The 113,223-nt window shown below is 66.8% G+C and carries 103 protein-coding genes and 1 pseudogene; 43 read left to right on the forward strand and 61 right to left on the reverse strand.

From position 1 onward, the window contains the following. The first annotated feature begins 683 nt into the window (after positions 1–683). A complete protein-coding gene (locus A9G05_RS06425) occupies positions 684–1,544 on the forward strand; it encodes a winged helix-turn-helix domain-containing protein (RefSeq protein WP_165664510.1) in 861 nt (286 codons plus the stop codon). Next, complete coding sequence (locus A9G05_RS06430; RefSeq protein ID WP_069560176.1) at positions 1,541–2,047, forward strand: hypothetical protein; 507 nt, start codon at positions 1,541–1,543, stop codon at positions 2,045–2,047. The genes A9G05_RS06425 and A9G05_RS06430 overlap by 4 nt, the downstream gene beginning before the upstream one ends. Here A9G05_RS06430 and A9G05_RS06435 read toward each other — a convergent pair. The 20 genes from A9G05_RS06435 to flgB all read right to left on the reverse strand — a co-directional run bounded on the left by A9G05_RS06435 (position 2,026) and on the right by flgB (position 19,371). Further along, positions 2,026–2,991 (reverse strand): OmpA family protein, encoded by a 966-nt coding sequence (locus tag A9G05_RS06435; RefSeq protein WP_069560177.1) that lies wholly within the window; start codon positions 2,989–2,991, stop codon positions 2,026–2,028. The two genes, A9G05_RS06430 and A9G05_RS06435, sit on opposite strands and share 22 nt — an antisense overlap. Next, positions 2,988–3,860, reverse strand: coding sequence for a flagellar motor stator protein MotA (gene motA / locus A9G05_RS06440; RefSeq protein ID WP_069560178.1), 873 nt, complete (start codon positions 3,858–3,860; stop codon positions 2,988–2,990). Before motA ends, A9G05_RS06435 begins: the two co-directional genes overlap by 4 nt. A 9-nt stretch (positions 3,861–3,869) precedes the next feature. Continuing rightward, the gene (locus A9G05_RS06445) at positions 3,870–4,604 is read right to left on the reverse strand and encodes a FliA/WhiG family RNA polymerase sigma factor (protein WP_069560179.1); all 735 of its coding nucleotides are present in this window, start codon (positions 4,602–4,604) and stop codon (positions 3,870–3,872) included. Between the two features lie 9 nt (positions 4,605–4,613). Then, on the reverse strand, positions 4,614–5,090 hold the full coding sequence (locus A9G05_RS06450; protein ID WP_069560180.1) for a flagellar basal body-associated FliL family protein: 477 nt from the start codon (positions 5,088–5,090) through the stop codon (positions 4,614–4,616). Positions 5,091–5,108: 18 nt separating this feature from the next. Continuing rightward, the gene (locus A9G05_RS06455) at positions 5,109–6,110 is read right to left on the reverse strand and encodes a flagellar hook-length control protein FliK (protein ID WP_069560181.1); all 1,002 of its coding nucleotides are present in this window, start codon (positions 6,108–6,110) and stop codon (positions 5,109–5,111) included. A gap of 4 nt (positions 6,111–6,114) precedes the next feature. Then, on the reverse strand, positions 6,115–6,429 hold the full coding sequence (locus A9G05_RS06460; RefSeq protein ID WP_069560182.1) for a hypothetical protein: 315 nt from the start codon (positions 6,427–6,429) through the stop codon (positions 6,115–6,117). Continuing rightward, complete coding sequence (gene fliS, locus A9G05_RS06465; RefSeq protein WP_069560183.1) at positions 6,413–6,811, reverse strand: flagellar export chaperone FliS; 399 nt, start codon at positions 6,809–6,811, stop codon at positions 6,413–6,415. Before fliS ends, A9G05_RS06460 begins: the two co-directional genes overlap by 17 nt. Further along, positions 6,808–8,136, reverse strand: a complete 1,329-nt coding sequence (fliD, locus tag A9G05_RS06470) for a flagellar filament capping protein FliD (RefSeq protein WP_069560184.1) — start codon at positions 8,134–8,136, stop codon at positions 6,808–6,810. The genes fliS and fliD overlap by 4 nt, the downstream gene beginning before the upstream one ends. A 905-nt stretch (positions 8,137–9,041) precedes the next feature. After that, complete coding sequence (locus A9G05_RS06475) at positions 9,042–10,079, reverse strand: hypothetical protein (protein WP_069560185.1); 1,038 nt, start codon at positions 10,077–10,079, stop codon at positions 9,042–9,044. Positions 10,080–10,094: 15 nt separating this feature from the next. After that, positions 10,095–11,009, reverse strand: coding sequence for a flagellar hook-associated protein FlgL (gene flgL, locus A9G05_RS06480; RefSeq protein ID WP_069560186.1), 915 nt, complete (start codon positions 11,007–11,009; stop codon positions 10,095–10,097). A gap of 9 nt (positions 11,010–11,018) precedes the next feature. Next, positions 11,019–12,383, reverse strand: a complete 1,365-nt coding sequence (gene flgK / locus A9G05_RS06485; RefSeq protein ID WP_069560187.1) for a flagellar hook-associated protein FlgK — start codon at positions 12,381–12,383, stop codon at positions 11,019–11,021. Continuing rightward, positions 12,380–13,351 (reverse strand): transglycosylase SLT domain-containing protein, encoded by a 972-nt coding sequence (locus A9G05_RS06490; protein WP_069560188.1) that lies wholly within the window; start codon positions 13,349–13,351, stop codon positions 12,380–12,382. The genes flgK and A9G05_RS06490 overlap by 4 nt, the downstream gene beginning before the upstream one ends. 10 nt (positions 13,352–13,361) lie before the next feature. After that, complete coding sequence (locus tag A9G05_RS06495; RefSeq protein WP_069560189.1) at positions 13,362–14,465, reverse strand: flagellar basal body P-ring protein FlgI; 1,104 nt, start codon at positions 14,463–14,465, stop codon at positions 13,362–13,364. An 11-nt stretch (positions 14,466–14,476) separates the two neighbouring features. Continuing rightward, on the reverse strand, positions 14,477–15,148 hold the full coding sequence (flgH, locus tag A9G05_RS06500) for a flagellar basal body L-ring protein FlgH (RefSeq protein WP_069560190.1): 672 nt from the start codon (positions 15,146–15,148) through the stop codon (positions 14,477–14,479). A gap of 8 nt (positions 15,149–15,156) precedes the next feature. Next, positions 15,157–15,942: a flagellar basal-body rod protein FlgG gene (flgG, locus tag A9G05_RS06505; RefSeq protein ID WP_069560191.1), complete on the reverse strand. Its 786-nt coding sequence runs from the start codon at positions 15,940–15,942 to the stop codon at positions 15,157–15,159. Positions 15,943–15,973: 31 nt separating this feature from the next. Continuing rightward, the gene (locus tag A9G05_RS06510) at positions 15,974–16,705 is read right to left on the reverse strand and encodes a flagellar basal body rod protein FlgF (protein ID WP_069560192.1); all 732 of its coding nucleotides are present in this window, start codon (positions 16,703–16,705) and stop codon (positions 15,974–15,976) included. Between the two features lie 10 nt (positions 16,706–16,715). Beyond that, positions 16,716–17,900 carry a flagellar hook protein FlgE gene (gene flgE, locus A9G05_RS06515; RefSeq protein WP_069560193.1) on the reverse strand — a complete coding sequence of 395 codons (1,185 nt, stop codon included), beginning with the start codon at positions 17,898–17,900 and terminating at the stop codon, positions 16,716–16,718. 21 nt (positions 17,901–17,921) lie between these two features. Further along, complete coding sequence (locus tag A9G05_RS06520) at positions 17,922–18,581, reverse strand: flagellar hook capping FlgD N-terminal domain-containing protein (RefSeq protein WP_069560194.1); 660 nt, start codon at positions 18,579–18,581, stop codon at positions 17,922–17,924. Continuing rightward, on the reverse strand, positions 18,581–19,009 hold the full coding sequence (flgC, locus tag A9G05_RS06525; protein WP_069560195.1) for a flagellar basal body rod protein FlgC: 429 nt from the start codon (positions 19,007–19,009) through the stop codon (positions 18,581–18,583). The genes A9G05_RS06520 and flgC overlap by 1 nt, the downstream gene beginning before the upstream one ends. Positions 19,010–19,011: 2 nt before the next feature. Further along, complete coding sequence (gene flgB / locus A9G05_RS06530; RefSeq protein WP_069560196.1) at positions 19,012–19,371, reverse strand: flagellar basal body rod protein FlgB; 360 nt, start codon at positions 19,369–19,371, stop codon at positions 19,012–19,014. A 106-nt stretch (positions 19,372–19,477) separates the two neighbouring features. On the opposite strand from flgB, the gene flgA reads away from it, so the two are divergent. After that, positions 19,478–20,248, forward strand: coding sequence for a flagellar basal body P-ring formation chaperone FlgA (gene flgA, locus A9G05_RS06535; protein ID WP_083272507.1), 771 nt, complete (start codon positions 19,478–19,480; stop codon positions 20,246–20,248). A gap of 6 nt (positions 20,249–20,254) precedes the next feature. Here flgA and lapD read toward each other — a convergent pair whose 3' ends face one another. The 3 genes from lapD to A9G05_RS06550 all read right to left on the reverse strand — a co-directional run bounded on the left by lapD (position 20,255) and on the right by A9G05_RS06550 (position 23,812). Beyond that, positions 20,255–22,195 carry a cyclic di-GMP receptor LapD gene (gene lapD / locus A9G05_RS06540; RefSeq protein ID WP_069560197.1) on the reverse strand — a complete coding sequence of 647 codons (1,941 nt, stop codon included), beginning with the start codon at positions 22,193–22,195 and terminating at the stop codon, positions 20,255–20,257. Positions 22,196–22,205: 10 nt separating this feature from the next. Next, positions 22,206–22,856 (reverse strand): cysteine protease LapG, encoded by a 651-nt coding sequence (gene lapG, locus A9G05_RS06545; protein WP_069560198.1) that lies wholly within the window; start codon positions 22,854–22,856, stop codon positions 22,206–22,208. A 125-nt stretch (positions 22,857–22,981) separates the two neighbouring features. After that, positions 22,982–23,812, reverse strand: coding sequence for a TlpA disulfide reductase family protein (locus A9G05_RS06550; RefSeq protein ID WP_069560199.1), 831 nt, complete (start codon positions 23,810–23,812; stop codon positions 22,982–22,984). Between the two features lie 160 nt (positions 23,813–23,972). On the opposite strand from A9G05_RS06550, the gene A9G05_RS06555 reads away from it, so the two are divergent. The 3 genes from A9G05_RS06555 to hppD all read left to right on the forward strand — a co-directional run bounded on the left by A9G05_RS06555 (position 23,973) and on the right by hppD (position 27,347). After that, on the forward strand, positions 23,973–25,331 hold the full coding sequence (locus tag A9G05_RS06555) for an MBL fold metallo-hydrolase RNA specificity domain-containing protein (protein ID WP_069560200.1): 1,359 nt from the start codon (positions 23,973–23,975) through the stop codon (positions 25,329–25,331). 139 nt (positions 25,332–25,470) lie between these two features. Further along, positions 25,471–26,106, forward strand: a complete 636-nt coding sequence (gene maiA / locus A9G05_RS06560; RefSeq protein WP_069560201.1) for a maleylacetoacetate isomerase — start codon at positions 25,471–25,473, stop codon at positions 26,104–26,106. 164 nt (positions 26,107–26,270) lie between these two features. Continuing rightward, positions 26,271–27,347: a 4-hydroxyphenylpyruvate dioxygenase gene (gene hppD, locus A9G05_RS06565; protein ID WP_069560202.1), complete on the forward strand. Its 1,077-nt coding sequence runs from the start codon at positions 26,271–26,273 to the stop codon at positions 27,345–27,347. Between the two features lie 264 nt (positions 27,348–27,611). Here hppD and A9G05_RS06570 read toward each other — a convergent pair whose 3' ends face one another. Next, a complete protein-coding gene (locus A9G05_RS06570; protein ID WP_069560203.1) occupies positions 27,612–28,400 on the reverse strand; it encodes an IclR family transcriptional regulator in 789 nt (262 codons plus the stop codon). A gap of 102 nt (positions 28,401–28,502) precedes the next feature. On the opposite strand from A9G05_RS06570, the gene hmgA reads away from it, so the two are divergent. Together hmgA and fahA are read left to right on the forward strand one after the other, a co-directional pair. After that, positions 28,503–29,807, forward strand: coding sequence for a homogentisate 1,2-dioxygenase (gene hmgA, locus A9G05_RS06575; RefSeq protein ID WP_069560204.1), 1,305 nt, complete (start codon positions 28,503–28,505; stop codon positions 29,805–29,807). Positions 29,808–29,810: 3 nt separating this feature from the next. Then, a complete protein-coding gene (gene fahA / locus A9G05_RS06580) occupies positions 29,811–31,106 on the forward strand; it encodes a fumarylacetoacetase (RefSeq protein WP_069560205.1) in 1,296 nt (431 codons plus the stop codon). 54 nt (positions 31,107–31,160) lie between these two features. Here the strand turns inward: fahA and A9G05_RS06585 are convergent, their stop codons facing one another. Beyond that, entirely contained in the window at positions 31,161–32,315 is a 1,155-nt protein-coding gene (locus A9G05_RS06585; RefSeq protein ID WP_069560206.1) for a murein transglycosylase A, read from the reverse strand. A gap of 153 nt (positions 32,316–32,468) precedes the next feature. On the opposite strand from A9G05_RS06585, the gene A9G05_RS06590 reads away from it, so the two are divergent. Continuing rightward, the gene (locus A9G05_RS06590; protein WP_069560207.1) at positions 32,469–32,840 is read left to right on the forward strand and encodes a YidH family protein; all 372 of its coding nucleotides are present in this window, start codon (positions 32,469–32,471) and stop codon (positions 32,838–32,840) included. Between the two features lie 489 nt (positions 32,841–33,329). Continuing rightward, on the forward strand, positions 33,330–34,175 hold the full coding sequence (locus A9G05_RS06595) for an EamA family transporter (RefSeq protein ID WP_069560208.1): 846 nt from the start codon (positions 33,330–33,332) through the stop codon (positions 34,173–34,175). Positions 34,176–34,203: 28 nt separating this feature from the next. On the opposite strand, the gene A9G05_RS06600 is transcribed toward A9G05_RS06595, so the two are convergent. Continuing rightward, positions 34,204–34,548: an I78 family peptidase inhibitor gene (locus A9G05_RS06600; RefSeq protein ID WP_069560209.1), complete on the reverse strand. Its 345-nt coding sequence runs from the start codon at positions 34,546–34,548 to the stop codon at positions 34,204–34,206. Positions 34,549–34,821: 273 nt separating this feature from the next. On the opposite strand from A9G05_RS06600, the gene A9G05_RS06605 reads away from it, so the two are divergent. After that, positions 34,822–35,709 (forward strand): pseudouridine synthase, encoded by an 888-nt coding sequence (locus A9G05_RS06605; RefSeq protein WP_069560210.1) that lies wholly within the window; start codon positions 34,822–34,824, stop codon positions 35,707–35,709. A 222-nt stretch (positions 35,710–35,931) separates the two neighbouring features. On the opposite strand, the gene A9G05_RS06610 is transcribed toward A9G05_RS06605, so the two are convergent. Next, positions 35,932–37,215, reverse strand: a complete 1,284-nt coding sequence (locus A9G05_RS06610) for a sigma-54 dependent transcriptional regulator (RefSeq protein ID WP_069560211.1) — start codon at positions 37,213–37,215, stop codon at positions 35,932–35,934. A 255-nt stretch (positions 37,216–37,470) separates the two neighbouring features. On the opposite strand from A9G05_RS06610, the gene A9G05_RS06615 reads away from it, so the two are divergent. The 5 genes from A9G05_RS06615 (at position 37,471) to A9G05_RS06625 (ending at position 44,112) form a co-directional block, all read left to right on the forward strand. Next, a complete protein-coding gene (locus A9G05_RS06615; protein WP_069560212.1) occupies positions 37,471–39,345 on the forward strand; it encodes a di-heme-cytochrome C peroxidase in 1,875 nt (624 codons plus the stop codon). A gap of 81 nt (positions 39,346–39,426) precedes the next feature. Continuing rightward, positions 39,427–40,593 (forward strand): catalase family protein, encoded by a 1,167-nt coding sequence (locus A9G05_RS06620; protein ID WP_069560213.1) that lies wholly within the window; start codon positions 39,427–39,429, stop codon positions 40,591–40,593. Positions 40,594–40,724: 131 nt separating this feature from the next. Further along, on the forward strand, positions 40,725–41,810 hold the full coding sequence (locus tag A9G05_RS26435) for a nucleoid-associated protein (protein ID WP_083272508.1): 1,086 nt from the start codon (positions 40,725–40,727) through the stop codon (positions 41,808–41,810). Beyond that, positions 41,797–43,263: a hypothetical protein gene (locus A9G05_RS27075; RefSeq protein WP_139131091.1), complete on the forward strand. Its 1,467-nt coding sequence runs from the start codon at positions 41,797–41,799 to the stop codon at positions 43,261–43,263. The genes A9G05_RS26435 and A9G05_RS27075 overlap by 14 nt, the downstream gene beginning before the upstream one ends. A gap of 348 nt (positions 43,264–43,611) precedes the next feature. Further along, on the forward strand, positions 43,612–44,112 hold the full coding sequence (locus A9G05_RS06625; protein ID WP_069560214.1) for a BRO family protein: 501 nt from the start codon (positions 43,612–43,614) through the stop codon (positions 44,110–44,112). Positions 44,113–44,820: 708 nt separating this feature from the next. Here A9G05_RS06625 and A9G05_RS06630 read toward each other — a convergent pair. The 3 genes from A9G05_RS06630 to A9G05_RS06640 form a co-directional block, all read right to left on the reverse strand. Then, positions 44,821–45,195 (reverse strand): cupin domain-containing protein, encoded by a 375-nt coding sequence (locus A9G05_RS06630; RefSeq protein WP_069560215.1) that lies wholly within the window; start codon positions 45,193–45,195, stop codon positions 44,821–44,823. 218 nt (positions 45,196–45,413) lie between these two features. Further along, a complete protein-coding gene (locus A9G05_RS06635; RefSeq protein WP_069560216.1) occupies positions 45,414–46,544 on the reverse strand; it encodes a M14-type cytosolic carboxypeptidase in 1,131 nt (376 codons plus the stop codon). Between the two features lie 98 nt (positions 46,545–46,642). Next, positions 46,643–47,296, reverse strand: coding sequence for a YceH family protein (locus tag A9G05_RS06640; protein ID WP_069560217.1), 654 nt, complete (start codon positions 47,294–47,296; stop codon positions 46,643–46,645). Between the two features lie 435 nt (positions 47,297–47,731). On the opposite strand from A9G05_RS06640, the gene A9G05_RS06645 reads away from it, so the two are divergent. The 4 genes from A9G05_RS06645 (at position 47,732) to A9G05_RS06660 (ending at position 51,729) form a co-directional block, all read left to right on the forward strand. Next, a complete protein-coding gene (locus A9G05_RS06645) occupies positions 47,732–48,028 on the forward strand; it encodes a hypothetical protein (RefSeq protein WP_069560218.1) in 297 nt (98 codons plus the stop codon). A 284-nt stretch (positions 48,029–48,312) separates the two neighbouring features. Next, a complete protein-coding gene (locus tag A9G05_RS06650; protein WP_069560219.1) occupies positions 48,313–49,383 on the forward strand; it encodes a DUF2157 domain-containing protein in 1,071 nt (356 codons plus the stop codon). Beyond that, positions 49,383–50,180, forward strand: coding sequence for a DUF4824 family protein (locus tag A9G05_RS06655; RefSeq protein WP_069560220.1), 798 nt, complete (start codon positions 49,383–49,385; stop codon positions 50,178–50,180). Before A9G05_RS06650 ends, A9G05_RS06655 begins: the two co-directional genes overlap by 1 nt. Positions 50,181–50,244: 64 nt before the next feature. After that, entirely contained in the window at positions 50,245–51,729 is a 1,485-nt protein-coding gene (locus tag A9G05_RS06660; RefSeq protein ID WP_069560221.1) for a sensor domain-containing diguanylate cyclase, read from the forward strand. Positions 51,730–51,750: 21 nt separating this feature from the next. On the opposite strand, the gene A9G05_RS06665 is transcribed toward A9G05_RS06660, so the two are convergent. The 4 genes from A9G05_RS06665 to A9G05_RS06680 form a co-directional block, all read right to left on the reverse strand. Then, the gene (locus A9G05_RS06665; RefSeq protein ID WP_205894785.1) at positions 51,751–51,990 is read right to left on the reverse strand and encodes a putative motility protein; all 240 of its coding nucleotides are present in this window, start codon (positions 51,988–51,990) and stop codon (positions 51,751–51,753) included. Positions 51,991–52,098: 108 nt separating this feature from the next. Beyond that, positions 52,099–55,746 (reverse strand): translocation/assembly module TamB domain-containing protein, encoded by a 3,648-nt coding sequence (locus tag A9G05_RS06670; protein WP_069560223.1) that lies wholly within the window; start codon positions 55,744–55,746, stop codon positions 52,099–52,101. Continuing rightward, the gene (locus tag A9G05_RS06675) at positions 55,743–57,473 is read right to left on the reverse strand and encodes an autotransporter assembly complex family protein (protein ID WP_083272509.1); all 1,731 of its coding nucleotides are present in this window, start codon (positions 57,471–57,473) and stop codon (positions 55,743–55,745) included. Before A9G05_RS06675 ends, A9G05_RS06670 begins: the two co-directional genes overlap by 4 nt. A gap of 104 nt (positions 57,474–57,577) precedes the next feature. Continuing rightward, positions 57,578–58,240 carry a GNAT family N-acetyltransferase gene (locus A9G05_RS06680; RefSeq protein WP_069560225.1) on the reverse strand — a complete coding sequence of 221 codons (663 nt, stop codon included), beginning with the start codon at positions 58,238–58,240 and terminating at the stop codon, positions 57,578–57,580. A gap of 155 nt (positions 58,241–58,395) precedes the next feature. Between A9G05_RS06680 and xthA the strand changes: the two genes are divergently transcribed. After that, on the forward strand, positions 58,396–59,208 hold the full coding sequence (xthA, locus tag A9G05_RS06685; protein ID WP_044413974.1) for an exodeoxyribonuclease III: 813 nt from the start codon (positions 58,396–58,398) through the stop codon (positions 59,206–59,208). 40 nt (positions 59,209–59,248) lie between these two features. Here xthA and A9G05_RS06690 read toward each other — a convergent pair whose 3' ends face one another. Beyond that, the gene (locus A9G05_RS06690; protein WP_069560226.1) at positions 59,249–59,692 is read right to left on the reverse strand and encodes a hotdog fold thioesterase; all 444 of its coding nucleotides are present in this window, start codon (positions 59,690–59,692) and stop codon (positions 59,249–59,251) included. 44 nt (positions 59,693–59,736) lie between these two features. Next, a complete protein-coding gene (locus A9G05_RS06695) occupies positions 59,737–61,404 on the reverse strand; it encodes an AMP-binding protein (protein ID WP_069560227.1) in 1,668 nt (555 codons plus the stop codon). Positions 61,405–61,669: 265 nt separating this feature from the next. On the opposite strand from A9G05_RS06695, the gene A9G05_RS06700 reads away from it, so the two are divergent. Continuing rightward, the gene (locus tag A9G05_RS06700; protein WP_069560228.1) at positions 61,670–62,656 is read left to right on the forward strand and encodes a TerC family protein; all 987 of its coding nucleotides are present in this window, start codon (positions 61,670–61,672) and stop codon (positions 62,654–62,656) included. Positions 62,657–62,692: 36 nt separating this feature from the next. Here A9G05_RS06700 and A9G05_RS06705 read toward each other — a convergent pair whose 3' ends face one another. The 4 genes from A9G05_RS06705 to A9G05_RS06720 are packed head-to-tail and all read right to left on the reverse strand — an operon-like array spanning position 62,693 to position 65,018. Then, the gene (locus tag A9G05_RS06705) at positions 62,693–63,130 is read right to left on the reverse strand and encodes a hypothetical protein (RefSeq protein WP_069560229.1); all 438 of its coding nucleotides are present in this window, start codon (positions 63,128–63,130) and stop codon (positions 62,693–62,695) included. A gap of 27 nt (positions 63,131–63,157) precedes the next feature. Beyond that, entirely contained in the window at positions 63,158–63,622 is a 465-nt protein-coding gene (sixA, locus tag A9G05_RS06710; RefSeq protein WP_069560230.1) for a phosphohistidine phosphatase SixA, read from the reverse strand. Further along, on the reverse strand, positions 63,619–63,966 hold the full coding sequence (locus tag A9G05_RS06715; protein WP_069560231.1) for a DUF4389 domain-containing protein: 348 nt from the start codon (positions 63,964–63,966) through the stop codon (positions 63,619–63,621). The genes sixA and A9G05_RS06715 overlap by 4 nt, the downstream gene beginning before the upstream one ends. Before the next feature lie 29 nt (positions 63,967–63,995). Continuing rightward, positions 63,996–65,018, reverse strand: a complete 1,023-nt coding sequence (locus tag A9G05_RS06720; protein WP_069560232.1) for an NAD(P)H-dependent glycerol-3-phosphate dehydrogenase — start codon at positions 65,016–65,018, stop codon at positions 63,996–63,998. Between the two features lie 359 nt (positions 65,019–65,377). Here A9G05_RS06720 and A9G05_RS06725 point away from each other — a divergent pair, with 359 nt between their 5' ends. The 3 genes from A9G05_RS06725 (at position 65,378) to fabB (ending at position 69,252) form a co-directional block, all read left to right on the forward strand. Continuing rightward, complete coding sequence (locus tag A9G05_RS06725) at positions 65,378–67,372, forward strand: ATP-binding protein (protein WP_083272510.1); 1,995 nt, start codon at positions 65,378–65,380, stop codon at positions 67,370–67,372. Between the two features lie 135 nt (positions 67,373–67,507). Continuing rightward, positions 67,508–68,023 (forward strand): 3-hydroxyacyl-[acyl-carrier-protein] dehydratase FabA, encoded by a 516-nt coding sequence (gene fabA / locus A9G05_RS06730; protein WP_044413996.1) that lies wholly within the window; start codon positions 67,508–67,510, stop codon positions 68,021–68,023. 11 nt (positions 68,024–68,034) lie between these two features. Continuing rightward, positions 68,035–69,252 carry a beta-ketoacyl-ACP synthase I gene (fabB, locus tag A9G05_RS06735; protein ID WP_069560233.1) on the forward strand — a complete coding sequence of 406 codons (1,218 nt, stop codon included), beginning with the start codon at positions 68,035–68,037 and terminating at the stop codon, positions 69,250–69,252. 51 nt (positions 69,253–69,303) lie between these two features. On the opposite strand, the gene A9G05_RS27080 is transcribed toward fabB, so the two are convergent. Next, on the reverse strand, positions 69,304–69,537 hold the full coding sequence (locus tag A9G05_RS27080; RefSeq protein ID WP_139131092.1) for a hypothetical protein: 234 nt from the start codon (positions 69,535–69,537) through the stop codon (positions 69,304–69,306). Between the two features lie 80 nt (positions 69,538–69,617). Here A9G05_RS27080 and A9G05_RS06740 point away from each other — a divergent pair, with 80 nt between their 5' ends. Then, complete coding sequence (locus A9G05_RS06740) at positions 69,618–71,240, forward strand: methyl-accepting chemotaxis protein (RefSeq protein ID WP_069560234.1); 1,623 nt, start codon at positions 69,618–69,620, stop codon at positions 71,238–71,240. Between the two features lie 206 nt (positions 71,241–71,446). Here A9G05_RS06740 and A9G05_RS28360 read toward each other — a convergent pair. The 6 genes and pseudogenes from A9G05_RS28360 to A9G05_RS06770 all read right to left on the reverse strand — a co-directional run. After that, positions 71,447–71,809, reverse strand: a pseudogene (locus tag A9G05_RS28360) (response regulator); the annotation flags it as partial. A 358-nt stretch (positions 71,810–72,167) separates the two neighbouring features. Then, a complete protein-coding gene (locus tag A9G05_RS06750; RefSeq protein WP_069560235.1) occupies positions 72,168–72,632 on the reverse strand; it encodes a DUF3859 domain-containing protein in 465 nt (154 codons plus the stop codon). A 134-nt stretch (positions 72,633–72,766) separates the two neighbouring features. Further along, the gene (locus A9G05_RS06755) at positions 72,767–74,185 is read right to left on the reverse strand and encodes a short-chain fatty acid transporter (protein ID WP_069560236.1); all 1,419 of its coding nucleotides are present in this window, start codon (positions 74,183–74,185) and stop codon (positions 72,767–72,769) included. A gap of 208 nt (positions 74,186–74,393) precedes the next feature. Continuing rightward, on the reverse strand, positions 74,394–75,572 hold the full coding sequence (locus A9G05_RS06760) for an acetyl-CoA C-acetyltransferase (protein ID WP_069560237.1): 1,179 nt from the start codon (positions 75,570–75,572) through the stop codon (positions 74,394–74,396). Between the two features lie 105 nt (positions 75,573–75,677). Further along, on the reverse strand, positions 75,678–76,334 hold the full coding sequence (locus tag A9G05_RS06765) for a CoA transferase subunit B (RefSeq protein ID WP_069560238.1): 657 nt from the start codon (positions 76,332–76,334) through the stop codon (positions 75,678–75,680). A gap of 30 nt (positions 76,335–76,364) precedes the next feature. Continuing rightward, a complete protein-coding gene (locus A9G05_RS06770; RefSeq protein WP_069560239.1) occupies positions 76,365–77,060 on the reverse strand; it encodes a CoA transferase subunit A in 696 nt (231 codons plus the stop codon). A 120-nt stretch (positions 77,061–77,180) separates the two neighbouring features. On the opposite strand from A9G05_RS06770, the gene A9G05_RS06775 reads away from it, so the two are divergent. Both A9G05_RS06775 and A9G05_RS06780 read left to right on the forward strand, forming a co-directional pair. After that, the gene (locus A9G05_RS06775) at positions 77,181–78,107 is read left to right on the forward strand and encodes a LysR family transcriptional regulator (protein ID WP_069560240.1); all 927 of its coding nucleotides are present in this window, start codon (positions 77,181–77,183) and stop codon (positions 78,105–78,107) included. A gap of 76 nt (positions 78,108–78,183) precedes the next feature. After that, the gene (locus tag A9G05_RS06780) at positions 78,184–80,139 is read left to right on the forward strand and encodes an acetoacetate--CoA ligase (RefSeq protein ID WP_069560241.1); all 1,956 of its coding nucleotides are present in this window, start codon (positions 78,184–78,186) and stop codon (positions 80,137–80,139) included. A 1,279-nt stretch (positions 80,140–81,418) separates the two neighbouring features. Here the strand turns inward: A9G05_RS06780 and A9G05_RS06795 are convergent. The 5 genes from A9G05_RS06795 to A9G05_RS06815 all read right to left on the reverse strand — a co-directional run bounded on the left by A9G05_RS06795 (position 81,419) and on the right by A9G05_RS06815 (position 86,634). Beyond that, positions 81,419–81,670, reverse strand: a complete 252-nt coding sequence (locus A9G05_RS06795; protein ID WP_069560244.1) for a DUF2790 domain-containing protein — start codon at positions 81,668–81,670, stop codon at positions 81,419–81,421. A gap of 206 nt (positions 81,671–81,876) precedes the next feature. Continuing rightward, a complete protein-coding gene (locus A9G05_RS06800) occupies positions 81,877–82,758 on the reverse strand; it encodes an HlyD family secretion protein (protein ID WP_069560245.1) in 882 nt (293 codons plus the stop codon). 6 nt (positions 82,759–82,764) lie between these two features. After that, a complete protein-coding gene (locus A9G05_RS06805) occupies positions 82,765–82,965 on the reverse strand; it encodes a DUF1656 domain-containing protein (protein ID WP_044403687.1) in 201 nt (66 codons plus the stop codon). Then, positions 82,955–85,135 (reverse strand): FUSC family protein, encoded by a 2,181-nt coding sequence (locus A9G05_RS06810; protein WP_069560246.1) that lies wholly within the window; start codon positions 85,133–85,135, stop codon positions 82,955–82,957. The genes A9G05_RS06805 and A9G05_RS06810 overlap by 11 nt, the downstream gene beginning before the upstream one ends. Further along, the gene (locus A9G05_RS06815; protein WP_069560247.1) at positions 85,132–86,634 is read right to left on the reverse strand and encodes an efflux transporter outer membrane subunit; all 1,503 of its coding nucleotides are present in this window, start codon (positions 86,632–86,634) and stop codon (positions 85,132–85,134) included. Before A9G05_RS06815 ends, A9G05_RS06810 begins: the two co-directional genes overlap by 4 nt. Before the next feature lie 174 nt (positions 86,635–86,808). Here A9G05_RS06815 and A9G05_RS06820 point away from each other — a divergent pair, with 174 nt between their 5' ends. Further along, positions 86,809–87,753, forward strand: coding sequence for a LysR family transcriptional regulator (locus A9G05_RS06820; protein ID WP_069560248.1), 945 nt, complete (start codon positions 86,809–86,811; stop codon positions 87,751–87,753). Between the two features lie 269 nt (positions 87,754–88,022). On the opposite strand, the gene A9G05_RS06830 is transcribed toward A9G05_RS06820, so the two are convergent. Continuing rightward, positions 88,023–88,493, reverse strand: coding sequence for a hypothetical protein (locus tag A9G05_RS06830; protein ID WP_052807548.1), 471 nt, complete (start codon positions 88,491–88,493; stop codon positions 88,023–88,025). Positions 88,494–88,590: 97 nt separating this feature from the next. Further along, the gene (gene pdxB / locus A9G05_RS06835) at positions 88,591–89,733 is read right to left on the reverse strand and encodes a 4-phosphoerythronate dehydrogenase PdxB (RefSeq protein ID WP_069560250.1); all 1,143 of its coding nucleotides are present in this window, start codon (positions 89,731–89,733) and stop codon (positions 88,591–88,593) included. 403 nt (positions 89,734–90,136) lie between these two features. On the opposite strand from pdxB, the gene A9G05_RS06840 reads away from it, so the two are divergent. Further along, entirely contained in the window at positions 90,137–91,546 is a 1,410-nt protein-coding gene (locus A9G05_RS06840; protein WP_069560251.1) for an MATE family efflux transporter, read from the forward strand. A gap of 51 nt (positions 91,547–91,597) precedes the next feature. On the opposite strand, the gene tusA is transcribed toward A9G05_RS06840, so the two are convergent. Then, on the reverse strand, positions 91,598–91,837 hold the full coding sequence (gene tusA / locus A9G05_RS06845) for a sulfurtransferase TusA (RefSeq protein WP_044403704.1): 240 nt from the start codon (positions 91,835–91,837) through the stop codon (positions 91,598–91,600). A 139-nt stretch (positions 91,838–91,976) separates the two neighbouring features. On the opposite strand from tusA, the gene A9G05_RS06850 reads away from it, so the two are divergent. After that, the gene (locus A9G05_RS06850; RefSeq protein WP_069560297.1) at positions 91,977–93,509 is read left to right on the forward strand and encodes an alpha/beta hydrolase; all 1,533 of its coding nucleotides are present in this window, start codon (positions 91,977–91,979) and stop codon (positions 93,507–93,509) included. A gap of 9 nt (positions 93,510–93,518) precedes the next feature. On the opposite strand, the gene rlmM is transcribed toward A9G05_RS06850, so the two are convergent. Beyond that, positions 93,519–94,571, reverse strand: a complete 1,053-nt coding sequence (gene rlmM / locus A9G05_RS06855; RefSeq protein ID WP_069560252.1) for a 23S rRNA (cytidine(2498)-2'-O)-methyltransferase RlmM — start codon at positions 94,569–94,571, stop codon at positions 93,519–93,521. Between the two features lie 215 nt (positions 94,572–94,786). Between rlmM and acnA the strand changes: the two genes are divergently transcribed. Further along, positions 94,787–97,528, forward strand: a complete 2,742-nt coding sequence (acnA, locus tag A9G05_RS06860) for an aconitate hydratase AcnA (RefSeq protein WP_069560253.1) — start codon at positions 94,787–94,789, stop codon at positions 97,526–97,528. 162 nt (positions 97,529–97,690) lie between these two features. After that, positions 97,691–99,256: a PAS domain-containing methyl-accepting chemotaxis protein gene (locus A9G05_RS06865; protein ID WP_069560254.1), complete on the forward strand. Its 1,566-nt coding sequence runs from the start codon at positions 97,691–97,693 to the stop codon at positions 99,254–99,256. A 585-nt stretch (positions 99,257–99,841) separates the two neighbouring features. Here A9G05_RS06865 and A9G05_RS06870 read toward each other — a convergent pair. Further along, complete coding sequence (locus tag A9G05_RS06870; RefSeq protein ID WP_069560255.1) at positions 99,842–101,101, reverse strand: nitrite reductase; 1,260 nt, start codon at positions 101,099–101,101, stop codon at positions 99,842–99,844. Between the two features lie 197 nt (positions 101,102–101,298). Between A9G05_RS06870 and A9G05_RS06875 the strand changes: the two genes are divergently transcribed. From A9G05_RS06875 to A9G05_RS06895, 5 genes are all read left to right on the forward strand, one after another. Beyond that, complete coding sequence (locus A9G05_RS06875; protein ID WP_069560256.1) at positions 101,299–102,213, forward strand: LysR family transcriptional regulator; 915 nt, start codon at positions 101,299–101,301, stop codon at positions 102,211–102,213. A 2-nt stretch (positions 102,214–102,215) separates the two neighbouring features. Beyond that, positions 102,216–103,130, forward strand: coding sequence for a LysR family transcriptional regulator (locus tag A9G05_RS06880; RefSeq protein ID WP_069560257.1), 915 nt, complete (start codon positions 102,216–102,218; stop codon positions 103,128–103,130). A gap of 136 nt (positions 103,131–103,266) precedes the next feature. Further along, entirely contained in the window at positions 103,267–103,896 is a 630-nt protein-coding gene (locus tag A9G05_RS06885; RefSeq protein ID WP_069560258.1) for a glutathione S-transferase family protein, read from the forward strand. A 61-nt stretch (positions 103,897–103,957) separates the two neighbouring features. Beyond that, on the forward strand, positions 103,958–106,009 hold the full coding sequence (locus tag A9G05_RS06890; RefSeq protein ID WP_069560259.1) for a pyridoxamine 5'-phosphate oxidase family protein: 2,052 nt from the start codon (positions 103,958–103,960) through the stop codon (positions 106,007–106,009). Between the two features lie 44 nt (positions 106,010–106,053). Next, positions 106,054–106,527 (forward strand): nuclear transport factor 2 family protein, encoded by a 474-nt coding sequence (locus tag A9G05_RS06895; RefSeq protein WP_069560260.1) that lies wholly within the window; start codon positions 106,054–106,056, stop codon positions 106,525–106,527. Between the two features lie 21 nt (positions 106,528–106,548). On the opposite strand, the gene A9G05_RS06900 is transcribed toward A9G05_RS06895, so the two are convergent. After that, positions 106,549–107,469 (reverse strand): ADP-ribosylglycohydrolase family protein, encoded by a 921-nt coding sequence (locus A9G05_RS06900; RefSeq protein WP_069560261.1) that lies wholly within the window; start codon positions 107,467–107,469, stop codon positions 106,549–106,551. Positions 107,470–107,662: 193 nt separating this feature from the next. Between A9G05_RS06900 and A9G05_RS06905 the strand changes: the two genes are divergently transcribed. The 4 genes from A9G05_RS06905 to A9G05_RS06920 all read left to right on the forward strand — a co-directional run bounded on the left by A9G05_RS06905 (position 107,663) and on the right by A9G05_RS06920 (position 109,956). Beyond that, entirely contained in the window at positions 107,663–108,118 is a 456-nt protein-coding gene (locus A9G05_RS06905; protein ID WP_139131093.1) for a hypothetical protein, read from the forward strand. Between the two features lie 163 nt (positions 108,119–108,281). Then, the gene (locus A9G05_RS06910; RefSeq protein WP_069560263.1) at positions 108,282–108,971 is read left to right on the forward strand and encodes a GNAT family N-acetyltransferase; all 690 of its coding nucleotides are present in this window, start codon (positions 108,282–108,284) and stop codon (positions 108,969–108,971) included. Positions 108,972–109,096: 125 nt separating this feature from the next. Continuing rightward, positions 109,097–109,420, forward strand: a complete 324-nt coding sequence (locus A9G05_RS06915) for a hypothetical protein (protein WP_069560264.1) — start codon at positions 109,097–109,099, stop codon at positions 109,418–109,420. Next, on the forward strand, positions 109,417–109,956 hold the full coding sequence (locus A9G05_RS06920) for a hypothetical protein (RefSeq protein WP_069560265.1): 540 nt from the start codon (positions 109,417–109,419) through the stop codon (positions 109,954–109,956). The genes A9G05_RS06915 and A9G05_RS06920 overlap by 4 nt, the downstream gene beginning before the upstream one ends. Before the next feature lie 7 nt (positions 109,957–109,963). Here A9G05_RS06920 and A9G05_RS06925 read toward each other — a convergent pair whose 3' ends face one another. The 3 genes from A9G05_RS06925 to A9G05_RS06935 all read right to left on the reverse strand — a co-directional run bounded on the left by A9G05_RS06925 (position 109,964) and on the right by A9G05_RS06935 (position 111,847). Beyond that, the gene (locus A9G05_RS06925) at positions 109,964–110,470 is read right to left on the reverse strand and encodes a hypothetical protein (protein WP_069560266.1); all 507 of its coding nucleotides are present in this window, start codon (positions 110,468–110,470) and stop codon (positions 109,964–109,966) included. A gap of 121 nt (positions 110,471–110,591) precedes the next feature. Next, positions 110,592–111,146 carry a barstar family protein gene (locus A9G05_RS06930; protein ID WP_083272513.1) on the reverse strand — a complete coding sequence of 185 codons (555 nt, stop codon included), beginning with the start codon at positions 111,144–111,146 and terminating at the stop codon, positions 110,592–110,594. Between the two features lie 107 nt (positions 111,147–111,253). After that, positions 111,254–111,847, reverse strand: coding sequence for a hypothetical protein (locus tag A9G05_RS06935; protein WP_069560268.1), 594 nt, complete (start codon positions 111,845–111,847; stop codon positions 111,254–111,256). A gap of 546 nt (positions 111,848–112,393) precedes the next feature. On the opposite strand from A9G05_RS06935, the gene A9G05_RS06940 reads away from it, so the two are divergent. After that, positions 112,394–113,152 carry a class I SAM-dependent methyltransferase gene (locus A9G05_RS06940; RefSeq protein ID WP_069560269.1) on the forward strand — a complete coding sequence of 253 codons (759 nt, stop codon included), beginning with the start codon at positions 112,394–112,396 and terminating at the stop codon, positions 113,150–113,152. Positions 113,153–113,223 lie beyond the last annotated feature (71 nt).

A 113,223-nucleotide genomic window follows, 5' to 3' on the forward strand; every position in this document is an offset into this window, starting at 1 on the left:
TTTTTTTTGGCTGACGGGCTCTGCCGACCGCTCGCCAAGCCAGGCAGGGCTCATGCCCCTCCTACTGCGCAGGCGAGAGGTTGAGGCGATAACCAGAGTCGAACCAACAGACTTTCCTGCAGATCTGCTTATAAATAGAAAAAACCTACAACATACAAAGCAAACTGATCACGCCTGATTTCCAAGCATTCGTAAGCACCTGCCCGGGGTACGGCACTGCCCCCAAAACCACCACCAAACTGGTTTATGAAGAACCCGTTACGTGGCTGCAGCGGCGCTGAACGCGCGCTCAAAAATGCTTACCCACTCCACATGAACTGCGATACTCCGGCCGTCTTCACCTTGTATCGGCTGCCTCATCCACGTTCGTTCAACGGCCTGCCAACGCGCTTCCCGCCTCCCAGGGCTGGGCTCCCCTGCCCCCTCGCCCAGCAACAGATCAGCCAGGCAATGAGCAATAAACGCCTGGGCTGGTCATCACTTTCCTCTATACGTGGAACTAAATTTCAATTCCTACCGATCAATAAGAAATTTCCACAACCACGGGGAATAATCCCGCATCACAAATACCTGATCAAACAGTCAATAATTCCACCCTCATCGCGGCAATCCTGAGCAGTTCCGACCGAGATGTCAGATTCTACCTACCCATGGATAGAACAATAAAAATGAGTGGAGAACCTATGCCTTGCATCTACTTACGAACAGGTCGTAAAGACTGCCAGATTTGCTTCCAGCCGCTGCGCTTTCAGCTCTCGCTGATCCAGGCCGACCAGGAGGAACGGATCGAGCTGGGCTTTTCCGGAAGTCGCGTGCTGGAACGCTTACTGCAATCCCCTGGTGAAGTGGTATCCCGCGACGAACTGCTGCAATACGCCTGGCATGACCGTGTGGTGAGCCAGGGCAGTCTCAACCAGCAGATCTACACCCTGCGCCAGCTGCTGCATGACGAACGGCAGCGCGAGATCATCCAGACGCTGCCCCGCCGGGGCTACATGTTCAACCCCGGCTACCTGCTGCAGATCGTGCACGACGCCGATACGACACCCTCTGAGGAGCCCGGCGTACCCGCGGCCGTCTCGACGGCGCTGATCACGCCCCCCCTGGAAGACCCCGCGCCCTCCCTGCCTGACCCATCCCCCTCCAGGAGATTCGGCCGGCCTGTCGCCGGAGGCTGGAAGCAGCGATTGAGTCTGGCAGTGGGAGCGAGCGTGCTGGGACTGACATTGGTCGGTGCGGTACAGGTCTATAAGCCGCACGAGCAACGCAAGATGGTCACGGAGAAGCTGCGCCTGGGTCAGTTGAACCTCCTGCTGGTGGAGGGCAGCCCGCGTCAGATGGCCGAGCTCAAACGCAACGCCCTGCTCTTGCGCAGCCAGCTCGAACGCGTGGCGACCCGCCCGGCCGAACTGCTGATGTACAGCAGCTCGCACTTCTATGAGGTGATCTGCCTGCAACCCGACGGCAGGGCGAACTGGCTGATGATCCATGAGGATCAGGTCGGGCAGGTTGCCGATGTGCAGTGGCGGAGGTGCCTTGAATGATCCGGCACGCTGACCGCACGCTGCGCCAGGCCCTGCCCCTGCTGGCGCTGAGCCTGCTCGCAGCAGCGGGAATGGCCGCCTGGCAGCGTCAGCCCGTACTGCCTGGCACGGCCTGCTACAAGGTCCAGGGCGAAGCCGTGCTGGCCGATGGTCGGGTGCTGCCCATCGCCCACACCTCGATGCTGCACGACGGTCGCTTCTATTCGACGATCAAGCAGGACGACACCGGCGTCCTGGTGGTCGCCGGGCGTGTGGAGGTAGGCCTGTTGGGGGAAATCGAGGTGCAGGTGGAGCATGGCGGGGTAGCCGGCGACCCCCATGCGGTGGACGGCCAGTTGGCCTACACCCTGCTGCGCCACACCCAGCCGGGCGCCCGGGTGCATGTCATGCCGGTCGCAGGGTGCTACTACGGTATCGAGACCCACCGAGTGATCTGCCCCTTCCCGGGCCAGCCATCACCGCCGGCAGTCGCCTCCTCCGTTCAGGGGTTGGCCGGCCCCTGAAAGCGCACCCCCTCGGCACTCATGCGCGCCTGTGCGTAGCCGTCCCCGAAAAGTTCCCGGTACAACCGCTCGGCGTGCTCGGTCAGCAGCAGGACTTCGATACGACGATTGGCGCCATCCTCTGGGTCCTCCGGGCGTACCGGCATCACATCGGCCTGGGCCGAAACCTGCAGCAGGCGCTGCACGGGCAGCCCGCCGGCCATGAGCGCATTGCGCGCCTGGAGGGCGCGGTCTCCTGACAGGTGCCAATTGTCATAACCGGGCTGCCGATAGGGCACGGCATCGGTGTGGCCGCTGATGATCACGCGATTCTCCACCCCCACCAGAACCTTCGCCAGGGCAGTCAGGAGATCGAGGAAGTGAGGCTCCAGGCGCGCGCTGCCCCGAGCGAACATCGCGCGCTGCTGATCGTCATGGATGACGATGCGAAGCCCCTGGGGCACCACCTCCACCTCGATGTTCGCCAGGGCGCCCACCTGGCTGGCCATATCGCGGATCACCTGCGCCAGGCGCTCCAGATCTTCGACCGTTCGGAACGACTGCGGAGCGTCCCCGGGCTCCTTGTGGTCGCGCTCGGCGGTGCGTTCGACCGGCGTTGCCTCAGCCTTGCGGGCGGGTGCTTGTTCGGGCTTGTCCGCCGTCTCGCGGCGAGGTGCCTGGGACGCTGGGCGCCCCTCCAGGTCCAGCGGCAGCCGGCTGGTGCCATCGAACACGCCGACACCGCCGTCAATGATGGGATTGAGCATCAGGTCGCCTGCACTGGGGCTCTGCGAGCGGGCCTGAGGCTGAACGATCCACAGCACCATGAACAACGCCATCATCGCCAGGGTGAAGTCCGCAAAGGCCACCTTCCAGGCACCACTGTGCTCGTCGTGGCGCCCCTTCTTGCCCTTGCGCTTGATGATCACCTCATGGCCGTCGGCCTTCTTGGCATTGCGGCTCATGCTTGATTGCGCTCCTCTTCATACTGGTTGACCCAGGTCTCCAGTTGCTTGAACGGCGGCTTCACGTCCTGCTCGATGAGCTTGCGCCCGGCGTCCACCGCCAACAGCGTGGGCTTGCCGGCCACATGAGCGACCAGGGTGGTGCGCACGCATTCCAACGCCGACAGTTCGGTCTTCACCCGCTGGCCCATGGCATTGCTCAGCGGGTCCATCAGGCAGTAGCAGAAGAAGATGCCGAGGAAGGTGCCCACCAGGGCGGCGGCAACGTGGTTGCCGATATCGGCCACCGAGCCGCCGATGCTGCCCATGGTGATGATGATCCCCATGATCGCCGCGAGGATGCCGAAGCCCGGCATCGCCTCCCCCACCTTGTGCAGCGACTTGGAAGGCTGCAGCAGTGCGTGCTCCATCGCCTCCAGCTCCTGCTCCAGGAAGCCCTCCAGCTCATGGGCGCTGATCTTGCCCATGGCCATCAGGCGGAAGTTGTCAGCGATGAAGAACATCAGGTGCTCCTCCCGCAGGATCAGTGGGTAGCGGGCGAACAGCTCACTTTGCTCCGGGTCCTCGATGTGCTCGTCGAGCACCTTCAGGCCGCCGGCATCCACCATCTCCAGCAGTTCGTAGAGCAGCATCAGCAGTTGGCGCTGGAACTCCTCGCCCCGCGCGCCCTGGACAAACACCGTTTTCAACTGGGAGACCATCTCCACCAACACCTCCTTGGGGTTGGCGACGATCAGCGCACCCAGCGCAGCGCCGAGAATGATCACCATCTCCGCCGGCTGCCAGAGGGTACGCATGTCGCCATGGGCCATGGCATAGCCCCCCAGCACACAGGCCACGATGATCAGACTTCCGATTACTTTCTGCATGGTCGTGACCTAGGCCGCTTCAGTGAGGAATTGGCAGGCACGGCCGAGTGCCTGCTTGACGAGCTGGCAGACACGGGCATCCGTGACCTCCAGCACCAGGGCGATTTCCTTCAGGCTCAGGTCCTGCTGGTAGTAGAGGGTCAGCACCAGGCGCTCACGCTCGCTGAGTTGGGCCAGCGCCTGAGTCAGCAGGCGCTCCTGCAGCACGCGCGCCTCCGGCCCCGGCGTCTCGCCGGCGAATTGCAGGTGCTGCTCCTGCAGCAACACGTCCAGGCTCTCGATGGCCTCGCCGCACTCCGCCCGCAGGTGTTCCTGGTAGGCGGAGATGTCCATTCCGGTGGCAGCGAGGATCTCTGCCTCCCGGGGCACCCGCCCCAACTGCCGGGCCAGGGCGCGGATGGTGTCCCGTATCCGGTGGGTCTGCTGCCGCAGTTGGCGCGGACGCCAGTCCAGGCGCCGCAGCTCATCGAGGATCGCGCCACGGATACGCAGGGCGGCAAACCGGGGGAACTGGGCATCGGGTTCGCCGTAGCGGCGCAGCCCTTCCAGCAGCCCCATCAGACCGATCTGTTCCATGTCTTCGCGGTCCATCACCTGGCTGGCCTGCAGAGCGAGTTGGCGAACGATGCGCTTGACCAGCGGCAGGTACTGCAACAGCCAGCGTTGCTCCGCTTCCGGGGAGTGGCGTCGCGAACTGACGGTGAAATCGGTGTTGTCGTTATCGAGCGGAAGGGTGGCATGCATGGGGCGACCTCATTGGGCAATCAGCTTGCTGATCAGCAGGTTGTCGAAAGGCTTGGCTGCATTCTGCGTAGCGAAATCAGCGTTGAGCCCTTCCACGAGGCGTTGGCGCAGGGCCTCGAAGCCCAGCGCGCGAAGCTCGTCGGCCTGCAGGCTGGATAGGTTGGCAGCGACCGAGCTGCGGACCATCGGCACCACCTGCTCGAGCTTTTTCTTGTCGGTACCGGCCGGGCCCTGGAGCACCACATCGAGCACGAAGTAGTACTCACGGTCGCGTCCAGGGAGGCTGAGGATGATTTTTTCCACCGGCAGGAAGACGAACTCGACAGAGGGCTCGGCCTTCTTCTTGTTGTTGGCTTTGCGCGACTCGGCGCCCGGCTTTTGTGAAACGAGGGCCGACTGCAGCAACCAATGGTTAACAGCGACACCAGCGGCAACGGCCAGGACGTTGAGCACGCAGACCAGCAGGATCAAACGATTGGTGGACATGGGACCTCTCTCATGGAATCAGACGGTGGCCAGCACATCGTCCCGGCCGGGTTGGCGGGAGTCCTGGCGATGGGTGTCGAGGGGATTGGCGTGGATCGCCAGCGCATGGGCGGCTTCGTCGCGCCCACGTCGATCGCGATCGGATTGGCTGAAACCGCCTTCGGCGAACACCGAGACGCTGACCGGCAGGCCCTGCTGGCCGGCCAGGTCCATGCGCAAGCGCTCGCTGCCCTGTTGCAGCAGGCGCGCGACATCCCCCTGGGATGCGGCGATCTGCACGCTGAGCTGCCCCCCCTCCTGGCGCAGGACGATATCCAGGCTGCCCAGTTCGGCCGGCTCCAGCCGCAGCCGTGCGCTCTGGCTGCGCTGGCCAAGTTGCAGCTCCACACTCTCACGCAAGGCCTGGAGCATCTGCTCCCCCCAGCGCGCCTGGGGTCCGGCCAGGTGCAGCGTGCGCTCCAGTGGGCGTTCCGGCTGGGCATCGGCTACCTGGAGTGGGCTTGCGACCTGAGGCGCAAGCCGGAGCGGCTCGGGGAGCGGCTCGCGCAGCACCGTCTCAGTGGCTGGCGTACGTCCGGGGGTATCCGCCCGCTCGATGGCGAGCGGCTCCGGCTTGAGCCCAACTCTCTGCTCGGGCCTATCGGGCAGTGCAGATGCGGCTTCCACTGCTGCCGCGACACGCCGGCGCGACAGCGACAAGCGTTCTGCCAGGGCATCGTCCACCCGTGCGGCCTGTGCCCGTACTGGGGGAGCCTGCAGGTTTGCACCCTGGGTCCGCTGCCCCTGGAGCAGGGCCAGCAAAAAGGCAGCGTCGACGAACTCGACAGCATCCTCTTCGCGCTCTACCCCAGGCAGGGTCGGCGCCGGCTGCACCGACGCTTCGGACGGGCCGAGCGCCGCCAGGATCGGGTCCCACACCTCTGCGGTCACGGGAGTTTCACCGGCCGGCTGGGCAACAGCCGGCAAGACGGAGGGTTGCGCCGCGCCCGCAGGGGGCGGCACCAGAAGGTTGATATCCATGGGTTCAAGCTCCGGTTTGGCAGTCGTTGGTCAGGTAGGCATGGCGCCCTTCGGCAGCGTCCAGGTCATGGCTCAGTTGCCGTTCCAGATGGCGCAGGGCGGCAGCGCATTCACGCTGTGCCTGCTGGTGCAGCCGCTGCATGCGCCGGCACACCAGGCAGTCGCCGACTCCGGCGTGGCCCAGGCGCCGTAGCCTGATGAGGCAGGCGGCAATTTCCGCATCCAGGGGCGCCAGGGCGTCCCACTGACGAATGCTGAGCACCTGCACCATGCGGTCGGCCAGGGCGGCGAGGCGGCGGTGTTCAGTGGCGAGCGGCATTCACACCCTCCCAGCCTTCACGCAGCACGCCGAGCAGGCACACCACTTCATCCAGCCCCTCCAGAGAGAGGGTCACGCTGACGTCGGCAAGGCGGTAAATGCAGTAGTCGTAGAGTCGCGCGAGCCCCTCTACCAGTTCGCCACCGCCTTCGTAGTCGAGGGCGCTGGACAGGCCGTTGAGGATGTTCAGGCACTTCTCCAGGGACTGGCCCTTCTGTTGATACTGGCGCGCCTCGATGTGGCCACGTGCGCGGGCCAGTTCGTCCAGCAGGCCGTCGAACAGCACCAGCACCAGTTCGTAGGGCGCGGCCGCCGCCGTGCGGGCTTCGAGGTCCACGGTGCGGTAGCCACCGTAGCTGTCGTCCAGGTCGAATCCGTTCATTCGAACAGCCCTCCGGTCCCCTGCATCGACGAACTGGCTTGCACCAGTGCCGAGTACTGCCGCAGGTAGCGCTGATAGAGGGTGTCGAACTGCCGTTGCACCCCTTCCAGAACCCCGTCCATGCGGCGCAGGTTGCTGGCGACGGCCTCGCGGCGGCTCTTCAGCAAGCCGGTGCTGCCGGTGTAGGGCGTAAGGCTGCGCTCCAGGCTGTCCACCAGCCGGCCGGGCTCGCGAAACAGCTTGTCCAGCTCGTCGGGCTGCTCGGACAAGGCCTTCTCCAGTCGCGTGCTGTTCAGGGTGAGCTTGCCGTTGCGGTCGGCACTGATGCCGAAATCCACCAGGCTCCGGCCACCGAAGCCGTTACGCAGCAGCGCATTGATGCGCCCTTCGATGCTGCGGACCGTGGCGTCGCCGGCCAGTGGGCCCCGCACACTGCCATCGTTTCCACCACTGGCCGTCAGGCTGTCGAAGCTGCCCAGCAAGCTGTTGACGGCATCGACGAACCCCTGGACGCGCTCCCGGGTGCCCTTTTCGTCCCGGCGGACGGTGACCTGCAAAGGGCTTTCTCCGGGCCGATGCACCTGGCTGAAGGTCAGCGAAAGCCCCTCCACGACATCCTCGAAGTGATTGCTCGGGCGGGTCAGCAACAAGCCGTCCTCACCGCCCAGGCGGACCTGTGCATCCAGCGCCTGGGAGAGCACACGCGGAGCGGCCACAGCCGAAGCCAGGGCCGTTCCGGAGCCCCCCTGCAGGGAAAGCGACACCGCCTGGGCAGCGCCACTTTCCCGGGCGCTGACCATCAGGGACAACTTGCCATCGGCACGGACCAGCGCGGTGCTGATGCCACTCGCGGCAAGGGTCGTGGTCAGCGCCTGCTGCAACTCATCGGGGCTGTTGAGGCCATCGCCATCTCGGTCCACCGTGGCCAGGTCGAGGCTGTAGGACTTGCCACCCTGCTCCAGGGTCAGCACCCCCTGGGTGCCGATGCCCTCAGCCGTCAACCCTTCCAGGGCCAGTTGATGCGTACTGGCCAGACGCTCAACGAAAAAGCTGTAGCGCCCGCTGCTGGCGTTGGCCCCGATCGTGGCGCTGGCGCGTCCTTCCTGGCTGAACACCGCCTCATTGGTGAGGACCGGGCGGGATTCGCCCTTGAACTCGCGGATCGCCGTACTGAAGGTGCGCAAGGCCTTGTCGAGATTCGCCAGTGCATCCCCTTGGGCGCGATAGGCCCTCTGGCTGCGAGTGGCTCGCGACTGGGCCGCTTGGATGCCCAGCGTGGCCAACTTGAGGGCCTCCTGGCGGGCGTAGTCGGAATCGATATTCATTGGTCTGCTCCATTGAACTGGCAAGGGTGACCAGCACTAGAGCAAGGCTGATGCCAACCCCTGAAAGCCACGGAGCACAAGGCCTCCAGCGTTTCAGGGGGGAAGGCATGACAAAGCCGGACAACGACCTGGCGGAACGTCCACTTCCGCCCTCTTCCCATCCAGGCGCTATGAAGCGATCACCCAGGGAGTGAGCGCGAAGCCCTTCTTTTCTGAATCGCCAGAGGCTGCAAGGTGAAGAAAAAGCGCCCTTGCCTACCACATGCCCGGAAGCCCCTGAGGAAATCGCCTTGATGCAAACGGTCAGGCTCCGTCCTCCCAGTTGCACTGGACAGACCGTTGCTCACGCAACCGGAAGTCACCCTGGTCACGCCCCGGCGCTCCCTGGAGCACAGCCCGGCCTGACAACGGACCTTGAAGCAAGCCGACCGCCTCATGAGGTGGGGCCTGTCTGGCGACGGCCATCTCAGGCCCATCGCCTGGCGCGCGGCCCAGCCCACGCATGAACGGGGCATGGTGCCCAACGAGCGCGGGATGGCCGCCCGGGCCTTGGATCGCAAGGTTTACGACAACCTGTCGAAAGTGGCCCGACGCCTGGCATGAAGCGGCAGTGAAGTTCGAAGTACCGCTGAACGGCTGTGCCGGCAACGCCCCACGCCGGCCCTATCCCACCTGGCACATCGGCGCAGGCGCGCCACGGCCTATGGAGGTCTGGGTAGAGCGCATTGATGTCGTCGACCGTCGCAACCTGGCCTATGAGCGCGTATATGGCGGCGGGGGTGGGTTATGCAGCAAAGACAGCAGGGTGGCGGGGTGGCGGGGGCTCCATCCTGGCAGCCGTGTCCCTGCGATAAAAAATCCCGCACCCGGCGCGGCTCAAACACCGGGGCGGGCAAGGCGGGACATCAGGCCAGCAGGCTGACCACGGTGAAGCGTGAGAGCTGGGCCTGGGCAACGACCGCCTGGGCCACAGCCCCGTAGGAGTCGGAGCCTCGGCTCATGAGGTCGAACAGGGAGCGGGCGAATGACTGGGCCCACTGGCGCTCGTTGCGGGTCTCGGCATGGGCCAGGAACTGGCGAATCCCGTCCTGGCGCTTGGCCAGTTGGTCCCGCAGGCGCTCGATGCGTTCCAGTATGCCCAGCACCGTGTCGAGCAGACTGCGCAGTTCGCGGTGGCCCTGCCCGTCTGGTTCGGCCAGGGACTGCCAGCCTTCCTCATGACCGGCCAGGCTGCGCCGGGCTCGTGGAAACAGGCCACCCTCCCCCTGCACCTGCAGTTGGTCCTGCAACACCTGCCACTGGGTTTCGCTGGCACTGAAGCGCAGGCTGCCCTCGCTATCGAGTTCAGCCCGCAACCCGGCAGGGCCGAGCCCCTGATTGAAGCGCCGGAGCACCTGTTCCGGCGCAAGCCCTTCATCGAGCACCACCGCCAGGGCTTCGCCCGGCTGACGGGAGAAGCTGAACACCAGGGTCTCGCGACCGGCGGCCTGGATGGCCTCCAGGGAATCCAGCCCCTCCAGGCGGAAGCGGCTACGTACCGGCTCCCCCAGTCGCAAGCGCAGGTCGGCGTCCAGGGACTGCCCCGTGCGTGCGCCCCGCCTCCGCAGCAGCGCATTCACGTCGCGGATGGTCTCGCGCAAGGTCTCGCGGTCGGACGGCAGCGAAGACGCCAGTTCTCGCCCCAGGTTGAGCTTGAGTTGCTCCAGATGCCCTACCAGTTCCCCCAGGTAGTGTTCGGTGGCCTGCATCTGGCTCAGTTGCTGGTTCAACTGCAGGTTGAACGCGGGCGGCTGGCTGGGTGAGCGCTGAGCTTTGCCACGGATGCTCGGCCGCTCCGGCGACACCGCTGCCGGTGCGACAGCGGGCTGGGCCACTGCCGTCTGTTGGCGCTCCCGAGGCGGCGGCGTGAGGGTGGGTGACAACTTCGGGGGATCGACCTTCATCGGGCGGTCTCGTTATCAGAGCAGGTTGAACAGCGAAAGGTCCTGGATGGCCAGGAAGGTTTTCTGGCTGGCCTTGATGGTGACCTTGTAGTTCTCCAGGTCCAGCAGTGCGCTGGGGTAGTCCAGGTGCGACAGGTCGTACTCAAGTTGCTTGTTGACCAGCGAGCGCTCCTCGTTGGCCTGGGTCAGCAGGCTCAGCGTGCCTTGTCGGCCGCCCAGCTCGGTGATGGCAGCGAGCACGCCGTCGTGGCTGGTGTCCAGTACATCGAGCAGCTCCCCGATCTGCTTCACCAGGGCCGGGTCACCGCTCTGCATGCCAGGAGCCAGGAAGGCCTTGCCCAGCGCGTGCAGATCGTTGAGCACCTTGAGATCGGGGCCGAGCATGCCCAGCAGGGTGACGTTCTCGTCGATCAGCACCTCGTTGCCCACCGTTGCCTGGCGGATGCTGGCGTTGCCACCGGCCCGGTACTGGCCGGTGGCGGGGTCCTGCAGCAGGGCCGGCTGGTCGACAAGGGTGCCGGAGAACAGGTAACGCCCGTCCTCGTTGCGGCTGTTGAGCAGGTTGGCCATGAGGCCTTCGAGGTTCTTCATCTCCCCGGCGATGGCGCCCAGGTCCTGCTCCGAATGGGTGCCATTGCGCGCCCAGAGCAGCATGTCGCGCACGCTGATCATGGCGTTGGAAACCGACCGCAGTTGGGTTTCCTGGGCCGAGAGGCTCGACGACACGCTGTCGATGTTGATGTGGTACTGAGCCAGGCTCGCCTGCTCCCGCGCATTGCGCATCAGGCGGATGCTGGCGATGGGGTCATCGGACGGCTGCAGCAGGCGCTGGTTGGTGCTCATCTGCTGCATCAGCCGGCCGATCTCGAGGCCATTGCGGTTGAGTGCCTCGCTCATCAGGGCTCTGGTCTGGACATTGGTGATGCGCATGGCAGGTCCTCAGAAGCTCGCCAGCATGGCGTCGAACAGGGTGTTGGCGGTGGCGATCACCTTCATGTTGGCCTGGTAGGCCTGCTGGTAGGCGATCAGGTTGGCCGCCTCTTCGTCGCCATTGACCGCACTGGTGCCATCGCGCAACGCCTGGGCCTGGCGGGTGACTTCGGTCGCGGCGGCGAGGTCGTCCTGGTTCTGCCGGCTGGCGCTGGCCACCTGGCCGACCAGGCCGGCATAGGCGTCGTGGAAGGTGGTGGGCGAGCCCCCCAGGACAACAGGCTGCCGACGCACCTCGTACAGCGCGAGCAGCGTGCGGTTGTTGCCGGCCTCGCCGGGAGCATCGGAGAAGGCCAACTGGTCAGGCCCGATGCCCGTCAACGTGAGCAATTGGCTGACGCTGCCCGGCTCGAAGCGGAACAGCGCCTGGCCCGGGTTGCCCTGGCGGTCGAAGCCGTCAGCCAGCACGTCGTTGACCTGCTCGGCGAACTGCCCGGCCATCTCCCGCAGCAGCGCCTGGTTAGGGCGCAGCAACTGTGTTTCGGTGACATGCAACGCTCCCAGGGTGCCACCGAGCCCCTTGGGGGACAGGCCGGCGCGGGTGCCGGCGAACTGCAGCTCGATGTGCTGCTGGTTGTCAGCGTCGCGAACCACTTCCAGGTGGCTCGCGGTATCACCGATCACCAGCGGCTGACCGCTGGCCAGGGTGATGTCGTAGGCACCGTCCGGGGTTTCCAGGGTGCGTAACTGGACGTGCTGACCGAGAGCCTTGACCACTTCGTCGCGGTGGTCCTGCAGGGTGGCCACGTCACCGCCGAGTGCCTTCGTCTCGATGATGCGGCGGTTCAACAGCGCCAGGTTGGCCGTGATTCCGTTGATGTCCGTCACCAGCGCCTCCCGCTGCCCCATCAGACCGTCGAGCTGGTTCTGCAAGCCACTGGAAAGGCTGTTGAAGCGCTGTGCCAGGTTACCCGCCTCGACCAGCAGTTGCTGGCGCAGGGCCTGGGACGAGGGTGTGGCACTGGCCTCGCTGACGGCACCGAAAAACCGATCGAGCCCTGTGCTGATGCTGGTGCCTTCGCCTGCCACCAGGCTCTCAACGGCCTGGAAGTAGGGCCGCGCGCCGGCATGTAACTGCTGCTCGGCACCAGCGCGCCACAGTTGCTGGTTCTGGAACCCATCGGCGATGCGACGGATGGCGGCCACGTCGACGCCACCTCCCTGTCCGGCCACCGGCCCCATGCGCGACTGCAGCACGGCATGAAGGCGGCTGTAGCCGGCGGTATTGCGATTGGCCGTGTTCTGCGCGGTGGTGGCCAGGGCGATCTGGCTCGCCTGCAGGCCGGTCAGGGCGATCTGGCTGATCAGACTCACGCGTCGTTCTCCTCATGCCGGGGTCGGATGCTGGGGGCGAAGGCCCCTGATTGGGACGGCAGGCCGCCCCGTGAGGGAGAAGGGGCGACCGGCGGGGACGCGCGGTTAAGGTCGCGGAGGATGCCCCGGGTATAGGCACGGGTTTCCGCATAGGGAATGGCGTCGACCCAGGCTTCGACGGAGAGTTCGCCCCGACGCGGATCACCGACGCTCGACAGCCACTCATCCACCCGCCCGGGGCCTGCGTTGTAAGCAGCCAGTGCCAGGGCCGGCTGCTGGTCGTAGCGCTCCAGCAACTGCTCCAGGTAGGCACTGCCCAGGCGCAGGTTGTAGTCGGGATCATCCAGCAGCCGTTGCAGGTCGAATGGCAGCCCCAGGGCCTGTGCCATGTCCCGGGCAGTGCCCGGCATCAGTTGCATCAGGCCCAGCGCCCCCTTGGCCGAAACCGCGCGCGCATCACCGGCCGACTCATGGCGGACCACACTGCTCACCAGCGAACGGAACGCGACAGCGCCTCGAACCAGCGGCGACAAGGGTGCAGCCACCCCCGCCACCAGGTCGGCGGCGCCCCCCAACCACTCCCCCAGCGTCCGACGCGGGACAGGGTGGACGGGCCTGGCTACCGGGGCCGGCAGCCGTTCCAGCGGTGCCGCAGGCCGGCGCGCCGGGTCGGGCGGGTCGCCGCCCAGTTGCGAGACCAGCAGCTCGGCGATACCCGCCTGCCCGCTGCCAGCCAGGTGCCGGGCCAAGGCCTCGTCATGAAGATCACGCAGCGTATCGAGCTGGCGACTGCGCAAGGGGCTGCCTTCGGAGAGCACATCGCCAGCCTTGCGCATCTCCTTGAGCAGTTGCTGCAGGAACAGCGCTTCGAAATCCTCCGAAGCAGCCTGGAGCCGCGTCCGGGGCGCCTGCGTCGAACGCAGCGCCTGGCCGGCCGACGCCAGCGAGGGGGGGAGTGTCGATGTCATCAGGAGTTCCTCAGATCACCACCAGCTCGGCATTCAGCGCGCCCGCGCGCTGCAGGGCCTGGAGGATGGACATGATGTCGTCGGGGGTGGCGCCCAGGCGGTTGACCGTGTCGATGATGCTTTCCAGGGTCGTGCCCTCGGGCCACTTGAACATGGGGTTGGTCTGTTGCTCCACGCCCACATCGGAGTTGGGCGTGACAGTGGTCTGCCCACCGGACAGCGGCGCCGGCTGGCTGACCTGGGGGTTCTCGCTGATGGTCACGCTGAGGGTGCCGTGGGCCACGGCGGCGGCCTTGACTCGCACGCCCTGCCCCACCACCACGGTGCCGGTGCGGCTGTTGAAGACCACTTTGGGCCGGGTCCGCCCGGGCTCCACCTCCACCGCTTCAAGCAATGCCATGAAGGCCATCCTGGGTCCGGGGGACACCGGCGCGCGCACCGAAACCCGGGCGGATGACAAGGCATTGGCCGTCCCGGTGCCGAAGCGCTGGTTGAGTGACTCCACCACCTGGTTGACGCTCTGGAAGCCAGGCTCGCGCAGGCTCAGCATCACCTCGCTGCGCTCGGCGAAGTCGCTGGGGATACTGCGCTCCAGGCTCGCGCCGTTGGGGATCAGCCCGGAGGTGGGGCTGTTCAGGGTGACGCTGGAACCACTCTGGCCCTCGGCCTTGACGCCCCCCACCAACAGGTTGCCCTGGGCCACGGCATAGACCTCGCCGTCGATGCCCTGCAACGGGGTAAGCAGCAGCAGGCCGCCCCGCAGGCTCTTGGCATCCCCCAGGGACGACACGGTGACATCCAGCGTCTGTCCCGGCCCGTAGCCGGGCGGCACGCTGGCGGTGACCATCACCGCAGCGGTGTTCTTCAGCTTGGGATCGGTTCCCGGCGGCAGGTTGACGCCGAACTGCTTGACCATGTTGGTCACCGACTGGTTGGTGAACTTGACCTGGTTCTTGTCGCCGGTGCCGTCGAGCCCGACCACCAGCCCGTAGCCGAGCAACTGGTTGTCACGGACCCCTTCGACATCCACCAGATCCATCAGCGGGACAGCCCGGCCGAGGGGCTGCCAGGCGAGCCCGAGCAGGCCGAGCAACAGGGCGGCGTAGATGCGCATGGAGCACTCCATCAGAGGGGGAACAAAGGGGACGTGAAGAAGCGGGTCAGCCAGCCGGCGCTGTTGCTGTCGTTGAGCACCCCGCGACCGGCATAGGAGATCCGCGCGTTGGCCACCTGCTGAGACGACACCCGGTTATCGCGGTCGATGTCGTCGATGCGCACCAACCCGGTCAGGCGGATGTACTCGTCCCCCTGGTTGAGCCGCAGCGCCTTCTCGCCCTTCACCAGCAGCACACCGCCGGGGAGCACCTGGTGCACGGTCACGGCGATGGCCCCGCGCAGGGTGTTCTGCTGGGAGCTCTTGGCCGAGCCGGAGAAATCCCGCTCGGCGCTGGCCTGGTTGTTCAGACGGTTGTAGATCCGATTGCGCAGGGTCGGCAGCGGGATGTTCAACGAGGAACTCTTGTCGAAGCTGGTGCCCGCGCTCTTGCTGGACTGGGTGGACTCGTCCAGCACCACGGTGACGATGTCGCCGACACCGATGGCGCGCTTGTCGCGCAACAGCGAACCACCGTAGCCGGCGCGGAACAGCCCGCCGGAAGTGGGCGGCGGGCGTGCATAGTCCAGCGCCGGGGGCTGGTAGGCCGAGGAACTCTCGTCCGGCAGCAGTTCCTGGGCACTCTGGCAGCCCGCCAGAGCCAGCGTCACGAGCAGCAGCAACAGCAGCAGCAGGACACGCATCACCGACCTCATACGGTCTGGTTCAGGAACTGCTGCATGCCGGAAGCGGCATCCAGCACCTTGGCGTTGGCCTCATAGGCGCGCTGGATGGCGATCATGCTGACCATAGCCTCCACCACCTGCACGTTGGAGCCCTCGAGCACCTTCTGCTTGAGGTCGCCAAGCCCTTCCTGGCCGGGCACGCCCTCCACCGCCTCGCCACTGGCGACCGTCTCCTTATAGAGGTTGCCGCCCAGGGCTTCGAGGCCACCGGGGTTGGTGAAGTTGGCGAGCATGATCTGCCCCAGTTCGGTGGGCTGGGCAGAGCCGGGGAGCATGACCGTCACGATGCCGTCACGGCTCACGGTGAATTGGCTGGCGCCGGCGGGCAACTGGATGGCCGGCAACAACGGCAGCCCCTGGGCGTTGACCAGCATGCCTTCGCCATTGAGCTGCAACTGGCCGTTCTCGGTGTACCAGGTCTCGCCGTTGGGCGACTCCACCTGGAAGAAACCCGGCCCGACGATGGCCAGGTCCATGGGCTGACCGGTGGGCTGCATGCTGCCCTCGGTGAAGACTTTCTGTGTGCCGGCCACGCGCACCCCGCTGCCGAGCTGGATGCCCGAGGGCACGGTGTTGACCTGGTCGGCCTGGGCGCCAGGCGGCAGCTCGATGGCGTAGAACAGGTCCTCGAACACCACGCGGTCGCTCTTGAAACCGACGGTGTTGACGTTGGCCAGGTTGTTGGCCACCGCCGCGAGGGCGGTGTCCTGGGCGGCGAGCCCGGTCTTGCTGACCCAGAGTGCGGAACTCATGGAGGTTCTCCTTGTTGGTAAGGCGGCGCGCTCAGGCGCCGCGAATCATGCGATTGCCGTTGGCGGCCAGATCGTCAGCGGCCTTGAGCAGCTTCACCTGGGTCTCGAACAGGCGACTGAGGCTCAAGGTGCCGGTGAGCTCTTCGATGGCGGAGACATTGCTGCCCTCCAGGTAGCCTGCGGCGAGCTGCACCGTTTCACTGGCCGCGGCCGGGTTGCCATCGAGCGTGACCAGCAGGCCGCTGGCGTCCTTGCGCAGGCCGGCAGGGGGGGCATCGACACGCTTGATACGCCCCACCTCGGCCATCAGGTAATCGCCGCGGGGCTGGATCGACACCGTGCCATCGCTGCCGATGGCCAGGCGGTCGTAGGGCGGCAGTTCGAGCGGCCCACCCTCCCCCAGTACCGGACGCCCGCCGAGGCTGAGGCGGCCGGCGGCGTCCACGGTCAGGCTGCCATGGCGGGTGTAGGCCTCCCGGCCATCCGCCAGTTGCACGGCGATCAACCCGGGGCCACGGATGGCCAGATCGAGGTCGCGCCCGGTGGCCATCAGCGGCCCCGGCTTCAGGTCGATGCCGCTGGATTGCAGCCGCGTCGGGTGGCGGCTGTCGTAGCCGGCCCCCTCTACCGGCACCGCCTCGGCACGCGCGAGGTCGGCGCGGAACCCGGGAGTGCTGACGTTGGCAAGGTTGTTGGCGCGCACGTCCAGGGCAGCCTGCGTGCGGTTGGCGGCGGTCATTGCCGTGTAGCCCAGTCGATCCATGGTGGTTTCCTCAGACGGCGGCGAACAGGGCCTGGATGAGTTCCTTGTTGGTGCTCACCACCTTGGTGTTGGCCTGGTAGTTGCGCTGCCCCTCCATCAACCCCACCAGCTCGCGGGTGAGGTCGACGTTGGAGCCCTCCAGGGCGCGGGTCGTCAGCGCTCCGAACTGGCCGCTGCCGGGCGTACCCAGCAAGGCCGCGCCAGAGGCGCTGGTCTCGCTCCAACTGGTGCCGTTCTGGTCGGCCAGGCCGCCGGGGTTGGTGAAGCTCGCCATCACCACCTGCCCCTGCAGCAGCCGCTGGCCATTGCTGAAGGTGGCGTAGATGCGGCCGTCCTTCTCCACCGCCGTGCCGGTGCGCTCACCGGTGGCATAGCCGTCGGCGCGGTTGGTGCCGATGGCGAAGGGCGAGCCGAACTGGGTGGAGCCGGCATAGCTGAGGGCCAGGTTCAGGGGCTCCACACCGGGCAGCGGCTGCGTGACGGTCACCGGGGCGACCGGCGATGCCAGGGTGCCGCTGGTGGTGAAGCTCAGGGGCTGTGCGGCACCGGCACTGGCACCGTCGACGAAGTAGCGGACGTCCCACTGGTTGCTGCCGGTGTTGATGAAGTACTGCGTCAGCGCATGCTTTTTCCCCTGTGAGTCGAACACCTGCGTGGTCTGGGTACAGGTGTAAGTGTCGGGATTGGCGGGGTCGAACGGTGTGACCTTGGGCGGTGTGGCGTTGGCATCGAGGTTGGCCACGAAGTCCACCCGACTGCTGGCCTGGGCCGGCAGGTTCCCGGTCTTCTGCTGCAGATCACCCAGAACGCCCACCTGCAGCACACCGGCGTCATCGGCGGAATACCCCTGGACCCGCCCTCCCGCTGCCACCAGGTAGCCCTGCTCGTCGTTGCTGAACATCCCGGCGCGGGTGTAGCGGGTTTCTCCACTCTCGCTACGGGTGATGAAGAAGCCACCGCCGGCAATGGCCAGGTCCAGGTCGCGGCCGCTGGCGTTGATGGAGCCCCGCAGGCTCATGCTCTGGGTCACGGCCTGCACCTCCACACCCATGGGCTGGCCGGCGGAATACAGGCTGGCGAACTCGGCGCGGTAGGACTTGAAGCCGCTGGTGGCGGAGTTGGCAATGTTGTGGCTGACGGTGCTCAGGTGCTGGTTCACCGCGTTCAACCCGGTCAGGGCGATATTGAAACTCATGGTCTACCTCTCGCAGAACGATCAGGCGCCGTCGAACTCGACGACGCTGTAGAAGGGCACGCGGCCAAGGCCGGCAACGTCCAGGATCGGGCCCTGGGGGCCGGTGCGGACCTGATTGACGCGGCCCGACAACTCCACCGACGGCATCTCGCCACTGTCGGTCTGCACCTCCAGGCGGTAGCGGCCATCAGCCAGGCCAAGGGCCGCCGGGTCGATGCGCAGCGGTACGCGCCCAGCCTGTCGGGGGCCGAGCTTCAGCTCGGTACGCTCGCCGCTCTCGCTGACCAGCGTCAGGCGGGTGTCGCCCGAGGCGTGCTCGAGCCGCACCTCGCCCTCGAGCACCGTCCCGTCCAGGGTCACGCTGTCGGTGGCGACCTTCACCTGCTGGCCCACCAGCCCGGCGGCGGTGAGGGTCTGCAGGTTGTCCATCAGCACCAGGTTGCCCTGGGCCAGTTGGGCCAGGTTGGCCATGCTGCGCACCTGGGCGAGGTTGGCGTACTGGTTGATGTACTGGGCGCTGTCGGCAGGGTTGGTGGGGTCCTGGTTCTGGATCTGCGCGGTCATCAGGGTGATGAAGGTGTTCTCCATCTGCGCCACGTCACGCAGGTCGAAGGCGGGATTGCCCTGTACCTCCTGGCTGACTCCGGTGCGGCGGGTGGTGTCGGTGTCAATGCGGCTCATCAGGCTTCTCCCAGGCGCAGCAGGCCCTGTTGCATGCTCCGGACCCGGCTCAGCACCTCGACGCTGGTCTCGAAGCCTCGGGAGGCGGACAGCATGTCGGTCATCTCCTCGATGGGGTTCACGTCGGGGTAGAAGACGTAGCCGTCACGGTCGGCCAGCGGGTTGCCCGGCTCGTAGCGCCGACGGGGCTCGCCCTGCTCGGCGATCACATCCAGCACCTGCACCCGTGCACCGCCCAGCCCGGCCTGGCGGGACAGCTCGCCGTTCTCGTAGACGGCGGCGAACAGCGGCTTGCGCGGCCGGTACACGGCCTCGGGGCTGCCAGCGGAGGACTCGGCGTTGGCCAGGTTGCTGGCCACGGTGTTGAGGCGCACGGTCTGGGCGTTCATCGCCGAACCGGCAATGCGGTAGATGGCATCGAAGGACATGATCAACGGCCCTCGATGGCCTGCTTGAGGCCTCGGAATTTCATGGTCAGGAAGGTCAGGCTGGTCTGGAAATCCATGGCATTGCGGGAGAACTCCGCCTGCTCCACGCCCTGCTCCACGCTGTTGCCGTCCAGCGACGGGTTGAACGGCACGCGGTACTTCAGCTTCGGCGCCTGGTCTTCAAGGCCCGGCAGCCGGTAGTCGCCCCTCTGACGCATGTGTTCGGCGAAGTCGAAGTCCCGCGCGCGAAACCCGGGGGTGGACTCGTTCGCCAGATTCGAAGAGAGGATTTCGCTGCGCTGCATGCGCAGCTCCAGTGCCCGGGCGTGAACCTGCAGGCTTTCGTCGATTCGTATACTCATGGGCCCTCGGCCTCCTAGCGGTTGGGATCGAATGCCCTATCGCAGGAAGCGTGCCGGCCCTGATAAATCTCTATTTTTTCTTTTAATTTCAACGACTTGAGCGAGCATGAAAGCCAACCAGAACCGCTCCGACCTTCCGCTTTGCGACGCCGCGCGCGCCCGTGCGGGAAAACGCCCTTCCGCCCTCTTCCTCCTCATGGCAGGGCTGGCCGCGTCCGGCGCCCAGGCCGAGACGGGGGCTGCTGGCCAGGCGCTGGCAGCGGTCGCTCAGCAGCAGGACACGCACCTCGAAGCGCTCGCGCGCAGCAAGGGTTGGCAAGGGCTGGAGCACAGCCTGGAGAGCCAGGTGCTGGGAGAAACCGATTCCCTGGCACCGTGCAGCGAGCCCCTGTCAGTGACGGCGGAAGCGGCACGGCCCGACCCACTGGCACGCCAGCGCTACCGGGTGAAGTGCCCGGCGGGCTGGCAGCGCGTGGTGGTGAGCCAGGCCAGTGCTCGCCTGCCGGTGCTGGTCAGCCGCGTCAGCATCGAACGCGGGGCGACGCTGGAGGCCTCCCAACTGGAACGCAAGGTCATGCCTTTGGAGCGCCTGCGCCAGGGCTTCCATCAGGACCCGGCGGAAGTGGTCGGCCAGAGTGCTCGGCGCAGCCTGCGCGCGGGCCAGGTGATCGGCCCGGCGAACCTGGCACCGCCGGTACTGGTCCGGCGCGGCCAGCGGGTGACGGTGCTGGCGACGGCGGGCGGGTTGAATGCCTCGGTGGAGGCCGAGGCGCTGGAGGACGGTCGCCTGGGCGAGCGCATCAAACTGCGCAACGTCTCCAGCCGCAAGCCGCTGGAGGCGAAGGTGACGGGCCCGGGGCAGGTGCGACTGCCCTGACCCGCCTCAGGCGCGCCAGGGTGCCGGTTCGCCGAAGAGCCGGCCCTGCACGCCCTGGATGCCCATTTCACGCAGCACCGCCAGTTCACCCTCGGTTTCCACGCGCTCGGCGATCAGCGGCAGGTCGATGCTGTTGGCTGCGCGTTGCATGGCCTCGATGAACAGGCGTTTGTCGTTCTCCTGGTCGATGGCGCGGATGTGGTTGCCGTCCACTTTGAGGTAGGCCAGGCCCAGGCGGGCCAGGTTGCCGATCATGCTGAAGCGCCCGCCGAAGTGTTGCAGGCTGAGGGCGAAGCCCAGTTCGCGCAGGCGCCGGGTGAGGCTTTCCAGCACGGCCTGGTCGGGCAGTTGGTCCTCTTCCAGCTCCAGGGTCAGGCGCGGCCCCAACTGCGGGTGCTGGCGCAGCAGCTCGAAGGCGCGCTCCAGGGCGGCACGGTCACGCAGCAGCGCGCCGGAGAGGTTCAGGGCCAGCGGGCGGTCGTGCCCAGCCATCTGCTCCAGCACCCGCTGCAGCATCACCAGATCGAGCCGGGCAGACCAGCCGAAGCGCTCCAGCCAGGGCAGGAAGCGGCCGGCGGCGATGCTGCCGCCCTGCCCGTCCGGCAGGCGCGAGAGCACCTTGTGGTGCAGCACGCGCTGGGGATCACGGCTGTCCACCACCGGCTGGAAGTACAGCTCGAAACGTCGGGCAGAGAGTGCGTCGTCCAGCAGGCGGTGCCAGGTGTGGCGGTCTTCGCCGCCCTGCGCCGCGTCGCTGTGCTCGACGCAGGCCCAGGCCTGGCCACCTGCGCGCTCGGCGCGGGCCAGGGCCTCGTCGGCCAGGCGCATCAGTTCGTCCTGGGCCTCGCCCGGGGCGAAGGGTGCCAGGCCGATGTGGGCCACCGGCAAGCTGTCGGTGGCGCCGGTCTCAGCCAGGCTGACCAGCGCGGCGTCGAGGCGTTCGGCCAGTTGCTCGGCCTCCTCGCGGGTCAGCCCCGCGCCCAGCAGGACGAACTCGCCGCCCCGGCTGCGGGCCAGGGGGAAGCCGGCGCCGGCGCGCTTGAGCTGCTCGGCCACGGCCTTGAGCAACTGGTCGGTGCGCGGGCCACCGAGGCGCTGGTTGAGGCCGGCGAGGTCGTTGACCCGCAGCAGCAGCAGGTAGCCGTTGCAGGCGCGCTCGTCGCTGCCCAGGCGGTCCTGCAGTTGCAGTTCGAAATAGCGGCGGTTGCCGAGGCCCGTGAGGCTGTCCTGGTAGGCCTCGTCACGCAGGCGCTCGCTGCGTTCGGCCTGTTCCTGGAACAGCGCCTTGAGCTTCTCCACCATCTGGTTCATGGCCTGCACCACCCGGCGCAGCTCGGGGGTGCGCGGCAGTTGCGGCAGGCTGAGAAACTCGCGCCGGGCGATGGCGTGGGACTGCTCGACCATGTAGTCCAGCGGCCTGAGCTGGCGACGCAACAGCACGGCGCCCAGGCCGGCGCTGGCCAGGCCGCAGACCAGCAGCCAGCCGAGGGTGCCCAGGGCGGTCTGCCAGAGCTTGGCAATGGCGAACATCGGGTGGCTCTGCACCTCGACCCGCGCGGCCTGGGTCCAGCCACGGCTGACGATGGCGTCACCTCCGGCGGACTGCAGTCCCACCAGGGCGACGAACCACTGCGGGACGTTGGCCGCCACCGCGTCCGGCACGCCGGTGCGCTCCACCATCACCTGGCCGGTGGCGGTGTCGACCACGCGGATGCGCTCGAAATAGCCGCTGTCGAAGATCGAGCTGACCATCAGCTCCACCATCGCCGGGTCGTCGATGTGCGGTGTCAGCGACAGGCCCAGCGCCGTGGCGGCGTCCTGGGCGTGGGAACGCAGTTGGTTCTCGTACTGCTCCCGGGAGCTTTCCAGACTGACCATGAAGCTGCCGCTGAAGGCGACGACCAGGAACAGGCAGATGGCGATCAACAGTTGTTTGAACAGAGACATCCGGACTCCGCTATTCGCTCGTGGGAAAGCCTTCGGCTTTCATCTTCTTCAAAAGGTCCTGCCAGCGTGACAGCCGCTTGGAATCCCCCACCTGCTTGCCGCCCTTGCCGGCTAGCCACAGACCCTCGGCGTTGAAGGCGTATACCGGCAGCAGGTCGCTGCGCTGGCTGGCCGGCAGGATGCCGCCCACCAGGTTGTCCAGCACCAGGGGCACGGCGTCGGGCCGGGCGTAGTAGGTCAGCACCATGTGCGCCTGGTTCAGGCGCAGGGCCTTGACGTAGGTGATGCGCAGTTTCTCGCTGGGTACGCCGAGGTGGCGCAGGCTGATGTACTTGGCGATGGCGTAGTCCTCGCAATCGCCGGCGCCCTGGCGCAGCGCCTCCACCGGGGTGGCCCAGTAGTCCACCTGGCCCCAGGTGGCGAGGTCGTCGGTGAAGCGCAGCTTGGCGTTGAAGAAGCGGTTCACCTCTTCAAGCTGCTTCTTCTCGTCGGCGCCGGCCAGGCGGCCCAGCAGGGCCTGCCATTCATCGACCCGGGCCTTGCCGGGGCCGAGGGGGCCGTAGAGGGCTTCGGCACGGCGGCTGATGAGGGCGAAATCCCAATCGGCGTGGAGCGCACCAGCCAGCAACGCCAGCAGGCATGACGCGGCCAGCGCCAACATGCGCCACCCCCTTGCCCTGCCCACGGTCCGTCCACTGCCTTGCACCATCGCCACTGACCACCAGGCCTTGAAACCCGGCGCGCATGGTGCGGATTCAGGGCGGAAAACTCAATGGCGTTGTGCCGCTACGGCGCGGTGTTGGCGGGGGGCGCGTCGCGCTTGAGCACGCCCAGTGCCTGCACCAGGCTGGCCTGGGACAGCTCGCCCAGGTGGCTGCCGACCTGGCGCCCCTCGGCATCGAAGAACAGCGTGGTGGGCAGCGCACGGGAGCCGACCCGCTGCCCCAGCCGAGTGCCGCCGTCCAGCAGCACATGGCCGAGGGCGAGCCCCTCCTTGGCCAGGTAGTGGCGAACCGTTTCGGCGTCCTCACCCTGGTTGACGAACAGGAAGAGCACGTCGGCATGCTCTTGCGCGGCGCTGGCGAGCACCGGCATCTCACGGCGACAGGGCGGGCACCAGGTGGCCCAGAGGTTCACCACCAGCGGCTGGCCCTGGTAGTCCTCCAGCCGCACCGGCCGCCCGTCGCGGTCCTGCAGGGCCACCGGCGGCAGGCGGGTACCGCGCTCCAGCGCCTGCATCAGCGCCTGCCCCATGCCCCACAGCAACAACCCGCTGAGCAGCGCGACGCCCAGGGGCCGGCGCAGCGGCGGGCGTCGCCAGAGCAGCCAGCCGGCCAGCGCCAGGGCCGCCAGCACCCCGGGCCAGGCGATGAAGCCGCCGTCGCGGATGTCCAGCACCTGCCAGGGGGCCTCGCGGAAGTGCTCGGCATAGGCGACGACGAACGCCAGGCGCGCGCCCACCAGCGCCACCAGCAGCAGGTTGAACAGCACCGCCTCGGGGTTGTGTCCGCTGTGCCGGCCCAGCCACCAGCCGACAAGGGTGGACAGCAGCAGGCTGGCGAGGATCAGCAGGTGCGAAAGCGCCAGGGCGAACGGCCCGAGGGTGAGGGTCAGCATGGGGTCTCCGGGTTTTCTGGGGTGTGGTGCGGCCCGATGGTGGGCGGCACCGTGCAGCAATCCGCGCAACTCTTCAAGCATGAGCCGGACTTGATCCAGCGCAGCCTTGCAGCACCTATGCTTCCCCAGAATCAGCGCATCGACGACAAGGAGTAGAACCATGCGCCTGTTCTTTCTGGGTGGGGCCGGGACGGTGACCGGCAGCAAGTACCTGCTGGACCACAACGGCAAACGGCTGCTGGTGGACTGCGGGCTGTTCCAGGGCTACAAGCAACTGCGCGAGCGCAACTGGGACCACTTCCCGGTGCGCCCGCAGCGCCTGGACGCCATCGTGCTGACCCACGCCCACCTGGACCACAGCGGCTACCTGCCGGTGCTGGTGAAGGCCGGCTACCGGGGGCCGATCTACGCCACCGAGGCCACCTGCGAGCTGGCGCGCATCCTCCTGCTGGACAGCGGGCGGCTGCAGGAAGAGGAAGCCGAGTTCGCCAACCGCCACGGCTTCTCCCGCCATGCCCCGGCGCTGCCGCTGTACACCGAGGAAGACGCCGAGCGCACCCTGCGCCTGCTGCGCCCGCTGCCCTTCAACCGCAGCGTGGACATCCTCGGTGACCTGCGGGTGACCATGCGCCCGGCCGGCCACATTCTCGGCGCGGCCAGCGTGGAGCTGCGTGCCGGCGACATCACCCTGGGCTGCTCCGGCGATGTCGGCCGCCCCGACGATGCGCTGATGCTGCCCCCGCAGCCGCTGCAGGCCGCCGACTACCTGCTGGTGGAGTCCACCTACGGCAACCGCCACCACACCCCGACGATGGCCGAGGACCAGTTGGCCGAGGTGATCAGCCGCACCGCCCTGCGCCGGGGCATCACCGTGATCCCGGCCTTCGCCGTGGGCCGCGCGCAACTGCTGCTGCACCTGATCGACAAGCTCAAGCGCGCCGGGCGCATCCCCGACCTGCCGATCTACCTCAACAGCCCCATGGCCACCGATGTGACCGCGCTCTACCAGCGCTATCGCGACCTGCACCGGCTCAACGCCGAGGACTGCCTGGGCATGTGCAAGGTGGCGCACATCGTGCGTTCGGTGGACGAATCCAAGCGCCTGGACGAGATGCGTGCGCCCTCGGTGATCATCGCCGGCAGCGGCATGGCCACCGGCGGCCGGGTGCTGCACCACCTGAAATCCCTGGCGCCCGACCCGCGCAACACCATCCTGCTGTCCGGCTACCAGGCCGGCGGCACCCGTGGCGCGCTGATCGCCGGCGGCGCCGACAAGGTGCGCATCCACGGTGTGGACGTGCCCATCCGCGCCGAGGTGGTCCAACTGGAGAACCTCTCCGCCCACGCCGATGCTGACGAGATCCTCGACTGGCTGCGCCAGTTGCCCAAGCCGCCGAAGCACACCTACGTGGTTCACGGTGAACCGGACGCCGCCGACTGCCTGCGCCGGCGCATCACCCAGGAGCTGGGCTGGTCGGCCTCGGTGGCGGAGCATCGCCAGCGCGTGAACCTCGAATGAGGATCGAGTGGCAAGCCCGGCAATCGGCACAACGTCGGGCTTGCCGTCACGGAAAAAATTACGCAGAGTGTAAATAGATTATGAAAACAACAGCGTCGGCGGCCTCCCCGACTGGCGCGTGACCTTGCGAGAGCCCGCCATGGACCTCTACACCTATTACCGCTCCACCTCCTCTTACCGGGTACGCATCGCCCTGGCATTGAAGGGGCTGGAGGTCCACATGCTCCCGGTCAACCTGATCAAGGACGGCGGCGAACACCGCCAGCCGGCCTACCGCGCCATCAACCCCCAGGGCCGCGTGCCCGCGCTGCGTACTGACGAAGGCGCGGTGCTGATCCAGTCCCCGGCTATCCTCGAATACCTCGACGAACACCACCCCGAGCCCGCCCTGCTGCCCGGCGATGCGCTGCAGCGCGCCCGCCAGCGCCAGGTCACGGCGCTGATCGGCTGCGACATCCACCCGCTGCACAACGTGGCCGTGCTCAACCGTCTGCGGCAGATGGGCGCCGATGAAGCCACCGTCAACGACTGGATCGCCCACTGGATCGGCGAGGGCCTGGCGGCGGTGGAAGCGCTGATCGGCGACTCCGGCTACTGCTTCGGCAACGCACCGGGCATGGCCGACGTCTACCTGCTGCCGCAGGTGTATGCCGCCCGCCGCTTCAACGTGGACCTCTCCGGCTACCCGCGTATCCTGAGGGTCGAACGCCTGGCGCTGGAGCACCCTGCCTTCCGCGCCGCCCACCCGGACGCCCAGGCCGACAAGCCGGCCTGAGGAGCGCACCCATGCAGAGCCTCGCTTTCAAGGTCACCATCGGCGACCACCTCGCGCGCAGCGTGCGCGGGGTGTCCTGCGCGCCGCCGCGAAGCGTTTGATCGACCGACAGACGCCTTCAACCTTTCGCGGCGCGACCGCAACCTGATCCGAGGAGCCATGCCATGGCCGACATCTTTGAAAACCCCATGGGGCTGATGGGCTTCGAGTTCATCGAACTCGCCTCCCCCACCCCCAACGTCCTTGAGCCGGTGTTCGCCGCCATGGGCTTCACCAAGGTGGCCACCCACCGCTCCAAGGATGTGCACCTGTACCGCCAGGGCGAGATCAACCTGATCCTCAACAACGAGCCCAAGAGCCAGGCCGCCTACTTCGCCGCCGAGCACGGGCCCTCCGTGTGCGGCATGGCCTTCCGTGTGAAGAATGCTCACCAGGCCTATGCCCGTGCCCTTGAGCTGGGCGCCCAGCCCATCGAGATTCCCACCGGGCCGATGGAGCTGCGCCTGCCGGCGATCAAGGGCATCGGCGGCGCGCCGCTGTACCTGATCGACCGCTTCGGCGAGGGCTCGTCGATCTACGACATCGACTTCGAGTTCATCGAAGGCGTGGACCGCAACCCCAAGGGCGCGGGCCTGAAGATCATCGACCACCTCACCCACAACGTGTACCGCGGCCGCATGGCCTACTGGGCGGACTTCTACGAGAAGCTGTTCAACTTCCGCGAGATTCGCTACTTCGACATCAAGGGCGAGTACACCGGGCTGACCTCCAAGGCCATGACCGCGCCGGACGGCATGATCCGCATCCCGCTCAACGAGGAATCCTCCAAGGGCGCCGGGCAGATCGAAGAGTTCCTGATGCAGTTCAACGGCGAGGGCATCCAGCACGTGGCCTTCCTCACCGACGACCTGATCAGCACCTGGGACAACCTCAAGGCCCTGGGCATGCGCTTCATGACCGCACCGCCCACCACCTACTACGAAATGCTCGAAGGCCGCCTGCCCAACCACGGCGAGCCGGTGGACGCCCTGCAGTCACGCGGCATCCTGCTGGACGGCACCTCCGAAGGCGGCGAACGCCGGCTGCTGCTGCAGATCTTCTCGGAGACCCTGCTAGGCCCGGTGTTCTTCGAGTTCATCCAGCGCAAGGGCGACAGCGGCTTCGGCGAGGGCAACTTCAAGGCCCTGTTCGAATCCATCGAGCGCGACCAGATCCGCCGGGGCGTACTCGCCACCGAGTGAGTCATCGCCCTAACGAGAAAGCCCGCATCAAGCGGGCTTTTTCATGGCGGCCATCCAGCACCTGTGGGAGCGGTTTTAACCAGGGCGAAAGGTGGACCGCGCTTCACCGGTCCACCATCCGGGGTCACGGCGAACGCCATGGGTGGATGGTAAAAGCGCCATCCACCCTGCGCCCGAACGGCGCCGCGCCGGTTTGTGGGAGCGGTTTCGACCGCGAAAGCGCTTCGCCCTTACAACTGCACGAGGCCTACCGGACGCCCTCACTCACGTCGGACGCCCCCCCGCCATCCGCGCGGTGATGGTTTCGGCCGCCTGCTTCAGCAACTCCGCCGCGCGGCCGCTGGTCTCGGCATGGAAGCCGCTGGCGGCGCCCACCACCGTGATCACCCCGGCGATCTGCTCGCCGACCGCGAACACCGGCGCGGACAGCGCGTTGACCCCCGGCATCAACAAGCCGTGCACGTGGTGCAGGCCGCTGGCGCGGATCTCCGCGACCTGCGCCGCCAGGGCCTTGGCATCGGGTACGCCGGGCAGGTGCGCTTCCTCCTGCCGCAGCGGAGCGAACTCCGCCTCCGGCAGGTAGCTGGCGAACACCAGGCCGGTGGAGGAGCCCAGCAGCGGCAGCACCGAGCCCACGCGGGTCACCAGGGTCACCGCGCGCAGCGGCTGCTCCACATGCACCACCGTCGGGCCCTTGTTGCCCCACACGGCCAGGAAGCAGGTCTCGTTGAGTTCATCGCGCAGGGCCGACAGCGTCGGCGTGGCGGCACGTACCACATCCAGCCCGCCGATGGCGGCCAGGCCGACGAACAGCGCCTCGGGCCCCAGGCCGTAGTGGTTGGTGGTGGCGTCCTGGGCGGCGAAGCCGCTGGCGATCAGCGCCTGCAGGTAGCGATGGACCTTGGCCGCCGGCATGTCCAGGTGCTCCGCCAGCCGTGACAGCGACGTGGCCGGCGCCAGCTGGGCCAGGCCCTTGAGGATCTCGGTGCCGACTTCCGCCGCCTGCACCTTCTGTCGTTTGGACGCCTCGGCGTCGTCCTTCTGGATGGCCATGCACTGCCCCGCTTCGCTTAGGAGGCCGCTGTTATAGCTTGACCCCTTCCGGCTTTCAAATTACGTTATCCGTAATTCAATTACAAAAAACAGAGGCCATCCATGTCACCCGCGCTGCCCTCCTCCGACCTGCACTACCTGAGCGGTTTCAACAACGAGTTCGCCAGCGAGGCCCTGCCGGGCGCCCTGCCCATCGGCCAGAATTCCCCGCAGCGCGCGCCCTATGGCCTGTATGCCGAGCAGTTCTCCGGCACCGCCTTCACTGTGCCGCGCGCCGAAGCCCGCCGCACCTGGCTGTACCGCATCCGTCCTTCTGCCGCGCACCCGCGCTTAGAGCGCCTGGAGCGGCAGATTCCCGGCCGCGAGATGGGCCCGGTCAACCCCAACCGCCTGCGCTGGAACCCCCACCCCATTCCCCAGGCCCGTACCGACTTCATCGACGGCCTGCTGACCCTGGTCGCCACCGCCGATGCCGAGCAGGCCAGCGGTGTCAGCGTGCACCTCTATTGCGCCAACGCCTCCATGGAGCGGGTGTTCTTCAACGCCGACGGCGAATGGCTGATCGTCCCCGAGCAGGGCCGCCTGCGCCTGGTCACCGAACTGGGCGTGCTGGAAGTGGAGCCGCTGGAGATCGCCGTCATCCCCCGCGGCATGAAGTTCCGCGTCGAACTGCTGGACGCCAGCGCCCGCGGCTACATCTGCGAGAACCACGGCGCGGCCCTGCGCATCCCCGACCTCGGCCCCATCGGCAGCAACGGCCTGGCCAACCCCCGCGACTTCCTCGCCCCCGTGGCCCGCTACGAAGACCTGGAAGCCCCCACCGTGCTGGTGCAGAAGTACCTCGGTGAACTCTGGGCCACCACCCTCGGCCACTCGCCGCTGGACGTGGTCGCCTGGCACGGCAACAACGTGCCCTACAAGTACGACCTGCGCCTGTTCAACACCATCGGCACGGTCAGCTACGACCACCCGGACCCGTCGATCTTCACCGTGCTCACCTCGCCCAGCGACACCCCCGGCATGGCCAACGTCGACTTCGTGATCTTCCCGCCGCGCTGGATGGTGGCCGAGAAGACCTTCCGCCCGCCGTGGTTCCACCGCAACCTGATGAACGAGTTCATGGGGCTCATCCAGGGCGCGTACGATGCCAAGGCCGACGGCTTCGCCCCAGGCGGTGCCTCGCTGCACACCTGCATGAGCGCCCACGGCCCGGACAACGCCAGCACCACCGCCGCCATCGCCGCCGAGCTCAAGCCGCACAAGCTCGACCACACAATGGCCTTCATGTTCGAGACCGGCCGCGTGCTGCGCCCCAGCCGCTACGCCCTCGAATGCGCAGCCCTGCAGAGCGACTACGATGCCTGCTGGGACGGCATGGCCAAGACCTTCGACAAGGGCAGGATCTGATCGATGACCTCTCACGACACCCGCACCAGTTGGATCGAATCGGCCAACGGCCACCCCGACTTTCCCCTGCAGAACCTGCCGCTGGGCATCTTCAGCCCGGCCGGCGGCACCCCGCGTGGCGGCGTCGCCATCGGCGCGCACATCTTCGACCTGAAGATCGCCAGCACCGCAGGCCTGTTCGACGGTGAGGCCGCCGAAGCCGCCCGCGTCGCCGCCGGTGAAGACCTCAACGCCTTCTTCGCCCTCGGCGCCAACGCCCGCCGCGCCCTGCGCCGCCAGTTGCAGGAGCTGCTCGCCGCAGCCAGCCCCGCCCAGGCCCGCCTGGAAGCCCTCGGCACCGAGCTGCTGCCGCTGGCTGCTGACTGCCAACTGCACCTGCCGGCACGCATCGGCGACTACACCGACTTCTACGTCGGCATCCACCACGCCAACAACGTCGGCCGGCTGTTCCGCCCGGACAACCCGCTGCTGCCCAACTACAAGTACGTGCCCATCGGCTACCACGGCCGCGCCTCCACCGTGTGCGTCTCCGGCACCCCGGTACACCGCCCCAACGGCCAGACCCTGCCACCGGGCGCCGAAGTGCCGAGCTTCGGCCCCAGCAAGCGCCTGGACTACGAACTGGAGCTGGGCATCTGGATCGGCCAGGGCAACGCCATGGGCGAAGCCATAGAGATCGGCCGCGCGGCCGAGCACATCGCCGGCTTCTGCCTGCTCAACGATTGGTCCGCCCGGGACCTGCAGGCCTGGGAATACCAGCCGCTGGGGCCCTTCCTGGCGAAGAACTTCGCCACCACGGTTTCGCCCTGGGTGGTGACCGCCGAGGCGCTGGAGCCCTTCCGCACCCCGCAACCGGCCCGCCCGGCCGGCGACCCGCAGCCGCTGCCCTACCTGCTGGACGCGGCCGACCAGGCCAACGGCGCCTTCGACATCAAGCTGGAAGTGCTGCTGCAGAGCGCCACCATGCGCGAGCAGGGCATCGCCCCGGTGCGCCTGGCCCTCTCCAACACCCAGCACATGTACTGGACCGTGGCGCAACTGGTGGCCCACCACGCCGTGGGCGGCTGCAAGCTGCAAGCAGGCGACCTGTTCGGTTCCGGCACCCTGTCCGGCCCCGAGCCGGATGCCTTCGGCAGCCTGCTGGAGAGCACCTTCGGCGGCAAGCAGCCGCTGACCCTGCCCGGCGGCGAGCAGCGCACCTTCCTGCAGGAAGGCGACGAAGTGATCCTCAAGGCCTGGTGCGAACGCGACGGCCTCCCCCGCATCGGCTTCGGCGAGTGCCGCGGCCGCATCCTCTGAGACCAGCCCCATCCCGCCTGGCGCGGGATGGGGCGCTCGCTCTACCTACCGCGTCTAGTTCACCTCGGGCAACGGCACGCCGTTGGGCCAGAGCAGCCACAGGCGGCCGTCCTGCTTCATGTGGCCGGCCAGTTCGCCCGCCTCATCCCCGGTGCCCCAGAACAGGTCGGCACGCACCTCGCCGACGATGGCACCGCCGGTGTCCTGGGCCGCCACCGGGCGGGTGACCGGAGTGCCGTCCGGGCGGGTGGTCTCCAGCCACATCAGGCTGCCGAGGGGAATCACCTTGCGGTCGATGGCCACGCTGTAGCCAGCGGTCAGCGGCACGTTCAACGAACCACGGGGGCCTTCGGGGCTGTCCGGCCGGGTGACGAAGAACACGTAGCTGGGGTTGCTCGCCAGCAGCTCCGGCACCCGCGTCGGGTTGGCACGGGCCCAGTCGCGGATGGCGCCCATGTTCACCTCCTCCTTCTTCAGGTAGCCCTGCTCCACCAGCCAGCGCCCCACCGGGCGGTACGGGTGGCCGTTCTGGTCGGCGTAGGCGACGCGGATCTGGCTGCCGTCCTCCAGGCGGATGCGCCCGGAACCCTGGATCTGCAGGAACTGCAGGTCCATCGGGTCACCCAGCCAGGCCAGCACCGGACCGGCATCGGGCTTCTCGCGCAGGGTGGCGGCATCGTCATAGGGCTTGAGCACACGCCCCTCCAGACGACCACGCAGGCGCTTGCCCTTCAGCTCGGGGTACTGGGACTCCAGCGCCACCACGATCAGGTCGTCCGGCACGCCCAGCACCGGCACCGTCATCTGCTCGGAGCGGGCCAGGCTGCCCGGGTAGACGGGCTCGTAGTAGCCGGTGATCAGCCCGCGCTCGCCCTCACCGGAGCGCAAGCTGTAGAGCGACAGGCGCGCCTGCAGGAAGGCGCGCACCGCAGCCGGGTCATCGGCGACACCCACGGCCTCCGCACACACCGGGCCCCACACCGGGTCGCGGGCCAGGCGTTCGCACGCAGAGCGCCAGGTATTGAAGCCGGCCAGCAGGTCGGCATCGCTCACCGGCGGCAGTTCGCCCCATGCCACGCCCTGGTAGCGCGGCAGCACGGGGGCTTCGGGGGCTTCGGGTTTCGGGGTGTCGTCGCAGCCGGCGAGCAGCAGGAAGGGAGCCAGGGCAAAGGGCCACAGGCGGCGCAGGCGGGAAAGGGACTGGATCAAACGTCGGGTTCCTGGCTGGCAGAAAAGAAGCGCGCAGCTTGGGGGAGCCCACCGGCAACGTCAAACGCTGGCCCCTTGCCGTCACCGGCACGGCTCGCCGCTGCGCGCTATCCATGGCAGGCTTGCCCAGCCCTGTCTTGCCCCGGAGTGACGATGTCCGACCTCAACGACCCCCGCGTCTTCTTCGCCGCCGAGCGCACCCTGCTCGCCTGGAACCGCACCAGCCTCGCGTTGATGGCCTTCGGTTTCGCCATCGAGCGCACCGGCCTGCTGCTGCACCTGCTGCAGCCCGAGCACGCCCAGAGCCTGCAGAATCGCGCGTCCTACTGGGTCGGCCTGGCCCTGCTGCTGCTCGGCGCCTGGTGCGCCTGCTGGTCCTCGCTGCAGTACCGCAAGGTGCTGCGCACCCTCAGGCCCATCGAGATTCCCGAGGGCTACAGCGTCAACTCCGGCCCGCTGATCAACTTCGGCATCGCCCTGCTGGGGCTCGCCCTCGGCGTCTTTCTGCTGCTCGGATACGCCTGACGGCACACCACCGCATCGCGCCGTGGGCCTGTACCGGTACATCGAGGCCCTGTCTAACGCCGATTTCCCGGGCTGAAGCCCGGGCTACGAGAGGCGCCTCGCACTCCGAGGCGACATGCGTGCCAACGCATGGGCGCGATGCGGTTCGCTGGGCTCACCGCATCCTACGGGGCGTGTCCATCAGGCGAGCGTCGTGGCCCGCTCCGGTAGGGTGGAAGGCGCTCTTTCCATCCACCGACGAGGCCCCGCCTGACGCCGATTTCCCGGGCTGAAGCCCGGGCTACGAGAGGCGCCCCGCACTCCGAGACGACATGCGTGCCAACGCATCGCATGGGCGCGATGCGGTTCGCTGGGCTCACCGCATCCTACGGAGCCTGCCCATCAGGCCAGGGGCGGTTTCACCGCGGCTGGCGGGCTGTGTCACTATCGCGCCTCCCTGGCGGCGCCCCCGGTGGCGCCGCGCCTTCGTCGGTACAAGGAAAATCGCGCTTGGACACCTCGGTATTCCTGGTGGTGATGGCCGCCGCTGCGCTGCATGCAGGCTGGAACGCGCTGCTGAAGATCGGCCTCGATCGCCTGCTCACCGCCACGCTGATCCAGCTCGCCGCCGGGCTGATCTCGCTCTGCGCCCTGCCCTTCGTGGCCGTGCCCCAGGCGGCGGCCTGGCCGTGGATCGCGCTCTCGGCGCTGCTGCACATCGGCTACAACAACTTTCTCGCACGCGCCTACCAATACGGCGACCTCGGCCAGGTCTACCCCATCTCCCGGGGCAGTTCACCGCTGCTGGTGGCGCTGCTCTCGCTGCTGTTCCTCAACGACGGCCTCGGCCTGCCGGAACTGGCCGGGCTGCTGACCCTGGTGGCCGGCATCTGGCTGATGGCCTGGCGCGGTGGGCGCACCCGCGCGGGGTTGAGCCGGGGCATGCTGACCTGCTCGCTGCTGACCGCTGTCTTCATCGCCGGCTACACCCTGGCCGATGCCCAGGGCGCACGCAGCAATGGTGATGCGCTGTCCTACGCGGTGTGGCTGTTCGCGGTGAACGGGGCGGTGATGACAGTGGCCATCGTGGTGCAGCGGGGGCCGGGCGTGTTGCGGCAACTGGGGCCTTACTGGCGCGGCGGGCTGGCGGGCGGGGCGATGTCGCTGCTGGCCTACGGCATCGTCATCTGGGCGATGACCCTGGCGCCGGTGGCGATGGTCTCGGCCTTGCGGGAAACCAGCGTGGTGTTCGCCCTGCTGATCGGGCGGGTGTTCCTCAAGGAACCGATGCCGCCGGTGCGGCTGCTGGCGTGCGGGGTGATCGCGATGGGCGTGGTGGTGATGAAGCTGGGGTAGCGGCCCCGCAGCGCAGGGCCGCCCGGGGTCAGCCGCAACTGACGCCCTTGATCAGGTTGGCGTTGTCGGTGTCCAGGTTCAGGCGATGGGAGTTGTACTCCAGGGTCATCACACTGCCCGGCTTCAGCACGCGAACGTCGGCGGCGCCAGCGGCACGGCGGGCCTCTTCGACGCGCTCCGGGGTGGCGGCCTGGCCGATCAGGGCACGGGCCGGGGCCGAGGAGCAGCGGCCGTCGGTGGTCGGGTCCGCCTGGGTGGTGGCCGGGGCGGCCTGGGTCTCGGCAGGTTTGTCGGTCGGGGCGCTGGTGGAGCTGCAACCGGCCAGCAGGGCCGCCGCCAGGGCCAGGCCGAGGGTGATGGAAGTGCGAGACATACTGCGTTCCTCTTGTTGAAGGCAAAGCCGAATCCGGGTGGCCGGGACGGACGCCGAGCGCGAGCATCCGAGCTGCTGCGACGGCCGCCGTTCCCCGGCGGGTCGGGCATTGTAGCCTGAGCCCGGTGCCCTGCCGGGAGCCCCTTGGGTGAAATACCGTAACGCTTCACTTCGGGCCCACAGCCGGCGTGCCCTGGGCGCCCGTCCGCCGGGTTTGACCGGCGCCCGCGGCTGCGGCCTAATGCGCGCCCGCCCCGACGCTCCGAGACGGCCATGCCCACCCCCAACGTACGCCCCAGCACCCTGCGCCTGCCGCCCGGCCCCTGGTCGACGCTGCTGGATGGGCTGTGTGCGCGCTTTCCCGCCATCGACCGCGCCACCTGGCTGGACCGCCTGGCCCGGGGCCGGGTGACCGATGCCGACGGCCGCGCGCTGGATGCCGATACGCCGTACCGGGCCGGCGAGCTGGTGCGCTACTTCCGCGAGGTGCCCCAGGAGCGCGACATCCCCTTCGAGGAGCGCGTGCTCTATCAGGACGATCACCTGGTGGTGGCCGACAAGCCGCACTTCCTGCCGGTGATGCCCGCCGGGGAATACGTCGAGCAGACGCTCCAGGCGCGCCTCACCAAACGCCTGGGCAACCCGCACCTGGTGCCCATCCACCGCATCGACCGGCACACCGCCGGGCTGGTGCTGTTCTCCTGCGAGCCGAGCACGCGGGGTGCCTACCAGGCGCTGTTCCGCGAACGCGAGGTGCACAAGCGCTACGAGGCCGTGGCCGCCCCCCTGCCGCAACTGGATTTCCCGCTGGTGCGGCGCACGCGCCTGGAGCCGGGCGAGCCGTTCTTCCGCATGTGCGAAACGGACGGGCCGCCCAACAGCGAAACCCGCCTGGAAGTGATCGAACGCGGCAGCCGACACTGGCGCTATGCGCTCTACCCGGTCACCGGGCGCAAGCACCAGCTACGGGTGCAAATGGCCGGCCTGGGCGCCGGCATCCTCCATGACCTGTTCTACCCCGAGCTGCTGGACGCCCGTGACCAGCACGACGACCACGCCCGCCCCCTGCAACTGCTGGCCCGCGCCCTGGCCTTCCGCGACCCGCTGAGCGGCCGCGACCTGCAGTTCGAGAGCGAGCTGCACCTGCTGCTGCTGGACTGACGCGCCTACGGAGCGCCTCTGAAAACTACCTGCGTTGTCATCGCGGCGTTAAAAACCGGCTCGTGCGCGAGTCCGATCAAAATGCTCATTGACCCCACGTAAGCTGCGCTTTTTCGCCGGTTTGACGCGCTGATGCGCGCCCTTCGGGCCAGCCTTCGGCTGTTACTCCCGTTGGTCGTTGCGCCTTGCGCTGACGGCCTCGCCTGCGCTTTTTGAGGCGCCCTACAGCAACTGGTGCTTGTGCAGCAGGCGATAGAAGGTCGGGCGGGAGATGCCCAGCACCCGCGCCGCCAGGCTCAGGTTGTTGCCGTAGCGCGCCAGGGCATCGCACAGCGCCTGGTACTCCGCGCGGCGCTTGTAGTCCTCCAGCGTGCCGATCACCCCGCCATCGGCCGGCGCGCTGTGCAACCCCAGGTCCGCCGCCTCCACCTGCACGCCATCCGCCAGTGCATAGCCCCGGCGCACCCGCCCGGCCAGCTCACGCACATTGCCCGGCCAGTGGTGGCGCACCAGCGCGGTGAGCGCCTCCTCGCTGAAGTGTCGAGGGCGGCCGTGGGTGGCCATGGCGTACTGCGCCAGGAAGTGCTCGGCCAGCAGGGCGATGTCCCCCTGGCGGCGGCGCAGCGGGGTCAGCCGCACCGTGTGGCTGGCCAGCCACTGGTACAGCTCCGGCAGAAAACGGCCCTGCTCGGCCAGCAGTTCAAGGTCCCGGTCGGTGGCGGCCAGCAGGCGCACATCCAGGCTCAGCCAGCCCTCTGCCCTGCGCAGGCGATGGCTGCGCAGGGCCAGCAGCAGACGTTGCTGGGTCAGCAGCGGCAGCTCCGCCACCGAGTCGAGGAACAGGCAGCCGCCGTTGGCCGCCTCCACCGCGCCACCCTCCCCCAGCAGCGCGTGCTCTTCCTCCGGCTCGCCACGCACCCCGCACCTGAAGGCCACGAACGGTGCCTCGGCCCGCCGCGAGGTGCGGTGCAGCGCGCGCGCCACCAGCTCCTTGCCGGTGCCGCTCTCCCCCAGCACCAGCACCGGGCGCTCCTGCCCGGCAAGTCGCGCCAGTTGCTTGCGCAGCTCCCGCAGGGGCCGGCTCTGGCCCACCAGCTCCGGCTCGCCGCGCGGGCGCCCCACCTGCCCACGCAACCGCGCAATGCCGAACGCCCGGCCCAGCAGCCCCTGCAAGCGGCCGGCATCCACCGGCATCGGCAGGGTGTCGAAGAACCACTCCCCGGCGAAGTCCTCAGCCTGCTCCTGGCGGGCCATGTCCGGCCCGAGCAGGCCGATCCACTCGGTGCCACTGCGGCTGATGAGCGCCCGGATGCGTTCCGGGTGGTCCAGGTGCTCGCGACGCAGGCGCACCAGGCCCACATCGCAACCTGGCTCGGAGCCGTGGCGCAGGTCCCGGCTTTCCACCGTCCAGCCGCTGGCCCGGAGCCTGGGCATCAGCCGTTGGCACTCGTCGCAGGGGTCGATCAGAAGAAGGCGTTTCGGGGTCTGGGTGATGTTTTCCAACATATCCCGTCCTTGGCGCCAAATTTTTGAATTATCAAAAAAAACAACATGTTGGCGCGTCAACCTGTAACGCTAGCAAGAACCTTGACGCGCCATGGAACCCTTCTCCATAACCGCTATCGCGAATAGATATGAAGGGAAAAACCGTGAATACCTACAAGAAATATCCCTTACAAATGAAGGTAATAGCACCTTGCCAACCTAGGAATTGATTGGCATAACGTAAGAAATTCCGAAAAGCGTACAAGGAAGTATCGAATGCGCATTCTCCGCCGTGCACTGATCCTGCTGGTTCTGCTCCTGCTCGCGGGGCTCGCCGTCGTCCTCTATTACATCGCCAACCCCAATCTCCCCGTCTACCAGGCGCCGGAGAAGGTCAACTACCTCGACCAATGGGACGCGCAATCCCGCCAGACCTACTACTACACGCCCCAGGGCACCACGGTTAAGGGCCTGCGCTACGACTGGTTCACCGCGCTGGAGCTGCCCTTCTCCAGCGAGAAGTTCGCCCGCCCCGAGTACCTGGCCCGCTTCGGCTTCCTCGTCGACCCGCAACAGCAGCCCACCGAGCTGAACCCCGGCAACCTGCCCGTGGGTTTCGCCCGGCATGAAGACAACGACACCGGCCAGCAGTACCTGGACATCACCTGCTCCGCCTGCCACACCGGCGAACTGCACTACAAAGGCCAGGCCATCCGCATCGACGGCGGTGCCGCCCTTCACTCCCTCGCCTCCACCGTGCCCACCCTCAAGGGCGGCGGTTTCGGCCAGGCGCTGGGCATGAGCATGGCCTTCACCTACTACAACCCGCTCAAGTTCAACCGCTTCGCCAAGACCGTGCTCGGCGAGGAGTACCCCGAGGGCAAGGACGAACTGCGCCGCGACTTCAAGGATGTGCTCGACCGCCTGCTGGGCACCGCCTGGAACGACACCCACCGTGGCCTCTACCCCACCGAGGAAGGCTTCGGCCGCACCGACGCCTTCGGTCGCATCGCCAACAGCGTGTTCGGCGACGCCATCGACCCGTCCAACTACCGCATCGCCAACGCCCCGGTGAGCTACCCCCAGGTGTGGGACATCTGGAAGTTCGACTGGGTGCAGTGGAACGGCTCCGCCATGCAGCCCATGGCACGCAACATCGGCGAAGCCCTCGGCGTGGGCGCCAGCCTCACCCTGCACGAGGAGAACGGCCAACCCGTGCCCCTCGACCAGCGCTACAGCTCCAGCACCCGCGTGCGCGACCTGTACACCCTGGAAGAGACCCTCAAGCGCCTCAAACCGCCGACCTGGCCGGAAGAGGTGCTCGGCAAGATCGACCTGCCCCGCGCCAGCAAGGGTCGCGCCCTGTTCGCCGAGAACTGCGCCTACTGCCACGCCCCCAACCCGCAGCCGGAAGACAAGCGCCTGGCCCCCACCCGCGACCCGGAGTGGAAGCTGCGCATGATCAGCACCCAGGAGATCGGCACCGACCCCACCACCGCCGACAACATCGCCGACCACCGCTTCGACGTGACCAAGCTCGGCTGGACCAAGGAGCAGCTCGCCCAGCTCGACGTCCGCCTGTTCGGTGCCGACCTCAAGGACATCGACTTCGCCAGGATCTCCAGCGCCAAGGGCCTGGCCTACCTCACTGCCTACGTCGAGAACCGCGCCTACGAGCAGGCCGGCATCAGCGGCGAGGAGCGCAAGCAGATGGACGGCTACGGCCTGCCCATCGGCGTGCGTGAACTGCGCGCCTACAAGGCCCGCCCGCTGGACGGCATCTGGGCCACCCCGCCCTTCCTGCACAACGGCTCGGTGCCGACGATCTTCCAACTGCTCTCCCCGGTGTACGAGCGCGCCACCACCTTCTACGTCGGCAACTTCGAGTACGACCCGCAGTTCGCCGGCTTCCGCACCGAAGCCTTCCCCGGCGGCTTCCTCTTCGACACCCGTATCACCGGCAACCACAACAGCGGCCACGAATTCCGCGACGGCTGCCGGGGCAACGGCGTGATCGGCCGCGCCCTCTCGCCAGACGAGCGCCTGGCGCTGATCGAATACCTCAAGGTGCTGGGCAACGAACGCCTCGAATCGCAGCTCGCCCCCGAGCCCGTGCGCCCCTGGACGCCCGGGCCGAACTGCCAGGGCTGAGCCAGGGCCCGCCACCGGCGGGCCTGCGCCCACCCAGAACCACCCGCCTGCGGGCAAGCCAACAACAAGGACCAAGCGCTCATGCTCAAACGTTTATGGCTCTGGCTCGGACGCCTGCTCGGCAGGCTCCTCTTCATCACCGCCGCCGTCGGCCTCATCGGCTGGGGCATCGGCAGCCTCTACTACGGCTGGAAGTTCTCCGGCCCCGTCTCCACCGAGGAGCAGATCCCGCCCACCGAAGCGGCCGACGCACGCGCCATCATCGAAGACGCCATGCGCGTGGTGGAGCAGCACCGCGACAACACCCGCGTCCTGCGGGATGCCCACGCCAAGGCCCATGGCTGCGTGAAGGCCGAGGTCACCGTGGCGCCCGACCTGGCCGCCGACCTGCGCGCCGGCGTGCTCGCCGAACCGGGCAAGACCTGGCAGGCCTGGATGCGCCTCTCCAACGGCAACGCCTACCCGCAGTTCGACAGCACCCGCGACGCACGCGGCATGGCCATCAAACTGCTCGACGTGCCCGGCCAGAAGCTCATGCCCAGCCCGGCCCACGCCAACGAGCAGGACTTCGTCATGTTCAACCACCCGGTGTTCTTCATCCGCGACGTGGCCGAGTACCGCAGCAACTTCGAAGCCCAGGCCAACGGCCAGAAGGTCGGCGCCTTCTTCCCCAGCCTCGACCCGCGCACCTGGGAGATCCGCCACATGCTGATCGCCCTGCAGACCCTCGCCCCGGCCCCGGACAGCCCCACCGACACCGTCTACAGCTCCGTCTCCCCGTACAAGCTGGGCCAGGCCAACATCAAGTACCGCGTCATCCCCGACCCGCATGCCTGCCCCGAGTACACCCTGCCCAAGCAGAACACCGACCTGCCCAACTTCCTGCGCAACGCCCTGTACCAGCGCCTCTCCCTCGATCGCGTACCGGCCTGCTTCGCCCTCCAGGTGCAGGTGCAGAACCCGCAGCACTACATGCCCATCGAGGACACCAGCGTGGAATGGAGCGAGAAGATCTCCCCGTTCCAGACCGTCGCCACCATCAAGGTCCCCGCCCAGGACTTCGATAGCCGCGAGCAGAACGAATTCTGCGACAACCTCTCCTTCAACCCCTGGCACGCCCTCCCCGAACACCGCCCCATCGGCGGCATCAACCGCCTGCGCAAAGCGGTATATGAGGCGGTGAGTGCGTATCGGCATGAGAGGAATGGGGTGGTGCAGTCGCAGGCGGAGGTGAAAGAGAGCGAGTGATGGGAAAGAGGCCAGCTGGCGCGGGGAGCGCTGGCTGGTCTCTTCACGTTCAAGTGAAACACCGATTGCCGCCCAGAGCGGCGCGAAGCAGCATATCAACACTCTACCTTTGAATTAAAAGGCGCTACCTCATGAGTAAAAATAACGACATTACACCTCTACCTAGCGAGCCACCACCTCCGCCCACCCTAATAATTCATAACGCTGTGGTTCAGAAGATTGACTGCAAAGGAAACTCATTGGGTTCTCCATATTATGAAACCAGGGAAGATGACATCCAAGCTTACCTTACTGGCATTATTCGAGATGTTGTAAACAACACTAAAAGCCAAGCTTTTAAATTTGCAGCTGAAGTCTGCGAAGTTAGAGGACTAATTGACGAACTGATGACGGACAATTTTCGATCCTCAGCCATTGCCTTGGGAACTCGCCTTCTTAACTGCGAAGTTTATGTCCAGAGGAAGATGGAGAAAATTACCACGGTGAGGGAGGGCAGCCTTCTCTGCGCGCATTTTAGCCTCGGAAACAAAGAATTTATAACTCTAATAAAAATTGATCACGCAGGCTTCTTAAACGAAACCAATTTACGGAAAGCATCTGGATTACCAGAAAAACAGAGAGCGCAAAAATGCGCTACGTTTTCAGTTATAGAAGGTGAACTGGACCCCACTATTGTCATAAGTGACAGCAGCACCTCAATAACAGAGTACTGGTGGAATGCCTATTTGACACTCGTAGCACTTTCCTCACCAGAGCGAAATACTCAAGCAGCATTTACAGCGATTGAAAAACTCTTAAAAACCAAAGTCCAACCGAAATCTCAAAGCGATTACTGGACCCTGAGAAATGCGTTCGTGAGTTACTTCACGACCCGACCTCAGTGCATATTTCCCGACATGATTGACGAAATAATTGGCGGATACACACCAAATAGCTCAGAAATAGAAATAAGCAGCCTAGTTACAGCAGCAAAACAACTTCCCGAAAAAGACAAGGGCTTCGATACGCACTTCGTTATCGCCCCCAAAATAATCTCAGCCAGAATAAAGAAACAGATTAAATTAGCCGAAAACGTAGACTTACGAATCACTGGAAAAATTAACAACTTCGAAAACCTCTTTGACACCGGAAACGACGGACGTAAATATCTCAAAATCTACTCCGACGAGGGCTATGACGCTTTTCATAAAGAGGAACTAACGGATGATCCTCAATAGAATTATTGACACTATAACGACGAACTCAATACACATAGAAACCAGAGAAACGAATAAAGAATTACTTATACGACGTCGAATATCCGAAGCATCAACAAATAAGCAGGAGCTTCTTAGAAGCCTGTCTCTAATCCACCACTTAGACAGTTATACATTATCTATAGAGCACGATGACTCAGATCAAAGCACCACACTGAGCAGCAGAGATGAGTCCTGCGTAGATGAGTTCTGCAACTCTCTAAGCCTTTGGTCAGAAACAAGCGGTATAAAAGGCATACTCACTCTTCGGATCACAAAACCATCGAAACACCGGATTATTTCAGTCTACTCGCTAGAGCATTTCTCTCGATACATAAGCGATGGAAACATAAAGGAAACCTTAGAGAAAATTGAATCCATCACAAACTCATCCTACGTAATCGAATGCTTAGAACTAGATCAGACCTATAAAACAGATTTCTTTGTATTTAAGCCTTTCAGTAAAACGTCTTTACCAACTACAAACCCCGAACCCATCTCCAGAGTAACGCAGCAGAAATCCAGGGAAAAGATATGCTCTATTTATGGCACTAACAACCTACCCCTTCCTAAAGATTTTAAATTTGACAAACCATTCCCACTCAACGGAATTAGAGAGACATTCAACAAAATCGAGTTGGTTCTTCTACTAACTTGCCTAGCAGACATTTCAAAGATCGACCCCAAAGGGGCCCTAACACTGACATTGAAGGGCTATAGCTCTATTAATTTTGAAATTCAGTCACTGGATCAAATTAACACCAACAAAACTCAAGTCTATTTCGAAATATTTGAATGGACATACACTGACGGAAACATAATTGACAAAGCAGGCATAAGCAGAAACCTAATCTCAATCCACTTAACTGACAACGACCTACTTTCACTTAAAGAGGGTTGCCTAGAGTCAATAAAATCCAACTACGCAATATATCTAAAAGACAACCTAAAACAGTACGTAGAAATAAAAAACAAACTATCCGATCAGATCCAGAAAATCTCTGAAAAAGCTACAGACGTCGTAAAAACAATCACCACATATCTACGCACATCAGTATTTTCCTTATATTCATTTGTGTTTTCAGTATTCCTAATAAGAACCCTCAGCAAATCAGACAACTCACCCTTATTCTCAACACCAGCATATACACTTTTTATTTTATTCATCCTCATATCATTATTAGTCATGATATATGCAGTATCTGAAACAAACTCAGAAACAAGGCGCTTCAAGAAAAACTACGAATCCTTCAGAGAACGATATACGGACCTCATAACCAAAGAAGACCTGAATCGTATATTTTTCCATGACAGGGATTACGAGCGCGAACTTAACTACATAAAGAAATCGCGAGACCGAACAATAAAATTATGGACCTCGTCACTTGTATTTATTTTCATTACAGTTTCCTATTTAAAAATAGCCGAACTATAGAGACACCAGTTTAAATCAGGTCTACAAATGGGAAATTACTGTTTCCCCTTGCCCTCCCCGCCCCACCTCCCTATCCTTCGCCGGTCGCGGTAAATCCCGCGGCCGGGTTTGACAGCCTGTTGTCTGGGCGCGATTGCGCCACTGGTGCATACGAAAAACGGCGTACGTTTTTTGTAGGCCCATGCACGTATGCAACTTTTACAGTTGCGCCGCTCTATGGCAGATCGCGCGGGGAGACCCTTGCGGTCTGCCGGTTCCTGGACCCGGTCTGTCAACCCCGCGCGGTCTGCCACCTTTCGATTGACAGCGAACAGTGGCAGCTCCTAACCCGTCCAGAGGAGCTTCACCATGCAAGACGCATATACCCCCGTTGTTTTTCTGCGCTACGCCTACCAACTCCGTGCCGTGATGGTCGACAACCGCCCCTGGTTCGTCGCCGAGGATTTCGCGCGGCTGATCGGTGCGCTGCGCCCCTATCGCCTGCCCCAGCGGGTGGACCCGCACCACCGGCGGGCGCTGTTCCTGTTGCACCAGTCCGGCGCCCGTGAGGAGGTGGAGGTGATCAGCGATGCCGGGGCCTACCAGGCGCTGTACCGCTTCCACCACCCGGAGCACCGGGCCATCAGCCAGTGGCTGAGCGAGCAGGTGGTGCCGACGCTGCACGATCGCCATCGGGATGCAGAGGCGGCGCCTCGCCGGGCCTACATGTGCTGGGCCAACCAACCGATCAACGTGCTGAGCTGGCAGGGGGATGTCTGGATCAACCGGCAGGACCTGCCGGTCTTCCTCTCCAGCCTCGATGACCCGGCATTGCGCACCGATGCCAGTTGGCGGCAAGCGCCCTGGTAAATCGCTGACAGACGGGCCCTTCGGGGCCCGTTTTCGTTTGGGGTGGTGGGATGGGTGCGGGCGGTTTTACGGGGTGACGTGGGCGGGCGGGCGCGGTTGATGCGGTTCGCTGAGCTCACCGCATCCTACGGGTGCCAGGCCGTGTGGTGGGGGTTGTGGGGCGTTGGTGCATGCAGGTCCGTTCCCGGGCTGGATGGGCGAGGCGTGCGTAGGGTGGACCGCGCTCTATCGGTCCACCATTTGGCGTCGGGTTGGGCATGGCGGTTGGGTGCGCGGCGCGGGGTCGATGCGGTTCGCTGAGCTCACCGCATCCTACGGGTGCCAGGCCGTGTGGTGGGGGTTGTGGGGCGTTGGTGCGTGCAGGTCCGTTCCCGGGCTGGATGGGCGAGGCGTGCGTAGGGTGGACCGCGCTTTATCGGTCCACCATTGGCGTCGGGTTGGGCATGGCGGTTGGATGCGCGGCGCGGGGTTGATGCGGTTCGCTGAGCTCACCGCATCCTACGGGTGCCAGGCCGTGTGGCGGGGGTTGTGGGGCGTTGGTGCATGCAGGTCCGTTCCCGGGCTGGATGGGCGAGGCGTGCGTTGGGTCGACCGCGCATTATCGGTCCACCATTTGGCGTCGGGCTGGGCATGGCGGTTGGATGCGCGGCGCAGGGGTTGGCTGGTGCGGGTAGCCCGGGCTTCAGCCCGGGACGGGCTGGCAGGCGGTCAGATCCAGACGTCGTTCTGCGCGGTGCGTTCGCCGCCTTCTTCGCCGGTGTTGATTACGCCTCGGGGCTCGATGAGCAGCATCTTCACTTCGCGTTCGGCATAGGGCTTGTGCTCGACGCCCTTGGGCACGACGTAGAGCTCACCGGGGCCGAGCAGGACGGCGCCGTCGCGGAGATCGATGCGCAGTTGGCCTTCGATCACCAGGAAGGCTTCGTCGGTGTCGGCGTGGGAATGCCAGATGAAGTCGCCTTCGATACGCACGACCTTGAACTGGTAGTCGTTCATTTCGGCGATGACCTTCGGGGCCCACTGCTCGCTGAACAGGGAGAGCTTGTGCTGCAGGTTGATGCTCGGGTGGGTCGGCTGATGCACGGCGCGGCTCCTGGCTGATGGGGTGAGCTGTGAGGCTAGCGAGGGCCGTTGCGGTGCGCTTGTACGATCCTGCGGTTTTGTCGGCGACACGCCACTCGGCCACTCAGTGCGCTTTCGAAGCGGCTGTGGGGCCCGCAGCAGTTGCCCGCCCTGGACGGTGAAGCGGCAAGGGCCTGGCCTGGTGTGCCCTCCCCGGCTGCCAGGGAGGGTCTTGGGGATCAGCGCAGGCGGTGGACCATCGCGGCGGCGACGCTTAGCACGGCCTGGCCGAGCTTCATGGATCGCTTGCCGTTCCAGCCGGTTTCCGGGGCGGGGTTGTCGTCGTGGTCCTTGAAGGGCATTTCGATGGTGAAGGACAGGCAGTCGAACTCCAGGCCGACGGCGTTGCAGGCCAGGGTGATGTTGGCCTGGCCGGGCTCGTCGCGGGGGTAGCCGTAGCGGGTCTGGAACTCGGCGCCCATGTCGACGAGGCGGCGGCGGAACTCTTCTTCCAGGGCGGCGAGGCGCGGGGTGTAGCCGGGGTTGCCTTCGCAGCCTGCGGTGAAGACGTGGGGGATTTCCTCATCGCCGTGGATGTCGAGGAACAGGTCGACACCGATGCGGCGCATCTGCTGCTGGACGAAGTGGACTTCGGGGGTCTCCGCTTCGCTGGCCGATTGCCAGGCGCGGTTGAGGTCCTTGCCGGCGGCGTTGGTGCGCAGGTGGCCACGGTAGGCGCCGTCGGGGTTCATGTTGGGGACGAGGTAGAGGTCGGCGGCGTCGAGCAGGCGCTCCAGCTCCGGGTCCTGGCGCTGCTTGAGGCGCTCGATGATGCCTTCCATGAACCATTCGGCCATGTGCTCGCCAGGGTGCTGCTGGGCGATGATCCAGACGCGGCGCTGGGCCTGGGGGTTGCGGCTGACCTTGAGCAGGGGGATGTCGCGCCCTTCGAGGCTCTTGCCGGTGGCGACGATCTCGGCGCCGGCCGCTTCGACGGCCTGGCGGATGAGGGCGTCGTGGCGCGCGCGGCTGTAGGGCTCGAAGTAGGCGAACCAGATGTGCGACTGGGTGGGCTCCAGGCCGAAGTGCAGGCCGTTCTCGTCAAAGCGGCTGGGCACGCGGAACCAGTTGATCTGGTCATAGGAGGCGGCGGCGTTGTAGCCGGTCCAGGCGTGGGCGTAGGCGGACTGGCCGGCGTTGACCAGGCTGAAGTCGTGGCGGCTGCCGGGGGTCATGCCGTCGACCTTGAAGTGGAACCACTGGAAGTGGTGGCTGCGCAGGTCGGGGCGCATGGCGAGAAGGACGTGGCGGGGGTTGCTGGCGTCCTTGACTTCGATGTTGCCGCTGTCGAAATCGGCGCTGATCTTCATGGCTACCTCGGGCTGTGTCAGGGGTGCGCGCAAGAATGGCAGGTCGCCCGGTGCGGGCATATGCACCAGGCGACAAAGGCTTGCGTGATGGGGACGGATCAGTGGCCTTCGAGCCGGGCGAGGCGTTCTTCCAGTTCGGCGATGCGGGCTTCCAGTTGCTCGACGCGGCTCTCCAGGCCGGCGCGGGATTCGCTGCGCTCGGGGGCGTCCTGCCGGGTGGCGAGCAGCGCTTCCAGGTCGGCAGCCTCGCCCAGCAGGTGCATGAAGCGCTCTTCACGCTGGCCGCTCTGGCGCGGCAGCACGGTGGCCAGGCCACGGGCGGCGAGGCGGTCGAGGTGGTGGCGAACCTGATCCAGATCGTCGAACTCGTGCATGCGGCTGCTGCGTGTGAGCAGTTCGCCAAGGGTCTGCGGGCCACGCAGCAACAACAGGCCGAGCAGGATGAGCTGCGGCTGGACCAGTTCGAGGGTCTTGTCGGCGCGCTGCTCCCAGCGGTCGGCGCGACTGCCCATTACCAGGCGAGCCAGGCCGCGCCCTTCAAGGGTGCGCATGCCCTGCCCCACCTGGCCGGCAGTGAGGTTCATCACCGGTTCGCGGCTGGTCTTCTGGTTGCTGGCCAGCACCAGGGCGTTGAGGGTCAGCGGGTAGGACTCGGGGGTGGTGGCCTGCTTCTCGATGAGGCTGCCGAGCAGGCGGACTTCGACGGCGCTCAGGGGCTCGTGGGTGAAGGGCGTTTCGATCTCGCTGGACATGGGGCCATCCATTGGTAGGAAAAGGCCCATAGCCTAGCAGGACGCCCGGCGGCTGCCTGCATGCGCGGCGCCCTGGTCCGGTCTGGCCGGCGCGCACCCGTCGCAACCCGCTGAATACCGCGTGCCCGCATATGGCGACAGACGTTCAATGATCCGAACATGAGCCTGCTACCGATGCCGTGTTTCAGGATATTTCCGGCCATTAAATCGAATTATTCGATTGTTATTATTCTGCGCAACAGTGTTTTTCATGGGGCTTATAGCGCTCTAAAAGAACCCAAAAATCAAATTAACTATCTGTTTTTAAAAGACAATTTAAGCACTATCAATGAAATCGATGGTCACCATTAGCCATCTCAACTTTTTTATCGATTTTATTTCTCTAACATTGCCCTCGTGTTCACTTTCAACCCCACTTTCCACGAGGAACCCACCATGAAAATGCGCATTCTTGCCAGCCTGTTCGCCGTCAGCCTGACCGCTACCGCCAGTGCCTTCGCCCTGCCCCAACAAACCCAGCAGGACTCGCTCCTGACCGCCGGTGCCGAACGCGCTGTGAATCCGCCGGTTGCCGAAAACGGCTCCGACCGCACTCCCGGCTTCCGCGTCGCCGAAGACGGCTCCGACCGTACCCCCGGTTTCCGTGTCGCTGAAGACGGCTCCGACCGCACCCCCGGCTTCCGTGTCGCTGAAGACGGCTCCGACCGTACTCCCGGTTTCCGTGTCGCCTGAGGCCGCACGGACCGGAGCGCATCCCGCTTGAGTCAATGTTGTCGCGAGGCCAGATCGATGCCTGAAACATCCAACGCTTGAAGGCGCCCTGACCGGCGCCTTCGGCGTTTATGGGCTTGGAACTTCCCATTGGCCAAGATCGACCGACGCCCCTGAGTGGACGTCATGTCAGGCTTTTGCCGCCCAATTTCGCCTGGGTTTTCTCAACTTCACGTCGGCCCGATTGCTCGGCTGCCCGACCGGGCCTAGAGTGCTCGGCGGCACCGCACGCACAAGGACCCGCCATGCCCGCCGTCACCCATGAGGACGCACAACGTCGCGCCGACGATATCCAGGCTTTCTACCGGGAGGTGGAACGTCTGCACGAGGAGCAGGCTCTGCTGCTCGACCCCGGCCAGCTCGATCAGCTCGGTGATCACCACCGCCAGGTGCTGGCCGACCTGCGCAGTCGCTACGACATCGACCATGACACCCAGACCCGTCGCCTGTCCCTGGGCATGCGCATCGCCTCGCTGCTGGGGGCGCTGGCCCTGGGCGCGAGCCTGCTGTTCTTCTTCTATCAGTTCTGGGGGCTGTTCAGCGAAACCGTGCAGGTGGCCATCCTGGTCGGCGCGACCCTGGGCACGCTGGGCCTGACCGCGCTGGTACGGCGCCACGACAGCACCGGCTATTTCAGCAAGCTGGCGGCCATGCTGGCCTTCGTCGCCTTCGTGCTGAACCTGGTGATGCTCGGGCAGATCTTCAACATCACCCCATCGGACAAGGCTTTCATCGCCTGGGGCGCCTATGGGCTGCTGCTGGCCTACGCCTGCAATGCACGCCTGCTGCTGGTGGCCGGGCTGCTGTGCCTGATGGCATTCATCTCGGCACGAGTGGGGACCTGGGGTGGCGGTTACTGGCTGTCCATGGGCGAGCACCCGGAGAATTTCCTGCCGGCGGCGGTGGCGGTGTTCCTCGTGCCGCAGTTGCTGTCCCAGGTGCGCTTCGGCGGCTTCGCCGCGACCTATCGCCTGGTGGGGCTGATCACCTTCTTCCTGGCCCTGCTGGTGCTGGCCAACTGGGGCCGCTCCAGCTACCTGCCCCTGGACAGCGACCTGATCGAGGGTGGCTACCAGCTCGGCGGCTTCGCCCTCGCGGCCCTCGGCATCTGGTTGGGCGCTCGGCGTGACTGGCCGGAGGTGATCAACGGCAGCCTGACCTTCCTGGTGATCTTCCTCTACACCAAGCTCTTCGACTGGTGGTGGGACCTGCTGCCGAAGTACCTGTTCTTCCTGCTGCTGGGCCTGATCGCCCTGCTCATCCTGGTGGTACTGAACCGCCTGCGCCGCAGTTGGCTGAAAGGAGGAGCCCGCTGATGAACAGCCTGAATCGCTATGCCCTCTCCGCGGCCCTCGGCCTGGTCCTGGTGGTCAACGGCCTGGCACTGGCTGGGGTCTGGTACAACCGCACCGGCAAACCGGACAGTCGCCTGGAACTGTCCCAGCGCGAGCTGAGCCGGGATTACTCGGATTTCGGCTGGGCCGGTGAGAACAGCGGGCTCAGCCTGCGCCTGGACTGGCGCACGCCACGGGACGGGGACGAGCAGGAGATCCGCCTCGACCGTGCCGTGCTGGAGGAGATCGGGCTGCCTCTTGAAGGGCAGGAAGGCCACTACGAGACCCACGAAAGCAGCACCTACGCCGTGCTCGAACTGGATGGCCCCGCCTGGGCCGCCGAGCTCGGCCGTGCCGAAGCCCGGCTGAAGGAGGCCCGCAAGGCCCTGGCGCGCAAGCGCAACGAGGAAAACACTGAACTGGAGGCCACGTATCGCAGCCAGTTCGAGTACGAGCGCGACCGCGCCAGCCGCCTGTTCGTGGTAGCCGCCGGTAGCGATGTGGAAGCCCTGCGCCAGCGCTACCCGGACCGCAAGCGCTATGCGCTGGTGAAGGCACGCCTCTACGCCTGGTACGACCACAACCAGACACCGCCGCGCCTGCAGGCCCGGGTGAGCCGACTGGAGGTGGATGCACTGCAGGTGCCTTATCGCTGGCGCCAGCAGGTGGAGGAGCGGCTGGTGGGCGCCTACGACGAGCCGATCAAGCCGATGCGCCTGAAAGTGGCCTACGGCAAGCGCCTGGAACCCTGGATCGAGGACATCAGCCTGCTGCGCTGAACGCCACGGATGACGCGGGCGGGGCAAGTGGCTAGCATGTCGCCACTTGCCCCAGGACGCTCCGATGTCAGCCCACCTGCCCCGCTTGCGTAACCAGCGCTTCCTCGTTGCCCTGCTCGTTCTCCTGCTGACCTGTGGCTTTGCTGTCACATCGCTGGTCAGCTACTACGCCTCCCTCCAGTCGATCCGCGATGGCATCGTCAACACCGAGCTGCCGCTGACCTCCGACAACGTCTATTCCGAGATACAGAAGGACCTGGTACGGCCCATCCTGATCTCGTCGATGATGAGCCGCGACACCTTCCTGCGGGACTGGGCCATGCAGGGCGAGCAGGACCCGGAGCGCATGACCCGCTACCTGCGGGAAGTCCAGGAGCATTACGGTGCCTTCACCAGCTTCTTCATCTCCGAGCGGACCCACATTTACTACCAGTCGCGCGGGGTGCTCAAACAAGTCTCCCGAGACGAGCCCCGGGACCTCTGGTATTACCGCGTGCGGGACATGGAGACGCCCTACGAGATCAACGTCGACGTCGACATGGCCAACCAGGACCGGCTGACGATCTTCATCAATTACAAGGTGCTGGATTACGACGGCCGCTTCATCGGCGCCACCGGGGTGGGTTTGACGGTGGACGCGGTGGTGAAGCTGATCGACGAGTATCAGCAGCGCTACCAGCGGACCATCTACTTCACCGACACCACCGGGCGCGTGGTGCTCACCAGTGCCCATGGCGGGCCGGCGGGCATTCGCGTGGGCCAGACGCTGGTTGATCTGCCGGGTCTGGCCCCGGTAGTACGGGCGGTGCTGCACCAGCGTGGCGGCAACCACCAGTACCAGGCCCCAGACGGCGAGCATTACCTCAACGCCCGCTTCATCCCCGAGCTGGACTGGTACCTGTTCGTCGACAAGACCGAAGAAGGCGCCCTGTCGCCGGTACGCAACGCGCTCTACCTCAACCTGGGCATCAGCCTGGCGGTGACCCTTGTGGTGCTGGTGCTGCTGTACCTGATGGTGCGCCGTTACCGCGACCGCATCGCCGCGCTGGCCACCACCGACAGCCTCACCGGGCTGCCCAACCGTCGCGGCTTCGACCTGCTGGCGGGCCAGGCACTGCAGGAGTCCCTACGCGACAAGCGCCCACTGACCGCCCTGCTGCTGGACCTGGATCACTTCAAGGAACTCAACGACACCCACGGCCACCTGGCCGGCGACCAGGTACTGCAAGGTTTTGCCGAGAACCTGCGCACGGGGGTGCGCCAGGCGGACATACTCTGCCGCTGGGGCGGCGAGGAGTTCATCCTGCTGCTCAAGGACACCGGCAGCGCGAAGGCGCTGCAGTTGGCGGAGAAGCTGCGGGAGCGAGTTGCCGAGACACACCATCACTTCGATGGTGGCGAGACGGCGGTAACCGTGAGCATCGGGCTTTCGGAACTACGCACCGGGGATACCCTGCACAGCCTTATCGCCCGCGCCGACCGGGCGCTCTACAGGGCGAAGCAGGCCGGGCGTGACCGCACCTGCAGCGAGCCCGGCGGACAGGACTGAGAGAGGGACAGCCTGCCGAGGTCAGGCGGTGACGTCGATGACGTTGCCCAGGTTCGGCGGGTTGCTGTTGCTCACCGGTGCGGGCAACGCTTCCAGCAGGGCCAAAGCCCCCTGGGCCTGGAGGTCGACGGACTTGTTCAGCACCGAGACCTGCACTTTCATGGCGAGCTGGGCCGCGCTGGCGTCGGAGATGGAGCTGGCGGAAACGTCCACGGCGGCCTCGCATGACAACGGAAGGAGATGGCGGGATTCTGAGGCCATGCTGGCGCCTCGAACAGCACCGTCAGTCGCCTGGAAGGTGCGCCGTTGCGTTTGCGGTGGCACGGGAAGCCCGAGCCGCCGAGCGGAAACGTCAACTACCGCTGCCACCTAGAAATCCCGCCTGTAGAACAGGTCCAGCGAGCTGGCCAGGCCGCTGGCGGCTTCCAGGTAGAGGCGCCGGGTCAATTCGTAGCGCAACGCAACCACGCTGGTGGGCTCCAGTACGCCGAGGCCGTAGCGGATGCTGAGGCGATCGGTGAGCACGCCGGTGGCGCCGTCGTCGCCGATCTGGAAGTCCTTGAGGCCAAGCTTCTGCGCCAGGTCGCTGGTCAGCGAAGAACTGCCGGACAAGCCCAGCGCCAGGGCGGCCTGACCCAGGGCGTTGCCGTCGCTGCCGCGCTCCAGGGGGCGCCCCAGTACCAGGTAGGACAGCGCCTGTTCCTGGCTCATGGCCGGGGTGGAGAACACTTGGGTGGTCGGCTCGTCGGCACGGCCGTTGAGGCGGATGCCAGCGGTGACGTCGCCGATCTTGCGCACCGCTTCCACGTCCAGGTAGGGCTGGTCCAGCGGGCCAGCGAACAGCAGGCGTGCGCGGCGCAGGTCGAGGCGCTGGCCGTAGGCGCGGTAGCGGCCGTTCTTCAGGTTCAGTTCGCCGCGCGCGGCCAGGTTGTCGCCGACCTTGAGGTGCCCGGCGAGGTCGGCGGTCAGGCCGAAGCCGCTGAAGCTGAGCCGCTCCTGGCCCACTTCGACGTTGACGTCCATGGCCAGTTGCAGCGGGGCTTCCTCGTCCTGTTCGCCCACCAGGTGGGCATCCGACGAGAGCCGCACGGCCTGGGGCGGCAGTTCGCGGATCTTGATGGTGCCCCGGGGAACGCGCACGGTGCCGGACAGTGCCAACCGCCCTTCGGCCATATGCACACGCAGGTCGGGGTCAACATCGAGGTTGGCATAGGGCTCCACCGCCACCGGCAGGCTGTTGCCGCGCAGGGTCAGGTCCACGTCCAGGCCCTGGCTCCAGGCGAGGCTGCCGCCCAGGCTGCCCTGGCCCTTGTCGCCACCGGTCCAGGTGCCGGACAGCTCGACCCGCTCGCCGGCGATGTGCGCATCCAGCTTGAGGTCTTCGATCCGCGTGGGCAGTTCGCCACCCACCAGGCGGCCTCCGCCCAGGCGCACCTGCCCGATCACGTTGGGTGCCAGCAGGGTGCCGCCGAGGGTGCCGCTGCCGTCGAGGCGCCCTTCCAGCTCCTCCACACCCCGGGCGAAGGGGCGCAGCACGGCGAGGTCCAGGCCCTCCAACTGGAAGTCGCCCTGCAGCGGCTTGCGGGTCGGGCGCGGGTCGATGCGAGCGTCCAGGCGCAGGCGGCCGAGCTTGCCGCCCTCGAACAGCAGGCGGCTGTCCACCCGCTGCGGGCGCAGGCTGCTCTCCAGGCGCAGGCTCTGGTAGGGGAAGTCCAGCCATTGGCCCTTGGCCCCCTCCTCCCGCACCCGCAGCACGCCGCTGCCGGCATCCAGCAGGATGCGGCCGCTGGGGCCGGTGGACGGCAGTTGCAGCCGCAAGTCGCCGTCCAACTGTCCCTGCCAGGCGAAGTCATCCGGCAGCCAGGGCGCCAGGCTGGCCAGGGGGAAGTCCCGCAGGCGGTAATCCAGATTGGGTTCGGGCATCAGGCGCTGCTGGCCGGCGCAGAGGCTGGCTTCGCCGGAGCGCCAGCAATGGGCGCCCAGGTCCAGGCGGCCGTCGGCCAGGCGCTGCAGCGAGGCGGCCTGCTCCAGGCGCCAGTCCTGGGTGCCGAGCCGCACGTCGCCACGGCTGAGGCGACCGCGCCAGTCGCCGTCCTTCAGTTGCCCGTCGAGGGCCAGGCCAAGCCCGAGGTCGGGTCCCTTCAAGCTCAGCTCGGCCTGCTGCCGCTGGAGCGTGCCCGAGCCGGTCAGGCGCAGGTCACCCAGGGCGCGCTCGCCGGACTCGAGGTCGTCGGCATCGAGTTGCAGGGTGCCGTTCTGCCGGGCATCCAGCCTGGCCTGCAAGCGCAGTTGACGCAGGCGCTGGGGGCCAAGGCCGATCCGCTGGCCATCGAGGGAAAGTTGGCCCTGGGGCGCGTCGAGGCTGCCGGCGAGGTCGAGGCGCCCCTTGAGGCTGCCGAACAGGCCGGGCCAGAGCTGGCCAAGCCGATTGAGGGCGATGTCCAGGCGGCCGTCGAGGCGCTGCTCCAGGCGGCCCTGACCGTCGATGCGGTTGTCGCCCAGGCGTGCCTGGACCTGCTCCAGCGTCCAGCGCTGCCCTTCGCCACGGGCCTTGGCTTGCAGCACGGCGGGCTGGCCGCGCAACTGGCCCTTGAGGTCGAGGTCCGCCATGAGGGCGAGGCGATCGGCCATGCGCCCCTGGCTGGCGAGGTTGCCGGCCAGGCGACCGGGCAGCTCGGCGACCCAGTAGGCGGGGTCGAGGTCCTTGAGGGCGAGCTGGGCGTCCCAATCCACACCGTTGGCGAAGCCCACCTGGACGCGCCCCTGGGCCTTGCCCTGACCGGCGGCCAGACGCAGGTCGGCCAGTTCCACCTGGCCCAGATCACCCTTGAGCGGGCTGGCGAGGGTGAAGTCACCGGCCGGCCCCTTCAGGGCGGCGTCGAGTTGCCCGTGGTAGCGGCCATCGAGGTACTGCACCTGGCCGTCGAGGCGCTGCAGGCTGACGGGCGGCTCGTCAATCGCGGGATACAGCCGGCGCCAGGGGAAGTCACGCCAGGCGATACGGGCGTCCAGGGCCAGGGCCTGTTGCCAGTCGATCCGCCCACTCAGGTCGAGCGTCTGTTCCGGCGCGGCCACCAGGGCCAGTTGCTTGAGGTCCGCGCCCTTGGCATCCACACGGCCGGCCAGGTCGAGGCGTACATCACCGCCCTCGCCCGGCAGGCTGGCGTGCCCTTCGACCGCGTAGCCCTGCGCCAGGTCGCCCTGGGCCTGGAGGGTGAGTTGCTGCAATTGCAGGGTGTCGGGCAGGTCCGCCGAGGGCTTGAAGGCGTCCACTTTCAGGGTGGCGGAGGCAGGCAGATGGTCGGCCAGGGGCTGCAGTTCGCCCTCCAGGCGGCCTTGCAGGTAACCGGTGCTGTCGGCCTGGACGGTCAGTTGCCCTTGCAGGTCGCCCTTGGCGTGCAACGCCAGTGACCAGGCCTGGCTACCGGGCGCCGGCAACGCCAGGGTGCCGGTCGCCTCCAGCGGCCAATCCCCGCTGGGGGTGAGGTGCCCCTGCAGCTCCAGCGCGAGGTCGTCACGACGGAGGCTGACACGTTCCAGGGTGAGCCCGTCCGCCAGCCAGGTGGCGCGAAGCTGGAGATCGGCCAGCAGCGCCTCGCCATCCAGGCTGAGGCGCCCCAGGCGAGCCTCGCCCAGGCGGATGCCGACCGGCAGCGCGAGGGCGGGCAGGCGGACGGGGCCATCGTCAGTGCTGCCGCCCTCCCCCGGGAACGACAGGGCCACCTCGTCGGCGGCCAGTTGGTCGATGCACAGCGTCATGCCCAGCAGGCAGCCGGGCTGCCAGTCCAGGCGCGGGGCCGTGACCTCGACCACGTCTTCGCCCTGACGCCACACCAGGCGCTGTGCCTGCCATTGGCCGCCCAGGTGGCCGCTGAAACCCTCTACTTCCAACCCCGGCACCAGGCCCAGTGCCCAGCGGGCGCCGCCCTCGCTGCCCAGCAGCCAGGCGCCGATCGCTCCCACACCAGCCAGGGTGAGCCCCAGGGCGAGCAACGCCCCCTTGACCACGCGCCTCACAGTTCCGGCCCCATGGAGAAGTGGATGCGGAAGCCGCCGGGATCATCCAGGGCCTTGGCCAGGTCGAGGCGGATGGGACCCACCGGAGAGACCCAGCGCACGCCGATGCCGGCGCCGGTCTTGAGCTTGTCCTTGAGGTTGTTGACGGCGTTGCCGCGGTCGACGAAGGCGGCGATGCGCCAGCGCTCGGCAACGGGGTACTGGTATTCGGCACTGCCCACCACCATGTAGCGGCCGCCGACCTTGTTGCCCTGGCGATCCTCGGGGGAGAGCGTCTGGTAGTCATAGCCCCGCACGCTCTGGTCACCACCGGCGAAGAAGCGCAGCGAGGGCGGAATGGCACCGTAGTCGGTGGTGGCGATGCCGCCGGCCTGGACACGACCGAGCAGGCGATGACCGCCCGGGAGGGTGTAGAGCCCCTTGGCCATGGCGCTGGCGTAGGTCATGTCGGCCTCGGACAGCACGCCCTCCTTGGCGGCGCGCACGTCCATTTGTAGGTGGTAGCCCTGGCTGGGGTCGAGGCGGCTGTCGCTGCGGGTGACGCTGTAGCCGATGCCGGGGATGAGGAAGCTGCTGCGCCCGTTGGGGCTGCCGTCACCGAAGTCGTAGATCTCCTGCTCCCAGCGCAGGGAGACGACCCGCTGCCAGTCGTCCGGCAGCTTGGACTGCCATTGGCTGCCCAGGGTGAAGCGGCGGCTTTCGACGTCGGTGAGCTGTTCGCGCTGGAAGCCGCTGGTGAAGCGCAGGCTGTCGGTCAGCGGCGGGTCGAGGGGGATTTCGTACCAGGTGCCGACGCTCTGCCGTGCCGTGGAGATTTCGCTTTCCGCCCCCAGGCGGTGGCCTTGGGGGTTGATCCAGTGGCGGGTCCAGTTGGCCCGGGCGCGGGGGCCGACGTCGGTGGAGAAGCCCACGCCCAGGCCCAGGGTGCGGGGTTTGACGGCGCCGAGACGCACCTTCACCGGGATCAGCCGGCCGGTACCGGGCTCCGGCTGGGCATCCACCCGCACTTCCTCGAAGTAGCCACTGGCCTGGAGGTTCTGGCTGAGCTTGGCAACCTGGTCGGCGTCGTAGGGCGTGTTGGGCGGGAACGGCACCAGGCGCGCCAGCAGTTCGGGGTCGAAGGGGGTGTCGCCGTCGAAGGCGACCCGGCCGAGTGCGTAGCGCGGCCCGCTGTCGTAGATCAGTTCGATGTCGGCGACACCGGCACGGGGGTCGATGTCCAGCCGCTGGGAACGGAAGCGGCCATCGAAGAAGCCATAACGCAGGGCCTGGCTCTGGATGAGTTTCTTGGCGTCTTCGTAGAGCCCGTGGTTGAGCGGCTCGCCCGGGGCCAGGGTTTTGCTTTTCGGCACCTTGAAGGCCTTGAGGTCAGCGGCTTCACCCTCCACCCGCACCGTCACCTGGCGCAGGCGGACGGGCTCGCCGGGCTGCACGTCCAGTCGCAGGACCGGGTCCTTGCCGGGGCGTACCTGGCTGTCGATCTCCGCCTGGTAGTAGCCGAGGGCCTGCGCCGCCTGGCGCGCCTGCTCTTCGGCGGCACGACGGAAACGACGCAGGGCGGTTTCATCTCGATCCCCCAGGCTGCCGATGAAGGCTTCGATATTGGCCTTCAACGCGGCATTGGCCGGGGTCACTTTCACTTCCAGCGAGGCCTTGGCCAGCGCAAGCGGGCACAGGGCCGACAGCGCGAGTGCCAGGAGGCCGCGCATTCCTTGACGAACATTCATGCGCGGGATGCTAGCACGGCGTTCCGCTGCCTTTCTTCAGTAGCAGGCGCCTCGTCGGCCGAGGATTTCGTGGCGCGATGTGTCGGGCTGACAGCCATGGCGGCTCAGGCGCTTACGCCAACGCCCTCCAGCGCCTGGGCCGGATTGGGGTGGAAGAAGACCCGCTCCAGCACCGGCCCGACGGCGACCTCGCCGAGCAACTGGTAGCCCTGGCGCTGGTAGAAATCGAGGTAGCGCGGGTTGCCGGTGTCCAGCACCACGCCCTGGGACCCGGCATCCTCGGCGCACCACTCATGCAGCGCCTGGAGCAGTCGCTCGCCCAGTTGGCGCCCCTGGAACTCCGGGTGGATGCCGAGCAATGGCAGCACGTGGTAGGGGCCGGGTGGCAGGCAGGCGAGCACTGCCTCGTGGTATTCGAGGAAGCGCCGGGTGCAACCCAGGCCGGTGGTCAGCAGCATGCGCAGTCGCCAACCCCAGCTTTCGGTGATATCCAGCCGCCGCTGGGGCGGGGCGATGAGGGCGATGCCCACCAGGCGCTCTTCGATCAGCAGGCCGATGGCCGGCTGCTCTTCGATGAAGTGCTGCCTGACCAGTTCCCGTACCGTGGCGCGTACGCGCTGGTCATAGCCGGGTCGCTCGGCATCCAGCAGGTAGGCGTAAGTGGGCTCATGCCGGTAGGCATGGTAGAGCAGCGAGCGGGCCTCACGGCTGTAGCCGCGGTCGAGCAGGCGCACTTCGACGGGCGCTTGGGTGACGTATCCGGGCATGCACGGTGTCCTCGTTGTTCTGGTTATGGTGGCCGCGATGGGCAGGCGCCCCGGCTGGCTGAAAAGCTAGCAGCCGCCCTGCCCTGCCGCCATGTGCTGGCAGGGCCGGCGGGCGTTGGGCTAGCATTCGATACTTTTTCCGGATGGCTGCCCCCATGAAGATCGTTTCGTTCAACATCAACGGCCTGCGCGCCCGCCCCCACCAGTTGGAGGCGCTGATCGCCAAGCACCAGCCCGACGTGATCGGTCTGCAGGAGACCAAGGTGGCCGACGAGCAGTTCCCGGAAGCGGAGATCCGCCAGCTCGGCTACCACGTCCACTACCACGGGCAGAAAGGCCACTACGGCGTGGCGCTGCTGTCGCGCCAGGCGCCGCTGGAGCTGCACAAGGGCTTCCCGGGGGATGACGAGGACGCCCAGCGCCGCTTCATCTACGGCACCTTCGCCGACGAACAGGGCAACCCGGTGACGGTGATGAACGGCTACTTCCCCCAGGGCGAGAGCCGCGACCACCCGGTGAAGTTCCCGGCCAAGCAACGCTTCTACGCCGACCTGCAGGCACTGCTGGAAAGCCGCTTCGCCCCCTCCCAGCCGCTGGTGGTGATGGGCGACATCAATATCTCGCCGGAAGACTGCGACATCGGCATCGGCGAGGAAAACCGCAAGCGCTGGCTGAAGACCGGCAAGTGCAGCTTCCTGCCGGAAGAGCGCGAGTGGCTGGCCACCCTGAAGGGCTGGGGCCTGGTGGACAGCTTCCGCCACCTCCACCCCGAGGTGAACGACCGCTTCAGTTGGTTCGACTACCGCAGCCGCGGTTTCGAAGACACCCCCAAGCGCGGCCTGCGCATCGACGTGATCCTCGCCAGCCAGCCGCTGCAGGCGCGCCTGCGCGATGCCGGGATCGACTACGACCTGCGCGGCATGGAGAAACCCTCCGACCATGCGCCGATCTGGTTGGACCTGGCATGAATGAAAAGGGGCCGCTGAAGCGGCCCCTTTCTTTTGCGCATCAACTGCGTGGTGGCTCCTCCCCCAGGGGGACGATGGCCATGGTCAGCCGCGAGATGCAGCTGGGCTTGCCATCGTCGCCGCTGAGGCGAATGTCCCATACCTGGGTGGAGCGCCCCAGGTGCACCGGCCGGGCAACCGCAGTGACCCGGCCGCTGCGCAGTCCGCGCAGGTGGTTGGCGTTCACTTCCAGCCCCACGCAGTAGAAACGGCTGTTGTCGATGCACAGGTAGGCGGCGGTGGAGCCGAGGGTTTCGGCCAGCACCACGGACGCGCCACCGTGGAGCAGGCCATAGGGTTGGTGGGTGCGACCGTCCACCACCATGCTGGCGGTGATCGAGCCCTCGTCGAAGGCTTCGAAGCGGATGTCCAGCACCTCGCCGATGGTGTTGCGCAGGGTGGCGTTGAGGCGGTCCAGATCTGGGGTTTCGCGCCACAGGCTCATGTCGACTCCTTGGTGGATAGGCGCCGGGGCAACCGGCGCGGACTTCAGTCGTGCCAGAGCACCGTTTCGCGACGCGCGATCCACTCAGGGAAACGCGGCCCGTAGGTGCCTTCGACAACGTTGCGCTTGATCTTCAGGGTCGGCGTGAGGAAACCGTTGTCCACCGCCCAGACCTCTTTCACCAGCACCAGGCCGAGCAGGCGCTCGTGCTTGTCCAGCGCCTGGTTGACCTCGTCGAGCAGGGTCCGGAGGCTGCCTTCCAACTGCTCACGGGTGCCATTGCCGGCCTCCTGGCGGCCCACCTCGGAGAGTACGCAGAGGGCCATCGGCTGCGGCAGGCCGTCCCCGACCACGCACACCTGCTCGATGCGGGTGTGCACGGCCAGGCGGTTCTCGATGGGGGCGGGAGCGACGTACTTGCCCTTGCTGGTCTTGAAGATTTCCTTGATGCGACCTGTGAGCCGCAGGTTGCCGTCGGCGTCCTGCTCGCCCTTGTCGCCGGTGCGCAGGAAGCCGTCGGAGGTGATGGTGTCGGCGGTGCGTTCCGGGTCCTTGTAGTAGCCCTGCATGGTGGCGCCACTGCGGACCTGGACTTCCCCTTCCTCGCTGATGCGCACTTCGACGCCGGGGCTGTTGCGGCCGATCCAGCCGGTCTTCTGCTCGCCGGGGCGACAAACATGGGAATAACCGCAGTTCTCGGTCATGCCGTAGACCTCCAGTACGTCCAGCCCCAGGCGCTTGTACCAGTGCAGCAGCGCCTCGGGCACCGGGGCCGCGCCGCACAAGGCAACGCGCACGGCGTCGAGCCCCAGGCCGGCGAGCACCTTGCGCCCGATGAAGCGGCCGATCAACGGCAGACGCAACAGGCGGTCCAGCCTCTGGGCGGGCATTTTCTCGAAGACGCCCATCTGGAACTTGGTCCAGATGCGCGGCACGCCGAAGATCGCCGTGGGCCGCGCGCGGCGCAGGTCACGGAGGAAGGTATCGAGGCTTTCGGCGAAGAACACCGTCTGCCCGGCGTAGAGGGAGGCCATCTCGACAAACATCCGCTCGGCCACGTGACACAGCGGCAGGTAGGACAGCAGGCGATCGTTCTCGCTGGTGTTGAAGAGCTTCACGCCGTGCTCGGCAGCGAAGGCAAAGTTGCCGAAGCTCTGCATGACGCCTTTCGGCGTGCCGGTGGTGCCGGAGGTGTAGATGATGGTGGCGAGCTGCTCGGGGCGGGTGCGGGGGTTGTCACGGATGGGGGTCGAATCCAGCAGGTCCGACCAGGCGTAGTCGAAGGCACCCTCGGGGTGGATGGGCAGCGCGATGGTCGCCACACCCTCGGGAATCCCAGCGCTCATGGCGGGCCAGTCGTCCAGCTTGCCAATGAACGCCAGGGCGCTTTCGGAGTGCTCCAGCACCTGGCGGACGGACTCGGCGGTGAGGTTCGGGTAGAGCGGCACGGATACGTGCCCGGCCATCCAGATCGCCAGGTCGGCCACGATCCAGTGGGCACAGTTCTTGGAAATGATCGCGATGCGGCTGCCCGGGGGGAGGTCGCGCCCCCTGAGCCAACTGGCGGCGCGTCGCGCCTGGTCGCCGACATCGCCCCAGGTCAGCTCCTCCACCTGGCCACCCGCCATGGGCTGCACCAGGTAACGCTTGTTGGGATGACGTGCTTCGCGCTCGAAGAACATGTCGAGCGGCAAACGGACTGCATCAGCCACAGGGCCTCCTCCTTTTTTATTCTTTTGAATCGGGGACAACCAAGCACTTGCTTGGGCGACTATTCCACGCACGCCATCCCAGGCGCAAGTTAAGAAATGTATCGACCGTGGCCTCTGCCGAAGGCATACACAATTTGCAAAAAGGCCGGCTTGAGTGGGTATGAGGGGGTCCGTATTCTCGCCGCCATGACGCCGGGCCCCTCTGACGGTTAGCGCCGCCATGTCGGAGTCATAGTTGGTTCAATTCGACTGAAAGGAGGGGCTCGTGACTGCCCTGGATGCGTTTCTCTTCGCCGACTTCCTCGGCACCCCAACCTGGCTCTGGCTGGTCTTCATCACCATCGTCGTGTCTCTGCTGGCCTTCGACCTCGGCGTGCTCCACCGCAAGGAGCGCGAGATCGGCGTGAAGGAAAGCCTGATGCTCTCCGCCGGCTACATCACTGCGGGCCTGCTGTTCGGTCTATGGGTCTGGCACCAGAAAGGTGCCGACTCGAGCATGGACTACCTCACCGGCTTCCTGATCGAGAAGTCGCTGTCGATGGACAACGTGTTCCTGATGGCGATGATCTTCAGCTTCCTGGCCATCCCGCGGCAGTACCAGCACAAGGTGCTGTTCTGGGGAATCATGGGCGTGATCGTGCTGCGTGGCGTGATGATCGCCCTGGGCGCCGCACTGATCCATGAGTTCAGCTGGATCCTCTATGTGTTCGGCGTGTTCCTGGTCATCACCGGCGTGAAGATGCTGTTCGCCAAGGTGGACGATGAGCCGAACCTGGCGGAGAACCGTTTCGTGCGCTTCCTGCGACGCCACATGCGGATCACCAACGAGCTCCATGGCCAGCGCTTCTTCGTCCGCCAGCCGGACGCCAACGGCCGTGTCGTGCTCTGGGGTACGCCGCTGCTGCTGGCACTGGTGCTGATCGAGCTGGCCGACCTGGTGTTCGCGGTGGACAGCGTCCCGGCGATCTTCGCCATCACCCAGGACCCCTTCATCGTCTACACCTCCAACATTTTCGCCATCCTCGGCCTCCGCGCCCTGTACTTCGCCCTGGCGGCGCTCATCCACCGCTTCGCCTACCTGAAGTACGCCCTGGCCCTGGTGCTGGTGTTCATCGGCGGCAAGATCTTCCTGGTGGGCTTCATCGGCAAGATCCCTCCGGTCATCTCCTTGAGCGTGACCCTCAGCCTGCTGATCGGCGGCGTACTGTTCTCGCTCTGGAAGACGAGGGGCGACAAGGTCCCCAGCCACTGACCCGACAGCGCCCGGCCCCTTGGCCGGGCGCTTCGTTCAGGGGGACTCGGGGTTGGGGAACCAGGCCTCCAGGCCCGGTTTGTCGGTGTCGACCTTCGGGTCGTAGATGTAGCCCGAGACCCTTGGGTAGTTGTCCAGGTCGTTGCGCCAGAGCAGCGTCCCTTCGTACGGATGGCCATTGCGCGTGAGGGTGATACGCAACTGGGTCGCGGTATCGACAATCTCCGACTCGACGAAGGTCGCCCGCCCCGCCCAGACCTCCTCGCCCACCTCCCAATGCAGCGCCATCTCGCCTTCGTGCAGGTAGACCTTGAGGTCACCGCTGTAGGGCGTGCCGCTGTCCGGCAGGCGGCCCACCACCCAGTAGCGGCCGACGAAGTAGGACGGGTCGGGATGATCGGCAGCGCCGGCGAACGGGATGCAGGCCACGGCCAGGAGCCAGACGAGTGCCTGGCGAGTGAAATCATGGATCACGGCAGTCTTCCTTGAACCCCACCGGGGTCACAGGCGATGGGGATGATGAAGCGCGCGCAGGTCCATCAGCCCAACCAGGGGCATCGCGCCGTCGAGTTCGGCCAGGCTGGCGGTGCTCATGGCCAATGGCTGTTGGCGATGACCGTGGACGAGCAGGCCGGCAAGTTCCCCTACGAACGGGTTGTGGGTCACCAGCAGCAACTGGCTCTCCTCCCGCCGGGCAAGCCGGTCGAGCGCTTCGCGCGGGTCGCTTTCCGGGGTCAGCCAGCCCTCTACCAACACCGGCCCCTGGAATGCCAGGGCCTCGACCACCAGTTCGGCCGTCTGCCGGGCGCGCAGGTAGGGGCTGACGATGATCGCATCCAAGGGCGCTCCCGCCAGGCGGGCTGCAGCCTGCAGCACCTCCTGGCGGCCGTTGCGGGTCAGCGGGCGCTCCGCATCGGAGGCGGCCCGGGGCTCTGCCTCGCCGTGGCGCAGCAACCAGAGCTTCACAGCTTCGGCTCTTCGTCACGCGCCGGGTGGGGCGCCGGTGGCACGCTGTGGGCGGCCTCGCCTTCCGGTGCACGCGGGGCAGGCCAATCGGCGAAGGGCCAGGGTTTTTCCTCGGTATTGAAGGTGCCGAAGCGGCCGATCTGCGCCAGGTACTGGCTAAGGCTGTCACCGAAGGCCATCAGCCCGCCGTTGGGCGCGCCGTAGAAGGCGCGGTAGCCCAGTTGGGCCAGCACCACCACGCCAAGCACGATCTCGGCCAACTGCCAGACGATGACGAAGATCAGCATCCACAACACACGCAGCAGGATGGACTCGCGCTGCAGGTCTTCTTGCTCATTGCTCATGGTTAGCTCCTGGTCCTGGGGCGGCTGGTTCAGAAGCCGCTGGTGGGGATGAAGTCGACGTCGGTCTTCGGCTCGCCGCGCATCAGCACCTCGATCACCTGGGCCAGGGTGCGCCCTTCGAAGAGGATGGCGTGCAGGCCGGAAACCAGCGGCATGTAGACCTGCAACTCCTCGGCGCGGGCCTTCAGCACCTTGAGGGTGTTGACCCCTTCGGCCACCTCGCCCAGCCTGGCCACGGCATCCTCCAGGGACAGCCCCTCGCCCAGGGCAAAGCCCACCTGGTAGTTGCGGCTCTTGGGCGAGGAGCAGGTGACGATCAGGTCACCGACGCCGGCCAGGCCGAGGAAGGTCATGGGGTTGGCACCGAGCTTGACGGCGAAGCGGGTCATCTCCGCCAGTGCCCGGGTGATCAGCATGCTCTTGGTGTTCTCGCCCATGCCCAGGGCGGCGGCCATGCCGGCGATGATGGCGTAGACGTTCTTCAGCGCGCCGCCCAGCTCCACGCCGAAGCGGTCGGCGCTGGCGTAGACGCGGAAGGTCTTGCCGTGCAGGGCCTGCTGCACGCGCTGGCAGAGTTCGGCGTCTTCGCTGGCGACCACGGTAGCGGTCAGCGCGTGATCGGCCACTTCCTTGGCCAGGTTCGGGCCGGAGAGCACACCGATCCGCGCCTTGGGCGCCACGTCTTCGAGGATCTGGCTCATGAGCTTGAAGCTCTGCGCCTCGATACCCTTGGTCAGGCTCACCAGCAGCTTGCCTTCGAGCTGCTCGGCCACCGGCTCCAGAGCCTTGCGCAGGGCGCTGGAGGGGATGGCCACGAACACCAGGTCGCAGGCCGCCAGCACGGCGGGAAGGTCGGAACTGGGGCTGACCCCGGGGTGGATCTTCACCCCCTTGAGGTAGCGGGGGTTCTCGCGGTTCTGGCGAATCGCCTCGGCCTGCTGGGGGTCACGCATCCACTGCAGCACGCTGTTGCCGTTCTCGGCGAGGAGGTTGGCAATCGCGGTGCCGAAGCTGCCGCCACCCAGCACTGCGATCGATTGATCTCGAGTCATAACCAGTCCATGTAGAGCCACCCGGGTGGCGAATCCGCGCATTATACGGAGGCCCGAGCGACCAACCAGTCTCAAACCGGGCATCTGCCACTGGTCAAGCCGCGGGGGAGCGACGAAAATCCTGCATCTAATGTGACCGCTTCGTGGTTTTACGGTGCCGGACACCCGCCGAACGGCCATCACTCAACCTGGCAAGCCCCGCACCGAGACCCCTGCATGCCTCCACGCCCTTCACCCGCCCTCTCTATCCGACGGCCCGCACGCCGCCACGGTGCCCCGGGCGGGCGCGACCAAAGCGGAAACGCCCGGGAGCTGCTGCACATTGACTCCACGCTTACGGTCCCAGGAGGCACCACCCGATGACCCGCAGCTGGGATATCCACACCCGCACCCAACTCATCAGCCTCGGTCCCGCCCTGCTGCTGACCTTGCTGCTGACCGGCTTCTTCACCTTCGCCCGGCTGCAGGACCTGCGCCAGGAACTCAACCACACCGGCCAACTGATCGCCAACCAGTTGGCGCCGGCAGCCGAATACGGCGTGATCGCCGGCAATCGCCCAGTCCTGGAAGGCCTGCTCAAGGCCACCCTGGACACCCCCCATGTGCGCTTCCTGGAGGTGCGCGACCAGGACGACGCCATCCTTGCCTACGTCGAGCAGCCCGGCACCCTCGAGCGCAACGGGGCACAGGTGGAAATCTTCCACGCACCGATACGCCTGCAGCAGGTGAAGCTGGGCAACGAGACGCTGTTTCATGCCGGACGTAGCGAAAGCAAACTGGCCACCGGCTACCTCGGGCGCGTGGTGGTCGGCATGTCCAACGATGCGTTCAGCAGCCGCCAGCAGGAGATCCTGCTCAAGGCCACACTGTTGGCGCTGTTCGCCCTGGTCCTCACCTTCCTGGTAGCACGCCGCCTGGCCATCCGCCTTTCACAGCCCATCAGCGCCATGGGCCAGGCGGTGGAAGCCATCCAGGCCGGCAACTACCAGGCCAGCCTGCCGGTGATGGAGGAAGGCGAACTGGGCGATCTGGCCCGCCACATCAATAACCTCGCCAACGGCCTCGACCGGGCCAGCCGTGAACAGCGCCAGGCCATCGACCAGTTGATCGCCGCGCGGGAAGAAGCCGAGCAGGCCAACCGTGCCAAGTCCGACTTCCTGGCGATGATGAGCCATGAGCTGCGCACACCGATGAACGGCGTGCTGGGCATGCTGCAACTTCTTGAAACAACCGAGATGACCCAGGAGCAGGCCGAGTACGCCGCCCTGGCCACCGAATCCACCGAGCATCTGCTGAAGGTGATCAACGACATCCTCGACTTCTCCCGCATCGAGCGTGGCGCGCTGGAACTGGAGCGCATCGCCTTCAATCTGCTGGAGCTGATCAACGGCTCGGTGCAGGTGTTCCAGCACAGCGCCCAGCAGCGCGGCCTGGCGTTGATCATTGATACCCAGCCCGGCCTGGAGCAGGTGGAAGTCCAGGGCGACCCGACCCGTATCCGGCAGATCCTGGTGAACCTGGTCGGCAACGCCCTCAAGTTCACCGAGGAAGGCAGCATCCGCGTGGTCACCCAGTGGCAAGCACTGGACGACCAGGTGCTCTGGCTCACCTGCGCGGTGCACGACAGCGGCATCGGCATTCCACCAGAGCGGCTGGAGCACATGTTCGACGCCTTCCAGCAGGCCGACAGCTCCATTTCCCGGCGCTACGGCGGCACCGGCCTCGGCCTGCCCATCGCCCGCACCCTGGCCGAGCGCATGGGTGGCACCCTGCGCGCCGAAAGCCACCAGGACCAGGGCTCGGTCTTCACCCTGGAGATTCCCCTGCCCTTCCGCCAGCAGGCCATCCGCGCGGAGGACCCACACACGGACCCGGCCATGGCAGGCAACGGCCAGGATGTGTTGCTGGTGGAGGACAACCCGGTCAACCAGACCGTGATCGAAGCCATGCTGCGCAGCCTCGGCTACCGCGTCAGCCTGGTCAGCGACGGTGCCCAGGCCGTGCAGGCGGCCTCTCGAAAGGGGTTTTCCGCCATTCTCATGGACTGCAGGCTGCCGGTACTCGATGGCTATGAAGCCACCCGTCAGATTCGCGGCATGAATGGTGATGCCCGGGTGCCCATCATCGCCCTCACCGCCAACGCCCTGCAGGGCGACCGCGAGGCGTGCCTGGAAGCCGGTATGAACGATTACCTCGCCAAGCCGTTCAAACGGGCAGACCTGCAGCGTGTACTGCAGCGCTGGCTGGGCGGCGCGACCGATTGCCCCCCGACCTTCGGTGAGTGGTCAGCGGGTGATAAAGTGCAGCAGGCTGTGCCCTCGGACCCGACCCCGCGCGACCCGGGACGATCGTAATGCAGGTGTACGAGTGTACTCTGTGACTTTCACTGCAACGCAACAGTCTATGACTAGTCTGCCGATTCGGCGCTATGCGCACGGCAGTGGACGAAATGCCAAGCCCTGCAGTACGGGGACCATTTAGGAGCTCGCATGACAAGACAAAACGCCTATTCCCGGGAAGACCTGCTGCGCTGCAGTCGCGGTGAGCTGTTCGGACCTGGTAATGCGCAACTGCCCGCCCCCAACATGCTGATGATCGACCGGATCGTTCACATCAGCGAAACCGGCGGGAAGTACGGCAAGGGCGAAATCGTCGCCGAGCTCGACATCAACCCCGACCTGTGGTTCTTCGCCTGCCACTTCGAGGGCGACCCGGTGATGCCGGGCTGCCTGGGCCTGGATGCCATGTGGCAACTGGTGGGCTTCTACCTCGGCTGGCAGGGCAACCCCGGCCGCGGCCGCGCACTGGGCTCGGGCGAGGTGAAATTCTTCGGTCAGATCCTGCCGACCGCCAAGAAGATCACCTACAACATCCAGATCAAGCGCACCATCAACCGCTCGCTGATCCTCGGCATCGCCGATGGCACCGTCAGCGTCGACGGGCGCGAGATCTACAGCGCGGAAGGCCTCCGCGTCGGCCTCTTCACTTCAACTGACAGCTTCTAAGGGTTATCCGCATGCGTCGCGTCGTGATCACCGGCCTGGGCATCGTTTCCTGCCTGGGCAATGACAAGGAAACCGTATCCACCAACCTGCGTGCCGGCCGTGCCGGTATCCGCCACAACCCGGCCTACGCCGAGATGGGCTTGCGCAGCCACGTTTCCGGTTCCGTCGACCTGAACCTGGAAGAGCTGATCGATCGCAAGATCTTCCGCTTCATGGGTGACGCCGCTGCCTACGCCTACCTGGCGATGGAGCAGGCGATCAAGGACTCCGGCCTGACGCCCGAGCAGATATCCAACCCCCGCACCGGCCTCATCGCCGGCTCCGGTGGCGCGTCCACCGTCAACCAGATGGAAGCCATCGACACCCTGCGCGACAAGGGCGTCAAGCGCATCGGCCCATACCGCGTGACCCGTACCATGGGCAGCACCGTTTCCGCGTGCCTGGCCACCCCCTTCCAGATCAAGGGCGTGAACTTCTCCATCTCCTCCGCCTGCGCCACCAGTGCGCACTGCATCGGCCAGGCCATGGAACAGATCCAGCTCGGCAAGCAGGACGTGGTCTTTGCCGGTGGCGGCGAGGAAGAGCACTGGAGCCAGAGCTGCCTGTTCGACGCCATGGGTGCCCTCTCCACCCAGTACAACGACACCCCCGAGAAGGCCTCCCGCGCCTACGACGCCAAGCGTGACGGTTTCGTCATCGCCGGCGGCGGCGGCATGGTGGTGGTCGAGGAACTGGAGCACGCCCTCAAGCGCGGCGCCAAGATCTACGCCGAGATCGTCGGCTACGGTGCCACCTCCGACGGCTACGACATGGTCGCCCCGAGCGGCGAAGGTGCGGTCCGCTGCATGCAGCAGGCCCTGTCCACCGTCCAGGCCCCGATCGACTACCTCAACACCCACGGCACCTCCACCCCGGTAGGCGACGTGGCGGAGATCCGCGGCGTACGCGAAGTCTTCGGCGACAAGGCCCCGGTGATCAGCTCCACCAAGAGCCTGTCCGGCCACAGCCTGGGTGCCGCCGGCGTCCACGAGGCGATCTACTGCCTGCTGATGATGGAAGGCAACTTCATCGCCGCCTCGGCCAACATCGACGAACTGGACCCGGAAGTGGCCGACATGCCGATCCTTCGCCAGGTTCGCGAAGACGCCAAGCTGGACACGGTCATGTCCAACAGCTTCGGCTTCGGCGGCACCAACGCCACCCTGGTGCTGCAGCGCTTCAAGGGCTGACCTGCCCATTGGTGACACCTGAAGGCCCGTATCTCCGGATACGGGCCTTTTTCATGCCCCGCATAAAACCGGCATCAGATCTTTCCCAAACCCCGCCGCCGCATTCAAACCCTGCGCAACCTGAGCACTTGCACCCGCGCCGCCTGCGGCTTTGCCGTCATACCGCCAGGCGCAGGGGACAAGATCGAGCGCTTCTGAAAGCCCCCGCTCCTGCTGCCAGAAGAGAAGTGGCGGTTGCAGCCGAAGCGCACGCCCCTGGTGATCGCCAGCACCGCCGAAGAACATGCCCAGGCCGGGCTCCGCAGACCAGCAGGAATACCTATACTCCACCGCGTCCCCCGCCTGGCCCCCACGGAGAAGTGCCCATGTTCCTGCGCCAGTTCCCCATCGCCCCGCGCGCCGCCTCGAGTTTTGCCCTCATCACCCTGCTGCTGATCTTCACCGGCCTGTTCTCGCTGAACCGCATGTCGGTGATCAACGATGCCTCCACCGATATGAGCCAGAGCTGGATACCGAGCCTCAGGAACCTGGCCAAGCTGGAACTGCTGACCACCGAAATGCGCCAGGTGCAGTTGGGCCACTTGCTCGCCGAAGCCAGCACCAAGCCCCCTCTTGAGCAGCGCCTGCAGGAGCTTGACGCCAGCCTGATCAAGACCAGCCAGGCCTACGAGAAGGACATGGACGCCGGGCGTGACACTGAACTGTTCCGCACCTTCCAGCAGCATTACAAACGCTTTCAGGACGAATCCACCCAGTTGCTGAACCTCTCCCACAGCGGCGACAGCGCAAGCGCCTACCGCCTTGCCCAGGGCTCGCTGCTGGACAACTACCGCGCCACCACAAAGACCCTTCAGGCCCTGCTGGACTACAACACCGAAGGCGCCGAGCAGGCCAACGTAAAGGCCGACAAGGACTACGCCAGCGCCAAGAGCGCCGTGCTCAGCGTGCTGGCCCTGGCGGTACTGGCCACCGTGCTGCTGGCCTGGCTGCTGACGCGCAGCATCACCCAGCCGCTGCACATCGCCGTGCACGCCGCCGATGTAGTGGCCAGCGGCGACCTCACAGGGCCCATCGACACCGCCGGCCGGGACGAACCCGCACAGTTGCTCACCGCCCTGAAGAAAATGCAGCAACAACTGCGCGGCACCATCGAGCAGATCAGCCACTCGGCCACCCAGCTCGCCTCGGCGGCCGAGGAGATGAGCGCCATCACCGAGGAAAGCAACCGCACCCTCAGCCAGCAGCACGACGAGATCCAGATGGCCGCCACGGCGGTAAACGAAATGACCGCCGCCGTCGAGGAAGTGGCCCGCAACGCCGCCGGCACCTCCGAGGCCTCCCGGGCTTCCGAACAATCGGCCCATGCCGGACGCAACCGGGTCGAACAGACCGTCCAGGCGATCCGTCACATGAGCGAAGACGTCGCCCAGACCAGCCAGTTGGTGGAGGGCCTGGCCGAACGCGCGCAGAACATCAGCAAGGTGCTCGACGTGATCCGCGCCATCGCCGAGCAGACCAACCTGCTGGCCCTCAACGCCGCCATCGAAGCTGCCCGCGCCGGCGAGCAGGGACGCGGCTTCGCCGTGGTCGCCGACGAGGTGCGCGCCCTCGCCCACCGCACCCAGGAGTCCACCCGTGAAATCGAACAGATGATCGGCAACATCCAGAGCGGCACCGGCGAGGCGGTCAGCGCCATGAGTCAGAACGACCAGCGTGCCCGCCAAATGCTGGAGATCGCCGAAGCCGCCGGCACTGCCCTGGTGGAGATCGCCGAGCAGGTCAGCCACATCAACGAGCGTACCCTGGTGATCGCCAGCGCCGCCGAAGAGCAGGCCCAGGTCGCCCGCGAGGTGGACCGCAACCTGGTCAACATCCGTGACCTGTCCACCCAGACGGCCACCGGCGCCAACGAAACCTCCACCGCCAGCTACCAGCTCTCGCGCCTGGCCCTGGAACTCAACGCCATGGTGGCGCGCTTCACCGTCTAGTCCGCCTAGCCTCAGGCTGCGTGGCGCACCCCGTCACGCGGCGCACGCTCCAGCCTCAGCACCCGCCCGGATGACCGGGCGCGGCCCCGCATCACCCCCCACGCCACCATCAGGCTGACCAGCAGCGCCAACCCCAGGTGTACAACGCCCATGGCCGGGCTGCCCCAGGTACACAGCAACACACCAAGAGCCGGCGCACGCTGGTAGCGACGCAGCACGGTCTTGATCCGAGCCAGCAGTTCGCGGGGATCGAAGGGCTTGGCCACGTAGTCGTCGGCGCCCACTTCCAGACCGATGGTGCGGTCCACGGCGCTGCCGGCGCCGGACACCATGATCACCGGCAGGTCGTGGTGCTCGCGCAGGTAGCGGGCGAGGCTCAAGCCGTCCTTGCCGGGCAGGCCGACGTCCAGCAGCACCAGGTCCGGCAAGCCGGCTGCCAGGGCAGCGCGCATGCTGCCGCTGTCACAGGCTGTCTCCACCTGGTAGGCGTGGCCGCCCAGGTAGTCCTGCAGCAGTTCGCGCACCTCGGCATCGTCGCCCACCACCAGAATCCTCACCGGCGCCACCATGGTCCTCGCTCATCCCTTCGGTTGGAATCGCGCGACTATAACGCGGCGCCAGGTCGGCGAGCAGTCCCACCGTGGGCGGGACAGCGCGAGGCCTTGCGCCGGGGGATGGCAGGCTGAAATCGAGGCGGAACGGCGTCCGGGCACACGGGCAGGCCCCGGCATCGCTCTCGCCGTTGTCCATCCTCGTCGCAGGGGGCACGCTGTTCCTGTTGTTGGAGCGGGGAGTGAATCGGGCACGAAAGTGCAAGCGCGGCAGCCGAGCAGTCGTCATCCGGGGAGGAAGATCACAGGTGCCTGAGGCACGACGGGCCTGGCCCGCAAGGAGGGACCGCCCGGCAGAACCGGGCGGCAGAGGCGGTCAACGGACCTCGAAACGCTTCTCGGCGAGCAGCCGGTCACCCTGGAACACCATGAAGTGCCAGGCACCGGGCACCACTTCGTGGGTCTCGGTGAACTCGTAGGCCATCACGTCCTTGGGGGCGCCCGGGGCCATCTTCTGGATCACCTCGAACTTGTCGTGGCGCTGGCCGTCGGGAGTGGTCACGCCCGGAGTGAGGTACAGCAGGGTCAGCGGCGTGTCGTTCTCACGCTTGCCGACAAGGGTGTAGCGCAGGCCGAACTTGGTGCCGAGCCGGGCCGGCACCACCTCGGTCTGCTGGATGGTCTGGTCGCCGCTGGTCAGCACGCGCTCACCGGGCTTGAAGTCCTGATAGCGGCTCTCAAACACGCCGTACTCCACCGGCCCTTCCACCCGGACATCGGCCCAGGCCGCTCCGGACGCCAGGCCGAGGGCGATCAGCGCACTCAGTCGGGTTGCTTTCATGTCGCGCTCCTTGGTTGGGATGGCGGCAGGCTATGACACGTTCATGACCGACTGATGACAGCTTGCCGACCGCCCTCCTCCCCAGCGCCAGCCGGCGACGGCGCGGGCCGTGCTGCCCGCGCCGCCGCCTGCCTTCAGGGCATCACCGGCGGGATGTAGGTCAGGGTCCGGCCCAGCGCCCAGAGCATCACCAGCACCAGCGGCGCATGCACCAGCAGCTGCACGAAGGAGAAGCCGATCAGGTCCCGCGCCTTCAACCCCAGCACGCCCAGCAGCGGCAGCATGTAAAAGGGGTTGATCAGGTTCGGCAGCGCCTCGGCGGCGTTGTAGATCTGCACCGCCCAGCCCAGGTGGTACTGCAGGTCGTTGGCCACCTGCATCACATAGGGCGCCTCGATGATCCACTTGCCACCACCGGAGGGGATGAAGAAGCCCAGCACCGCCGAGTACACGCCCATCAGCAGCGCGTAGGTGTCGTGGCTGGCGATCTGCACGAAGAAGGTGGAGATGTGGTGTGCCAGGGTCTGGCCGTCGCTGCCGTTCACGGTGGTCATCAGCGCAGCGATGGAGCCATAGAGAGGGAACTGGATCAGCACCCCGGTGGTGGTCGGCACCGCCCGGGCCACGGCATCGAGGAAGCTGCGCGGGCGCCAGTGCAGCAACGCGCCGGTCATGATGAACAGCAGGTTGTAGGTGTTGAGGCCGGAGATGGCGGTGATTGCCGGCTTGCTGGCGAACTCCTGGGCCAGCCAGCCGCCGGCCAGGGCCACCAGCAGGATGATCAGCAACGGGCTGTGTTCCAGCCACTCGCCCGGGCGGGTCGGCTTGGCCTGGGGCGGCGCGGTGAAGCTCGGGTCCACCCCGCAGGCCTTGGCGTCGCGGGCATTGGCGGCGCTCGGCGCGGTCATGTAGGCCACCACCAGGGACACCACGATGAGTGCCAGCAGCATGACCCCGGATTGCCAGAGGAAGATCGTCTCGGTGAACGGAATCACCCCGGTGATCGCCAGGATCGACGGCGGCAGGCTGGCCGGGTTGGCCTGCAACTGCGCCGCCGACGACGACAAGCCCAGCGCCCACACGGCGCCCAGGCCCAGGTAGGCCGCCGCACCGGCGGCGCGGTAATCCATCTTCAACTCCTCCCGGCGTGCCAGGGCCCGCACCAGCAGGCCGCCGAACACCAGGGACAGGCCCCAGTTGAGCAGCGACGCGAGCATGGACACCAGCGCCACCCAGGCCACTGCCGAGCGGCCGTTCTTCGGCACCCGCGCCAGGCGGTCGATGAGTTTCGACGCCGGCCCGGAGCTGGCGACCACATAGCCGCCGATGACCACGAAAGCCATCTGCATGGTGAAGGGAATCAGGCTCCAGAACCCGTCGCCGAAGGCCTTGGCCGCCTGGCTGGCAGGCGCGCCCATGGCCAGCACGGCCAGGGTCACCAGCATCACGGCCGCGGCGGCAAAGACCCAGGAATCGGGGAACCAGCGCTCGGCCCAGGCGGAGCACCGCATGGCAAAACGGGCGGAGCGGCTTTCTTGGAGTTGCGTGACCATCGGTCTACCTCACTGTTGTTCTTGTCGGCCAGGCATGGTGGGCACCGGCACTGGATAGGGTGGAGCGGCTCGGGGATCTGCGCCCCCTGTGGGTCTGAAACGACGACACCACGCCAGGGCGTGGTACGTCCCGCCCCGCGCGGGTGCGCGGAGCGTTGCGTGAACAAGCGAATGGCCGGGCCGACCGGGGCGTCAGCCCGGCAGGGGATCAGCGCTCGATGGCCAGGGCCACGCCCTGTCCGCCGCCGATGCACAGGGTTGCCAGGCCCTTCTTCGCATCGCGCTTGATCATCTCGTGCAGCAGGGTCACCAGCACGCGGCAGCCGGAGGCGCCGATGGGGTGGCCGAGGGCGATGGCGCCGCCGCTGACATTGACCTTGCTCGCATCCCAGCCCAGCTCCTGGCCCACGGACAGGGCCTGGGCGGCGAAGGCTTCGTTGGCTTCGATCAGGTCCAGCTCGCCGAGGTTCCAGCCCGCTTTCTCCAGGCAGCGGCGGGTCGCCGAGACCGGGCCGATGCCCATGATCGCCGGGTCGACACCGGCGCTGGCGTAGCTGGCGATGCGCGCCAGCACCGGCAGGCCGAGGGCCTTGGCCTTGTCGGCGCTCATCAGCAGCACGGCGGCGGCGCCGTCGTTGAGGCTGGAGGCGTTGCCGGCAGTGACGCTGCCGTCCTTCTTGAAGGCCGGTTTGAGCTTGGCCAGGGACTCGGCGGTGGTGCCGGCGCGGGGCTGCTCGTCGGTGGCGAAGGCGATGGGCTCGCCCTTCTTCTGCGGGATCAGGATGGGGGTGATCTCATCCTTGAAGCGCCCACCTTCGATGGCCGCGCAGGCCTTCTGCTGGGAGGCGGCGGCGAAGGCGTCCTGGGCTTCACGGCTGATGCCGTACTTCTCCACCAGGTTCTCGGCGGTGATACCCATGTGGTAGTCGTTGAAGGCGTCCCACAGGCCGTCCTGGATCATGGTGTCCACCAGCTTGGCGTGGCCCATGCGCAGGCCGGTGCGGGCACCGGGCATCACGTAGGGGGCGAGGCTCATGTTCTCCTGGCCGCCGGCGATCACCACCTCGGCATCGCCGCAGCGGATGGCCTGGGCCGCGAGGTGCAGGGCCTTGAGGCCGGAGCCGCAGACCTTGTTCAGGGTCAGGGCCGGCACGGCGTGGGGCAGCCCGGCGAGGATGGCGGCCTGGCGGGCGGGGTTCTGGCCGCTGCCGGCGGTGAGCACCTGGCCGAGGATGACCTCGTCGACCTGGGCCCCGTCGAGGCCGGTCTGGGCCAGCAACTGGCGGATCACGGCGGCGCCCAGTTCCGGCGCGGGGATGTTGGCCAGGGCGCCCTGGAAGCTGCCGATGGCGGTACGGGTGGCGGCAACGATGACGACGTCTTGCATGTCGATTCCTCCTCTCGGCCAGGCCACAGCGGGCCTGGCCGGTCAACAAAAAACCGCCCCGGGAACCGCCATGCGTGGTGGCGGCGCGTCGGGGCGGCAGGGTAATCAGAAGCTCATTTCGATCACATCGTCCGGCACCACCAGCGGCCCGGCGGTCTTGGCGACGATCTCCTCCACGCTCACCCCGGGGGCGCGCTCGCGGAGGATGAAGGTGCCGTTCTCGATCTCCAGGTAGGCCAGGTCGGTGAGCACCTTGCGGATGCAGCCGCACCCGGTCAGCGGCAGGCTGCAATGTTTGAGAAGCTTGGACTCACCGTCCTTCGAGGCGTGGGTCATGGTGACGATGATGTTGTCGGCACCGGCCACCAGGTCCATCGCGCCGCCCATGCCCTTGACCAGCTTGCCGGGGATCATCCAGGAGGCGATGTTGCCGTTGACGTCCACCTCGAACGCCCCCAACACGGTGAGGTCCACGTGCCCGCCGCGGATCATCGCGAAGGACTCGGAGGAGTCGAAGATCGCCGCGCCCTTGACCGCCGTGACGGTCTGCTTGCCGGCGTTGATCATGTCGGCGTCCACTTCCGCCTCGGTGGGGAAGGCGCCCATGCCCAGCAGGCCGTTCTCGGACTGCAGCATCACCTCCATGCCCTCGGGCACGTAGTTGGCCACCAGGGTGGGGATGCCGATCCCCAGGTTCACGTAGTAGCCGTCCTTCAGTTCGCGGGCCACGCGCTGGGCCATCTGTTCGCGGGTCAGTGCCATGTCGGTTTCCTCGGATTCGTCGTGTCGTGGTCAGCGAGTGGTGCGCTTTTCGATGCGCTTCTCGAAGGAGCCCTGGATGATGCGGTCGACATAGATGCCCGGAGTGTGGATCTGCGCCGGGTCCAGCTCGCCCGGCTCGACGATCTCCTCCACCTCCACCACCGTGATGCGCCCGGCGGTGGCCACCACCGGGTTGAAGTTGCGCGCGGTGTGGCGGTAGATCACGTTGCCGTAATGGTCGGCCTTCCAGCCCTTGACGATGGCGAAGTCACCGGTGATGGACGGTTCGAGGATGTAGTGGCGGCCGTTGAACTGGCGCGCTTCCTTGCCCTCGGCCACCGGAGTGCCGTAGCCGGTGGCGGTGTAGAAGGCCGGGATGCCGGCACCGCCGGCGCGCAGCTTCTCGGCCAGGGTGCCCTGGGGCGTGAGTTCCACCTCCAGCTCACCGGAGAGCAGTTGCTGCTCGAACAGCGCGTTCTCGCCCACGTAGGAGGCGATCATCTTGCGGATCTGCCGGTCCTCCAGCAGCACGCCCAGGCCGAAGCCATCAACGCCGCAGTTGTTGGAGACCACGGTGAGGTCACGCACCCCGCGCCGCCGGATCTCGGCGATCAGGTTCTCCGGAATGCCGCAGAGGCCGAAGCCCCCGGCCAGGACGGTCATGCCATCGGTGAGCCCGTCGAGGGCTTCCGCGTAACTGCCTACACGCTTGTCGAGTCCGCTCATCGCTGATCCTCTGTTGTTGTTCTGCCTGGCCTGCCGGCCGGTGAGTGGAATGCAGCTTCACCCGCACGGACTCATTTGTTAATTTTGTTTTTCCTCAGCATTGATCCGAAATCCTGATAAATGACCATCAAGCAACTGCGCGCCTTCCTCGCCGTCGCCCAGAGCCTGAGCTTCGCCCAGGCCTGCGAACGCCTGCACCTGTCCCAGCCGGCCCTCTCCCTGGCGATCAAGACCCTGGAGGAATCCCTCGGCGGGCAGTTGCTGGTGCGCACCACCCGCAGCGTCGCCCTCACACCCGAGGGCGAGACCCTGCTGCCCATCGCCCGGCGCCTGCTGGCCGACTGGGACGACGCCGAAGAGCTGCTGCACCAGCACTTCACCCTGCAACTGGGCAAGGTCGCCATCGCCGCCATGCCCTCCTTCGCCAGCAACCTGCTGCCGGTGGCGCTGAAGGCGTTCCGCGACCGCCACCCGAAGGTGAACGTCGCCGTGCACGACGTGATTAACGAACAGGTACTGGAAATGGTGCGCAGCCACCGCGTGGAACTGGGCATCGCCTTCGAGCCGTCGAGCCTGGAAGGCCTGGCCTTCACCCCCTTCTACAGCGACCGCTTCGTCGCCGTGGTGCCGGCCGGCTGCGCGTTGGCCGAGCGCGAGACGGTGAGCTGGGCGGAACTGCTGGGCGAGCCCTTCATCACCCTGCAACGCCCCTCGGCCGTGCGCCTGCTGCTGGAAGACAGCGTCGCCGCCCGCCACGGCCACCTGCCCGTCGCCTTCGAAAGCCACCAACTGGTCACCGTCGGCCGCATGGTCGCCCAGGGCCTGGGGGTCAGCGCCGTCCCCAGCCTGTGCATCCAGCAGATGGAAGAACTGGGCGCCCGCTGCGTCCCCCTCGACAACCCGCAAGTGGAACGCCGCGTCGGCCTGCTGCGCCTCGCCAGCCACCAACTCTCCACCGCCGCCCAGGCCCTGGCCGACGTCCTGCTGCACCTGCGCGACTGGGAGCACCAGTTGACCCCGGCGCGCACGCCCCACGGTATCGGCTGAGGCACACCGCCCCCGGCTTTCCCCCGACGCCTGGAGGGCCCATTATTCGGGCATTCCCGAGCACGAGGATGTCCCCATGAGCCAGCCCCTCTGGAGCCCGAGCCCCGAACGAATCGCCGCCACCCGGATGGAAGCCTTCCGCCGCCATGTTGCCGAGCGCCATGGCGTGGCCGTGCCCGACTACGCCGCGCTGCACGCCTGGAGCGTGGCGGACCGGCCGGCGTTCTGGTCGACCCTGGCGGCGTGGTTCGAGGTGCGCTTCCACCAGCCGCCCCACGAGGTATTGGAAGAAGGCCCGGCGATGCCGGATGCGCGCTGGTTTCCCGGCGCGACGCTGAACTTCGCCGAGCACCTGCTGCGGCGCCGTGATGACGCGCCGGCCCTGGTGGCGGTGGACGAGGACGGCAGCCGGGTGCAGCTCTCCCACGCCGAATTGGCCGCTCAGGTCGCCGGGCTGCAACGCAGCCTGCGGGCGCTGGGCGTCGGGGTGGGAGATCGGGTGGCGGCCTTCATGCCCAACACCTGGCAGACGGTGGTGGGCATGCTCGCCAGCGCCAGCCTGGGGGCGACCTGGTCGTCCTGCTCGCCGGACTTCGGTACCCAGGGGGTGATCGACCGCTTCGGGCAGATCGAACCCAGGGTGCTGATCGCCGCCGCCGGCTACCACTACGCGGGCAAGACCCTCGACCTCACGCCCAAGCTCAACGAGATCCTCGCCCGCCTGCCCAGCCTGGAGCAGTTGCTGGTGGTGCCCCATGCACGCCCGGACGCCCGGACGGAAGACTTCCAGACCCCGGCGCGGGTGGCGCTGTGGGGCGACTTCTACCAGCCCGGCGGCGACCCCGAGTTCGTCCCCGTGCCGTTCGACCAGCCGCTCTACATCCTCTACTCCAGCGGCACTACCGGCGTGCCCAAGTGCATCGTCCACGGCGTCGGCGGCACCCTGCTGCAACACCTGAAGGAGCATGGCCTGCACGGCGACCTGAAGGCCGAGGACAGGCTGTTCTACTACACCACCTGCGGCTGGATGATGTGGAACTGGCTGGTCTCCGGCCTCGCCCTGGGCGCCACCCTGGTGCTCTACGACGGCTCGCCTTTCCACCCGGCCCCGGAACGCCTGATCGACCTGATCGACGCCGAAGGCATCAGCCTCTTCGGCACCAGCGCCAAGTACATCGCCGCCCTGGAGAAAGCCGGTGTCGAGCCCTGTCGCAGCCACCGGCTGGAACACCTGAAGACGGTGCTTTCCACCGGCTCGCCCCTGGCCCACGAAGGCTTCGACTACCTCTACCGCTGCTTCAAGACGGACCTCTGCGTGTCGTCCATCTCCGGCGGCACCGACATCGTCTCCTGCTTCGCCCTGGGCAACCCGGTGCTGCCGGTGTGGCGCGGCGAGCTGCAATGCAAGGGCCTGGGCATGGACGTGCAGGTGTGGGAGGAACAGGGTCAGCGCCTGGTGGGCGAGAAAGGCGAACTGGTCTGTGCCCGGCACTTCCCGTCGATGCCGGTGGGGTTCTGGAACGACCCGAACGGGGAGAAATTCCGCGCGGCCTATTTCGAAACCTTCCCCGGCGTCTGGGCCCACGGCGACTACGCCGAGGAAACCGTCCATGGGGGCCTGGTGATCCATGGCCGCTCGGATGCGGTGCTCAACCCCGGCGGCGTGCGCATCGGCACCGCCGAGATCTACCGCCAGGTGGAGAAGATCGAGGAAGTGCTGGAGTCCATCGCCATCGGCCAGGACTGGCAGGGCGACGTGCGGGTGGTGCTGTTCGTGCGCCTGCGCGAGGGCGTGGCACTCGACGAAGCCTTGCAAGCGCGCATCCGCCGGGTGATCCGCGACAACACCACGCCGCGCCATGTACCGGCGAAGATCGTGGCGGTCAGCGACATCCCCCGCACCATCAGCGGCAAGATCGTCGAACTGGCAGTGCGCAACGTGGTCCACGGTCGTCCGGTGAAAAACACCGACGCCCTGGCCAACCCCGCCGCGCTGGAACAGTTCCGCGACCGTGCGGAATTGGCTGACTGACAGGCACCCACACGGGGAAAACAGCCGAGCGAAGGGAAACTCCGCGTCGGGCGTTCGCGAGCAAAGCTCGCTCCCACCACCGCGTTAACCCGAGCCTCCTTGCGCAGGGTGGGCTTCGCCCGTGATACCGGCGTCCTCGCTACGCATGCGGTAGCCCGGACTTCAGTCCGGTATGGCAGGCTCCGTTCCCGGGCTGAAGCCCGGGCTACGTGTCTGCATGGTGGTACTCCCGCTCGATGGGCTTCGCTGCGCTCAGCGCGATCCTACGAAGTGCCTGAGCCCGGGCCACGTACCACGCGCCGTAGGATGCGGTGAGCTCGGCGAACCGCATCAGATCGCCGCACCGTGCTGCCGGGTACTCCGGGCTCGATGGGCTTCGCTGCGCTCAGCGCCATCCTACGAAGTGCCTGAGCCCGGGCCACGTACCACGCTCCGTAGGATGCGGTGAGCTCGGCGAACCGCATCAGATCGCCGCACCGTGCTGCCGGGTACTCCCGCTCGATGGGCTTCGCTGCGCTCAGCGCCATCCTACGAAGTACCTGAGAGCCCGGGCCACGTACCGCACGCCGTAGGATGCGGTGAGCTCGGCGAACCGCATCAGATCACCGCACTGTGCTGCCGGGTACTCCGGGCTCGATGGGCTTCGCTGCACTCAGCGCCATCCTACGAAGTGCCTGAGCCCGGGCCACGTACCACGCACCGTAGGATGCGGTGAGCTCGGCGAACCGCATCAGATCACAGCACAGTGCTGCCGGGTACTCCGGCTCGATGGGCTTCGCTGCGCTCAGCGCCATCCTACGAAGTGCCTGAGCCCAGGCCACGTACCACGCGCCGTAGGATGCGGTGAGCTCGGCGAACCGCATCAGATCGTTGCACGGCACTGCCGGGTACTCCGGGCTCGATGGGCTTCGCTGCGCTCAGCGCCATCCTACGAAGTACCTGAGAGCCCGGGCCACGTACCGCACGCCGTAGGATGCGGTGAGCTCGGCGAACCGCATCAGATCGCCGCACCGTGCTGCCGGGGTACTCCGGGCTCGATGGGCATCGCTGCGCTCAGCGCCATCCTACAAAGTGCCTGAGCCCAGGCCACGTACCACGCGCCGTAGGATGCGGTGAGCTCGGCGAACCGCATCAGATCACCGCACCGTGCTGCCGGGTACTCCGGCTCGATGGGCTTCGCTGCGCTCAGCGCCATCCTACGGACGTCCTGACGCCAGGTTGCGTTATGCAAAAAGCCCGGCACATGGCCGGGCTTTCTCGGGCGGATCAGGGGGGCGGCTCAGTTGGAGCAGCCATTGCCGAACACCATGTATTCCAGGCGGTGCACCTTGCCCTGGTGGTCCTCGTAGGTCAGGTAGGCCGGCACCACACCGCACACATCGGGGACCTCGCTACGGGAAATCACGCGGGCGATGTCCAGATCCATGCCGTACTGATAGTGCTCGACCTCGGCGGGAACGGTCTGGTCAGGCGAGGCAGCGAAGACGAGCGGAGACAGACCGGCAAGCGCCAGCAACAGGAAAGCTTTCATGAGTTCTAGTACTCGATTGCCTTGAGAGGGGCTTCGGCCCGCCCTCCACGAGCGGGCCGAAGGTATTGCGCGACACCGCACACGAACGGTGAAGTGGATCAAGCATGTGCCTCTTTCGTGGGAGGCGGAATCCATTCTAATGCCCGCCCCACGGGGCTTACAGGGCGATCCAGCACAAGGACTGTGACGTGCTGGTCAACAATCCCTCAGGCGCCGGGCAGGCCCTGGTGCGACTCATCCACCACCACCGTGCAGGTCATCCCGGCGGACAGCTCCAGCCCTTCGGGCACCTCGTCCAGGTGGATGCGCACCGGCACCCGCTGGGCCAGGCGCACCCAGTTGAAGGTGGGGTTCACGTCGGCCACCAGCTCGCGGCTTTCCGGGTTGTCGCGGTCGTAGATGCCGCGCGCCACGCTGTCCACGTGGCCGAGCAGGCGCTCACCGCTCATCAGGCGCATCTCCACCTTCGCGCCCTGGCGGATGCGCGGCAGGCGGGTCTCCTCGAAGTAGCCGTTGACGTAGAAGGAGTGCGCGTCCACCAGCGCCATGCCGGCCTGCCCGGCGTGCACGTAGTCGCCCCGGTAGAGGTTGAGGTTGGTCACGTAGCCGTCCACCGGGGCACGGACTTCGGTGCGATCCAGGTCCAGCCGCGCAGCGTCGAGCCGGGACAGCGCCTGGCGGTAGCGGGCCATGGCGCCGTCGGCCAGGTGGCTGGCGTCCTCGCGGTTCTCCCGCGAGACCACCAGGTCGTCCATGTCGGCACGCCGCCGGGCGTTCAGCCGGCGCATCTCCAGGTCGGCCTTGCGCGCGGCCACCTCGGCTTCGGCGTCACGCACGGCCAGCTCGTAGTGGGCGCGGTCGATGCGCACCAGCACGTCGCCGGCCTTGACCCGCTGGTTGTCGCGCACCGGGATCTCCACCACCAGCCCGGCCACGTCGGGGGCGATGTTGATCACGTCGGCCCGTACCCGGCCGTCGCGGGTCCAGGGCGAGTCCATGTAGTGCTGCCACAGGCGCTGCACCAACAGCACCGCCAGGGCGAGGATGAGCAGGGTCGCGCCGACACTGATGATTCGTTTCACGGACAGGGTCTCTCAACGGTAGGTGGCCAGGGCCAGGGAGGCGTACAGGCAGGTGAACAGGCAGACCCGCAGCAGCACGGGGTGCCAGGCCAGGCGGTAGAGGCCGAGCCGCGCGGCGACGCGGTCGATCAGCCAGCCGCCGACCAGGGTGATCAGAAACAGCAATGTCAGGCTCGGCAGGTAGACACCGTGCACGGCGATTTCACGGGGCATGGGCGGGTACCGGGGTGGTGCCGGCGCCCTGGTGCTCGGCCCAGGGCGCCAGGGGGTCAAGCAGGGAGGTGCGGATGAAGTGCAGGTAGCTCTGCAACCGGCGCAGCGGCGAGGTCTCGAACTGCGGCGCACAGGGTTCGGGGGTGGCGCGCACCGCCTCGATGGCCTGTTCGACGGCCTGCAACGCACGCTGGCGGTTGACCTCGCCAGGCTGGATCAGCAGGCGGATCAGCGCCCGGCCCATGGCGCGCACGGCGTGGCGCCAGGGCATGGATTCGGCATAACAGGACAGCGCCGGCAGGCGCGCCTGCTCCAGACGCAGCTCGATCACCGCGTGCCCCACCTCCTGCACGGCGAACATCCAGCGCAGCAGCCGGCGCTGGATGTCCGGCCGCCCGGCAGAGAAGGCATAGGCCTGGGCCAGCAGGTCGCGGGTGCCGCTCTCGAAACCGCTGACCAGCCCACGGATGCGCCCGCTGACGGTGTGCACCGCGCACATGCGCAGGTCGTGCTCCAGGCGCCGCCACAGCCAGGGCCGGTTGGGTGGCAGGATCAGCGCCGCCGCCAGGGTCGCCACGGTCATCGACAGCAGCACCGCCAGGTACTCGTTGAGCAGCCGGTAAGGGTCGTACTGCACCAGGTTGCCCGGCAGCGACAGCAGGCAGAACCACACCAGCAGCCCCACGCCGTAACCCGACCAGGCCGGGCGCGAGAGCAGCAGCGCGCCGAGGGCGAAGGTGGGCGCCAGGGCGCAGCAGAGCATGACGAAGCCATCCAGCGAGGGCAGCACGCAGAAGGTGGTGAAGAGGCCCGCCAGGGCGCCGCCGGTGGCGCCCAGGGTCAGTTGCAGCGCCAGCCGCTTGGGGTTGGAGGAGGACGAGGCCAGGGCCGAGATCATCCCCACCGTCATGGTGAAGGTCTCCCCGGCGGGCCAGGCGGTGGCCATCCAGAAGGTGCCGAGGGCGAGGATCAGCAAGCTGCTGCGCATCCCCGCCACGGCGGCGGCCAGGGGGTTGGCGCGGGGGCGGAAGCTCTCCTGCCAGTCCTCGCGGTGGTGGCGGTGTTCCAGCAGCGAGGCCAGGGTCATGGCGTAGCCGTGGAGGTCGTCGACGAAGCGGAACAGCAGCTCGGCAGCGGTATCGAAATCCAGCGCGCCGGCCTCGTCCACCTGGCGCTCGGCCAGCCAGCCGCGCCCGCTGCGGATCAGTTGCATCAACTCCTGCCGGCAGGCAGCCAGGCGCTCGGCGAACTCCGCCGCCTCGGCGTCGCTGCCCAGGCGTTCACGCTGCGCGGCCAGCAGCGCCGAGACTTCGCCCAGGCACGGCTGCAACGCCTCGCGCACCAGGTGGGCGCCGCTCAGGTGCAGGCGTTTGAGCAATTGATGCAGGGCGTGGAAGCGCGTGGAGAGGACCATGAACTCGTTGTTCAGCCGCGCCAGCCGCCCGGCGCGCATGCGCATGTGCGGGTCCTCGAAGGTGGTGGCGTTGCGCATGTTCTCCAGGCCCACGGCCACGGCGGCGAAGCGCGCGTTGAGCGCTTCGAAGCGCTCGCTGTCGAGGCTGCCGGCCAGGCCTTCGCAGGCGAATGCGGCGAAGTCGCGGAAGCGCGCCTGCAAGGTGCCACGCAGGTCGGCGCTGGTGGTCTGCGGCAGCACCAGGGCGCTGACCAGCCCGGTGCAGAGGATGCCCAGGGTGATCTCCAGCACCCGCCACAGCGCCGACATGAAGGCGCCTTCGGGGTGCAGGGTGGCGGGCAGGCCGATGATCACGGCGGTGTAGCCGGCCAGCACGCAGGCGTAGCCACGGAAGTCCCGGTAGCGCGCCGCACCGGCAGTGCACAGGCCGATCCAGATGGCGATGGCCAGCATGAACAGCACCCGCTCCTGGTTGAACAGGGCGATCAGCGCCACCATCACCGTCAGCCCCAGCAGCGTGCCGATGATGCGGTAGAAGCTCTTGGCCAGGACCTGGCCGCTTTGCGGCTGCATGACGATGAACACGGTGACCAGCACCGTGCCGGGCTGCGGCAGCTCCAGGCGGTAGGCCAGCCACAGGGCGATGAAGGCGGTGAGCAGGGCCTTGAAGATGAAGACCCAGGTGACCCCTTCGGTACGGGCCCAATGGGCGAGGTCACGGCGCAGCGCCGTGGTCCAGGTAGCGTCGATGTTCATGGGCGTGCCAGGCGGAAGCGGGGTTCGGAGGGCGTCAGGTGTTCAGGGGCGGGGCCGGCCTCCTGGGGCAGACCGCCGCCCAATTGCAGCAGCAGGTCGGCCTGGGCGGCGAGGCGCCGTGCGCGCACCTGCTGCTCCACGCGCTGGGCCTCGAACAGGGCCGGCTGTGCCTGCAGCACCTCGCTGTAGTCGGTCAGCCCGCGTTGCTGGGCCAGCAGGGTCAGGTCGCAGGCGTGTCGAGCCTGGGCCACGGAGACTTCCGCCAGGCGCTGTTGCTGGTGCAGCGACTCCAGACGCACCAGGGCATCGGCCACGCCCTTGATGGCCTGCACCAGGGTCTGGTCGTAATGCCCCACTGCCAGGTCGTAGCCGGCGGTTGCTTCGGCCAGTTGGCCGCGCCGCCGCCCGCCGTCGTAGACCGGCAGGGACAGCGCCGGGCCGAGGCCCCAGGTGAGGGTGTCGTAGCGCAGGAAATCCAGCACACCGCCCTGCACCGCCGAGGTGCCAAGGCCGCCGAGCAGGTCGACGTTGGGGTAGAAATCCGCCTTGGCCGCCTCGATACCCTTGGCTTCGGCAGCCACCTGCCAGCGTGCCGCCACCAGGTCCGGGCGATGGCCGAGCAGCTCAAGGGGCAGGCGCGGCGGCAGGCCGATGTCCCTGAGCAGCGCCAGACGCGGCCGTGCCATGGTTTCGGCAGCCCCCGGCCCCTCCCCCGCCAGTGCGGCGATCCGGTTGTGATCGAGGGCGATGCTTTCGCGCAGTTCGTCGATCTGCCGCTCCACGGGCGGGATGCCCATTTCCGCACGGGTCACCTCCAGGCGGGTGCCGATGCCATCGTGGCGACGGCGCTTGGCCAGTCCCACCAGTTGCTGGCGCTGGGTCAGCTCGGCCTGGGCGATGTCCAGCTGGCTGTGATGAAGCGCGAGGCCGATGTAGGCGCGCACCAGGTTGCCTTGCAGCTCCAGGGCTGCCAGGCGGGCTTCGGCGACGCTGGCACGGACGCGGTCCACCGCCGCCTCGCCACGGGCGCGCTCGCGGCCCCAGAGGTCCAGCGGGTAGCTGAAGCCGAGCTGGCTGGTGTTGTTCCACGAACTGGTGCGCGCCAGGTCGCCGGGGCCATAGAAGGCGTCGTCGGGCCAGCGCTTGCGCTGCACCTTGGCCGCCAGGCCGAGGCTGGGCGATTCGTCCGCCTCCACCACATGGGCCAGGGCCCGCGCCTGGCGGACCCGGGCGGCGGCCATGTCCAGGCTCGGGTTGCCGGCCAGGGCGCGGTCCATCCAGGCGTCCAGCTGCGGGTCGCCGAAGGCTCGCCACCACTGGCTGGCTGGCCAGCCGGCCTGGGCCTCGGCCGAGGCGATGGCGGCCCCCACCTCCAGCGCGGCCGGGTCGGGGACCTGGCTGGCCGGGGCGATGCCGTTGGAGTCGATGCAGGAACAGAGGAGCGGGAAACAGACGTACAGGCTGACCCGGAGCAAACCGGGCCGATCGATGCGGGGCACGTGCGGCGAATCCTGATGGCAAGGGCTCTGGTGGCCCGTAACGGCGGCGATTCTATGTGTCGCCCAGGGTCAGGATAAGCACACGGATAGGTGATTCATTGTGTACTCAGCGGCCATAATCGGCGGCACCACTTCATGCCAGAATTCGCGCCCCGTTCCGGGCCGGAGCCCTTGATGGACATCCTCTTCAACATGCGTGCCTTCGTCTGTGTCGCGGAGACCGGCAGCTTCACCGCCGCCGCCCAACGACTGGACCTGACCACCTCCTACGTTTCCCGCGCGGTCGCCACCCTGGAGACCCACCTTCGAACCCGCCTGTTGCACCGAACCACCCGCCGCATTGCCCTCACCGAAGCCGGCCAGCGCTACCTGATGCGTTGCGAGCAGATCCTCGGCTACATCGAGGAAGCCGAAGCCGAAGCCAGCGAAGCCCACGCCCGCCCCGCCGGCAACCTGAAGGTCCATGCCATGACCGGCATCGGCCAGCACTACCTGATCGAAGCCATCGCCCAGTACGCCGAGACCTACCCGGACGTGAGCTTCGACCTGACCCTGGCCAACCGCACCACGGACATCCTCGACGAGGGTTACGACATTTCGGTGGTGATCGCCCAGGAGCTGCCGGACTCGGGCTTCATCTCCAAGCAGTTGGGCACCACCTACAGCGTGCTCTGCGCCTCCCCCGGCTACATCGCCAAGCACGGCGCGCCACGCCAGCCCGCCGACCTGCTGGGGCATCGCTGCCTGCGCCTGGTGAACTCGGTGATGTCGCTGGACAAGTGGACCTTCGACGGCCCGGACGGGCAGCAGATGATCACCATCACCCAGACCCCCTTCCAGGTGAACACCGCCGATGCGCTAACCGAGGCGCTGCGGGCGGGCATGGGCATCGGCGTGCTGCCGGTGTACTCGGCGGTGCATGGCCTGCGGGACGGCAGCCTGGTGCGGGTGCTGCCCCATCACAGCCTGTTCCCGCTGGGCATCTACGCGCTGTACCCGTCGCGGCAGTTCCTCGATGCGAAGATCCGCACCTGGGTGGAGTTCCTCCGCGACTTCCTCCCCAGCCGCCTGAAGGCCGACGAGTCGGTGTTGCTGGAACACAGCACAACGCTGGGTTGAGCCTTCCATCGGGCAGCGAGCGCAGCGTTCGGGCGCTTTCCAGCAGCCAGATGGCCCGGCTGGCCAGGCGCACGAAGGAGCCGGCCTGGCGGTGCGGAAATCCGTCCGCTCGATAGTGCTCATGGGGTGTCACGATGCGCCGCTCCCAACCGAAGCGAACGGGCTCATGAACAGCGAGCGAGACGAGAAGGGCTTCCGAACGCCCAAGCCGCTTCAGGACGAAGCGGCCGGACGGCCAGAACTGACGGCCATGCGGGCCGTCGGCAGGATCAACTGAGGGTGCCGAGGTTGAAACCGGTGACCGAGGCCAGGGTGCCGCGCCACAGGGTCAGCCCGGTGCAGGTCAGGCCGCCGGCGGCATAGACGCTGACATCACGCAGGTGGATGTACTGGGGCGGCAGCAGGTTGGGGTCTTCCCCGGTGGACTTGGCCATGACGCCGAGCTTGGCGAAGGTGGCGCGGATGTCCTCGCGGCCCTCCTCCGGCCAGGAGTGGGCGTATTCCTGGGCGAACAGGTCGAAGTAGCTCTCCACGGAGATCAGCGTGCCGCTGACCAGGCCCGCGCCGACGGTGAGGGTGATGCCCACTTCCACGCCGAGTTCGTTGGCCTGGCGCACCAGCATCTGCAGGAACCAGTCCATGCTGCGCCCCGTCCACTCGAAGTCCTTCGCCGTGCTCAGGTCATAGCTGCTGAGGATTTCGGCGGCATTCGACTTGGGGGTGTTCTGGGTGTCGCTCATTCGTCCATCTCCGTGGTTGCGGGGCTTGAAGTCCAAGGGTTATAGCACGGCGCCAGCGGCAGGCAGGCGGCGCCGTTGCGCGGCAGCACGCCGCAGGTCAGGCGAGGGTCGCGCCGAGGGCGCAGATGCAGCGCTGCAACGCGGGCGACTCGCCCAGCAGGCGTACCCGCAGGCCATCGATCTCGCGGCGCACCGGGTAGTGCTTGCGCAGTGCGTCGAAGGCGGCGCGGCGCTGGGTGGCGTCGCCCACCAGGCTGCGGCGGAAGTCGGCGTCGTCCCGGCGCGGGTCGTACACCGCGCGGCAGAGCATGGACAGCGCCCACTGCGGATCGGCGCTGGCATCCAGAGCCAGTTCGGGCAGCCAGGGCGCCGGCAACAGATCGGCCAGGCGCACCGTCTCGGGCTGATCCAGGGCCCGGCAGAAGGCCTGGTAGATCTGCTCGGTGCCGCGCAGCTTGCCGTCCAGGCTGTAGCCGGCGATGTGCGGGGTGGCGATGCGGCACAGCGCGGCCAGTTGCGGGTCTGCCTCGGGCTCGCCCTCCCACACGTCCAGCACCACGCGCAGGTCCGGGCGCCGGCCCAGCACGTCGCGCAGGGCGCGGTTGTCCACCACCGCGCCACGGGCGGCATTGATCAGCCAGGCGCCTTCGCGCAGGGCGGCCAGGCGGGTGGCATCGAGCAGGTGATGGGTGGGGTGGTCGCCGGCCTTCTCCAGCGGGGTGTGCAGGCTGATGGCGTCGCTGCGCGCCAGCAGGGTGTCCAGGTCCACGTAGTCCCCCCCCTCGGCCGCCTGGCGCGGTGGGTCGCAGACCAGCACGGTCCAGCCCAGCTCGCGTAGCACCCGCACCAGGCGCCCGCCCACCTGGCCGGCGCCAACGACGCCATAGGTGCGGCTGGCCGGGTCGATGCCGGCGTCCTCGGCCAGGGTCAGCAGGCTGCCTAGCACGTAATCCACCACGCCCCGGGCGTTGCAGCCGGGCGCACTGGACCAGGCGATGCCGCCCGCGTCGAGGGCCTGGGTGTCCAGGTGGTCGGTGCCGATGGTGCAGGTGCCGACGAAGCGCAGCGCGCTGCCTTCCAGCAGGGCGCGGTCCACATGGGTCACCGAGCGCACCAGCAGCACCTCGGCATCGCCCAGGGCGGCGCGGTCGATGGCCCGGCCGGGCAGGCGGCGGATGCTGCCGAAGCCTCCGAAGAAGGCATCGACCAGGGGAATGTTCTCGTCAGCGAGGATCTGCATGGGGGCACTCCATGGGCGGGGTGGGCATTCTACGGAATCCGTCGCGCAAGGTCCTACAGCCCTTTCCTGACCCATGCGTCAACGCGTAGACTACGCGGTCTTTCGCCTCCGCTGATTCCCCATCGCCGGCAGTCCCCCTGCCACGGCCGCTTCAGCGCCCGCTGCGAGCCCATCGCAGTCAGGCGGCCCGACAGGGCACTTCTAAAAACGTAAGCGAGGCAGTCAGCGCAAGGCAAAAACAGGCGAAAAAGCGCAGTTTACGCAGTGTAAATGAGCATTTTGATCGGACTCGCGCACGAGCGTGTTTTTAACGCAGCGATGGCCACGCAGCCAGTTTTTAGGGGTGCTCGCCGGGCATACGCAAGACGGACGCCACCGCCGTACCGGTGAACGCTACACAGCCATGGAAAGACCTCCCGTGACCATTCGAACTCGCCTCGACCGTACCCGTCGCGAACTCCGAGCCCTATTCACCCTCGCCCTGCCGATCATCATTGCCCAGCTCTCCCACTCGGCCATGGGTTTCGTCGACGCCGTGATGGCCGGCCGCGTGAGCCCGCGCGACCTGGCCGCCGTGGCCCTGGGCAACTCCATCTGGGTGCCCGTGTTCCTGCTGATGACCGGCATCCTCCTGGCCACCACCGCCAAGGTGGCGCAGCGCTTCGGCGCCGGCCAGCAGGGGGAGATCGGCCCGCTGGTGCGCCAGGCGCTGTGGCTGGCCGTGGCCGTGGGCCTGGGCGGTGCCGGCCTGCTGCTGTGCGCCGAGCCGGTGCTGCACCTGATGGGGGTGGAGGAAGACCTGATCGCCCCGAGCATGGGCTACCTGCACGGCATCGCCTACGGGCTGCCGGCCGTGGCGCTCTACCAGGTGCTGCGCTGCTTCAGCGACGGCCTGGGCAAGACCCGCCCGAGCATGGTGCTGGGCATCTGCGGGCTGCTGCTGAACATCCCGCTGAACTACGTGCTGATCTACGGCCACCTGGGCTTCCCGGCCATGGGCGGCGTGGGCTGCGGCTGGGCCAGCGGCACGGTGATGTGGATGATGTTCCTGGGCATGCTCGGCTGGGTGCGCTTCGCCCGCGTCTACCAGAGCAGCGCCCTGTTCACCCGCTTCGAGCGGCCCGACTGGTCGGTGATCCGCCGCCTGCTGTCGGTGGGCCTGCCCATCGGCATCGCGGTGTTCGCCGAATCGAGCATCTTCGCGGTGATCGCCCTGCTGATCGGCGGCCTCGGCGCCAATGTGGTGGCCGGCCACCAGATCGCCCTGAACTTCAGCTCCCTGGTGTTCATGATCCCCTACTCCCTGGCAATGGCCGTCACCGTGCGCGTCGGCCAGGCCCTGGGCCGTGGCGAGCCCCGCGAGGCGCGCTTCGCCGCCGGCGTCGGAATGGTCACCGCACTGGCCTACGCCTGCCTCTCGGCGAGCCTGATGCTGCTGCTGCGCCACGGCATCGCCGGCATCTACACGCCGGACACGGAGGTGATCGCCATGGCCGCCTCGCTGCTGGTGTTCGCCGCGCTGTTCCAGTTCTCCGACGCCATCCAGGTGACTGCCGCCGGCGCGCTGCGGGGCTACCAGGACACCCGTGCCACCATGGTCATCACCCTGTTCTCCTACTGGGGCATCGGCCTGCCGGTGGGCTGGGTGCTGGGGCTGACCGACTGGCTGGGCGAAGCCAGCGGCCCGCGCGGACTGTGGCAAGGGCTGATCGTCGGCCTGACGGTGGCGGCGGTGATGCTCAGCTACCGCATCACCGGCAGCGCCCGGGCGCACATCCGCCACCTGAGCCAGCGCCCGGCCGCTGCGGCCTGACCCGGCGAGAACGTCGCCCCAACGCAACAGGGCCCTTTCGGGCCCTGTTTGCTAATCGGCTTTCTTGCGAATCCAGTACAGGTAAGTCCCCGCCTCTTCGGCCTGGTCCACCAGCTCATGGCCGAGGAACATGCAGAACTTCGGAATGTCGCGGCGGGTCGAGGGATCGGTGGCGATCACCTTGAGCAGGCCGCCGGCCTGCAGGTCGCGCACCTTGTTGTGCAGCATCATCACCGGCTCGGGGCAGTTGAGGCCGGTGGCGTCGAGAATGGCATCGGGCTGATCGGTCATGGGGCACTCCGTCGAAGGGGCGCCATTGTCGCGCAAAGCGCCGCGTCCGCCCACTCCCGAGCCCGACCTTGGATGGGCCGCCGGACGGAACGCAACGGTGGTAGCCTGCCGCGCCACGCCCATCAAATGCCCAACCACCATGCGCCTGACCTGCCTGCTGCTCGCCCTCCTCCTGCTCGGCGGCTGCGCCGCCCGCGACCACCTGCCCGATTACGCCACCCAGGCCGGCAAGGCCCTGCCCGCCACCTGGTACGACGCGGTGATCATCGCCCGCGACGGCACGCGGCTCTCCGCCACCGTGTTCCAGCCCGCCCTCGCCGCCGGGGAAACCGCCCCGCTGGTGGTGCATACCCACGGCTGGGGAGGCTGGCGGGTCACCGGGCCGGACGGTTTCTACGGCCAGCGCATGATTTCCGGGCGCAGCGCCCTGCGGGCCTGGCGCGCCGGCTACTGGGTGGTCAGCTACGACCAGCGCGGCTGGGGCGGCAGCGAAGGCGACATCGAGATGATGGACCCGCGCTACGAGGTGCAGGATGCCCTCGCCGTGGTGGACTGGGCCAGCGCCCATCTACCGCGCCTGACCGAGGACGGCCCTGGCGACCCGCGCGTGGGCATGCTCGGGGAAAGCTACGGCGGTGCCGTGCAACTGCTGGCCGCCAGCGAAGACCCGCGCATCGACGTGCTGGTGCCCATCGCCACCTGGTACGACCTGGCCGACGCCCTCGCCCCTGGCGGCCGCCTCAAGGTGGGCTGGACCGGCGTACTGGTCAGCCTCGGCCTGGCCACCGGCTATGACCTCGGCAAATTCATCCAGGCGCCCTACCTGCGCAGTGCCGGCGGCGAACTGACCGAGCCGGTGCGCGACGAACTCCACGCCCACAGCCTGGCGGCCTACTGCGAGCGAGGCCGCCGCCCGCGAGCCGATGCCCTGCTGATCCAGGGCCTGCGCGACACCCTCTTCCCCCTCGACCAGGGCCTGGCCATTCGCGACTGCCTGCGCCAGGGCAGCGCCGACGTGCGCCTGCTGGGCATCCAGGGCGGGCACATCCTGCCGCCACCGCTGCAGCGCTGGAGCGGCCTGCCGCCCTTCAACAACGAACCGGTGCTGCACTGCGATGGCCAGGCCCTCAACCTCGAAACCGCCGTGGTGAACTGGTACGAAGACCGCCTGCGCGGCCGTCACGGCGCGGCGGACAGCATCCCGCGCCTGTGCCTGAGCCTGTCCACCGACGAGGGCCTGGCCCTGCACGAAGCACCGCGCCTGGACGGCCCGCTGCCGCTGCCGGAAACCCGCCTGCGCCCTGCCACCAGCGGCTGGCTGCAGCCGGCGGCCTTTGTCGAGCTGAAGCAGATCGAACAGCCGGCAGCCCTGGTCGGGCCGCCCCTGCTGCACCTGCGCCCCCGGGAGGACGATCACGAAGTCTTCGCCGCCCTCGCCGTGCGCCGGGCCAACGGGGATGTGGAGGTGCTGAGCGAGCAGGTCACCCCGCTGGCCGCGCGGGCCGACGTGCGCCTGCCTTCGGTGAGCACCCGGCTGCAACCGGGTGACCGCCTCGGCCTGCGCTTCAGCGGCTTCAGCGGGCAGTACCTGTTCAACGGGTCCTGGTGGCCGGGCCAGGTGAGCCTGGCCGGTGAAGTGGAGCTGCCGGAGCTGCAGCCCCTGCCCCACTGAGCGGCGGCCTCAGCCGAGGCGCCGCAGGTGGCAGGTGACTTCCTCGCGGTCGTGGTAGAGCTGCTTGCAGGCCATCGCCACCTTGATGCGGCGCGCCTTGAAACTCTCTTCCAGGCGTTGCAGCAGGCGCTGCACTTCTGCGTAGCGCTGCTTCATCGGCAGCTTGAGGTTGACCACCGCCTCGCGGCACAGCCCCTCGCCGATCCAGGTCTCCAGCAGCGCGGCGTTGCGCGCCGGCTTCTCGACGATGTCGCAGACCATCCAGTCCACCGGCTGCTTCGGCTTGTAGGTGAAGCCGTCGACCATCAGGTGCTGCACCAGGCCGGTGTCCATCAGGCTCTCGGCCATCGGACCGTTGTCGATGGCGGTGACCAGCATCCCGCGCCGTACCAACTGGTAGGTCCAGCCGCCAGGAGAAGCCCCCAGGTCGACACCGGTCATGTCACCGGACAGGCGCGTTTCCCACTGCTCGCGGGGGATGAAGGTGTGCCAGGCCTCCTCCAGCTTCAGAGTCGAGCGGCTCGGCGCCTCGCGGGGAAACTTCAGGCGCGGGATGCCCATGGGCCAGAGGGCGGAGTTGTCCGGCTCGGCCAGCCCGACGAAGACCTCGCGGCCACTGCGGAACGTCAGCAGCAGGCGCGGCAGGCGCGGGTCATCCTGCAGGCGGCCGGCCTTCTCCAGTGCCTTGCGCAGCGGGCCCTCGAACTTCTTGCAGAAATTCGACAGCTCCTTGCCTTCATTGGTGTCCAGCACCTCCAGCCAGAGGCTGCCGCACACCGGGTACGCGCCCAGCTGCTCCAGCAGCACGCTGATGCGGTCGGTCTCGGGCAGCGCTACGAAGCCGCCACGGGCCCACTGGCGCGGGAAGATCAGGCGCGCGAAACGCTGGCCGCGCATCAGCAGCTCAGCGCCGTCGGCGTCCTGGCAGATGAACTCGGCATAGGCGCTGCTGGCCTTGCCCTTGGCGTAGCCGGGCACATCCAGTCGGGCGGCCAGGTCGGATATCTCGGCGCACACTTCGCCCTCGAAGCCGGGGCGGCAGTGCAGTAACAGGGTGTTCATGGTGGTGTCTCCTTGGCCGCGCACTATAGAGCCGCAGCACCCGATTTCACACAGCCACTGACGGAAAATTCCTACGCACGCAGTGATGCAGCAAGAGGAACCATGCTGGCGGAACGTGGGTCCAGAACATGGCGTGCCCCGCCAAGCAGAGCTAGCTTTGCTGGGTTACGCCCCCTGTATCGGCCCATGCCGTGTGGGCCAAAAGGAGATGTCACATGCCTTCCCTGGATAGCCTGAACAGCCGCCGCACCCTCGAGGTGGACGGCAAGACCTATCACTACTTCAGCCTGCCAGAGGCCGCCAAGCGCCTCGGCAGCATCGACAAGCTTCCCCTGTCCCTGAAAGTGCTGCTGGAAAACCTGCTGCGCTGGGAAGACAACGAAACCGTCGGCCCCGAAGACCTCGAAGCCCTGGTGGCCTGGCAGAAGACCCGCAGCTCCGAGCGCGAGATCCAGTACCGCCCGGCGCGGGTATTGATGCAGGACTTCACCGGCGTACCTGCCGTGGTCGACCTGGCCGCCATGCGTGACGCCGTGGCCAAGGCCGGTGGCGACCCGCAGAAGATCAACCCGCTGTCCCCGGTGGACCTGGTGATCGACCACTCGGTGATGGTGGACCGCTTCGCCAGCCCCGAGGCCTTCGAGCAGAACGTCGAGATCGAGATGGAGCGCAACGGCGAACGCTATGCCTTCCTGCGCTGGGGCCAGAGCGCCTTCGACAACTTCAGCGTGGTTCCGCCGGGCACCGGCATCTGCCACCAGGTGAACCTGGAATACCTCGGCCGCACCGTCTGGACGCGGGAGGAAGACGGCCTGACCTACGCCTTCCCCGACACCCTGGTGGGCACCGACTCCCACACCACCATGATCAACGGCCTCGGCGTGCTCGGCTGGGGCGTGGGCGGCATCGAGGCGGAAGCGGCGATGCTCGGCCAGCCGGTGTCGATGCTGATCCCCGAGGTGATCGGCTTCAAGCTCAGCGGCAAGCTCAAGGAAGGCATCACCGCCACCGACCTGGTGCTCACCGTCACCCAGATGCTGCGCAAGAAGGGCGTGGTGGGGAAATTCGTCGAGTTCTACGGCGACGGCCTCGCCGACCTGCCCCTGGCCGACCGCGCCACCATCGCCAACATGGCCCCGGAATACGGCGCCACCTGCGGTTTCTTCCCGGTGGACGAGGTGACCCTCGGCTACCTGCGCCTCTCCGGTCGCCCGGAATCCACGGTCAAACTGGTGGAGGCCTACTGCAAGGCCCAGGGCCTGTGGCGCAACGCCGGCGACGAACCGCTGTTCACCGACAGCCTGTCCCTGGACATGGGCACGGTGGAAGCCAGCCTGGCCGGGCCCAAGCGCCCGCAGGACCGGGTGCCGCTGACCCAGGTGGCCAGCACCTTCGACGACCTCATCGCCCTGCAACTCAAGCCCAGCGCCAAGGAGGACGGCCGCCTGCTTAGCGAGGGCGGCGGTGGCACCGCCGTGGGCGGCAGCGTACAGAGCGGCGTGATGGACTACGAATACGAGGGCCGCACCCACCGCCTGAGCGACGGCGCCGTGGTGATCGCCGCCATCACCTCCTGCACCAACACCTCCAACCCCAGCGTGATGATGGCCGCCGGCCTGGTGGCGAAGAAGGCCGTGGAAAAGGGCCTGACGCGCAAGCCCTGGGTGAAGAGTTCCCTGGCGCCCGGCTCCAAGGTGGTGACCGAGTACTTCGCCGCCGCCGGGCTGACGAAGTACCTCGATGAGCTGGGCTTCGACCTGGTGGGTTACGGCTGCACCACCTGCATCGGCAACTCCGGCCCACTGCTGGAGCCCATCGAGAAGGCCATCCAGCAGGGCGACCTGACCGTGGCCTCGGTACTCTCCGGCAACCGCAACTTCGAAGGCCGCGTGCACCCGCTGGTGAAGACCAACTGGCTGGCCTCACCGCCCCTGGTGGTCGCCTATGCCCTGGCTGGCAGCGTGCGCCTGGACATCAGCCGCGAACCGCTGGGCGAAGGCAAGGACGGCCAGCCGGTGTACCTGAAGGACATCTGGCCGAGCCAGAAGGAGATCGCCGAAGCCATCACCAAGGTCGACACCGCGATGTTCCGCAAGGAGTACGCCGAGGTCTTCGCCGGCGACGAGAAGTGGCGCGCCATCCAGGTGCCCGAATCGGACACCTATGCCTGGCAGGCCGACTCCACCTACATCCAGCACCCGCCGTTCTTCGCTGACATCGCCGGTGCGCCGCCCAAGGTGGAAGACGTGCAAAAAGCCCGGGTCCTCGCCCTGCTGGGGGACTCGGTGACCACCGACCACATCTCCCCGGCCGGCAACATCAAGGCCGACAGCCCCGCCGGGCGCTACCTGCGGGAAAACGGCGTGGAGCCGCGGGACTTCAACTCCTACGGCTCGCGGCGCGGCAACCACGAAGTGATGATGCGCGGCACCTTCGCCAACATACGCATCCGCAACGAGATGCTCGGCGGCGAGGAAGGTGGCAACACCCTGCATGTGCCCAGCGGCGAGAAGCTGGCCATCTATGACGCCGCCATGCGCTACCAGGCCGAAGGCACGCCGCTGGTGATCATCGCCGGCAAGGAATACGGCACCGGCTCCTCCCGCGACTGGGCGGCCAAGGGCACCAACCTGCTGGGGGTCAAGGCGGTGATCGCCGAGAGCTTCGAGCGCATCCACCGCTCCAACCTGGTGGGCATGGGCGTGCTGCCGCTGCAGTTCAAGGAGGGCACCGACCGCAAGAGCCTGGGCCTGACCGGGCGCGAGCGGATCGCCATCCTCGGGCTCAGCGGCGTAGAGCTGCGCCCGCGCATGGACCTGACCCTGGAGATCACCCGCGAGGACGGCTCCCGCGAGAACGTCGAGGTGCTCTGCCGCATCGACACCCTCAATGAGGTGGAGTACTTCAAGGCCGGCGGCATCCTCCACTACGTGCTGCGCCAGCTGCTCGCGGCCTGACTTGCGAGCGACCCGGAGCCCCGCGAAGGCTCTGGGTCGCTGGTTGGCGGGAAACTTTCCCGACGGCGACACGACACAAACTGTTTACACTGCACGGCAAAAAATGGCTCAACTTTGGTTCACCAGAGCCGATACCCGCCTCAAGCCTTGCGGAAGAACAACATGCGAAACAACCAACCGGTTACCCAACGCGAAAGGACCTACCCCGCCGAGCAGCGCCTCATTTCGACCACGGACGGCAAGGGTGTCATCACCTACTGCAACCAGGCCTTCGTCGAGATCAGCGGCTATTCCCGGGAAGAGCTGATCCACGCTCCACACAACCTCGTCCGTCACCCGGACGTGCCCCCCGCCGTGTTCGCCCACATGTGGGCCACCCTGAAAAAGGGCCGGCCGTGGATGGGCATCGTCAAGAACCGCTGCAAGAACGGCGACCACTACTGGGTCAACGCCTACGTCACGCCCATCTTCGAGGGCAGCCAGGTCACCGGCTACGAGTCGGTGCGGGTCAAGCCCACCGCCGAGCAGGTGCGCCGGGCCGAGGCGCTCTACGCACGGATCAACGCTGGCAAGTCCGCCATCCCCAGCCAGGACCGCTGGCTGCCGGTGCTGCAGGACTGGCTGCCGTTCATCCTCATCAGCCAGATCGGCTTCTTCATCGGCGCCTGGCTGACCTCCCACTGGGGCTTCCTGCTCGCCGCCCTGCTCTCCGTGCCACTCGGGCTGATCGGCCTCGCCTGGCAAGGGCGCGGCATCAAGCGCCTGCTGCAGCTTGCCGAACAGACCACCTCCGACCCGCTGATCGCACGGATGTACACCGACAGCCGGGGCGACCAGGCCCGCCTGGAGATGGCCCTGCTCAGCCAGGAGGCACGCCTCAAGACCTGCCTCACCCGCCTGCAGGACACCGCCGAGCACCTCACCGACCAGGCCCGCCAGGCCGACGCCCTGGCCCACAACAGCTCCGACGGGCTGGAGCGTCAGCGCCAGGAGACCGACCAGGCGGCCACCGCCGTCAACCAGATGGCCGCCACCACCCAGGAAGTCGCCTCCAACGTCCAGCGCACTGCCGACGCCACCCAAGAAGCCAACCGCCTCACCACCCAGGGCCGGCACGTTGCCGCCGAGACCCGCGCCGCCATCGAACGCCTGTCGCAGTCGGTGATCGAGACCAGCGAGACCGTCGCCCGCCTGGCCCAGGACAGCAACGAGATCGGTGGCGTGGTGGACGTGATCAAGGGCATCGCCGACCAGACCAACCTGCTCGCCCTCAACGCCGCCATCGAGGCTGCCCGCGCCGGCGAAATGGGCAGGGGCTTCGCCGTGGTGGCTGACGAGGTGCGCTCCCTGGCGCAACGCACCGCCGAGTCCACCGGGCAGATCCACCAGCTCATCGCCCAGTTGCAGAAGACCGCCGAGGAAACCGTGCGCACCATGGAAAACGGTCGTCGCCAGGCCGACGAAGGCGTCGAGCAGGTGCTGCAGGCCGACCAGGCCCTGGTGGGCATCAGCGAAGCCGTGGCCAACATCACCGCCATGACCGACCAGATCGCCGCCGCCACCGAGGAACAGAGCGCCGTGGCCGAAGAGATCAACGTGCGCATCGGCAGCATCGCCCAGCTCGCCGACCAGACCTCGGGCGAAGCCCAGCGCACCGCCCTGCTGAGCGAAGAGCTGGCCCGCACCGCCCACGGCCAGTACTCACTGGTGGACCGCTTCAACCGCTGACCCCACCCCATCGAAACGGAGCGCCCCAGGGCGCTCTTTTTCGTTGCGCGCCCGCTCGCCGCCCCTCCCCTTGGCCCGTTCAACGGGTGCCAGGCTGCCACGTACCCAGGGCTTCAATCCGGGGACACTCCACACCCTTCCCGGACTGAAGTCCGGGCTACGCAGAGCCACGCCTGGGTGTTTCACGGTGGAGGGGTGAAGCGCCGCTCACCCTACCCACCTGGAAACACCCGTAGCCTGGGCTTCAGCCCAGGGATGCGCCGGGCTGTACCCAGGCACGGGCTCGGCACCGTCCCGGACTGAAGTCCGGGCTACGCAGAGCGACGCCTGGGAGTTCACGGTGGAGGGGTGAAGCGCCGCTCACCCTACCCGCCTGGAAACGCCCGTAGCCCGGGCTTCAGCCCAGGGATGCGCCGGACTGTACCCAGGCACGGGCTCGGCACCCTTCCCGGACTGAAGTCCGGGCTACGCAAAGCCACGCCTGGGAACTCGTGGTGGAGAGGTGAAGCGCCATCCCTCCGCCCGGAAACACCCGTAGCCTGGGCTTCAGCCCAGGGATGCGCCGGGCTGCTGTCGGGCGCGAGGTCAGGGTTGCAGCGGGTTCTGTTCGCTGCACAGGTCCGGGTTGTCGTTCAGCATGCGGCGGATGCGGCCGTTGTCGTAGTACGGCACTTCGGGGCAGTAGCGCTGGCCGGCGGCGGTCTGCACCGGTTTCCAGGTGGTTTCCTCCGTGCGCAGCAGGGTCGGCGGCTGGCCGGGCGGCGCAGGTTTCCAGATTTCGATGTAGGTGCGTTCGAGGAAATTGCCTTCGCCCATGTCGCAGGACGCGGGGTCGAGCCCGCGCAGGCGCAGGCGGCCATCGTCGCCCTGCTCCACCCGGCTGCTGTATTCGATGAAGCCGTCGCCGTAGCTGGGCATGACGTAGCACAGGCGCCGCTTGTCGCCGTCCATCAGCGGCAGCAGGTAGCTGCTGCGGGTGTCCACCTCCTGCACGTCGCCGTCCTGCCAGCGGTAGGTGGAAACGCCGTGTTCGCAGCAACTGGCGCGCCAGTAGGTGTAAACGATGCGGTGGACCGGATCGAACTCCGCCGAGCTGATGCCCTGCAGCATGGGCGGGGCATCGACATAGCGGCCGGTGGCCGGGTCGTAGAGCCAGGTCTGGTGGGGGATGTTGGGGCCGGCCGGGAGGAACTGGGCGATGGTCAGGTCCGGCCAGCCGTCGAAGTTGGCGTCGATCAGCGAGGGCGTGAACATCCCGCAGGTGCCCTGGGACTCGGTGGGCAGGGTCTGCACCAACTGGCCGTCCTTGTACAGGCGGATGGCCGAGACCATCGGCGGCGTGGGGCAACCGTCGCCCTCCTCCTCGGGCGGTGCATCCGCCACCAGGCGCAGCTCGAAGGGGAAGCGCGCCTCCAGCGCGTCCTCGGCAGTGGCCGGGCGCAGGGCCAGGGGCAACGAGCGCTTGCCGTTGGGCGAAATCCAGGTGCCGGTCAGGCCCTTCTCCAGCGAGGTGATGCGCCAGGTCCCCGTCGCCACGTTGGCACGGCTGCTGTCGGTCTCGCCCAGCTCGGCCCCCTCGCCGGCGATACGCCCGCTGAGCCTGAGCACGTCGCGCGTCTGGTTGCTGCAAGGCTGGTAGCAATAGCGGCCGCGCAGGCCATCGGCCACCCGCTGCAGGGACACCTCCACCGTCCTGGTGCCCAGGGTGCCGACCCAACTGCGGTTCCACACCGGGATCTCCACCGCCGGGGCCGAAGCCTCGTCCGCCCGGCCAGGCAGGGGCAGCGCCGCCAGCGCGAAGATCAGCCCGGAAACAACGCCACGGTAAGAAAGGACAATGCGCATGCAACCTCCATGTCAGCGGAATTGGGGCGCGCAGGGTAGCAGACCCGGCGCCCGGCCCCTTAGACCTGGGCAAGCAAAACCGCCGGCACGGTGCCCGTACCGACACACCCGGCAAGAACCCCCATCGCCAGGGACGATCTGTTGCCAGCGACGCAACACAAGCCCCACTCTTGCGCATCGCCCCACAGGAGCCCGTGATGGACCGTTTCCAGGAGATGCAGGTGTTTCTCGCCGTGGCCGAGGAACAGGGCTTCGCCGCCGCCGCGCGCCGCCTGAACATGTCGCCACCCAGCGTGACCCGCGCCGTGGCGGCGCTGGAGGAGCGCATCGGCACCCTGCTGCTGGCCCGCACCACCCGCAGCGTGCACATCACCGAGGCCGGCCAGCGCTACGTGGAGGACTGCCGGCGCATCCTCGCCGAGCTGGAGGAGGCCGAGGAATCCGCCGCCGGCAGCCACGCCACCGCGCGCGGCCAACTGAGCGTTACCGCGCCGGTGCTGTTCGGCGAGCTGTTCGTCACCCCGCTGATGGTGGAGTACCTGGACCAGCACCCGGCGGTACAGATCAAGGCGCTGCTGGTGGACCGGGTGGTCACCATGGTGGACGAAGGCATCGATGTCGCGGTGCGCATCGGCCACCTGCCGGATAGCGGCCTCAACGCCGTGCGCGTCGGCGAAGTGCGCCGGGTGGTCTGTGCCTCGCCGGGCTTCCTCGCCACCCACGGCCGGCCCACTCACCCCATGCAGTTGCAGGAGGCCCAGGTGGTGGCCTCGTCCAGCAGCCAGGCGCCGGGCGAGTGGCAGTTCATCGAGGGGGACCGGCCGCTGAACATCCGCCCGCAGCCGCGCCTGGTGGTCACCGCCAACCAGGCGGCGATCCACGCCGCCTGCCTGGGCTGGGGGCTGACGCGGGTGCTGAGCTACCAGGTGGCCGACAAGGTGCGCCGGGGTGAACTGGAGATCGTCCTGGAGGCCTTCGAGCAACCGCCGCTGCCGATCCACGTGGTGTACCAGGGCGGACGGCGGATCGCCGCCAAGGTGCGCACCTTCGTCGACTTCTGCACAGAACGCCTGGCCCGGGACCCGGCGCTGAACCGCAACCGGCAGCCCTGAACATGGACCGCCACGGGCAGATGCAGGCCTTCCTCGCCGTCAGCCAGACCCTGAGCCTGGCCGCCGCCGCGCGCCAACTGGGGTTGTCGGCGCCCACCGTGACCCGCGCCGTGGAGGCACTGGAGCAGCGCCTGGGCCTGGCCCTGCTGCAGCGCAGCACCCAGGGCGTGACGCTGACCGAAGCCGGGCAGCGCTTCGCCGGCGACTGCGAGCGGCTGCTGCTGCAGGTGCGGGAAGCCGAAGCCTCGGCCGCCGGGCTGCACCTCGAACCGCGCGGCCGGCTCACGGTAAGCATGCCGCTGCTGCTCGGGCAGCAGGTGCTGACCCCGATGCTGCTGGACTACCTGCAGCGCTTCCCCGAAGTGGATGTGGTCGTCCGCTACCTGGAACGGCTGCCCAACCTGCACGAGGAAGGCCTCGACGTGGCCATCGTCGCCGGCAGCCTGCCGGATTCCTCCCTGGTGGCGCTGCCGGTCGGCCAGGTGCGCCGGGTGGTCTGCGCCAGCCCCGCCTACCTGGCCCGGCACGGCGAGCCCCAGGCCCCGGCGGACCTCGCCCGGCACCGGATCATCCATGCCCTGGCCGACTCGCGGCTCCCCGAGTGGCGCTTTCGCGTCGACGGTGAGCTGCGCCCTTACCCGCTGCACCCGCGCCTGACCTGCGCCACGGCCCAGGGCTCGCTCCAGGCGGCCTGCCTGGGCGGCGGCCTGACGCGCTGCCTGGGCTACCAGGCCCATGATCAGTTGGCCAGCGGGCAGTTGCGCACCGTTCTCGGTGCCTTCGCCCCGCCCCCTGTGCCGTTGCATGTGGTGTACCGCGAGGGGCGCCGCGCCGCCGCGCGGGTGCGCAGCTTCGTCGACCTGGCGGTGGCCGGCTTGCGCAACCACGGCGCCCTGAACGGGACGGGCGACGACTAGCCGCTTGGCGTTTATTCCAGATTCCAAAACAAAGGATTGCCATTCCTGGCGATTCCATCCAAACCCTTGCACACCGAAGATGACTCCACAGCACGGCCGACCGGCCCTGTTTCCCCCCTGCGCCACGGAGATCATCATGTCCAAGCCGATCAAGCTCTTTCACCACCCCCTGTCGGGCCACGCCCACCGCATCGAGCTGTTCCTTTCGCTGCTGGGCGTCCCGGCGGAACTGGTCTTCGTCGACCTGGCCAAGGGCGCCCACAAGAGCCCGGAATTCCTCGCCATGAACCCCTTCGGGCAGATCCCGGTGATCGACGACAACGGCGTGGTGCTCAGTGACTCCAACGCCATCCTCGTGTACCTGGCGAAGAAGCATGACCCGGCCGGCCGCTGGCTGCCCGACGACCCGCTGGGCGCGGCCCGGGTGCAGCGCTGGCTCTCGGTGGCGGCCGGGCCGATCGCCTCGGGCCCGGCTACCGCGCGGCTGATCACCGTGTTCGGCGCGCCCTACGAGGCCGAGCCCACCATCGCCCGCTCCCACGCGCTGCTCGCGGTCATCGAGCAGGAACTGGCCCAGCGCCCCTTCCTCGCCGGCGACCAGGCGACCCTGGCCGATGTGGCCGGCTACAGCTACATCGCCCACGCGCCGGAGGGCAACGTGTCCCTGGAACCCTACCCCCAGGTCCGCGCCTGGCTTGCCCGCGTCGAAGCGCTGCCCGGCTTCGTGCCGATGCCGCGCACGGCCGCCGGCCTGCAAAGCGCCTGACGTGCCCCCGGTGCAGCCACGGCGGCGCCGGGCCTTACGCCTCTCCAGCGGGAGCACCACCATGAACCAGCCGACCGAGCCCTCCCCCTGGCACGCCGGGGAACAGCAACTGCAGGCACGCGCCGGGGTGGCTCAGCGCATGGCGGACATGGGCCGGCGGGTGATCCGCGACCACATGCCCGAGCAGCACCGCGCCTTCTACCTTCAGTTGCCCTTCGTGCTGCTGGGCACGGTGGACGCCGAGGGGCGCCCCTGGGCCAGCGTCCTCGAAGGCCCGGTCGGTTTCGCCCACTCGCCGGACCCACGCCTGCTGCGGCTGGACGCCCTGCCCCAGGCCGGCGACCCGGCCGCAGCCGCCCTCACCGACGGCGCGGCGGTGGGCCTGCTGGGCATCGAGCTGCACAGCCGGCGTCGCAACCGCCTCAACGGCCAGGTGGTGATCCGTGACGGGCACGGGCTGGGCGTCGCCGTGGAACAGACCTTCGGCAACTGCCCGCAGTACATCCAACTGCGCCAGTACGAGACCGTCGCGGAGCCCACCCCCGCCGCGGCAGCCGCCGAGCATCTCGATCACCTGGACAACGCGGCACGCCAGGTGATCGCCAGCGCCGACACCTTCTTCGTCGCCAGCTACGTCACCCTCGCCGATGGCCACCGAACCGTGGACGTTTCCCACCGGGGCGGCCAGGCCGGCTTCGTCCGGGTCCGGGGCAACCGCCTGAGCATCCCGGACTTCGCCGGCAACCTGCACTTCAACACCCTCGGCAACCTGCTGCTCAACCCGCAGGCGGGCCTGCTGTTCATCGACTTCGCCAGCGGCGACATCCTGCAACTCAGCGGGCGCACCGAGCTGACGCTGGAGGGAGAGGAAATCCGCGCCTTCCAGGGTGCGGAACGGCTCTGGCACCTGGAGGTGGAGCAGGTCATCCGCCGCCCGGCCGCCCTGGCGTTGCGCTGGGCCTTCCAGGGCTATTCCGCCAATAGCCTGATGACCGGCAACTGGGATGAGGCCGAGGCCCGCCTGCAGGCCGCCGTGCAACGCGACCACTGGCGCCCGCTGCGGGTGACGCGGGTGCAGGACGAGAGCGCCAGCATCCGCTCCTTCTACCTGGAGCCCGCCGACCAGGGCGGCTGGCCGGTCTTCTCCGCCGGTCAGCACCTGCCGCTGCGGCTCACCCTGCCGGGCCAGGCGCAACCGCTGATCCGCACCTACAGCCTGTCCAGCGCGCCGTCGGACGGCTTCCTGCGGATCAGCGTGAAGCGCGACGGCCTCGTCTCCCGGCACCTGCACGCGCACCTGGGCGTCGGCAGCCTGTTGGAGGCCAAGGCCCCGCGCGGCCGCTTCGTGCTTGACCCGGAGGAACGCCGCCCACTGGTGCTGCTGGCGGCCGGCGTCGGCATCACGCCGCTGCTGAGCATGTTGCGCGAGGTGCACTACCAGAACCGTCGCCTGCGTCGGCGCCGTGTGGTCTGGCTGTTCCAGTCCGCGCGCCACGGGAGCGAGCTGGCCTTCGGCCGCGAACTGGCCGCCCTGCAGCAGGAAGCCGGCGACACGCTGCAGTGGCTGCGGGTACTCAGCCAGCCGGAACCAGAGCTGCAGGAGGGGCTGGATTTCGACCAGGCGGGGCGCATCGACACCGCCCTGCTCAAGGCCGTGCTGCCCTTCGACGACTACGACTTCGTCCTCTGCGGCCCCGCCGGCTTCACCCAGGCGCTGTACGACGGCCTGCGGGCACTGAACATCAGCGATGGCCGCCTGCATGCCGAGACCTTCGGCCCCTCCAGCCTGCAACGCCGGCCGGACACGGTCAGCCCAGCCGATGCGCTGCCCCCGGCGGCCACCGAAGCGGTGCCGGTGCTGTTCCGGCAATCCGCCAAGGAGGCCCGCTGGCAGCCCGAGGGCGGCAGCCTGCTGGAGCTGGCGGAGCGCCGCGGGCTGCAGCCGGACTTCAGTTGCCGCAGCGGCTCCTGTGGCACCTGCCGCACGCGCATCCTCAGCGGCCAGGTGACCTACCCGCAGCCACCAGCCAGCCTGCCAGACGCGGGCGAGGTGCTGATCTGCTGCGCAGTGCCCGCCGCCGGTACGCCGCAGCCGCTGGTGCTCGACCTTTGACGACTACCTTTGAAGCCACGTCCCCCACCTCGCAAGGCCCGACAATGACTGCCGAACCCCGTCCCCCGCTTCCCCCCTTCACCCGTGAAACCGCCGTGCAGAAGGTGCGCATGGCCGAAGACGGCTGGAACAGCCGCGACCCGGAGCGGGTCGCCCTGGCGTATACCGTCGACAGCCGCTGGCGCAACCGCAGCGAGTTCCCCCGTGGCCGCGAGCAGATCCGCGACTTCCTCACCCGCAAGTGGCAGCGCGAGCAGCAGTACCGCCTGATCAAGGAACTCTGGGCCTTCGAAGGCCACCGCATCGCCGTGCGCTTCGCCTACGAATGGCACGACGCCGAGGGGCAGTGGTACCGCTCCTACGGCAACGAGAACTGGGCGTTCGACGAACACGGCCTGATGCAGGTCCGCCATGCCAGCATCAACGACCTGCCGATCCGCGAGGACCAGCGGCTGTTCCACTGGCCCCAGGGCCGGCGGCCCGACGACCATCCCGGGTTGAGCGAGCTGGGGTTGTAGACGCCTGCAAGCGGCGCCGGCTTAGCCGGAACGTGCCAGGGCGGATCGGTACAGGGCGGCGGCGATGCCTTCGATTTCGGAGGCGAGGTGCAGCCGCTCGATCCAGCGGGCCGGAATGCCCTGCCGGCCGTAGAAGGCGCCGGCGATCTGGCCGGTGATGGCGGCGGTGGTGTCAGCGTCATCCCCCAGGTTGGCGGCGGCGAGCACCGCTGCCTCGAAGGAGTCGGTGGACCAGAAGCACCACAGCGAGGCTTCGAGGGAAGCGATGCAGTAGCCGGTGCCCTGGACTTCGTCACGTGACCTGTACCTGAAGCTGCCCTCGGCCAGGCGCCGGATGGCGGGCTCGGCATAGGCCTCCGGGGACAGCGCCAGCACCTCGTCCTTGCCCTGACCCGCCAGCGCATTGGCAATGACCTCCGCAAGCAGCAGGCACGATTCGATGGCCTCGGCCGCGCCATGGGTGGTGAGGGAGCTCTGGCGCGCCGCCCACTTCATTGCCTCGCGGTCCGGGTAGTAGAACAGCACAGCCGGAGCCAGGCGCATGAGCGAACCGTTGCCGGCGGTTCGAGGGTCGCTCGAGCCCGCGAACGGCTCTCCCGTCTCCTGGAAGCGCGTCAGTGCATCCCGGACCGTCATGCCGATGTCGAAGCACGCCCCCGTCGAACTCCAGTACCCCCATTGCCACCAGTTCAGGTAGCGGGTCATCTGGTCCCGGGCATCGAACCCATTGCGCTCCAGCAGGCTTTCCGCCAGGCACAGCGCCATGGAGGTGTCGTCCGTCCACTGCCCCGGCGCCAGGTGGAAGGGCCCACCGCCGACCATGTCGGTGATGGGGACGAGGGCGCTGCGCGGGGTGAACTCGAGGGTCGTGCCGACCGCGTCGCCACAGGCCAGGCCAAGCAGGCACCCTGCGTAGCGACCCGAGAGCTGTGCGTTGTGCATGCGGGTGACTCCCTTCCGGTTCCTGGCTAAGCCCCATTGGCAGAGCCTTTCAGGGGCGCGCAGCGTAGCAGAGGCGCTGCCTGGCGCCTGAGACGGTTCTGGCAAAACGGCCCGCAAGGCATGCCAGGCTGCGGCGCGCCGCTGTATGCTCGCCGCCCACAAGGACGTACCCCGCCATGCAGAGGATGCCGACATGACACCCGCTCTCCGCGTTGCCGCCTTCATGCTCATCAGCGCCAGCAGTCTGACCGCTCGGGCCGAAGCGCCCCTGCACGGCTATTACCAGGCCGTCACCCCCGCCACGGGCCATTACCAGACCCTCACCGTGCTGGCCACGGCGCGCGGTCTGTCGTTCTTCTATGTGTCGGAATCGGGCGCCGCCCGCTGCGAAGTACCGGGTATCGCATCGCCCGAGCCAGGCAGCGCCGACGCCTATCTGTTCACCGACGACCCGGACCATCACCTGTACGCGAGCTGGGAAGGCTACGGCACGCCCGATGCATCACCCCGCTGCCAGGTGAGCCTCGTATTCAAAGAGGACAAGGTGGTGGTGAAGCCGCTGGATGCGCAGCGCTGCCAGTCCTTCTGCGGCCTGCGGGGCGCCATCGGCGGGACCTTGGAGCGGGTGCGGCCTTGGAAGATGGAATGAATGGAAGTGCTGGATCGAAGACAACTGTCAGGAGTACTCAACATGACGAGCAGCAAAGAAGCCAACCGGGAACCACTGAGCCATCTGCGAACTCTCAGCGCCAGGACGTAGAATGGCGCCCGCGCCGATCCCCTGATCGGGCACGCCTGGAGCCTGCTTCCCGATGTTCACCCTCGTTACCCTCGACACACCGCCGCCCGAGTCCCTGAAGAGCCAGGTCCTGCAGGTGGTAGTGGACGATTTCAGCGACATCAGCCCCGTACCGCTGACGCCCAGCAACCCGCTCTACCCGCTGTACCAGTACGTGATCGGCTACGAGGTGCACCTCTACCTGCAGGCCATGGACAGCGGGCTGGACGGCGCCGCGCGGCTCGTCCTGGCGCTGGATGACGAAGACTCTTCCCAGGTGCTCGGCTTTGCCCTCTTTCTGCCGAGCGCGGACGACGCCGAGGCCTGCACCCTCCCCTACATCGCCGTGAAGGCCAGCCACCGCCGGCGCGGCATCGGCCGTGCCCTGCTGCAGCAGGTGATCGCCCAGCGGCCTCACCTCGAACTGGCCTGCGTCGCCAGCAAGGCACCGCTCTTCGAAGCTATGGGGTTGCGCGTACTGGCCGCCCAGGGGCCCCACGTCCTGCTCAACACCCGTGACCACCGTTCCGACGGCCTGGTCGCCGTGCAGGACTTCGCCCCCATCTACCAGTCCAAGGAAGTGCGGCAGATCCACGCCTACCTGGTGAAGCAGCACGGCAGCAAGGCCATACGCGAAGCCGAGGCCAAGCGCGACCGGCTGCTGGACCAGTTGGCCTTTCACGCCCAGGCACTGGTGAAGGAGCGTTTTCCCACGGTGCATTGAAGGCCGGTGCACCGCAGGAAAAGCACAGATGACAGCAGCCGGCTGAGTGACGTGACGGCGTCAGGCTGGAGCCTCAACACCCATCAACCTGCCGGACGTGCAGGCGCACAAGGACAATGCACCCGATGAATCTACCGCCCTCCTTGATCATGGGAGCCATCCCGATCGTGCTGGCCATTGCCTCCACACTGATTGCCTGGCGATACGTGCAAAACCGGATGCTGTTTTTTGTAGTCGCCGTTCTGACGCCAGGGGGGATCGATCGACTCATCGGCTTCCTGGGCAGTCTTTACCAGGCCGTTCTGACGGCACTGAACACGCCCGTACTCGACACATTCATGGCCACTCAAGCGCTACTCGAGGCGACGCTCGGCGTCCAGATTCTGGCGACACCATTGATCCTCTGGAGGCTTTGCTCGGCAATGCACAAACGCCAGGAGCGCCCATGAAGAACTGGTCAGGTGGTGTGTTGGCACTACTGATGCTCATGCTCAGCTGGCCATGCTGGGCAGAGCCGTCGCAACGAGAACTCGAGGACATCCAGATATGGGAAGCGGCTCACCTGGCAGCCGAGCAAACCATCCCTGCGCTGCTCGAGCGCTACGGCAACGCCATCGGCTGCGGGTTTGCTTTCAACCCCGGCAACGTCGTCAAGCACCGCATCCAGAAGCAACCCGTCTTCGTTGCAGCCATCAGCCTGGACGTAGGGTGCTCGGGGGGCAGCTCAATGGGCAGAACCCTGCTGGTGACGATGAAGTACGGCGACTACCACAGGATCTCCGTCGACCCGGAACGTTCCAGGCCATCCCTGACGCCCACGGACTTTCCCAAGCGCCTGGAACGGCTCTATGTGGAGAACGGCGAGATCCTGTTCTCGGGCTTCAAGCCCGACTGGACGAAAGATGCGCTGTGCTGCGCAACCCAGCCGGTCAAGGGCAAGGTCTCGTTCAGTGATGGCGGGTGGCAGGTCACTTTTGTGCCTTGATGCCGCCTCACTTGGCCACTGAGCCCGCAATCCTTCCCAGCGCCCCCTCCCGCAGAACCAGCCCCGCCTCCCACTCCGGCTCGCCGGCCTTGACCGTTTCCAGCACCTGCCACCTGAGCGTGTCGCCCTGCAGCGTGGCCTTGCCCTTCACGACCTCGCCCGTTCGACCGCTGGTGACAAACAGAACGGCTTCGGAGCCCGTCACGGTTCCCCGGACTTCGCCGCCATCGTTGAGCTTGCCGCAGTTGACCGTGGCGAGGTAGTGCGTCCCGTGCACCGTGTTGCCCTGCTGGGTCAGATCGAAGCCGGCGCCTCCGCACTCGGCCTGGGCGGCCTGTTGCTCGGGCGTGCGCAGGTCCAGGTACCAGCTTCCGGTGAAGGTGGGTTCGGCGAAGCAAGGAATTGCAATGGTTGGGAGTAAAAGCAGCACCGCAGCGGAGAGCACCAATCGAAGGGGGTTCCGCAAACGAGGCAGGCAGTTAATAGCGCTATAGGGCGCATTGATGCTTTGCATAACAATCCTTGTATTTGCGTGAAATGGCGTGATTAGACACCAACCTTGAGTAACTCCCTGACTCGCGGTCATAAGAAATTAAATCCCTACACCGAGTGCCTCTCTGCAAGCCGGAAAACTTCTATAAGGAGACAAGGAATACTCTGCTACCAACCGGTACATCCGCAGCCGGAAATCCTGCCCGTAGAACAAGATCCCCCTGCAAGATCGACGCAACTTCTGCAGTTGGTGTCATGCCATTGAGAGTGGCCTCAAGCCAGTCACCTGAAGGTGTCTTGATCATCATTGGGGAGCCGAGCTTCACAACACGCGAAAACAGTTGGTATACGCGTGACGCAATAGCAAACTCGATGCGCTCAATCGGGGATACAGCGTCAATGGTAGAGACTTGCCACAAAACCTTCACCGGAGCGAGCGAGGGGTATTGGGCCTGCATCCCCATGAGGAATTGGCTCAAATGCTCTGCGTCCTCCGGAAAATGTGTGACCAGGCCCTGCCAGCCCGAAAAAACCAGCTGCACTGGCATGTCCACTAACCCTGTAATCGCGTCCCAAAACGCCTCCCAATTGGCGCTATACCAAACGGGAAATCCAAGGGCACGACTCAACACGGCATGCAGATCGCGGGAGCTGGTTACACCGTCAAGCTCAACCTCTAATCGCTTCAACCGCGCCATTCTGTTCCCTAGCTGCATAGTTAGAACCTGTAGCAGGCGGCCGATCTGCCTACAGGTGGCCAATCAGACCCCGTCTTTACCAACGGCCGACGGAGATTCAGAACGCCCTATCGACTTTCTGCCGGGCAAGGACTGAAGAGCTCTCTAACCTCGGTTCCCACAACTATGGGAACGGGCCCGGTGGCGGCGGAAACGCTATACACGTCGTACTGCTTCTTGCCTGTTGCTTTCGTAACAGTCGCGGCAGTGCTGGAGAGATAGGGCTGGCCATTTTTCAGCAGCATGCTTATTACCTTCGCCCGGTACTCGGGATTGTTTACCGGAGGGGATCTATAAACCTCTGTATACGGAATTATCGAGACAGCCAGCTGGTCTTTGAATACATAAAAATTCTGACCATCTACATCGCTGATACATTTCACATCCTCCGTCTTGAGAATGTCCTTTTTCACATAGACACCATCTTCATAATCAACCAAGAGCAGGCTATCGGGAGTAAGCACACTGATACCTGGAGTGTACTTACACCTGGCGCCCCCTCCGATACGGAGCCAGCAATAACTCGTCACGGCTGTATCGGTGATCTCGGCCACTTTGAGGTCTCGCTTGATCTGCTGCCTGGCCTCGGGCGTCTTGTGTTCGAGGTAACCGCAAGCGGTCAGAAGAAATGCAGTTGAAACAATGGTGAAATAGCGGAACATGGTCAGTCCTTTGGTTGGTTCGTATACAACTTAAAACTCTTTAACTTGCTCTGACTCAGTGACTCTGAGAGTTTGCTGCGGCCGCGATTATCCTTTCCAAGGCAGACTTCGGCCATCTGTTTCGACGCTGCGAATGAGGAAAACACCGCTGCGCCAACCCTCCTATTTCAGGCAAATAGCCACTGTCTGCCTCGCGAGTAACTGCGCAAGATGCTGCAACGCACGAGCCAGAGCGATCCACGCATTGGAGTCTCCGACGAGACTGTCGAGACCGAGTCGACAGTTCCCCACCTACCGTCAACGCGGGATTGTTCAGCAGGCCAAAGCGGCGGCAACGTCGGTATCGGCGTTAGTCCTGGCAGTGCTCCAGCGTCCTCCACCCCACACTGGAACGCTGCGATCAACCCAAGCCATTCGCACGCGCCCCACGCCCGGCCGAATGGGCAGGGGCTGCACGCTGTAACAGCGACATGAGGACGCTCGACTTCACAGGCAGGCACGGCCCCCGAGTTGCGGTAGCATCCCGCGCTTGCCATGGAGAGTGATATGCAAAACCGATACGGACGACTCGCCTCGTGGATTTATCACCTGGATAAACCCATCGGCCATTCATTTGGAGACCTGGAATACTACCAGCAGCGCCTGGCGGATGTTGATGGCCCGGTACTGGAACCCGCAGTGGGCAATGGGCGGATCTTCATACCGCTGCTGGAGAGGGGCCTGGCCATCGAGGGTTTCGATGCCTCCCACGAGATGCTCGAATACTGCCGGCAGGAATGCCGGGCGCGAGGGCTGCCCGCGCCCCTCACACAGCAGACGTTCGAGCAGTTCCGCTATGACCAGCGATTCGCAGCCATCATCATGCCCGCCGGGTCATTCCAGCTGATTACCGAAACCACCTCCGCAATGGCCGTGCTCAAGCGGTTCTGGAATCACCTGCAGCCCGGCGGGCGGTTGATCATGGACATCGACCCCATCGAGAGCATCATCGGGGAGGCACAGGCGGCACGGAGCTGGACAGTGGATGGCAGCAACCTGCTCACGCTGACCAGCCACCGGGCCGAAGTGGACTACCGCAAGCAAACCACGCTGTCCCATCTGCACTATCAGCATTGGCAAGACGGCACCTTACAGTCCACCGAGCTGGATCTTTTCCACTTGCGTTGGTGGGGCGTCGACGAACTGGCATTCGCACTGCGTGAAGCGGGCTTTGTAGAGGTGGTGGCGTCAGGCGGCTACCAGCATGGCCGCTGCCCCTGCCAGAGCGATCCCATCATCAGCCTCGAAGCACGCCGCCCAGATTGACAAGGCCTTGAACAAGGGCGTGGCAAAGGTGGCGCGGGGCGGATCGAAAGCGGCCACGTCCACGCCAACCG

This window comes from Pseudomonas sp. ENNP23 (assembly GCF_001728945.1).
Classification (GTDB): Bacteria; Pseudomonadota; Gammaproteobacteria; order Pseudomonadales; family Pseudomonadaceae; genus Metapseudomonas; species Metapseudomonas otitidis.

Bases quoted from the DNA above. Each gene is read 5' to 3' on its own strand.
- A9G05_RS06425 (WP_165664510.1), top strand. From the start codon at position 684: ATGCCTTGCATCTACTTACGAACAGGTCGTAAAGACTGCCAGATTTGC.
- A9G05_RS06430 (WP_069560176.1), top strand. From the start codon at position 1,541: ATGATCCGGCACGCTGACCGCACGCTGCGCCAGGCCCTGCCCCTGCTG.
- A9G05_RS06435 (WP_069560177.1), bottom strand. From the start codon at position 2,991: ATGAGCCGCAATGCCAAGAAGGCCGACGGCCATGAGGTGATCATCAAG.
- motA (WP_069560178.1), bottom strand. From the start codon at position 3,860: ATGCAGAAAGTAATCGGAAGTCTGATCATCGTGGCCTGTGTGCTGGGG.
- A9G05_RS06445 (WP_069560179.1), bottom strand. From the start codon at position 4,604: ATGCATGCCACCCTTCCGCTCGATAACGACAACACCGATTTCACCGTC.
- A9G05_RS06450 (WP_069560180.1), bottom strand. From the start codon at position 5,090: ATGTCCACCAATCGTTTGATCCTGCTGGTCTGCGTGCTCAACGTCCTG.
- A9G05_RS06455 (WP_069560181.1), bottom strand. From the start codon at position 6,110: ATGGATATCAACCTTCTGGTGCCGCCCCCTGCGGGCGCGGCGCAACCC.
- A9G05_RS06460 (WP_069560182.1), bottom strand. From the start codon at position 6,429: ATGCCGCTCGCCACTGAACACCGCCGCCTCGCCGCCCTGGCCGACCGC.
- fliS (WP_069560183.1), bottom strand. From the start codon at position 6,811: ATGAACGGATTCGACCTGGACGACAGCTACGGTGGCTACCGCACCGTG.
- fliD (WP_069560184.1), bottom strand. From the start codon at position 8,136: ATGAATATCGATTCCGACTACGCCCGCCAGGAGGCCCTCAAGTTGGCC.
- A9G05_RS06475 (WP_069560185.1), bottom strand. From the start codon at position 10,079: ATGAAGGTCGATCCCCCGAAGTTGTCACCCACCCTCACGCCGCCGCCT.
- flgL (WP_069560186.1), bottom strand. From the start codon at position 11,009: ATGCGCATCACCAATGTCCAGACCAGAGCCCTGATGAGCGAGGCACTC.
- A9G05_RS06490 (WP_069560188.1), bottom strand. From the start codon at position 13,351: ATGACATCGACACTCCCCCCCTCGCTGGCGTCGGCCGGCCAGGCGCTG.
- A9G05_RS06495 (WP_069560189.1), bottom strand. From the start codon at position 14,465: ATGCGCATCTACGCCGCCCTGTTGCTCGGCCTGCTCGGGCTCGCCTGG.
- flgH (WP_069560190.1), bottom strand. From the start codon at position 15,148: ATGCGTGTCCTGCTGCTGCTGTTGCTGCTGCTCGTGACGCTGGCTCTG.
- flgG (WP_069560191.1), bottom strand. From the start codon at position 15,942: ATGAGTTCCGCACTCTGGGTCAGCAAGACCGGGCTCGCCGCCCAGGAC.
- A9G05_RS06510 (WP_069560192.1), bottom strand. From the start codon at position 16,705: ATGGATCGACTGGGCTACACGGCAATGACCGCCGCCAACCGCACGCAG.
- flgE (WP_069560193.1), bottom strand. From the start codon at position 17,900: ATGAGTTTCAATATCGCCCTGACCGGGTTGAACGCGGTGAACCAGCAC.
- A9G05_RS06520 (WP_069560194.1), bottom strand. From the start codon at position 18,581: ATGAGCCGCATTGACACCGACACCACCCGCCGCACCGGAGTCAGCCAG.
- flgC (WP_069560195.1), bottom strand. From the start codon at position 19,009: ATGTCCTTCGATGCCATCTACCGCATTGCCGGTTCGGCGATGAACGCC.
- flgB (WP_069560196.1), bottom strand. From the start codon at position 19,371: ATGAGTATACGAATCGACGAAAGCCTGCAGGTTCACGCCCGGGCACTG.
- flgA (WP_083272507.1), top strand. From the start codon at position 19,478: ATGAAAGCCAACCAGAACCGCTCCGACCTTCCGCTTTGCGACGCCGCG.
- lapD (WP_069560197.1), bottom strand. From the start codon at position 22,195: ATGTCTCTGTTCAAACAACTGTTGATCGCCATCTGCCTGTTCCTGGTC.
- lapG (WP_069560198.1), bottom strand. From the start codon at position 22,856: ATGTTGGCGCTGGCCGCGTCATGCCTGCTGGCGTTGCTGGCTGGTGCG.
- A9G05_RS06550 (WP_069560199.1), bottom strand. From the start codon at position 23,812: ATGCTGACCCTCACCCTCGGGCCGTTCGCCCTGGCGCTTTCGCACCTG.
- A9G05_RS06555 (WP_069560200.1), top strand. From the start codon at position 23,973: ATGCGCCTGTTCTTTCTGGGTGGGGCCGGGACGGTGACCGGCAGCAAG.
- maiA (WP_069560201.1), top strand. From the start codon at position 25,471: ATGGACCTCTACACCTATTACCGCTCCACCTCCTCTTACCGGGTACGC.
- hppD (WP_069560202.1), top strand. From the start codon at position 26,271: ATGGCCGACATCTTTGAAAACCCCATGGGGCTGATGGGCTTCGAGTTC.
- A9G05_RS06570 (WP_069560203.1), bottom strand. From the start codon at position 28,400: ATGGCCATCCAGAAGGACGACGCCGAGGCGTCCAAACGACAGAAGGTG.
- hmgA (WP_069560204.1), top strand. From the start codon at position 28,503: ATGTCACCCGCGCTGCCCTCCTCCGACCTGCACTACCTGAGCGGTTTC.
- fahA (WP_069560205.1), top strand. From the start codon at position 29,811: ATGACCTCTCACGACACCCGCACCAGTTGGATCGAATCGGCCAACGGC.
- A9G05_RS06590 (WP_069560207.1), top strand. From the start codon at position 32,469: ATGTCCGACCTCAACGACCCCCGCGTCTTCTTCGCCGCCGAGCGCACC.
- A9G05_RS06600 (WP_069560209.1), bottom strand. From the start codon at position 34,548: ATGTCTCGCACTTCCATCACCCTCGGCCTGGCCCTGGCGGCGGCCCTG.
- A9G05_RS06605 (WP_069560210.1), top strand. From the start codon at position 34,822: ATGCCCACCCCCAACGTACGCCCCAGCACCCTGCGCCTGCCGCCCGGC.
- A9G05_RS06610 (WP_069560211.1), bottom strand. From the start codon at position 37,215: ATGTTGGAAAACATCACCCAGACCCCGAAACGCCTTCTTCTGATCGAC.
- A9G05_RS06615 (WP_069560212.1), top strand. From the start codon at position 37,471: ATGCGCATTCTCCGCCGTGCACTGATCCTGCTGGTTCTGCTCCTGCTC.
- A9G05_RS06620 (WP_069560213.1), top strand. From the start codon at position 39,427: ATGCTCAAACGTTTATGGCTCTGGCTCGGACGCCTGCTCGGCAGGCTC.
- A9G05_RS26435 (WP_083272508.1), top strand. From the start codon at position 40,725: ATGAGTAAAAATAACGACATTACACCTCTACCTAGCGAGCCACCACCT.
- A9G05_RS27075 (WP_139131091.1), top strand. From the start codon at position 41,797: ATGATCCTCAATAGAATTATTGACACTATAACGACGAACTCAATACAC.
- A9G05_RS06625 (WP_069560214.1), top strand. From the start codon at position 43,612: ATGCAAGACGCATATACCCCCGTTGTTTTTCTGCGCTACGCCTACCAA.
- A9G05_RS06635 (WP_069560216.1), bottom strand. From the start codon at position 46,544: ATGAAGATCAGCGCCGATTTCGACAGCGGCAACATCGAAGTCAAGGAC.
- A9G05_RS06640 (WP_069560217.1), bottom strand. From the start codon at position 47,296: ATGTCCAGCGAGATCGAAACGCCCTTCACCCACGAGCCCCTGAGCGCC.
- A9G05_RS06645 (WP_069560218.1), top strand. From the start codon at position 47,732: ATGAAAATGCGCATTCTTGCCAGCCTGTTCGCCGTCAGCCTGACCGCT.
- A9G05_RS06650 (WP_069560219.1), top strand. From the start codon at position 48,313: ATGCCCGCCGTCACCCATGAGGACGCACAACGTCGCGCCGACGATATC.
- A9G05_RS06655 (WP_069560220.1), top strand. From the start codon at position 49,383: ATGAACAGCCTGAATCGCTATGCCCTCTCCGCGGCCCTCGGCCTGGTC.
- A9G05_RS06660 (WP_069560221.1), top strand. From the start codon at position 50,245: ATGTCAGCCCACCTGCCCCGCTTGCGTAACCAGCGCTTCCTCGTTGCC.
- A9G05_RS06665 (WP_205894785.1), bottom strand. From the start codon at position 51,990: ATGGCCTCAGAATCCCGCCATCTCCTTCCGTTGTCATGCGAGGCCGCC.
- A9G05_RS06675 (WP_083272509.1), bottom strand. From the start codon at position 57,473: ATGAATGTTCGTCAAGGAATGCGCGGCCTCCTGGCACTCGCGCTGTCG.
- A9G05_RS06680 (WP_069560225.1), bottom strand. From the start codon at position 58,240: ATGCCCGGATACGTCACCCAAGCGCCCGTCGAAGTGCGCCTGCTCGAC.
- xthA (WP_044413974.1), top strand. From the start codon at position 58,396: ATGAAGATCGTTTCGTTCAACATCAACGGCCTGCGCGCCCGCCCCCAC.
- A9G05_RS06690 (WP_069560226.1), bottom strand. From the start codon at position 59,692: ATGAGCCTGTGGCGCGAAACCCCAGATCTGGACCGCCTCAACGCCACC.
- A9G05_RS06715 (WP_069560231.1), bottom strand. From the start codon at position 63,966: ATGAGCAATGAGCAAGAAGACCTGCAGCGCGAGTCCATCCTGCTGCGT.
- A9G05_RS06720 (WP_069560232.1), bottom strand. From the start codon at position 65,018: ATGACTCGAGATCAATCGATCGCAGTGCTGGGTGGCGGCAGCTTCGGC.
- A9G05_RS06725 (WP_083272510.1), top strand. From the start codon at position 65,378: ATGACCCGCAGCTGGGATATCCACACCCGCACCCAACTCATCAGCCTC.
- fabA (WP_044413996.1), top strand. From the start codon at position 67,508: ATGACAAGACAAAACGCCTATTCCCGGGAAGACCTGCTGCGCTGCAGT.
- fabB (WP_069560233.1), top strand. From the start codon at position 68,035: ATGCGTCGCGTCGTGATCACCGGCCTGGGCATCGTTTCCTGCCTGGGC.
- A9G05_RS27080 (WP_139131092.1), bottom strand. From the start codon at position 69,537: ATGTTCTTCGGCGGTGCTGGCGATCACCAGGGGCGTGCGCTTCGGCTG.
- A9G05_RS06740 (WP_069560234.1), top strand. From the start codon at position 69,618: ATGTTCCTGCGCCAGTTCCCCATCGCCCCGCGCGCCGCCTCGAGTTTT.
- A9G05_RS06750 (WP_069560235.1), bottom strand. From the start codon at position 72,632: ATGAAAGCAACCCGACTGAGTGCGCTGATCGCCCTCGGCCTGGCGTCC.
- A9G05_RS06755 (WP_069560236.1), bottom strand. From the start codon at position 74,185: ATGGTCACGCAACTCCAAGAAAGCCGCTCCGCCCGTTTTGCCATGCGG.
- A9G05_RS06760 (WP_069560237.1), bottom strand. From the start codon at position 75,572: ATGCAAGACGTCGTCATCGTTGCCGCCACCCGTACCGCCATCGGCAGC.
- A9G05_RS06765 (WP_069560238.1), bottom strand. From the start codon at position 76,334: ATGGCACTGACCCGCGAACAGATGGCCCAGCGCGTGGCCCGCGAACTG.
- A9G05_RS06770 (WP_069560239.1), bottom strand. From the start codon at position 77,060: ATGAGCGGACTCGACAAGCGTGTAGGCAGTTACGCGGAAGCCCTCGAC.
- A9G05_RS06775 (WP_069560240.1), top strand. From the start codon at position 77,181: ATGACCATCAAGCAACTGCGCGCCTTCCTCGCCGTCGCCCAGAGCCTG.
- A9G05_RS06780 (WP_069560241.1), top strand. From the start codon at position 78,184: ATGAGCCAGCCCCTCTGGAGCCCGAGCCCCGAACGAATCGCCGCCACC.
- A9G05_RS06795 (WP_069560244.1), bottom strand. From the start codon at position 81,670: ATGAAAGCTTTCCTGTTGCTGGCGCTTGCCGGTCTGTCTCCGCTCGTC.
- A9G05_RS06805 (WP_044403687.1), bottom strand. From the start codon at position 82,965: ATGCCCCGTGAAATCGCCGTGCACGGTGTCTACCTGCCGAGCCTGACA.
- A9G05_RS06810 (WP_069560246.1), bottom strand. From the start codon at position 85,135: ATGAACATCGACGCTACCTGGACCACGGCGCTGCGCCGTGACCTCGCC.
- A9G05_RS06820 (WP_069560248.1), top strand. From the start codon at position 86,809: ATGGACATCCTCTTCAACATGCGTGCCTTCGTCTGTGTCGCGGAGACC.
- A9G05_RS06830 (WP_052807548.1), bottom strand. From the start codon at position 88,493: ATGAGCGACACCCAGAACACCCCCAAGTCGAATGCCGCCGAAATCCTC.
- pdxB (WP_069560250.1), bottom strand. From the start codon at position 89,733: ATGCAGATCCTCGCTGACGAGAACATTCCCCTGGTCGATGCCTTCTTC.
- A9G05_RS06840 (WP_069560251.1), top strand. From the start codon at position 90,137: ATGGAAAGACCTCCCGTGACCATTCGAACTCGCCTCGACCGTACCCGT.
- tusA (WP_044403704.1), bottom strand. From the start codon at position 91,837: ATGACCGATCAGCCCGATGCCATTCTCGACGCCACCGGCCTCAACTGC.
- A9G05_RS06850 (WP_069560297.1), top strand. From the start codon at position 91,977: ATGCGCCTGACCTGCCTGCTGCTCGCCCTCCTCCTGCTCGGCGGCTGC.
- rlmM (WP_069560252.1), bottom strand. From the start codon at position 94,571: ATGAACACCCTGTTACTGCACTGCCGCCCCGGCTTCGAGGGCGAAGTG.
- acnA (WP_069560253.1), top strand. From the start codon at position 94,787: ATGCCTTCCCTGGATAGCCTGAACAGCCGCCGCACCCTCGAGGTGGAC.
- A9G05_RS06865 (WP_069560254.1), top strand. From the start codon at position 97,691: ATGCGAAACAACCAACCGGTTACCCAACGCGAAAGGACCTACCCCGCC.
- A9G05_RS06870 (WP_069560255.1), bottom strand. From the start codon at position 101,101: ATGCGCATTGTCCTTTCTTACCGTGGCGTTGTTTCCGGGCTGATCTTC.
- A9G05_RS06875 (WP_069560256.1), top strand. From the start codon at position 101,299: ATGGACCGTTTCCAGGAGATGCAGGTGTTTCTCGCCGTGGCCGAGGAA.
- A9G05_RS06880 (WP_069560257.1), top strand. From the start codon at position 102,216: ATGGACCGCCACGGGCAGATGCAGGCCTTCCTCGCCGTCAGCCAGACC.
- A9G05_RS06885 (WP_069560258.1), top strand. From the start codon at position 103,267: ATGTCCAAGCCGATCAAGCTCTTTCACCACCCCCTGTCGGGCCACGCC.
- A9G05_RS06890 (WP_069560259.1), top strand. From the start codon at position 103,958: ATGAACCAGCCGACCGAGCCCTCCCCCTGGCACGCCGGGGAACAGCAA.
- A9G05_RS06895 (WP_069560260.1), top strand. From the start codon at position 106,054: ATGACTGCCGAACCCCGTCCCCCGCTTCCCCCCTTCACCCGTGAAACC.
- A9G05_RS06900 (WP_069560261.1), bottom strand. From the start codon at position 107,469: ATGCACAACGCACAGCTCTCGGGTCGCTACGCAGGGTGCCTGCTTGGC.
- A9G05_RS06905 (WP_139131093.1), top strand. From the start codon at position 107,663: ATGACACCCGCTCTCCGCGTTGCCGCCTTCATGCTCATCAGCGCCAGC.
- A9G05_RS06910 (WP_069560263.1), top strand. From the start codon at position 108,282: ATGTTCACCCTCGTTACCCTCGACACACCGCCGCCCGAGTCCCTGAAG.
- A9G05_RS06915 (WP_069560264.1), top strand. From the start codon at position 109,097: ATGAATCTACCGCCCTCCTTGATCATGGGAGCCATCCCGATCGTGCTG.
- A9G05_RS06920 (WP_069560265.1), top strand. From the start codon at position 109,417: ATGAAGAACTGGTCAGGTGGTGTGTTGGCACTACTGATGCTCATGCTC.
- A9G05_RS06925 (WP_069560266.1), bottom strand. From the start codon at position 110,470: ATGCAAAGCATCAATGCGCCCTATAGCGCTATTAACTGCCTGCCTCGT.
- A9G05_RS06930 (WP_083272513.1), bottom strand. From the start codon at position 111,146: ATGGCGCGGTTGAAGCGATTAGAGGTTGAGCTTGACGGTGTAACCAGC.
- A9G05_RS06935 (WP_069560268.1), bottom strand. From the start codon at position 111,847: ATGTTCCGCTATTTCACCATTGTTTCAACTGCATTTCTTCTGACCGCT.
- A9G05_RS06940 (WP_069560269.1), top strand. From the start codon at position 112,394: ATGCAAAACCGATACGGACGACTCGCCTCGTGGATTTATCACCTGGAT.